The sequence below is a fragment of the Metabacillus arenae genome (assembly GCF_014773385.1).
Taxonomy (GTDB): Bacteria; Bacillota; Bacilli; order Bacillales; family Bacillaceae; genus Metabacillus_D; species Metabacillus_D arenae.
In genome coordinates, this window is sequence record NZ_JACXAI010000010.1 from 1 (window position 1) to 115,343 (window position 115,343).

The window sequence follows — 115,343 nt, forward strand, 5'->3', positions numbered from 1 at the left end:
AACTTCTGTCCTTTTTTCGCCATAAAAAATCACCCCTTAATTCAATATTGCCAAACTGTGGGTTTTTCAACATCTACTTTAAGGGGTGCAGTCTATTTTTGCCCGGTTTTTCTTATTATTAGTTCTTGCAGCAACGTTTCTGCAGCCTTTGGGCTTAAAACAATTTTACCGTATGCCAAAGAAACATTTCGATCCGATACTTCTCCAGAAATCTGACAAGCTTTATTGTCATGTATTTTCGAAAAACGATCCCCTTTTCCCTTCCTATAATTACGATAAACATAGCGTTTTTCCTTTTAAAGGTATAATTTTAACTTAGCTTGATGGACATGTGCCAGGACTTCTGTAATCCATTATTCACGTTCATCCTAATATTAAAAAACTTCCTAACTATTAGGAAAAAGTATAGGCTTGGTAAAGGTGAAACGCTTACATTAATATAAATATGAGGAGGAAGTACTGATGAAAAACCGTTACATTAAAATATTAGAACATTTAGCACAATCTGATAATGAATTTGTGAGTGGAAGCGAACTCGCTAATCTATTTAATGTAACGACAAGAACAATTAGAAATGACATTAGGGAAATAAATGCAAATTATTTAGATAAAGTAATAATAGCTGGTAATACTCAAAAAGGATATAAATTAGTTGGTGATTTATCAACTATTCATCAAAATGAAGATGATTACGAAGAACGAGCTTTTAACATAATAAAAACACTTTTATCTGAAACTGATTTTATAACTTATGATGAACTGGCAAAAAAGCTTTATTTTTCTACTCAAACAATTAGGAAAGACGTACAAAAATTATTTCAAATAATCCAAGCCGAAAAACGGAACATTGAGGTTGAAGCAATTATTTTTCAAGGAATAAGGCTTAAGGGAAGTGAAGTAGAAAAACGGCTATTACTAAAAAAATTAGTAACAACAAATTGTTTAAAGAGAATGTCGCTTGATGAAGGGCTGCAATACTATTTTGGTGATTGGTTTAGTCAGTCCTCAATTCAACTAGTATATTCTTGTATTGAAGAAGAAGTCACTAAGTATAATTTATTACTAAGCTCTCAAGAGCTATTCTCAATATGTGTGAACATAATTATTAGTATAAAACGAGCAGGCCTTAATCAAAAAATTGCTGAAAAAGATATGAGGTTAGATAATACTAGCTTTGAAGAATTAAAAATAGCAAAGTTAATACTTATTCGTTTAGCTAAGGAAATGAATGTACAGTTTAATGAATATGAATATCAGTATTTATGCTACTTGTTAATTACTTTGCAAATATTACCAAAGAATAATGAAGTAATTGAGCATGAACACTCTGATGAAATAGAGGAAAAAGTAAAATCGGTTATAAAAAAAGTTTGGACTCGATATGGTTTTTCAAGTCGAAAGAATGAAAAGTTATTTAATGGATTATTGGTACATATTACAAAGTCATTATATCCACTAAAATATTACTTTCCTGTAGAGAATCCATTTATTTCTCAAATAAAGTCGGAATATTTGAATGCTTATAATATAGCAGTGGTTTTAGCGAAAGAATTACAATTTTGCTTAAATATAAAGATACCAGAAAATGAAATCGGTTACTTGACACTACATATTATGAATATTATCGAAAATTCCCAAGAAACAAGGAAAAGAATTGCAATTATTTATGGGAAAAATCCGTTAGTAGGTAAGCTGTTAGAAAGAAAAATAAATTTATATTTTCCAAATATTAAAATTGATGGTTTATTTGCAAATCATGAAACCCACTTACTTCCTGAAGGGATAGAAACTATAGTAACTACTAGTGAAATCTTTGAAGAGCAGCACCTAAATGTGAAAAATTGTATTCGTGTTAGTGAAATGATTACAAATGAAGATATGAAGACTATTTCTATTCAATTAAATCGTGGCTTACTTAAATACTATTTATCTCCGAATGATCTTTATTTCTTAGATGAAGAGAATCAAAAAGATTTATTGAAAGCCCTTACGAAGTTTGGCGATATTCAACATATGTATACAAGCATTAATGAAAGAGAAAAGATGTCGAGTACTAATATTGGAAATTTAGTGGCGATGCCGCATCCATTTGATTGTGGAAATAACAAAAAATTACGAGTGTTAGTGGCAATAAATAAACAAAAAATATTGTGGGGAGATAAAATGGCTCAAATTATCTTTCTATTTATCCCTCCAAAAAATCAAAAGGTAAATAATACAAATTTTTTTGAAGAGATTCATGATGTGTTTAAGCAAACAAATATGACAGAAAAATTATTAAATGTAACAAATTATGATGAGTTTTTGGAAGTTTGGTCTTCCAAATAATATTAGGAGGAATAGAAATGTTAGTTAATATGAAAGATTTACTTAAAGTAGCTTATGAGAATAAATTTGCAGTTGGGTCATTTAATGTTGCAAATAGCGAATTTGTCAAAGTTATAGTAAGTGCTGCAGAGGAGCAAAAATCTCCAGCTATACTTCAAATTCATCCGAATGAAATTAATTTAGTGACAGATGAATTTGTGGTATATGTACGAGAGGCGGCGTCAAAGTCTAAAGTTCCTTTTGTGATTCATTTAGATCACGGGGCAACAATCGAAGATATTACTCGATCTATTAGAAATGGCTATACGTCTGTGATGATGGATGCGTCACATTTACCATTTGAGGAAAATATTGCATTAACAAAAAGAGCAGTAGAACTTGCTCATATGGTAGGTGTGTCTGTAGAAGGTGAACTGGGTACTATTGGAAGTAATGAGGGTAGTTCAGAAGGCGGAGCAGATGAGATTTTATATACGAATCCTGATGAAGCAGCTATTTTCGTTGAAAAAACAGGAATTGATACCCTTGCTGTTGCTGTTGGAACTTCACATGGCTTATATCCAAAAAAGAAAGATCACTCTATTAAAATTGATCGATTGATGAAGATTCATGAAAAAGTAAACATTCCTTTAGTTCTTCACGGTGGATCAGACAACCCGGATGAGGAAATAAGAGAAGCTGTGAAACATGGTATTGCCAAAATTAATTTATCAACAGATATGAAGAGAGCGTTTTATAACCAATTAAGAGTTACTCTGGATGAAAATCCATATGCATATGAACCAGATCTCTTAATGCCTGAAGCATCGAAGGCAGCTATTGAATTAGTAAAGAAAAAAATGGATCTATTCGGTTCAACTGGAAAAGCATCACTCTATAAATTAGGAGAAATTTAAGAGGAGGGATCATATATGAAAACTTCTAGTATCTTAAGGGCGGAAAACATAATATTAGATCTAGTTGCTGAAACGAAAGAGGACTTAATTAATGAGCTTGCAGAAAAATTAAATAAAAACGGCTATTTACATGATCTTAAACAATTTAAACAGGATATTTGGGCTCGTGAAGATCAGGTTCCAACAGAAGTAGGGTTTGGTATTGCTATTCCACATGCAAAATCTGCTGGAGTCAAATCGCCTGCTATTATTATGGGAAGATCTTTAAGTGGAATTAAGTATAGTTCAGAAAAATGTAATTTATTTTTCATGATAGCAGCCGGCAAAGATTCTTCAACTAAGCACTTAAAAACTCTATCTAAAATCTCCACTTTTCTAATGGATGAAACCTTTAGAGCTAAGCTTATTCTTGCCAAAGATAGTCATGAAGTTGTCCAGCTATTTGCAAATGCTGAAGAAAAAATGGTACAAGTAGATACGAATGATAAGAAGTATTTTGGTAAGAAATTGGTCGGAGTTACTGGATGCCCTACTGGAATAGCACATACATTTATGGCTGCAGAAGCTTTAAAAAATGCTGCTGAGGAGCTTGGTGTTCAAATAAAAGTTCAAACCAATGGATCAACGGGTATACAGAACAGATTAACTCAAGAAGATATTAATGAAGCAGACGGCATAATTGTTGCTGCAGATATTAAAGTGGACATGGATGAATTTGGTGATCGTAAAGTTATTAAAACGTCTGTTAAAAATGGTATACATCATGCAAAGGATTTAATTGAAGATGCTATTTCTGGAAAAGGTACGGTTTTAAATCAGGGGAACAACAAGTTAAAGGAAGCAAAAGAGAAAACACGATTAAAACAACCTAAAATATATAGCCATATAATGAATGGGGTATCTTTTATGATTCCATTTGTTGTAGCTGGCGGTATATTAATCGCAATCTCCTTTATGTTTGGCATTAATGCTTCTGACCCGGCAAGCTCAGAATATAATGCATTCGCTGCTTTTCTAGGTACAGCAGGGGGGAGCGCTGCCTTCGCACTAATGGTTCCAGTACTAGCAGGATATATTGCGTATAGTATTGCTGATCGTCCAGGTTTAGCACCAGGTATGATTGGTGGTATGATGGCAACCCTTGGTGGTTCAGGATTTTTAGGTGGTATGATTGCAGGTTTTATTGCTGGGTATACAATCTTAGGATTGAAAAAATTATTAAAAGGCATTCCAGATTCATTACAAAGTCTTTCACCGGTGCTTATTCTTCCTTTATTGGGTACGTTTGTAACAGCCTTTATTATGCACTTTGTAATTAATAGTCCGATGGCGTGGATTAATGAGTCCTTACAAGGTTGGTTAAATGGTTTAACTGGTTCGAATGCAATTTTATTAGGAGCGCTTTTGGCAGGAATGATGGCATCAGATATGGGCGGCCCTATTAATAAAACAGCATCAGCATTTGGCTTAGCGATGTTTGCAAATCATATTTACGAACCATCTGCTGCACTAATGGTTGGAGGGATGGTTCCTCCATTAGGGATTGCATTAGCTACAACACTATTTAAAATAAATTCTCACTTGAAGAACACAATGCAGGAAAAGCAGCTTATATTATGGGGGCATCTTTTATTACTGAAGCAGCAATTCCTTTTGCTGCAAGTGATCCATTAAGAATAATTCCAGCAAATATTGTTGGTTCAGCAATTGGTGGAGGGATTTGTATGGCATTAGGAATTTCTTTACAGGCTCCTCATGGTGGAATCTTTGTAATTCCTATTGCTGCAAGCAGTCCATTGCTATACATTGTATGTATTTTAATTGGTTCAATTATTACAGCTTGTATAATTGGGGTATTAAAAAAACCTGTTTACAGAGCACAAGGTAATACTAGTGGGAAGTCAGAAAATAAAACAGTAGCAATTAAAGCAGTATAATTTATACGAGTGAAAAATGACATCGGTACTGTACGGGGCTACTGAAAAGTCCCTTCACAAAACTAATGGTAGATCCCTTGAAAATCCTCTTAAGAATAAATATATTCTCAAGGGGATTTATAGTTACTGTCCCATTTTCCATCCTCACTTCTTCAATAACAAATACATAAAATAAGGTGCACCAATTAATGCAACCATAATTCCAGCTGGAATTCCTTCAGGCCCAACTAAATTCCGTCCGACCGTGTCTGCAAGCAATAGCAGCCATCCGCCAATCAGGACGGCGATAGGGATGAATAGTTGATTTCTTGGTCCTACTAAAGCTTTTGCAATATGGGGGGCCATTAGTCCGATAAATGTAATTCCACCTGTGACTGAGACTGCAGCGGAAGCCAGGGCAACAGCTGTTAACATTAATACGATACGTTCTTTTTCGACTCTTACTCCAACGCCGATTGCCACAGGTTCGTTTAGGCCAAGGAGGTTTAATCGATTTGCTTTGTACAAAGTAAACGGAATGAATATGGCTAGCCATGGAAGGATTGCCCAAATAAAAGGCCAATCTGAACCCCAAATATTTCCGGCTATCCATTTTACGATAAAGTCAACTTTTGTCCGTTCAGCAGATGAGATTAGGACAATCATCAGCCCTGAAAGCGCCATTGAAAACCCGATTCCGACCAGTACTAATTTTACTGGTTGCAGGCCAGCATTTCTGCTGTACGAAAACACATATATAAGGCATGCCGTTATTAAAGCACCGGCGAAAGCGACAAGTGGGAGCAAATAAACAAAAGATCCTGCCTCTATGGGAAAGAATAAAAAGAAAACAGCAATGGCAACACCTGCCCCAGAGTTAATTCCTATAATTCCGGGATCGGCCAAATCATTTCTGGTTATTCCTTGTAAAATAGCACCAGATAATGCAAGTGCCATTCCAGCAAGCAGTGTAATGATCATCCGCGGTAATCGAATCGAAAATAAAACAAATTCTTCTTTAAACGATCCTTGACCGAGAAGGGTCGGAAGCAGTCTGTCATAAGAAAGGGAGGAGTAACCAATTCCCATCCCCAAAATGATTGAAATCGTAATAAGTGCTAGTAAAATACATAGAATGATGCGCTGTTTTTTTAGTAAAGCTTGTTGAATCATGAGAATGCTTTCCCTCCTTTATGCACGATGAACAGGAAGAAAGGTAAACCCATCAACGCAATAATGGCTGCCACCGGTGTTTCATATGGAGAATTGATGGTCCTGCCTAGTGTATCGGCCAACAGCATAAAAGACGCTCCTGCTACTGCCGACATTGGTATGATAAAACGGTAATCCGTTCCAACAATGGAGCGGACGATATGAGGAACCATTAACCCTATAAAAGCCATATTCCCGACTAGTGCAACAGAAGCGCCTGCGAGTAGAATGATGACAATAAAAAGGATCGTTTTTATTCGTGTTATTTTTTGTCCTAATCCAACTGCAACTTCCTCGCTTAAACTAAGAATGGTAAGCTGTCTGGAGCAGAAAAGAGAAATAAGAATTCCTATTGACATAAAGGGAACGATTACTTGGAGCTGGCTCCATGAAGTGCCGATCATTCCACCGGCAGTCCACATCGATACATCTTTTGATATTTTAAAATAAATACCAATACCTTCTGAGATAGCGTATAAGAATGCAGATACAGCAGCTCCGGCCAATACAATCCGGAGAGGGGAAAACCCGCCCTTTTTCATCGACCCGATGCCGAAAACCATAATTGCTCCGACAGCAGCTCCAATAAAGCAAGCAACCATAATACCTAAATAATTTGTTGAAGGGATAAATGCAACAGTAATTGCCAATGCTGCATTAGCTCCAGCAGTTAATCCAAGCAAACCTGGATCAGCAAGGGGATTTCTCGTTAATCCTTGCATAATAGCACCGGAAACGGCCAGGGAAGCGCCAACAAAAATCCCGGCAATTTCACGCGGCAAGCGAATTTCTTGGATGATCGAAATCTTATCACTAGAAGCACTAAAGGTAATTGCCTGCCAAACGTCTTTAACTGAGGTATCTGCAGCTCCGAATACCATAGCAATCACAAACATTCCAATAAACCCAAGCAATCCTATTATAAATTTAAACACAAATGGAATCGAAGGTTGATTTTCTTTCGTCATCAGTCTCTCATCTTTTCTTTTATAGAATAAAGGAAAAGGAACTCTTAAGATAAGAATTCCTTCTTGTAGTTTTACTTTCCAAGAAAGCTTTTAATAAAGTAGTCTAGTTGGAAATCTAACGTTAATGGGTCATTAAAGTAGAATTCTTTTGCATTTACTTCAAATACTTGATTATTTTGAACAGCTGGAATATTTTTGTATGTTTCTGTTTCTTGGAATGAATTGTCTATGTCAGGGTTTTTACTAAAGATTATATAGTCACCAGCATATTCAGGCAGAACCTCTGTTGAAAGGGCATAGTATCCGTCCTTTAAAGCCATTTCTTTTACCTTTTCAGGCATTTTTAGTTTCATTTCTTGATAAAGAATTTCTGTTCCGCGTCCCCAGTTGTCTCCGAATACGTAAAGCTGTTTATCAAAATTTTCAATGACAGAAACAGTAGTGTCTTCCCCGATTTTTGCTTTAATGTCTTCACCAGCCGTTTGTGCACGTTTTTTGAAGTCATCTATCCAAGTTTGTGCTTCCTTTTCTTTATTTAATAGTTTGCCAATTTCCAAGTGTTGAGTTAAATAATCTACTTTTCCGTATGTATACGTAACGGTTGGAGCAATTTCCTTTAATTTATCGATGTTTTTTATATTGGATAAACCGATAATCAAATCCGGTTCTAATTCAATAATTTTTTCTAAGCTTGTGTCTGAAACTTCTTCAACATTCTTTAATTCATCAGCAAAACGCGGGTTCATTTTCGACCATGAATCTACACCAACAAGATTTACATCTAAAGCCATGACGTTACCTGCGAAAGAAGAAAGGACAACAACACGCTGTGGATCGGCAGGAACTTCGATTGGCCCATTTTCAGATTGGTAAGTGATTGTCTCAGATTTTTTTTCCTCTGAAGCTGAGGTATCCGCTTTTCCAGTTGACTCGCTGCTGCAAGCACTAGTAATTAACACTAATAGAAGAATAAAGGGGATCAATAGCTTTTTCATGTTCATGTTCTCCTTTTAATAAATTGTATGTGATACACATTGGTTTGTTTGTTCGGGGATCACGTCCGATTTGAGCATCAATATGAAATACTTTTTTTAGCACGTTATGATTCATCACTTCCTCACAATTCCCAGCCTTTACTACGTTTCCGTCTTTTAAGGCAATAATATAATCAGCAAATCGAGCTGCCTGGTTTAAATCATGAAGAACCATGATGATTGTACGTTCCTGTTCAATATTCAGCTGCTGCAAAAGCTCTAAAACTTCCAGTTGATGTGCCATGTCTAAATAGGTTGTTGGTTCATCAAGGAAGATAATATCCGTTTCTTGTGCAAGTGCCATGGCAATCCATACCCGCTGGCGCTGGCCTCCTGACAGAGCATCCACTGGTCGAAACTTAAAGTCTATTGTGCCTGTAACTTCAAGGGCCCAGTCAATCACTTCATAATCTTTTTTTGTTAAGCGTCCAAAGCCTTTTTGATACGGAAAGCGGCCATAGGATACTAGCTCGCCTACAGTTAAACCGCTTGCACTTTCTGGTGTTTGAGGAAGAATCGCCATTTTTTTAGCAAGTATCTTTGTGTTTTCTCTCGCGATATTTTCACCATCTAAAATGACAGATCCAGATTGAAGAGAAATAATACGAGTAATGGCTTTCAATAGTGTAGATTTCCCACAGCCATTTGGACCGATGATTGTTGTGATTTTATTATCGGGGATTTTTAAACTAAGATCTTTTAAAATTAAACGTTCTCCATAGCCAATGTTTAGGTTATTTGTATAAAGGCGGGTCATTTTAAACCTCCATTTGTTTGAGAATGGGGAGATACAAACCAATGATAATGATTATCAATTTCATAATTTACTATAATTTAATCTTTCTTTGGTGTCAACTGGTATTTTTGTGGTCAAAAGGGAAGAAGTAGTGTATATTTAATTGAGAATGATAATCATTTACTTCAGTTAGCATAGGGGTGAACCGAAATGGAACAGGAAGAAATATTTGATGTGACGGTAATTGGAGGAGGACCTGCAGGGCTTTATTCTACTTTTTATAGCGGTCTTAGAGAAATGAAAACAAAGCTTATTGAATATCAGCCACAATTAGGCGGGAAAATACATGTTTATCCAGAGAAGATGATTTGGGATGTTGGAGGATTGACGCCAATTTCCGGATCAAAATTGATTGAGCAGCTAGTAGAACAAGGATTAACCTTTAAACCAAAAGTAGTGTTGAATGAGAAAGTAGACTCGATCTCCCGAAATGAAGAAGGGATTTTCGTTTTAAAGGCAGCTTCCGGGCAAAAGCATTATTCGAAAACAGTGATTGCAGCTGTGGGTGGTGGAATTTTAAATCCGCAAAAACTTGAAATAGAAGGTGCAGAGAAATTTGAAGTGTCAAATTTACATTATACAGTAAAGTCCTTACAAAGTTTTAAAAACAAAACAGTGATCATTTCAGGTGGTGGAAATACTGCCATAGATTGGGCAAATGAATTAGAGCCCATCGCAAAAAATGTTTATTTAACATATAGAAAAGAAGCTTTAGCAGGGCATGAAGCACAGGTATCCCAACTTCTGAACAGTTCTGCTGTCTGTTACTTTCAAACATCAATTACCAAACTAATTGCTTGTCCTAATCATGAAGTCATTGAGCGAGTTGAACTGACAAATCATGAAACAGGTGAGGTCTCGTATTTGCCAATTGATGAGGTAATTATTAATCATGGGTATGAACGGGATACAACATTGCTTCAAAACAGCCAGTTGAAAATCGAAATGGCAGATAATTATTATATTGCAGGGAATGCTGCCAGTGAATCTTCCATTGATGGACTTTATGCAGCTGGCGATATTCTCATGCACGATGGGAAATTACATTTAATAGCCGGCGCATTTCAAGATGCTGCAAACGCTGTAAACAAGGCAAAAAAGTTCATCCATCCGGATGCCAATAAAAGTGGAATGGTTTCTTCCCATAACGAAGTTTTTAAAAAGCGTAACAGAGAATTAATAAAACAAATGATAAAGTGATCCATCAGTGGGGGATTCATCCTCCACTGATGGTAGGTGAGAAATCTGAAGATCTTTTTAATTGAAAATCACAATTGTTAGCAGCTTATTCGAAGTATTCTACCACAACTTTCCCAATCATTTTCCCAGATTCAACCATTATATGGGCTTTTTTTAGATTATCAGCATTAATGAGTGTAAGGACTTCTGTTAGGGTAGTTACTAATTTTTTCTGGTCTATTAATTCTGACAAGGCAGAAAGTAGTTTATGTTGTTCTTGCATGTCTTTTGTTTGATACATTGCTCTAGTAAACATAAATTCCCATACAAAAGCAGCACTTTTACTCTTGAGTAAATTCAAATCATGTTTCTCTTCTGTTTCAACAATTGAACAAATTTTACCCTGTGGGTTAATAGAAGTTGTGATAGTATCCCAGTGTTGATCCGTATTATTTAAACAAAAGATATAATCAACACCTTTCAGGTTAATCTCTTCTAATTGTTCTACAAAAGGTTTATAATGATTAATCACGTAATCAGAACCTAGTTTTTTACACCAATCGATTGATTCTTGGCGGGAAGCTGTTGAGATAACAGTTAATCCTGCTAACTTTGCCAGCTGAATCGCAATAGAACCTACTCCACCTACGCCACCTATAACTAAAACGTCAATATAGTAAATGTTGAGGCTGTGATGGTGAAAAGGCCTATATTATTATAAAGTTTCTCTTTTTAAGGAGTTATCGGGCATCATACCCCTCATATGATGCCTCTTTTACTCTTTTCAGGACCGTCTTGAGTTTGTTGGGTTTATTAAGGAGCTTCCACTTTGATACAGCTATATTAAATGTCTTTTGGAAATTTTTGACGAACTGTCAGTGTAGAAAAAACTTTTTTTTTGAACTCTGAAAAACAAACCCGCAAATAATCATTCCGAGAAACAAAAGACAGCATGAACCTAATACGACAACTGGCCGAATAGATATTATTTCTGCCATCACTCCAAAGGTAGTTGTAAAAATAATGATAAGAACCGCTTCTATCATTCCAAAAAAACTCCCAAAACGGCCCATTATCTCAACTGGTACGTTGTTTTGATAAAAGGTAATAAACCCTATATTTGCAAATGAAATGGCAAAGGATAACAGGAAAAAACTTAATGCAGCAATTAAAAAACTGTTTGAAAAAGCAAACAATAAATATCCAAATGCAGTGACTATTGTTCCGATACTGATTTGCATATGAACAGCAAATTTCTTTGCAAAAAGAGTATTTATCACGGAGCCTGCAATAATACCTCCACCTGCAATACTGACAAGGAAGCCATAGGCACTGTCTGATAGGACAAGAACTTCTTTAGCAAATGAGGCTTCTAAAGAGTCTATTGCCGTCATAAAAACGGTAACACCACTTATGAGAAGATATACAAGTGCTACATAAAAAGATGTTTTGCTGAAATTCGTAACCTCCAACCAGTCCTTTTTGATTAAACTCCAAGAAATCTTTGGTCCTGTAACAGCCTTTTCTTTTTTTTCGACATTAGGTAAAAGCATGATAATAAATCCCGATATAAACAGAGCGACAGCATTTAATTGAATGGCTAAGAAAGGTGTTCCTTTTAGAAACAATAGTCCAGCAATAGAAGGACCAATTAAAAAACCTCCAGAGTCAATAATACTTCTTAAAGCATTAAAACGTTGACGATCGTTTTTCGGAATTAATTTTGTCATATAGGTCATCGAGGTTGTGGCAAAAATAGCACCAGCCATATTTATAAGGAAGACAAAAATATAAATAAACCATATAGAAGGCAGGAAAGGGAGTAAAAAAATACAAACAGCCCTAAAAATATCAAGAAAAGTCATAAGGAGTCTTTTATTTGCTCGATCAATCAAACTGCCTGCCCAAAAGTTAGTGCACAAAGCTGCGATAGGGATCAGTATATAAAGTGCAGTCACTGCCATTGGAGAGCCAGTCATCTCTAGTACGGTAAGGTTCAAGGCAATTAAATATACCCAAGCACCGATATTTGAAATGCCAATTCCGGATAACAGCAAAAGTGGATATTTCAATGTGTCAAATTTTCCTATTTTCATAAAGATTCCCTCCAGTTAAATGTTTATTAACAAATAAAAAAATCCCACCTCCAAGACGTTAGTCTTGGGGACGAGATTTGGAATCTTTATCGTGGTGCCACCCCAGTTTGTTTCTGTGTTGCCACAGAAACCTTATCAAGTACGACATATTATATATGTTTATACCTTATCTCTTTAACGGGAGAACCCGTCACACGATCCCCGCAAATTTTATGGTTCCCATGTGCAGCTTAGAGACTTGCTTCAATGAGTTGATTCTTACTCCTTTTCAGCGAACGGAGTTCTCTGTACAGAATCAAGTTCATATACTCTTCTCTTCATTGCCTTTAATTTTCGTTTATTGTACTTTTGGTTTTTTGGAATGTAAAGGGAAATTTGGAAGATTATATTGATTTTTTAGCTATATAATCTTCCTTTGCGATAGAGCTTCTACGATGAAATCCGGATCGATTTTTCAATGCGTTGATATTGCAGCGATTATACTTATAAGGCTTTTCCTAATTTTGACTTAATCCGAATCTCTTCGCAGCTCTAGCTCGAGCACGTTCAATCTCAACCTCACGATTGCGAGGCTCAGCGCTGGTTACCAGTGAGTCCATCAGTTCCCTGACAACGACAGCCACATCCTCGACGGCGCGATTGAACGCCGCCTCGTTCGCCTTCGAAGGTTTGTTAAAGCCCGAGAGCTTCCGCACGAATTGAAGCGACGCCGCCCGTATCTCATCGTCAGTAGCTGGAGGGTCAAAGTTATAGAGTGTCTTTATATTTCGGCACATATCCTTCACCTTCTTATTTCCTTTTTTTGTTATATCAATCTTACTACATTTTCATCTCACAATACCAGCAAAAAAGAATGATACTAGAGTGATTGTCGATAGTTGTCTGTTCTTATCATTCTATAACCATGAAAAGAAAAACTGATACCCACCGAACACGCAAAAGACAAGTGAGTATAGCTTTAGTAGTTTCTTTTAGCGCTTGTAGAATTATTTTTAAAATATTTTCAATTTAAGTAATCCAATTTATTTTTTATAACGATTGCTTATTGAATATATGTTAATATGTTAATATTATTTTAGCTTAGGAAATGTGATTGATAGTAATGCAAATGAAGGGAGGTGAGGGACGAAAGTGCATAAACGAGTACTACAAGCAATTTTATTCTTGGGAATACTAAGTTTTCCTGCATTTGCATCAGCTGAAGGAGGCTTGTTAAACTCTACGGAGGTCAAAGCGGAAAAAGATAAATCTGTAATGGAAGAAATAAAAGAAGCAAAATCAACCGATAATGACAGGAAAGAAGATAACAGCAATACTGTCGATAAAGTTGTTCCAACTGTTACAGAATCTTTATCCAAAAGAAATGACAAAGTGACCAATTCTTTTTCAGATGAGAAACCTCGGGTAGAAGTCAACCTTTCTGAAGAACCTTCTCTGGAAGAGGATGCCGGTGCCGTAAAGGCAAATGAATCAAAGCAACCTAATGTGAAAGTAGAAACCGAGGTTGGAGATGTTGAGGCATCTAAAGGCTCTTCTGTGAATGTAAATGCAGGTGTAGGAGAAGCTGATGTTTCAAGAGATTCTAGTGTTGAGGTTTCTGAAGACCATTCTGTGAAAATTAAAACAGGTGGAGCGGCTGCAAGAGTAGAAGATCATAAATCCGTTCATCTAGATGCGGGTGGTGTAGATGATAAAAGGCCTGTTAAAAGTGAAGAAGGATCTTTTAAACCCGGCATTGAAGAGGCTCCTGTTACAAAAGAAAAGCCGTCAGCGGAAGAAACTGTGAACAATGAAGTGGACGGAAAAACACCCGTTCAAATTCAAAAGGATAGAACAAACATACTTACCATTGAATCAGATGGCCAAAGAAATGGGAATCCGAAGGCGATAGAGAAAAATACAACTCCTGTTAATAGTCCTCCAATTGAATCAAAGGATCACTTGGTTGGGATAACTGTGAGTCAGAACGTTCCTTCGTCTTCTACAATGACATTAAATGGATTTTCTTCAAGCATGTCAATGTTAGGTGTTGTTTATTCAATCTATCAAGATAAAATTCTTACATACTCGGTCCATAATGGGAAAAATAAAATATTTTTTGACCAATGGCTGAATGCACCACCGTCACAACCACCTCAAGGTTCTCTTCTTTTAAAAAAAGCGTAAATAAAAACTTTTATTAAAAGGAGAGAAAATAAAATGAAAAACGTACTCAGAACATTAACAATTACAGGTGGTTTAGCAGCAAGCTTATTCATTGGAGGCCAAACAGGTTTGGCAGCAGAAAACGATTCTTTATTAAATAATGAGACTAGTGTTCAAACTGAAGTAGAAGAGACAGAGGATACTGTTAAATCTACATCAGAAGCTGACGTACAAGCAGGAACAGCTGCTATTGCAGAAGGAGAGGACATCTCGGCTGGAGCGAAAGTAAAAGGCGAAGCAGGGGTCTCTAACGAAACAATGATAGATGAAGAATATAATATGTACTCTTCAAAAACCGAAGCTGAAATAGGCGCTGAAGTCGGAGCTGCAGTAGAAGTAGAAGACAGTTCAGCTGCTGTGAATGCAGAAGATGAAGCAGGAATTTCTAACGAAACAGTGGTAGACGAGGAAAATGCCATGTACTCTTCAAAAACAGAAGGTAACCTAGGAATAAACTTAGGAACAGCTTTTGAAAATGAGGAAGGTACTGCTTCTGTTAATGCTGAAGCAGAAAACAAAGTGTGGAGCGTAATCGAAACGAATGAAGAAAACAACTCTACTAAAGCTGCTCTTGGTACAGAATCTATGACAGACCTTGACCTTGGTTTACAAGAAGAAAAAAATGAAGAGGCAGTAATGGTTAATGGAATGACAGATGCAGGTGCTTGGACTATGGTCGACAATACAGAAGATTCTTCCCGTTTTGAAACTGGTCTTAACGGAGATTTTTTAACGGTTTTAGAAACGGATGATAAAAAAGTTGCTTCTGAGACAATGGTTGGCACTGATGCTGGTCTTTGGGTACAATCCAGTGAAGATGATGACAATAATCAAACAGGCTTAAATGGAAATACAAACACAGCTATTGGTCTTAAGCTTTCAAATAATGAAGATACAAACCTTGGAGCTGATTTAGGATTAATGACAAACTTACATGCAAACTTTTCTAGAAGCTGATGAAGAAAGCGATCCACAGGTCTTAATCTAGTGTTAGACGTAATTACTGATTCAGAAACTGGTTATAACATAGGCCTATAATACTCACAAAAAACGGAAAGACCTGATGAGGTCTTTCCGTTTTTAATAGAATTCGGTAAAATATTTTATTATGGAGTGAAAAATTAAAACCTAAGTAGTTTAATTAGATCCAGCGGTAATGTGAGAATATAGAAAACAATAATAGAAGCAACCCCTTGTAAAATAAGAGCAATGAGCATATAAAGCTTTCTTAAAATCCATATTTTCTTCCTATACCTTTTATAAAAGAAATAACCTGAACCATGAAATAATTGCATAAAGAAATTGTGAATTTTATCAAAAATAGATTCTGGATTTTCAAAAGTTCCAAATTCATAGTAATCAACCATGTACCATTCTATAACCATTAAAAGAAAAACTGATACCAACTGAATACCCAAAAGACAAGCAAGTATAGCTTTAGTAAAATAAACTATTTCTTCCACTATTATTTAAACCTTCTTTCTTTATATCAAATGAACTACACCAAAAAGAACCTCACCTGTTGGCAAGGTTCCTTTCCATTATTGAGCTTGAACTTGGTATGCTGCCAAATCGCCTATTCCGCCCAGAATTTCTTCCCATTCTTTATTATCTGCTAAATAGATATGTACCGGAGTTTTCGGATCCTCTGTATACTCAGCAATCCAAATTCCGCGTTTAGAAGGTAAGAAGAAAAGAATGTTTTCTAAATACAATTCATCTTCAAGTGTGACAATGCTAAAGTTTGAAATGTTAAATAATGTCCAATCGAATGTTTTTAAGTCTTCTATAAACAATTCAAAACTATTTTTTTCTTGTAGTGTGAACATAGAGTTTTTGAGGACCTTATTTACTTTTTTCGGGTCACTTAGCATATCAAATGCTTCATCAGTTAATGAAAAAGTTTGCTTGCCGCCATATTGTTCAAAAGAAATACCATAATATTCTTTAATAATCTCTTTCATTTCAGAGGAGGAAATGATGGCAAACTCATGGACAATGTCCCGATCAATTAAATGGAACAACCAATCATCATCTTCGTAATGATGGAGCATCAATGCTGAATGTTGAGGAGCATTCGAGCAGCGAATCATACGCTTTGATCCAACATACTTCTCAATAAATTGAATGATTTCCATTGTTAAAGGAGATTCTCCTTTAAAATCCCGATCCTGATCCCAAAGGCGCTTCATAATCAGCTGGTTTGCGGTTGTTTCCATGATTGCCTGCCATTCTATTTCTGACTTATTGCCAAGCGCTTCCTGGGCAATCCCTTTTGCAATACTTGGATGTCCAGCGACACTGACCATCAGCGCAAGCTCTTCTGTTGTACAGGTAAGTAAGTGGTTCATTTTGTCACAACCTTTTGGAAAGTATGTATTGTTTTACGAGAAAATAAAATCTAGTGGTAATGTAATAATGTAGTAAACAATGATGGACAGAATCCCTTGTAAAATAAGAGCTATCAACATATAAAGCTTCCTTTGGATCCACTTTCGCTTTTTTAATTTAAGATATAAAAAAATACCTGAACCAAAAAATAACTTCATAAAAAAAATACCAACTTTATCAAAAGGTGTTTCCGGATTTTCAAATATGTCAATTCCTAAATAATCAACAAATATCCATTCGAATGCCAGAAACATCAATATTGAAAGCCACTGCAGACTCAAGAAATAACCGAATATCATAATTGAAAAATAGATAATCTCTTCTATCATATGAAACTTCCTTAATGAATGGTTTTTATCTTTAAGAGAATATTAAATCTAAAGGCAAAGTAATAATATAATAAACAATGATAGAAAGAATTCCTTGTAAAATAAGGGCAATCAACATATAAAGCTTTCTAATGATCCATTTATGCTTACTAAATTTACTATAAAAGAAAAAACCTGAACCCAGAAATAATTTCATAAGGAAATTGATAATCTTATCAATTTTGGATTCAGGATTTTCAAAGGTTCCTAACCTATAAAAATCAACCATAGCCCACTCTAAAAAGAGGAATAGGAAAACAGAAGCCCACTGCATACCCAATAAGGCACCAAACATCATTTCTAAAAAATAGATAATCTCTACCATCATCTGAAGAACTTCCTTAATACGAGTTTTTATCGTAAAAAAATTAAGTCTAATGGTAATGTGATAATATAATAAACAATGATAGAAAGAATCCCTTGTAAAATAAGAGCAATCAACATATAAAGCTTCCTAAGGATCCACTTTTGCTTACTAAATTTCATATATAAAAAATAACCAGAACCCATAAATAATTTCATGAAGAAATTTCCGATTTTATCTAAGAGTGATTTAGGTTTTTCAATGAATCCTAACCTATAATAGTCAACAATGGCCCATTCTATTATAAGAAAAAGTAAAACTGAAACCCATTGAACACCTAACAGGCAGTTAAGTATAACTTTTAAGAAATATATAATTACTTCAATCATATAGTTACTTCCTTAATAATCTGAGTTTTTATCGTATAAAAACTTACGAGAAAATTAAATCTAATGGTAAAGTGATAATATAGTAAATAATCATAGAAAGGATCCCATGAAAAATGAGGGCAATGAACATATAAAGCTTTCTAAGGATCCATTTTTTATTACTAAACTTACTGTATAAAAAGTAACCTGAACCCATAAATAATTTCATGAAAAAATTCCCGATTTTATCTAAAAATGATTTAGGAACTTCAATGAATCCTAATCTATAAAAATCAACCATGGCCCACTCTAAAAAAAGGAATAGAAATACAGAAGCCCACTGTAAACACAAGAAGTAACCGAACAACATTTTAAAAACATAGGTAATCTCTTCTACCATCTTAAGTACTTCCTTAATAATACAAGTTATAGGTTCTTCATATCTTACGAGAAAATTAAATCAAGTGGTAATGTAACAATATAGTAAATAATCATGGAAAGAACCCTTGCAAAATAAGAACAATGAACATATAAAGCTTTCTAAGGATCCATTTATGTGAACTAAATTTACTAGAAAAGAAAAAACCTGAACCAAGAAATAATTTCATGAAGAAATTGATAATCTTATCAATAATGAATTCAGGATTTTCAATGGTTCCTAACCTATAAAAATCAACCATAGCCATTCTATATCCAATAAATGTAAAACTGAAACCTCATGAAGTCCAAAAGGCAAGTAAATATAGCCTACAATATCTTCTGCTATTTACTTATAAAAAAATCAACTCTAATGGAATTGTGATTATATAGTAAATAAGAATGGATAAAATGCCATGGAGTATAAGTCCAATTAGCATACAAAGTTTTCTTGTTATCCAGTTAAATTTTTTAAACCTATTGTATAGGTGGTATCCAGAACCAAGAAACATTATCATTATAAAATTCATGAGTTTATCAATTATGTTCTCAGGTTCTCTATGAGTCCCCATTTCATAGAAATCAACCATAGCCCATTCTATTACTAAAAAAATCAAAATAGAGCTCCATTGAAAACCTAGAAAGCAACCAATTATAAGCTTAAGACTAAAAATGACCTCTTCTATCATTTTAAACTCCTTTAATTTAAACAAGAATCAAAGACATTAATTTCTAATTAATATTAGTTAAACCAACTACTAATTGAATTTTTTAATTTTTCTCCAGCTTTTCCAATTCCTTTACCTACTTCTTTAAAGATTTTACCCCCAACATCTTTAGCTGCATCTCCAATTTTCGAGCTTGTTAACCCGCCAGCAAATGCACCAATCGAACCACCTACAATTATGCCTACTGGCCCACCAAAACTTCCAATTGCTGCTCCAAGCTTAGCACCGGCCCCAATGGCCACCATATCAGCAGTAAAGCCACCTACGGCTCGACCAACTCTCTCACTAATAGGTTTTTCTTGATTTTGAGGAGAAAAGGCTTCTCCAGTATTTGCTACTGCGGATATTACTACCCCCAACCCAGGTACCCTACTTCCTATTTTTGCAAACCCATTATTCGTTATTGTCCTACCTAACACTTCTTTTGTACCTGTTGTCATTCTAATCTGGGTCTTCTTCATAAATTCCTTCCCTGACATCCGATTGATGTCTTTCGGGTAACCAGCTACATGTTTGTACAGGTGTGCAGGGCTTTGATAGGATTTTACGAAATTCTGTATACCTTTCATTAAACGATTCGATGGGGCAGGTGCTTTTTGGAAATCGCGTAACCATTTTGCGAGCTTTGCACTGTGTTTGCTTTTACTTGTCCATGCAGGGTTTGATTTTACAGAGAAATAATAATTTCCTCTTATTTTTTGCCAAAGGGTTGGTTTGCCTCCAAAATAATGAACCTTCATTTTACGGGCAGCTGCCAGAGTGAGTCCTGATGACGCAAATTGATAACCGGCTAATAAAGTATCTCCAAAGCTCATTTTCTGATTTATGTAGTCAAAAGGAGAGGTAAAGGCATCGCCAAACGAGAAAACTGTTCTAGTTAATAATTCTTCATTTAACTTAGAATAGTTGGGCTTTTCCTTAAGTTGATCACTGTTATAGGTGTCAACACTTAGGCTTCCGCTATTAAACATCCCTTGTATTTCACTAATATAACTTTTCATCATCTGAATGTCTTGCTCGACGGAGGTAAGTTCATTAGTTTGAGTGGTGTCGAAGGTGACTAGGTCTTCGATTGTTTTGTCTATTTCTTTATTTGCTCGCTGGATGTTGTTGTGGAAATATTGGTCATCAAGCCTTTCCACAGAAACAATATCACTGACACTGTCTATTGATGTATTCGCATCATCCACAAGATCGGCCGTCACTGTTTTAGCTTTGTTTAGCCCGTTTGTTAGGTCACCATTGAGAAAGCTTTGGCTAATAAAACCGCTCGTATCGGATTCTAAATCTGAGCATGCCATTTTAAGGTTTGTTAAAACTCTATCATAGCTTTTAAGAGTATGATAATGAAAGGATAAAATAGGTACGTGCCAGTCTTGATAGAAGGACCGTACGGCTGTACCGCCTTTTCCTTTAAAAGAATCATTAAGGCCCGAAAAATCCTCAATAGATCCTTCAAGCTGTTTAAGCTGATCCATTTGAGATTTAATTTTATTGAGTAATCCATCTATACCGTTATGTAAAGATTGTGCATCAAGTGTTTTCATGGTCCCATCCACCTTCTACCGTGCTCTAATTGAAGATCCTATGTTATGATCAGCTTCTTTTATGCTTTCTATGGTCGTTCTTACTGATTGGTTGTTCGCCTTTAAAACCTGCTTATATGCTTCACCAACTTCTTCGAGCAGGTTGTTCAATTCATTCAATTTATTGACGACATCCAATTCATTTCCACCGGCGATTTCTTTTAGTAAAGAGGTTTCAAAAGACCCGGCAGAACTTTCTATTTTAGAGATTGCACTTTCCACTTCTCCATATCTTATTTTCATTTCCTCGCTCAATTCATTCAGCCCTTTCTTCTCTTTCTTCCCGTTTTTCCCGTTCAATCCGAGCTGTCTCAGCAGCGATATTACTCTCCAACGATTGAATTTCAGCTTTAATCTCCTCTATTTTATTCTCAATAGAAGTAAGAACCGAATTTAGCTGATTATGAGAAATATGCTTGTAGGAAAATGAAAGGGCTTCACGAACCTCTTCAAACTGGTTGGATAAGGTTCCTTTCCATGTTTTAGAAGTAAGTTCGGGGTCTTTTGCTAGTTTCTGGTTTTGGTTCAACTCATTTTGTAGTCCATCTAACTCAGCTTCACAACTTTTCAGCCGCTTAAGCTGTTCTTTTTTTTCGGCTAGTGCAGATTGTAAAAAGGACAAGTAATATGACAGTGGTCTCAACCCCTTATCTATGCAATTTTTCTTAGAATTCATAATGAAAAAGTCGTAGCTAGTATATATGGTATCAAATGGAAGCACTATAAATGAATGGGTACATCACCTTAATTTTTACAAATGCATAGTACTTTGTATCTATTATAATTTTATAAATATTTTTTTGGTATTTTTATATGCAAATCGTTTAGCATTCTCTAATAAAGTTACTTTTTCTCGTTTTCTTGGATTAATGAAATCTAATTGTTAAATTTGTATAGTTATTTTATATTATTTATAAATATACAACTATCTTTCTAAGTGAGGGAAATAACATGGAAGTTGAATATAAAGCAAAACTCCCTGAAAAAGAAGAGTTTATTAAACTGCATCAAACCACCGGCTGGAATGCAAAGGGTTTGTATACGAACGATCAGCTTTTTAAAGCCATTTGTAATAGCTGGTATGCAGTTTCTGTCTACAAAGGTGGGGAATTAATAGCGTTTGGACGTATCATTTCCGATGGCATTTATCAGACTTTAATATGTGATGTTATGGTTGATCCGTTTTATCAAAACCAAGGAATCGGTAAAGGAGTTATTGAAAACCTTCTTTTCAAATGCAAACAGGAAGAGATTAAATGGGTTCAATTATTTTCTGCTAATGGGAAACAAGATTTTTATAAAAAGTTTGGTTTTGTAGCAAGGGACTCAGCATCTCCCGGTATGTCTTTGTTTTTATAACTCTGAATCTGGCCGTATGAAAACAGTAAGACAAATGAAAAATATTAAGTAAAAATAATAACAGGGACCTCCATAATCTTGTAATTTTTTCAAATACAAGGTTGAGGAGGTCCTGTTTTTTGTCATAAAATGATACAAGCTAATCTTTGTAATCTTGCTCTTCTATTCGTAAAATCTTACATATGCCAATTAAACAGGGTATACTGACTACCGAGGTGATTCTATGAGGAATGAAATACAGCAAGATAAAGGGAGCATTCAGATAGAAAACACAGAGGAAAGCACGGATATCGTAAGCATGACAGAAGAAAGATGGCATGCCATAGTGAATAATGATCCGTCTTATGATGACAAATTTTATTACGGAGTTAAAACTACAGGGATTTTTTGCCGGCCGTCTTGTAAGTCCAGAACCCCTAATATTGAAAATGTCCGGATATTTTTAGATGCAGAGCAAGCACTTTCAGAGAAATTTCGTCCTTGTAAACGGTGTAAGCCGAGTGGTCTGCGGTTGCCTGATGAAGAATGGGCAGCCCAAATCATGGAGTACATTGACAACAATTATGGCGAAGCCCTAACGCTGGAACTATTAGCTGAAATGTGTCATGGCAGCCCTTTTCATATGCAGCGAACGTTCAAACGAATCAAGGGAATGACCCCAATTGAATATATACAGAAGACGAGGATTTCCAAATCAAAAGAGCTGCTAAGCACAACAGATCAATCGATAATGGAAATTGGCATATCAGTTGGAATAGCGAATACAGCACATTTTGCCACTTTATTTAAAAAGAAAACAGGGCAAACTCCAACAGGGTATCGAAAATCAACAACAATAAGGTAATCATGGAGGTTATATATTATGGAACAAATAAATAACAAAACCATTTACTGGTGCTTGTTCTTATACGGACAATGGAAAATGTATATTGCAGCTACCTCTAAAGGCCTTTGCTATGTAGGTTCACCAAATAAGGAAAAGGATGAATTTACAAAGTGGGCGAATACTAAGCTGCCGGAGTACAGTTTGGTACAAGATGAAGAAATGTTACAAAGCTATGTAAACGAATTTATCGAGTATTTTCAGGGACAACGTAAAAAATTTACCATTCCTGTCGATATTCAAGGGACCGAGTTTCAAAAATCAGTGTGGAATGCATTAAATGAAATTTCATATGGGACCACCCATTCTTACTCTGACATCGCAGAAATTCTTCAAAAACCTAAATCGGTTCGTTCCGTTGCCACTGCGATTGGCGCTAATCCAGTTTTGATCACGATTCCTTGTCATAGAGTGATTGGCAAAAATGGAAGTTTAACTGGTTATCGGGGCGGCATAGAAATTAAAAGGCAGCTGTTGGCTCTGGAAAATGGAAGTTCCGACATAAAAGAGGGAATCAAGCATGCCTAGTATGATTAGAGAGCGGATTGCTTCATTGAATTGGGATGCATTGCAAAGGCAACTTGACGACCAGGGGTTTGCTAAGGTTCCGGTTATATTGGATCAACATCAATGCGAGGAAATCATTCAAACGTATGACGAGGAATCCAATTTTCGAAGTACAATCGATATGAGCAGATACCGGTTTGGGAGCGGGGAGTATAAGTATTATGAAGCTCCCTTGCCACCCCTGTTGGAACAGCTTCGCACAAATTTCTATCCTGAGCTTGCGAAATCAGCTAATCTCTGGGCCCGGCAGCTTGGAAAAGAAACCGTTTTTCCAAGTAACTTGGCGGATTTTTTAACAGAATGTCATCAAAAGGGACAAGTTCGTTCCACACCTTTGATTCTCAAATATGGGGCTGGCGGATATAACTGCTTGCATCAGGATTTGTATGGTGAAGTTTTCTTTCCTTTTCAAGTCGTAATTGCTTTAAATCAAAGAGACGAGGATTTCTCTGGCGGGGAATCGCTGCTTGTTGAACAACGGCCTCGGGCGCAAAGCAGAGGACATGTTATCACCCTGGAACAAGGAGAAGGACTTATTTTTCCAACAAACCACCGGCCTGTTCCTGGAACGCGAGGTTACTATAAAACTACAATTCGTCATGGGGTAAGCACAGTAACATCGGGTACTAGATATGGTCTCGGGATTATATTTCACGATGCGAAATAACAGGGAATTTCAAGCCCTTGTGAACTTTAATTTATACACATTGGGGGAATCGGCGTGCAAAGTAAATTTTTATACAAATATCCAAAGACTCTTCTTAATAAAGGTACAGGATTTTTATCAGGTTACAGCCATTCTCTTAATCCATACACTGGTTGTTCATTTGGTTGTTCATACTGTTATGTCCGCCAAATGCCTGTCTCAAAATTCCGTAAGGAAGAATGGGGGACCTGGGTTGACATAAAAAAAGGAGCGGCAGACATCCTTCATAAAGACCTTACAAGAGCTAAGAAAAAAGGAAAAGTGACCATTTTCATGTCATCCAGCACAGATCCCTACCAACCTATTGAACAGAAGGAAGAAATAACAAGGACATTATTGGAAGTAATGGTTGAAAATAAACCTGATTTTCTATTTGTACAGACAAGAAGTCCGCTTGTGCGTCGAGACATTGATTTATTTCTTCTATTAAAGGATAAAGTTAGAGTAAGTATGACCGTTGAAACCGATAGAGAGGATATCCGAAAACACTTTACTCCAAGTGCTCCGCCAATTAGCGGGCGGTTAAAAACCCTACAGATATTGGCAGAGGCAGGCGTTCCGATACAAGCAACAATAGCTCCAGTGCTGCCTAGCAGTGAAGAGTTTCCGGAAAAGTTGGCAACATTAGTTAATCGAGTTTGCGTTGACGATTATTTTATGGGAGATGGAAGTGGAGGAAAACGAACAAATAGTTTAGGTATTTCTTCAATATACGAAGAATTGGGATTAGAAGAATGGTACAGTCCCTCAGCTTATCGTATTGTTTATGAGAGATTAAAGAAAGTATTTGGGGATGACCATATTTTGTTGAGTCAACAAGGATTTTTACCTTAATCTATTCTCGAGAGGTGTGCATGTCTTCATCATCAATAATGGAGAATTTTGTCGAAAAATCGATAAATTGAAAATTTCTAAGATAAATCCGTCATTTTCGGAGATATAATAAAAATTTCGAAGATAAGTGGGTGATTTTCGAAGATAAACTCCAACCGACATGAAATTGTATTGAGAGGAAGTCCTAGAGGTTATGAATCGACCTGCAATATGCTCGAGGTTCATTATAAAATAGCGCTAATTCTGTCGAAAAATCGATATATTAGAAATTTCGAAGATAAATCCGTCATTTTCGGAGATATAATAAAAATTTCGAAGATAAATGTGTGATTTTCGAAGATATAGAGCCTCCGACTCAATCATTAATATAATTTGTTAAAGGAGTTTTCCTCCAAATGGCGAATTCCTACAAGGATAATTAAATTGGAGTGATGAAATGATTATAAAACAGCGTAAAATCCCCCTTTCTATTCTAAAATTGCAAGCTTTACTTCGCAGGCTTCCTTCCTACCATCCAAAAATCCCGATGATTAAAGAAGAGCTAAATAAAAGAGCTGCAGGCTATAAAGGAGAGAGCTCACTTGATTACCATTTAGGATTTCTTGAACCCAAAAGGTACTTCATTTTTCATGACCTTCGGCTTGAGGATCAATCTCGTTTTTTCCAAATCGATACCTTATTATTGTCGCAAAAATTTGCTCTTATCATTGAAGTGAAAAATATATCAGGTACGATATTCTTTGATCCTTTGTTCAATCAACTCATACGCACGAAAGAAGGTAAGGAGACCGCTTTCCCAGATCCAGTTATCCAAATACAGCGCCAAGAATCCCAATTTAAAAATTGGCTTTTAAAGAATGGGTTACCAGATGTCCCACTTTACTCTTTAGTTGTAATAAGCAACCCGCAAACCGCGATTCGTACTGCTCCGGAAAACCGCAGTCTCCGTAATAAAGTCATTCACTGTGAAATTCTCCCCACAAAAATCAGTCAAATTGAAACCTCAATCAAAAATCAATCTCTTTCCGAAAAAGAGCTTAAAAAAACGATTCGACTTATAAAAAAGCAACATACCAAAGCAGACTATTCCATTTTGGAACGGTTTAATCTAACAGCTGCTGAAATTTTAAAAGGTGCCATATGTAAAAAGTGTGATCATAAGCCCTTATTGAGAAGGCATGGGACTTGGATTTGTACTCAATGTCAAAATAAATGTAAAGATGCTCATATACAAGCATTAAACGATTACTCGCTTCTTATTGGACCCACGATAACAAATAGACAGTTAAGAGGTTTTTTAAAAATTACATCCCCAGCCGCTGCGACAAGACTCTTGCAATCTATGAACTTGACCTCTACAGGAACCAACAGGGGAAGAGTATACACTCTGTCCTTTGATGAGGATTACTACTGAAAATGTGCAGAAGATAAAGACGCTAATACAACAAACAGCCTCTAAATAGGTGCCAATTAAACCAAACGAAGAGAATCCCAATTGAAAAGCTAAAATAAGAGTTGAAGTTTCTATATTTGTTGTTAAATAACAATGATAAACTTTAAAGCAGTATAATCGAAAAGATGTGTACAATTATTTTCCACTTTTTGTAATAGTCTGACAGATAGGTTGTGTTATAATTTTGCTGCAATCGTATGAATCATGCAAAAAACCTCTGCACGCTTCCATTTTATGATGGTTTAGGTTTTTGCTAAGGAAGTAATGTTTAGAGGATAGCCTATGGTCTATCTAAGGTTAAACGAAAGGAGGAAGAGTAAATTGAGCAACCGACGACTAGTTATTGCAGGAACAGGAAGCGGAGTTGGCAAAACAACTGTAACGCTTGGAATAATGGCGGCTTTAATGAAAAAAGGGTATATTGTTCAAGGATTTAAGTGCGGACCTGATTACATAGATCCGGCCTATCACACTTCTGTTACTGGCAGACCTTCTCGAAATCTTGATAGCTGGATGCTTTCTCATGAAACGGTTAAGGAAATTTATACAAATGGCAGTCAGGGAGCGGATATTTCAATTATAGAAGGTGTGATGGGTTTTTATGATGGGAAAAGTCCAAGCACAAATGTTGGAAGTTCTGCAGAAATAAGTGAAATTACAAAAAGCCCAGTTCTGTTAGTGGTGGATTGTGCTGCTATGGCAAGAAGTGCGGCAGCAATTGTGAAAGGATTTCAAACTTTTAATGAAGAGGCTAATATAGTAGGAGTGCTTGCAAATAAGGTTGGCAGCGAAGGTCACTATAAACTGGTACAGACAGCGATTGAACAGGAGTGCGGGATTCCGGTTATCGGCTACATTAGTTCAGATAAAGATCTGTTTATTCCTGAGCGACATTTAGGCTTGGTGCCTTCAATAGAACGAGGAGAGCTCGCTTCATTTTTCGAAAATCTTGGCCAAATCGTATCAAATACCGTTAACTTGGATTTGTTATATAAACTAGCTGAAGCGCCTGAACTACAATTGTCTACTTCAAAGCTTTTCGTCTCACGACCAAAAGAAGATATAAAAATAGCAGTTGCGAAGGATGCCGCATTTAATTTTTATTACCCGGAAAATCTTGAGCTCCTGGAAGCTTATGGGGCAGAGCTTGTATTCTTTTCACCGCTTAATGGCGAACCAATTCCTAAAAATGTGGATGGGCTATATTTAGGCGGTGGCTTTCCAGAGGAATTTGCTTCAGAATTAGCTTCCGATCGAAAGGTAAAAGACTCAATTCGAGCAGCAATCGATATAGGGATGCCAACCTTAGCTGAATGTGGAGGATTTATGTATTTGAGTGAAAAGATCTGTACAACGGATGAAGAATCTTATCAAATGGTTGGGGTAATTCCAGGTGAAATCAAAATGCAGAAACGGCTTGCTGCATTAGGTTATCGTGAAATAGCTGGAGAGGATGAAAACTATTTGCTTCCAGAAGGTCTCATTGCGAAAGGACATGAATTTCATTATTCCACCTATGAGACGGACTCAACTCACTGCTATGCCTATCAAACAAAAGGTATTTCTGGGACAAATCGAGAAGGTTATATGAAAAAGAATCTTATTTCAGGTTATACCCACTTCCACTTTGCCTCATGTCCTGAGATGGTGACAAACTGGATTACAGCATGTAAGGAATGGAAAAGCAGTTGAGCCATTACCTTTTAGTGGCAAATGATGAGAAAATAAACTGTTAGAAGGTGAGAAGAAATGAAAACAGAAAAAGAAGGACTTGTTCTCGTCTATACAGGTGATGGGAAAGGGAAGACTACAGCTTCACTTGGATTAGCCGTTCGAGCAACAGGGAGAGGGAAAAAGGTAATCATCATTCAGTTCATCAAATCCCCAGAACGTACCTATGGAGAAAAGATTATCTTTGATCGGCTTGGGATTAAAATGATCCAGATGGGATCGGGTTTTACATGGACGAAAACACCTGAAATTCATCGTAAATCCCTGCAAGAGGCATGGCAAATGGCGAAGGAAACGATTCAAGCCGGTGAATATGATGTTGTTATTCTCGATGAATTGAACAATGCGTTAGCCATTGATCGTTTCCCTATCGAAGATGTACTTCCATTAAAAGAAGTCATCGATGTCATTGAAAACCGTCCATACCCTATGCATATTGTCATTACCGGCCGTTCAGCTAAAAAAGAAATCATTGAGAAGGCTGACTTGGTTTCAGAAGTTACCCCGATTAAGCACTATTATGACGAAGGAATTCCTGCTGTTAAAGGGATTGAGTTTTAACAACCCTATTTGTGATCTGGTTTATGATGACAAACTCTCGCCCTTGTTGATTTAAAATAAAGATCGACCCTGATTTAATTATCAAGACAACTAAATCGTAGAAAGTCATAAAAAATAAAGGGTGATACATATTAGACATGGTTATAATATGTATCACCCTTTTACTTCTTTCTCAGTAATCGCACCCGTTTTACGACATAGTCTAGTCGAGTTTCTTTCTCGCTTTTCCATTGTCATGCTTAGATACTAAAATAAGACTCTATGGAGTTCCTCATATGATTTACGAGTGTTATCACCTCGGAGTCCAGTCCTTCCCACTTATCAATATACTCTCCGCGATACGCTTTTCTGGCTAAATCGAGTAAATTCGCATGTTCTTTAGGTAATCGAGGTATAGCCCATTCTGCAGCCACATCTTTTGGGGAGATTTCACCATCAGCCACTGTCTGCCACATTCGAGCCAGAGTTAAAATCACATTACGTTCATCCCCCTTAATCCCTTCAATTAATTCTGGCAAAGATTCCTTAATTGCCCTTCGAATATCTGTTATCGGAACGGGGTCAAGTATATCTGAAGCATCAGGACCAAATAAAGGGATGCTATTCTTTCGTGCTTGTGCTAAGACAATAGCCAAATCAGGGTCATAGGCTGGTTCTGGGATTTGTCCTTTTTCAAACTCACTCCTAAGCCATTCACCATAGATGAATTCATTTTTTGGAGGATACTGCCAGGGTACGACATCTTCATAATTTATAACTGTGACTTCAAGCGGTCGCACAGAATCTGTATTACCTATCTTTCCAGATATAAGCATTAGTCTGTCTGTTAGTTTTTTTCGAGTTACTTCAAATAAGCGATGATTCACGACCACTAAGATATCCACATCACTGTTAATGCGTAAGCCACCATTTACTGCAGAACCAAATAGATATACCCCGGCTATTGAACTTCCAAGCAATTCCTTTACGATTTTTAATGCTTGAAGCGCTTCCTTTGGTATTTCTTTATTAGTCAGATTGTTCATCAACTATAAACTCCTCTATTCAATATCCAGCTTAAATTTTAACACACAATATTCCGCAAACCCCAAAAGAAATTGGTTAGATTGTTATAGAATATATGATAAAATTGGGAAAAAAATAGTACTGACTTTGAAATACATAGATACCCTCTCGTAAAATAGAAGGAAGGAACGGGAGTATATGAAAATAAAAGTAAATCACAAGTTGATAAAAGAAATGTGCGGTATAGTCTCCTTCAAAAGAGGAGTATCTTTTTATCGAGCGAATAAAGTAACATTTAACCAGTATAGCCCTGATTTCTGTGAAGCCACCGTTAATGGGACGGAAGACTTTCATGTCATAATTGAAAGAGATGCGATTGGGGACATTCAGACGAAATGCAGCTGTCCTACGCTAGCAAATTTTCCAAAGTATTGCCAACACATTGCGGCCGTTTTATTAGCTATTTATGAACATCAACGACAAGGAACGTTTCCTATCGGTGTACAAGGCCAACAATCCAATGATAGAGAGCTAACAGAAGGCTTCATGGCGCTCTTCAATGACAGACCAACTCGAACAAGTGGACATCAACTTCATTTTGAAAAAAGAGAAGTGCTTGATGTCATGTTTACCTGTAAACCGATCTCGATTGGGAATGGTCAGAACTTGTTTGGAATGCAAATAGAGGTTGGTCATACGAAGGTACAAAATATTCGAGACTTTCTACAGGACGTAAAACAAGGGGAACCTAGTACATTATCCCCTTCATTTAAATATACCCCCTGCCTTCATTGCTTTTTAAACGAATCAGATGAGGTTATTCATCAGCTTATCCGGGTCGTCCATGATGAAAAGGCCTTTCTAGAAGCAATACCGAACCTTTCGGACTATACAGCTAGAAATCAAACATTACTTATTCCACCATCCTCTTGGGTGGAGCTCGTCCCTTTACTTACAAAGACCCCATTTGTTAAGCTTGAGCATAATGGTCATTCCTTTGAGAGCTTACGAATTGTGGACGGACCGCCTCCTATACAGTTTATATTTGAAGAAATCGAAGGCGACGATTACCAATTGACGATCAAAGGATTTGACCGAATGGTCGTTTTGAATTCCTATAGTTCTGTATTTTGTGACGGAAAAGTCTTTCGGTTAGAAGGACAGGACTGTGAACGATTATCTGAGCTAAAGCAAATGCTGGCATCTCCGGGGGCGAATCATATTCCGGTTTCACATGAACAAATCGATTTTTTTCTAAATAAAATCGTACCAGGACTGAAAAAAATTGGCGATGTCCACCTGTCTAAAGCGATATCTCAGAAGTTTATGAAAGCACCACTTGTTGCCAAGCTTTACTTGGATCGTCTGAAAAATCGACTGCTTGCAGGACTAGAGTTTCAATATGAAAATGTCGTTATTCAACCATTAGAAAGCCGAGTCATCCCAACAGGACCAATGATCATAAGGGATCTGGAAAAGGAAGAGGAAATCCTTCAGCTCATGGAGGAGAGCGGGTTTTCCAAAACAGATGGCGGTTATTATATGCAAAATGAAGCACTGGAGTATGAATTTTTATATCATGTTGTTCCAAAGATTCAGCAACTCGTTCAAATTTATGCGACAACAGCTGTTCGAAATCGCATAGTGAGAGAGAATGCTCATCCAAAAATTAGAGTGAAGATCAAAAAAGAACGCACAAATTGGTTGGAATTCAAATTTGAGATGGATGGTATAGCTGACAAACAGATTCGGGAGATATTAGCGGCCCTAGAAGAAAAGCGGAAATACTACCGCCTTCGAAATGGATCACTCCTATCTCTCGAGACGAAGGAAATGGATGAAATCCATCGTTTTCTCAATGCAGTTCCAGTTCAGGATGAAGAATTTGAAGTTAGTCTAGATATGCCTATTATTCAAAGTTTTAAATACCTTGATGCTGTTGATAATAGCCAAATCTACACGGTAGAGGAATCGTTCCGTCATTTTCTTGATCATTTACTTAACCCAGGTAACTTGGATTTCGAGGTGCCACAAAAATTAGATAGCATATTAAGAGACTATCAAAAACGCGGATATAAATGGATGAAGACACTTGCCAGCTACGGATTTGGTGGTGTTCTAGCCGATGACATGGGGCTTGGTAAAACGTTGCAAAGTATTACGTTCATTGTTTCTGAGCTTTCAAGCATTCGAGCTGGGAGGCTCCCAATTCTCATTTGTTGTCCGTCATCCTTAACGTATAACTGGTTACATGAAATCATGAAATTTGCTCCTGATCTTCAAGCGATTGTCATAGACGGGAATAAAGCGGATCGACAAGAGCTGCAAAAGGATATCAAAGATTTGGATGTCATTATTACATCCTACCCGTTACTACGTCGTGATATCAAGTGGTATGAGAACCAAACGTTTCATACTGTTTTCTTTGATGAAGCACAGGCGTTTAAAAATCCAGTGACCCAAACGGCTCGAGCTGTTAAAAGGATACAGGCAGATCATCGTTTTGGTCTTACAGGAACACCGGTGGAAAATTCACTTGAAGAGCTTTGGTCGATTTATCATGTTGTCTTTCCACAGCTATTCCAAGGATTAAAGGAATACAGCTATCTTCCAAGAAAAACAATTGCTCGAAGGGTTCGTCCATTTTTACTTCGGAGAATAAAAGAGGATGTGCTTGCCGAATTACCTGAAAAAATTGAGTTGCTTGAATCAAAAGAGCTGCTACCTGAACAAAAGAAGCTCTATGCAGCATATTTGGCAAAGCTGCGACATGATACATTAAAGCACCTCGACAAGGATACCATACGAAAAAATCGTATTAGAATTTTAGCGGGATTGACCCGATTGCGACAAATTTGTTGTCACCCTGCCCTGTTTGTAGACGGCTACAAGGGAAGCTCAGCAAAATACGAGCAGCTGCTGCAAATAGTAGAGGAATCAAGACTTTCTGGAAGAAGGGTGTTGATATTCTCCCAATTTACGAAAATGCTTGAGCTGATAGGTAGAGAGATAACAAAGCAAGGTCAAAAGTATTTCTATCTTGATGGACAAACCCCTTCAGAGGAACGGGTGGAAATCTGCAATCGATTTAATGATGGGGAGCGAGATTTGCTTCTTATTTCTTTAAAAGCAGGAGGTACAGGACTGAACCTAACAGGTGCGGATACAGTCATTCTATATGATCTTTGGTGGAATCCTGCGGTCGAGGAGCAAGCGGCAGACCGAGCTCATCGAATTGGTCAGAAAAAAGTTGTACAGGTTATCAAGCTCGTTGCCCGCGGCACAATTGAAGAAAAGATAAACGACCTCCAAGAAAGAAAGAGAGATTTAATTGCAGACATTATCGATTCAGAAGAAAAACCATCAGCAACTTTAACCGAAAAGGATATTCGCGAAATTTTTGGGGGATATTAGATTTTTTAAAAGATAAAAATAAAACTATTTCACAGATCAGAGATGGAGTGCTACAAAGCAAGTATTTGTAGCATTTTTTAATTGTCTTTGAAATGAAAATTGATGTGCTTGGAGAAAAGCCTTTATTTAGAGTGACTTAAAACCTCTATGTTGCCATAACTCAAACAAATGCACCTTAAAGGTGCTAAGTAACTAAGCGCAGCAAAACAGCAGTTGCGCAACAGCAATGAAGGAAAAATTCGCGTAATGACGCTATTTTCCCCATTGTAGAGGTGATTGAGGAACTGCTATAGAATGATAATTAATAGATTTTCCAGTAGGATCGGAGGGATACTTATTAAAAATTTAATGACGATTCCAGAAATTGCAAAAGAATTAGATATACTGGAATCAACCGCAAGATATTAGAGATAGCTTTACAGACTATGTCCCTTCTGTTGGTGAAGGGAGAAAAAAACAGTATCGTCTTGAAACTGTGTAAGTGATGCGGTTCATTGGGGAGGGTTTAAGCGCAAGCTAACCGCAACGGAAATAGAGAACGGTCTAAGCCAGATGTTTCCTAGAAATTTTGACATAGAGCAACCAACCGCAAGGACAACAGCAGTAGCGCAACACCAATCAGAAAATAAGGTAAAACAGTATGCTTTACAACTCCAAATGGCACTCGAACAAATGGGTAAAACCATGCAAGTGATTGATGATCAAAAAGTAGAGATTGTGAAACTGCGGAAACATGTTACTGATGTAGAAAAGAAGCAGCAAGATCAACAAGAATATATAAATAATAAACTCGAAAAACGAGATCTAAAGTTAGTCCAGTCATTTAGAGAGTCTCAAGAAACGAAAAAGTTGTTATTAGAAGTTCAAGAACAAATAGCAGCTGCACAAGAAGAAAAGAAAAAAGGCTTCTTTTCAAGATTTTTCAAGTAAATCTTGTTAAACTAACAAGTAGAATTGTTCAAAAAGATAAAAGGGATTGTGATTACTTGTTAAAAATTCTACGTTATATTTTATCAGTGGTAGTTATTTTATTTGCTGCTTATGGACTAATTATTCAAAATTTTAAATATAACCATATTATGATGTTTTTCTTAGGTTTAATGATGTTAGTTATGGGATTAGAAGAATTCCAAAAAGAGAGAAAAGCGTATGGTTGGTTATTTTTTGTTGTTTTTTTATTTTCATTATTTGTATCAATAAAGGGTTTTTTATTAAACTAAAAAGTGCTTTAGTTTAATAAAAGATTGCATAAAACCCGACTTTTTTATGCAGCTGCCAGGCTTCTAAAGAAGCCAAAAACGTTGATAAATCAACAATGTATAAAATCCTGCATAAACGAGTAAAAACAGAAAAGAGCCAATCCCATGGTGACAGGGTTTGGCTCTTTGGCTTACTTCTAAAATGGGCATTATGTTAACTGAACTTGAATAGGGTATACATTTGTTTCAATAATCATAGAAATGTTTACTATACGGGCTGTTATCCATTATTTGTTGTATAAGGTTGGTTATATATCTAACACTGAGTGAGTCAAGGTGCATAAAATAATATTATCCTGTATTTAGGAAAGGAATTGTATATATGGTTTTTTCATATAAAAACAATATTTTTAATAGTAAAGCCGCAATATTACTTGCAGCAATGAGCTATCAGACATATCCATTCTTTTTAGAAGGGAAACTTATCTTACCAAAAGGCTTTAAACTTCGATATACCATTCGTGCTTTTGCTAACGTAGAGGATCCTACGGAATTAGTATTCGGTTTTATTGCCGAGTCACAAGATCAAATCATTATAGCGTTTAGAGGATATGCTACATATCCTGCAGATCTTTTAGCAAACTATGACATATTTCAAGTTCCCTATCCTTTTGTTAGAAATGGGGGGAAAACCTCACGTGGATTTACATGTCTTTATCAATCAACAAGAAACAATTTAATCAGACAATTAAACAAACTATCTGCATCAAAAAAGCTGTTTGTTACCGGACACAACTACGGAGGCGCTTTGGCGACGTTAGCTGCTTTAGATATTGCAGTGAACACCGGGTTTGAGAATCCTTTCGTGTATACGTATGGCAGTCCGCGTATCGGAGACCCTGTCTTTGCTTCCCGATTCAACCAAGTGGTAAAAAATAGTATACGAATTGTAAATATTCATGACTCTTTTCCTACTTTTCCGGATAAAGAGTACCCACCTCCTTTTACAGAGGAAGGTTTATACTATCAACATGTAAAAACAAAGTATCCAATCTCTTTTCAGTTAAATAATACGCCTCGTAATGATGAGATTGGCTGCTATTTTAAATACCTCAGCAAAATGAATCCTGATTTTTCCAAAGCATTATGCGATGAAAATCCGGGTTTTTGTCCCGATACCGAAATGTGTGTTCCGTTTCGAGGAATATGCAAGCGTCTGAAGCCTTGAATATTAGAAAGGAGTCACATATATGGATAGTTCAGGTATAGATGTTATTTATAATAGTGAAGATGCGATATTGCTTTCGGCCATGATATATCAGTCATACCAACTCTTTGAAAAGGAACCACTTGTCTTGCCAAATGGATATAGCCTCCGATATACCATACGAGCTCTTGCTGGTGTCGAGGAGCCGGAATCGGAAGTATTTGGTTTTATTGCCGAGTCACAAGATAAAATCATTGTAGTTTTTAGAGGAACCCGAACATTTAAGGACAATGAGTCGGACCAAGACTTGTATCAAGTACCATATCTGTTTGTCAGAAATACAGGAAAAACCCATCGCGGATTTACCTGTATTTATCAATCGGTAAGAAACGACTTGATCAAAGCTTTAAACAAGCTTTCTTCCAGATCGAAAAGACTATTTGTCGCTGGCCACAGTTTAGGAGGAGCTTTAGCCGTATTAGCTGCTTTTGATTTTGCGGTAAACACCAGGTTTAAAAATCCTTTCGTGTATGCGTATGGCAGTCCGCGTGTCGGAGACCCTTACTTTGCTTCACGCTTCAACCAAACGGTAAAGAAAAGTATTCGTATTTTCAATGTCCATGACATTATTCCTACTTTACCGGCTCAAGCGTATCCGCCTCCGTTTACAAAGAAAGGGTTATACTATCGGCATGTACACAAGAAGTATCCTGTCTCTTTCCAGCTGAACAGTTTACCTGTTCGCAATCATGAGATTGTCTGCTATTTTAAAAACCTCAGCCAACAGAACCCTGATTTTACCAAAGTATTATGTGGTGAAAACCCGGGCTTTTGTCCCGATACGGGATTATGTGTTCCGTTTATAGGAATATGCGGTGAGAAGACATCCACAAACAATGACAAGAAGTAATGGGATTGAGTAATTCATTGAATATTATTTTATGAAAGATTTTAATATCAAATATTTTAATAGGTTTAATTGTAGCTTTATCGACCTTCTTTCTTTAATGCCGATAATCCATCATTATGTAAACTAGATTTGTATAGAGTATTCATTTTTAAAAAGGGTTTGATTGCCTTTTTGGGGAGATACAATTCAGAAAAAATAACTTAGATCAAATTTTTAATCCATGGATTTTTATCTAGGATTAAATGACTTACAATCATAGACAACAAAAAATCAGTTGTAGGATTTGCACTTCCATTGCTGATGCTCTTAGAGAAAAGGAAGTGGAGTTGGTAAGTATTCAAGATCGATACAAGTACAGATGCTGGAAAAAGCGATCTAATTTATAGACCACAAATTTACGCCTGAACGTATCATTCAATAAGCTAGTTTCTTGCAAGATAACCAAGGGAAATGGGGATATTCACTTGCTCGGCTACTTTTTATTTTTTAGTTTAAATCTTTACTATTCGTTTCAATGACTTTTTTATACCAATAAAAGCTATCTTTTCTGTAACGCTTTAATCTTTTTAAGTCATTATCAGATCGATCTACATAAATTAAACCATATCGCTTTCCAATTCCTTCTCCAACGCTTACGACGTCAATTGCAGACCAAGGGCAATAGCCAAATAACTCAAAGCCTTCACTTATGGCTATTTGACACTCTTTAATGTGCTCTCTTAGATAATCAATCCGATAATTATCATGAACTTTTCCGTCTTCCATTAGTTCTTCTACTGCGGCACATCCATTTTCCGTGATGATAAGTGGAACATTATACTTTTCATATAAATCTCTTAAAGTTGCTCGTAAACCAACTGGATTGATTACCCGGAATTGTCCTTGCTCAATGTGAGGATTCACTACTTCTTGAGCAATCCCTACCTGTTTTTCACGAGCTATTTTTTTCATAAAACTTTTACTTACATTGTATTTTTTAGCTACATCTTCAGGGACAGTATATAAATCGTCTCCCTCTGGATAATATTTCATTGTATGCCCGCCTTAGTAGTTAAAAGCAAGGAAATCAGGTTTTGCATTTTTAAAAAGTTCTAAATCTCCTTCTTCCAACGTTGGCGCTATGTCCCGCTCCTCAAGTAAAGCCTACAAGGCTTTTGGATAATATCCTTTAAGTTATGACACGTCGAAAATACCTTGTTATTCTATTGAAGTTGTAAATAAAGAATTCCAAAAGCTTGCTGAAAATAAAGCAAGCTTTTGGAATATTTAATTGATACTTATTGCACACCTGTTTTGATTAGCCACGGACTTTTTCTTCTTATCTGGTGCTTTTGTCGAATTCTCGTTTAACCTGATTAACATCGAAATAATAACAAGAATTCCTACCGAAATCATTAGCAACAATAAAGAAGATCCGCCATAGTCTTAGGGTCAATCCGCCCGAGAAGGTTAAAGAACAACCTTCCAGCCGGCTCGCCAGAATGCTTGTCGCCGAAGGACTAGCGCCTTGCGTATTTTCAAATGTCTCACTAATTTAGGTTAGTCCACCACTATTAGCTTGGCGACGGGTCTTTTCATAGAAAATCTATTTTTTAATTATTTGATAAATTCTAAAAAATCCATTGAAAAATAGTCAAAGGAATGATTTAATAAACCTAACAGTTATCAGTTTTCTTAAAAAAGGGATTTTTTTCGGTGTAAAAAGAAACGGTGTTTGTTATTGCAAAACAATTAGGAGGTGCAATTTTGATTGCAATCGACCTTTTATCTGAATTGAAGGCTATTTTAAATGATGATCAAATAGTGGTTGGAGAAAACCGCACTCATCCTTTAGGGAATAGCGGAAAAGTAAAGGTTTTTGCAAAATCAGAAGAAGATATACAAAATGTCTTGAAATTTGCGAACAATGAGGGATTAAAAATAGCAGTGGCAGGAGGCGGAACGAAAAGAGGATTCGGAGGAATCACAGATTCTGCTGATCTATTACTCTCATTAGAAAAGTACAAAGGGATTGTAGAGCATACTGTAGGAGATATGACGATAACCGTTAAGTCTGGTACTTCATTCAAGGAATTACAAGAGTATTTGGCAGCTCACAATCAAAAAGTATCACTAGATCCGGCTTGGCCTGATTTCTCTTCAATTGGGGGAATTATTGCAGCGAATGAAAGCGGCCCCAAGCGTCTGGGCTATGGATCAGCAAGAGATGTGGTGATTGGATTAAGAATGGTTTATCCAGATGGCACCATAATTCGATCAGGCGGAAAAGTTGTGAAAAATGTTGCAGGTTATGATATGAACAAGCTTTTTATAGGTTCGATGGGTACATTAGCCGTTTTATCTGAAGTAACTCTTAAACTTCGTCCGCTTCCAAAATATGAAAGTCTTGTTCTATTATCCTTCCCTGATGGAAAGATAGAGGAATTACGGTCATTTGTCATCAAGTTACTGGATTCTGTAATGGAACCTACTTCTCTCGAATTGTTAAGTCCATCTTTATCAAAAAAATTAACGGGAAAACACCTTTATACACTGGCGATCAGCTTTGAAGATGTTGAAAGCTCTGTCCATTATCAGGAGAATTTTGTTAAGAATATTCAGTCTGACCAAACGGAACTAGCCATTTTTCAACAAAAAGAGACCCAGTTATTTTGGGAAGCGTTTTACAAAATCTGTCCAAATGGTGCGATACCTTCATCTGAAGAAGAATTAGAAGCAGCAGTAAAAATAGGTGTGAAGAACATGGATGTACCTCAGGTTATAAGAGAATGCGAAACTTTAAGAGATTCTTACAATTTAGAAATAAGTACACATGGAGGCCTTGGCCACGGCCTGTGTCAGGTGATTTTAAAAGGGGCAAGCGAGGATGTCGTCACAGCAATCGGTAGGCTCCGGATTTTTGCAGCACAATTGGGTGGATATATGGTTGTTAAACATTTGCCATTGTATCTACGGCGAAAAGTCAATGTCTGGGGTGACAATCCGTCTTATTTCGCCTTATTAGAAGGCATTAAATTAAAAGTCGACCCAAACAGAGTTCTTAATGATAAAAGATTCGTGGGAGGGATCTAAAAGTGGGTTTAAGAGAAACGGGTTTAATTGCAGACCCGCCATGCTCAACCAAAGGCATAAGCAATTATCATTGGAGCGATCCGCCAGATGAAAACAAGTGGGCAGATTGTGTTCATTGCGGAATGTGCTTGGAGTCATGTCCTACTTATGAATTGACTGGACAGGAGCAGCATTCTCCTCGTGGCCGCGTCCATCTTATTAAGTCTGTTGCTGAAGGAAAGCTTCAAGTAAATGAGCAGTTTTTGGATCCTGTCTTTGCCTGCTTAGACTGTCGTGCTTGCACAACAGCTTGTCCTGCTGATGTAGATGTGGGCGGTCTGATTGAAGAGGCACGCGGGCAAATTCGTCAAGCAATGCCGCTGAAGGGATGGAAGGGAACGGTTAGCAAATTTTTCTTGAAAGGTTTGTTTCCGCATCATAAGCGGTTAAATTCAGTAGGGAGCCTATTGAAGTTTTATCAAAAAAGCGGTGTTCAAAAGGTTGTGAGAAAAACAGGGCTTATGAATGTAATGCCTCAGCATTTAGTGGAAATGGAAGCGATTATGCCAGAAGTAAAAGAGCCTGTGCGTAAAAAGTATAAAAGTGAAAAAGTGATACCGGCAAAAGGCAAGGTAAAGGGAGAGGTTGCGTTTTTAACTGGCTGTGTCATGGATGTAATGTTTAGTGATATTAATGAAGCTACTATTAATGTATTAACAAGAAACGGGAACAACGTGAAAATTCCTCAAAATCAAACGTGCTGCGGAGCTCTTCATGTTCATGCCGGTGACCGCGACACAGGAAGAGAGCTAGCGAAAAGGAACATTCATGCCTTTAAAGACGCCGATAAAGTCATTGTCAATGCAGCGGGCTGCGGCTGTATGTTAAAGGAATATGCTGAATTGTTCCGTGAAGAACCGGAATGGCACAAGAAAGCAGAAGAGTTTTCTGCAAAAGTAGAGGATATTTCAAAATATCTTCATGATACAGGTTATGAAAAACCTAAAGCAGAAATAGATACAAGAATTACGTATCACGATGCATGTCATCTAGCACATGGTCAAGGTGTAAGACAAGAACCGCGTGACATCCTCCTTGATATTCCAGGAGTGAAAATGGTACAGATGCCGAACTCTGACAGGTGCTGCGGCAGTGCAGGAATTTATAATATTACGAACCCGGAAATGGCTGGAGCCGTATTAGAAAGCAAAATGGAAGATGTCCCTGAGGACGTTGAAATGATCTCCATGGGAAATCCGGGCTGCATGCTTCAAATGGCAATGGGTGTTCAAAAGTACGGGAGGAATCAAAAAGTGGTTCACACCATTCAGCTGCTGGATTGGGCCTACCAAAAAGAGGATGGCATAAAGGGGGGAGAGTAATGCCTTTTAAAAAAGAAGTAAAAACAAGAGACCGCCATGTCAAAAACCTTGCGCAAATAGTAGGAGGAGCCCAGTCAATCCTATACCATAAAGAGGATTTACTTGCTTACGATTGTGATGGCTTTACAATCCATAAGCATTTGCCTAGAGCAGTTGTATTCCCAAAAACCACACAGGATGTGGCGGCAATAGTAAAATATTGCTCGGAAAATAAATTGCCTTTTCTTGCAAGAGGAGCAGGTACTGGTTTAAGCGGCGGTGCAATTCCTCTAAACGACGAGGTAATTATTAGCTTAGTAAGAATGAAGAGGTTGTTAAGTGTCGATCTTGAGAATCGGCGCGCCGTAGTAGAACCGGGTTTTGTCAATCTGAAATTAACGAACTCTATTTCTGATAAAGGATATTATTATGCACCAGATCCATCAAGCCAGTATTGCTGTACGATCGGTGGAAATGTCGCTGAAAATGCCGGTGGAGCACATTGTCTTAAATATGGTGTAACAACCAACCATATCTTGGGGCTGGAAATTGTTTTACCAAATGGAGACATCATTGAAATTGGGGAAAACGGGATTCCCGATTCACCAGGGTATGATTTACTTGGCCTGCTAACAGGTTCAGAAGGAACGCTAGGAATTGTCACAAAAATAACCGTTCGTATTCTGAAAAATCCAGAAGCCAAACAAACGGTGCTTGCTTATTTTGATAAGGTTTCTGATGGAAGTCAAGCTGTATCCGATATTATCTCAGCAGGTATTGTTCCGGCTGCTCTTGAAATGATGGATAAAACAGCGATTAAGGGGGTAGAGGCAGCGGCATTTCCTGTTGGCCATCCAAAGGATATTGATGCATTGCTTTTGATTGAAGTGGACGGAATTTCTGCGGGCATTGAAGAGCAGATTAATCAAATACTTGAGGTATGTAAGAACCGGAATGTTCGTGAAGTAAAGGTAGCCCAAGATGAAAAGGAAAGAGCAAGCTGGTGGGCGAATCGCAAAACTGGATTTGGTGCAATGGGTGCCATTTCTCCGGATTATTTGGTACAGGACGGGGTAATCCCGCGCAGCAAGCTGCCTGAGGTACTTCAAAAAATTAACAAAATCAGCGAAGAGTCTGGATTACGCATTGCGAATATATTTCATGCAGGAGATGGAAATTTGCATCCGCTCGTTCTTTTTGATGCGAGAATACCCGGCCAAACCGAAATGGCCTTAAAAGTTGGGAGCGCATGTTTGCAAGTATGTGCAGAAGTTGGCGGAACGATAACAGGTGAGCATGGTGTTGGAATTGAGAAAAGAGAGGAGATGCGCTTTGTATTTACAGATGAGGAAATTAAGGCGCAGACAGATATCCGCGAAGTCTTTAATCCTGATAATTTATTAAATGCAGGAAAGTTATTTCCGACTCCTGGTCGATGTGCAGAAATAAAAAATGAGATGAAGGCAGCTGCCACCTCTTAATAGTGGAAGAATCACATGCATTTTACAATTTTTTAAACAAATTTAAAAACAATGTTTTGTAATAGCGAACAAGATGGTTAGCATGAATTTACTTTGTAAGTGCAGCTAGTTTAAAAGATTAGAAGATAAATTAAAGGAGGAAACAAATGATGAATAACTATGTGAAAGCAGGTAATCTCCAAGTTTCGAAAATACTTTATGACTTTATTAATTTAGAAGCCTTGCCTGGCAGCGGGGTTGATCAAAAGCAATTCTGGGCTGATTTAGAGTCTCTAGTTAAGGATTTAACACCTAAAAATAAGGAGCTTTTAGCCAAGAGGGATGAAATTCAAGACAAACTGGATACATGGCATCGGGAAAATAAAGAAAATATGGAATTTGCCAAGTATAAAGGGTTTTTAAAAGAGATTGGCTATCTTGAGGAGGGGGTTGAAGATTTTCAAATTACAACTGAGAATGTCGACAGTGAAATTGCTCTCCAGGCCGGTCCGCAGTTAGTAGTACCTGCAAATAATGCCCGTTATGCTATAAATGCTGCCAACGCTAGATGGGGAAGCCTTTATGACGCACTTTACGGAACAGATGCTATTAGTGACGAAGGCGGGGCAGGCCGGGAAGGTAGTTATAATCCACTTCGCGGTGAAAAGGTCATTGAGTTTGCAAGAGAATTTCTTGATCAAGCTGCAGCCTTGAAAGATTCCTCCCATAAAGAAGCTGTGAAATATGCAATTGTTGATGGTAGGCTGTCTGTTACGCTTAGTAATGGATCAACGACTGGACTTAACGAGGCAGAAAAGCTAGCTGGATATCAAGGACACCCTGAAAACCCTACAGCTGTATTGTTAAAAAATAATGGACTTCATTTTGAAATCCAAATCGATAGCAATCATTTGATCGGCAAAACAGATAAAGCGGGGATTAAAGATATCCTGTTAGAAGCGGCGATTACGACGATCATGGATTGCGAGGATTCCGTGGCTGCTGTAGATGCGGAAGATAAGGTGCTGGTTTATCGTAACTGGTTTGGGTTAATGAAAGGAGATCTGGCCTCAATTTTTCAGAAAGGGGATAAGTCAATCACACGAACCCTTAATCCTAATCGCACGTACACTGCGCCTCTCGGCGGGGAAATAACTTTATCTGGACGTTCCCTTATGTTTGTCCGAAATGTTGGGCACCTAATGACAAATAATGCGATTTTAGATCAGGAGGGCCACGAGATTCAAGAGGGCATTTTGGATTGTGCAATAACCAGCTTATTGGCGAAACATAGCATCTTAGGGAATGGCCGATATCAAAATTCTGAAAAAGGCTCTATTTATATCGTTAAACCAAAGATGCATGGGTCTGAAGAGGCAGCTTTTGCTAATCAGCTTTTTAACCGAGTTGAAGATATGCTAGGTCTGGAACGCCATACGATTAAAATTGGTGTGATGGATGAAGAACGACGAACTTCATTGAACTTGAAAGCGTGCATTCGCCAAGTTAAGGATAGAATTGCCTTTATTAATACAGGATTTTTAGATCGGACTGGCGATGAGATTCATACTTCTATGGAAGCAGGCTCTATGGTTCGAAAAAATGACATGAAATCAACAAGCTGGCTGCAGGGATATGAAAAATCAAACGTCAATATCGGATTAGCCAGCGGCTTCCAAGGCCGGGCTCAGATTGGTAAAGGAATGTGGGCTATGCCGGATAGGATGGAGGATATGCTGAAGCAAAAGATTGGCCAATTAAAAGCGGGTGCCAATACAGCTTGGGTTCCTTCCCCAACTGCTGCTACATTACACGCTCTTCACTATCATCAAATTGATGTAACAGATGAACAAAATAAGCTTATAAAGGAATCAAAAGATTTACAGGATGCTATTTTGGAAATTCCTTTGGCACCAAATATAAGCTGGAGCAAAGAAGAAATTCAGGAAGAATTGGAGAACAATTCTCAGGGGATTCTCGGCTATGTTGTCCGCTGGGTCGAACAAGGTATTGGTTGTTCAAAAGTTCCTGATGTTCATGATATAGGGCTGATGGAAGACAGAGCTACTTTGCGCATATCAAGTCAGCATCTTGCTAATTGGCTTCATCATGGAATCTGTACGAAAGATGAGGTGTTGGACACCTTACAACGAATGGCAAAGGTAGTAGATAAACAAAACGCCGGAGATCCCGCCTATCAACCGATGTCCGAAAACTATGAAAACTCAGTCGCATTTCAAGCTGCCTGCGATCTAGTCTTCAAGGGCTATGATCAGCCAAACGGGTATACCGAACCAATCTTGCATCGCCGCCGCTTAGAAGCTAAGGCAAAGTTTGCTGTAAAACAATAACTTGGTCAGGGGCTTAGGAGGCCCCTTGATAATGGATCTTTTATGAGAAAGTCCTAACTAGCAAGATTGTATTAACTCTAGGAAACCAATATTTCTTGTTTGAAATGGAAGACTCTTACTATTCCTTCAGGTAGTTTAAGGAATAGTGAAATAACCATTAACCTGAGGAGATGAGACTATGAAAAACATTCGGGAAAAGGCACTGGAGCTTCATAAGCAATATAAAGGAAAATTAAGTGTTAATGTTAAGGTACCTGTTGAAAATGCGAATGATTTAAGCTTAGTATACTCTCCAGGTGTTGCAGAGCCTTGTAAAGAAATTTATGAGGATCCTGACAAAATCTATGATTATACGATTAAAGGAAACTTAGTAGCTGTTATTTCAGATGGATCAGCTGTATTAGGCTTAGGAAATATTGGTGCTGGAGCGTCGATGCCGGTTATGGAAGGGAAAGCAGCATTATTTAAGGGATTTGCTGATATCGATGCGATCCCGCTTTGTATCAACACACATGATCCTGAACAAATTATTCAAACAGTAAAATTATTAGAACCAACTTTTGGCGGAATTAATCTCGAGGACATTTCAGCCCCAAATTGTTTCATCATAGAAGAAAGATTAAAAAAGGAAATGAACATTCCTGTTTTTCATGATGATCAGCATGGAACAGCTATTGTAACAGCGGCCGGATTAATCAATGCTTTAAAAATCGTGGATAAACGCCTTGATAATACCAAGGTTGTAATTAATGGTGCCGGGGCTGCCGGTATCGCTACTACAAAGCTGCTGCTTAATATGGGCGTACACGATATCATCTTATGTGATTCAAAGGGTGCCATTTACGAAGGCCGCCAATATGGAATGAATGCCATGAAAGAATCTATTTCTAAATATACGAATAAGAACAAAGTTGAGGGTCTGTTACAGGAAGTGATCAAGGATACGGATGTATTTATTGGATTATCGGTAGCTGAAGCGGTGACGCCGCAGATGGTCCAGTCAATGAATAGAGATCCGATTATCTTTGCAATGGCAAACCCAATTCCGGAAATTATGCCGGCCGTTGCGCTGGCTGCAGGAGCCGCTGTAGTTGGAACAGGCCGTTCCGATATGGCGAATCAGGTAAATAATGTGCTTGCTTTTCCTGGCATATTCAAAGGAGCACTTGAGGTCTTTGCTTCTGAAATTAATGAAGAAATGAAGCTCGCGGCTGTTTTTGCGATTGCAAACCTAATTACACGTAAGGAGCTCAAACATGACTACGTTATACCACGGGCGTTCGATGAGCGAGTTGCAGATGCAGTGGCAAGAGCTGTTGCAGAGGCAGCGATAAAAACAGGAGTAGCCCGTAAAAAGATGGTTAAACAAGAAAAGATTATTTGAGGAGGCTATGATAAAGATGAAATTTACTAGATTTATGATTAATTCTTCCGTTTCTAAAGGAATTATTACGGAAGATACAATCAGAGAAATTAAAGGTGATATTTTTGGCAGCTGGGAATATACAGGTACGGTCATTTCAAGAAATGAAGTGAAATTTCTTGCACCTATTGAGCCCAATCAAGTCATTGGGATTGGAGCAAATTATGTTTCAAAAGCTGAAGATCTTCCTCAAGAGCTTCCAGAAATACCAGTATTTTTCTTCAAGCCTGCTTCATCAGTTATTGGTCCTGAAGAAGAGATTGTGATTCCAAAAGGTATAAATCAAGTCAAATTTGAATCTGAATTAGCAGTGGTTATTGGAAAAGAAGCTAAAAATGTGCCTGAAGCTGATGTGTTAGATTATGTGTTTGGTTATACAATAGGCAATGATGTAACAGCACCGCAATTTTTTCATCAAGACGGTCACTGGACTATCGGTAAGTCGTTCGACACCTTTACCCCTTTAGGTCCTGTAATTGAAACAGATCTTGATCCCTTTAACGTAACAGTTAATGCTAGCCTAAATAATATTGAAAAACAAAACAGCCCAACAGATTTAATGATTATTCCTATTCGTAAAATGGTTTCTTATCTTACAAATGTAATGACGCTTAAGCCGGGGGATATTATTTTAACAGGAAGTCCTGTTGGAGCTGAATTAGTAGGACCAGAGGATATCATAGAATGTATAATTGAAGGAATTGGCACGCTTCGAAATACATTTGTATCCGCAAAGGAAAGTGCTGAAACTCATTAATAGGAAGAGAAAGGGAACGTGCGGTATTAATAATTTGGTACTCCAGCTGTTTCATAAAATGGCCGAGTTTGTCTAAGCTATATATTATCTTCCCTTTCGAACGAGATGGCTCCACCATATATTTTAATGGGTTTTGCATGTTCAAATGCCCGGCAATAGGTGTGATATAATACATTTTAATATATCTTCCCCCTCGAGGTGAGTGTAATGGAAAGAGAGAATATGGTAAAGTCTGTAAGCCGGGCGTTGGATATTATCACTCTTGTAAGTACTAAAAAAGGCGGTTTAGGTGTTACAGAGATTGCTGGCCAAATTGATATTAATAAAAGCTCTGTTTATCGAATTCTTTCAACACTTGTTCAATATGGATATGTTGAGCAAGATAAAGAAACCGGCCGATATAAGCTTGGATATAAATTTTTAGAGGTAAGTTCAAAGCTTTTAGAATCTATTGATCTGAGGGCAGAGGCAAGACCTTACTTACAGGAATTGGAAAATATAACCAACGAAGTGATCCACATGGTTGTATATGACCAAGGTGAGGTTGTTTATATTGAAAAATTAGAGGGAAATGAAACGCTGCGAATGCACTCCAAGGTCGGGAAAAGGGCACCGATGCATTGTACATCTGTAGGAAAAGCGATTCTCGCTCATCTGCCATCTGCGGTGGTGCTGGATATTCTTGAGCGTAAAGGGATGCCGATGCATACAGACAAAACGATCACCAGCAAAGAAGAGTTTATGCAAGAGCTGAATCAAGTGAAGCAAAAGGGATATGCCCTTGATTTAGAAGAAAATGAATATGGAATTACATGCATAGCAGTGCCTGTTTTTGACCATTTAGGAAAAGTCATTTCAGCTGTTAGTATTTCCGGACCAACCATTCGAATGACGGAAGAAAGGTTGAACCAGCTGAAAAAGAAAATGATCTTTATTGGTAAACAGATTTCAGCAAGGCTTGGATTTGGAAGCAAAACCAGTTAAATACACTATTTAAAAATTTGTTCGAATGCTTTGAAGGAAAGGTATATCGGACAAATTTTTTTGGGTAAGTGTTTTAATAAATTTTCAAAATATTCTTGAAGTGATGCGGATACTTTGTATAATATAAATGTGGTTGAATTATGTTATATAACAATTTCATATAGTTGTATAACAATGTTCCTTCATCCGCAACAAAGGGGAATGTGATTTTCTATTAAGAAACAAAAGGGGGAAATTGTATTATGAGTACAAGTGTGTTAGCTTTGCTATCATTGTTACCCATCCTTGCAGTTGCCATTTTTTTAGTTGGTTTAAGATGGCCTGCAAGTAAAGCCATGCCAATTTCATATCTAGTAGCAGTAATACTGGCGTTGTTTATTTGGAAGGTACCAGGGGAAACAGTTGCTGCAGCATCAGTGAATGGTTTAGTTGTAGCCGGTACCCTGTTATACATTATTTTTGGAGCAATCCTGCTTCTAAACACACTCCAAGAAAGTGGAGGAATTAAAACAATTCGTCAGGGATTCACAAATATATCTGCAGACCGGCGCATTCAGGTGATCATTATTGCCTGGTTATTTGGATCTTTTATTGAAGGGGCTTCCGGATTCGGTACACCGGCTGCTGTTGCCGTCCCGCTATTAGTAGGGCTTGGTTTTCCAGCAATGGCTGCTGTTATTGCTGGAATGGTCATTCAAAGCACTCCTGTTTCCTTCGGTGCGGTTGGTACTCCTATGCTTGTCGGGGTTCAAACTGGTTTATCGGCAGACGCAAGTATCACGGACAATTTTCTTTCTTTAATCACTGCCATCGGGGGGCAAGTTGCTATTTTACATATGATTGCCGGCACTCTTATCCCATTGTTTGTAGTTGCTTTAATGACAAGGTTCTTTGGGAAAAATAAATCATTTTCAGAGGGCGTTAAAGTTTGGAAGTTCGCCTTGTTTGCCGCTTTTTCGATGACAATTCCATATGTCATTGTTGCAAACGTTCTAGGACCTGAGTTTCCTTCTATGGTCGGCGGATTGGCAGGTCTCGCCATTGTAGTGTATGCAGCCAAGAAAGGATTTCTCATGCCTCCAAAAGAAGAAGTTTGGGATTTTGAAGAAAAATCTAAATGGGATCCAGAGTGGATAGGCAAGCTTGAGATCAAGGACATTTCCCACAAAAACGGAAGCATGAGTATGGTACGTGCTTGGACACCATATATTTTAGTTGGGGTATTACTTGTATTATCAAGACTGAAAACGCTTCCTATAATGGGTTGGCTCCAATCATGGAATGTTGCCATCCCTAATATGTTTGGCTCGGAAATCACAGCAAGCTTTCAGCCTTTATATTTACCCGGCACCATCTTTATTGTTGTTTCAATGATTACCTATTTTATCCACGGCATGAATGGAAGCGTATACAAAACAGCCTGGTCCCAATCTGTCAAAACAACTGTCGCGGCCTCAACAGCTTTAGTCTTCACTGTTCCTATGGTTCAAGTATTTATCAATTCAGGTGGCGGAGCGGCCGGCTTTGAACAAATGCCAATTGAATTGGCAAATGGAGCGGCCGCTTTAGCTGGTGAGTATTGGCCGTTCTTCGCAACGTTTATCGGGGGAATCGGTGCATTTATTGCAGGCAGCAATACAGTAAGTAATATGATGTTTTCCTTATTTCAATACGACGTTGGTTCTCAAATTGGCGTTAATCCGACATGGATTGTAGCTCTTCAGGCAGTAGGTGGTGCGGCTGGAAACATGATATGTGTTCATAATGTCGTAGCAGCATCCGCGGTAGTAGGGATTGTCGGGAAAGAAGGAATAGTTATCCGAAAAACCTTGCTCCCATTTGTGTATTATGCTTTATTGTCAGGGGCAGTTGGCTATGCCATAGTATGGTACTCACAAAAAGGAATCTTTAATCTCGGCTCCTTCATCGCAGCAGCAATTGTTCTCGCAGCAACATACATTATTGCTACAAATCAAAAACGCGCAAATTTACTACTCCACAATTCATCAGCAGATATCAAGTCAGTTAAATAAAATTCATGGGTTGCAGCTTTACAAATATAACTCTAACTCCTATTTAATGAAGGTCATGGCTTATATTAGGAAATGAAAAATTTCAGCCTCGATAATGAATGATAGAAGAGGTTTACGCCTTTTATGCGCCTATTTAATTGGACAAAGTTCGAAGTAACAGGGCTCTGAAAGGGGAAAACCAAGCCTTATTGACATCACGATTATTAAAGAGGGGGACTGTATGACAATCTAGTCTGACCAGATGTTTATTTATGAGTATTTTTTCAAATCTTCAAGGTTTAAGAATAATTTTCTCATATGGATTCCTTAAATAGAAATCATAAGGTAATATGGTTACCAACTGATGTCTAATTGGGAATCTTTTTTTGTAGAAGAAAACTATAAACCATGGCAGGATTTTGTTTCCAAGACTAGTAAGATGTATTCTGAATTTGTATCAAAGTTTTGGTTAATAGTTAAAAGTGGTTTGCGAAGATATCAAAAAATAAACATTATTTTTAGAACGCTATGATGCGTCGATTAAGTGGAGGAAATCATTTGGAAAAGATCATGCAAGTAATTCAAGATATTAAACCGCTGGATATACGGTCAATGGAGGAAATGAGGAACTGCTTAAATAACTTAACTAAACCATTAGGCAGCTTAGGAATGTTGGAAGAACTTCCGATAACGCTTTCAGGCATTGCCGGCCATGCGGCTCCAAAAGTAGACCGAAAAGCAATCGTTGTTATGTGCGGGGATCATGGAGTTGTAAAAGAAGGTGTCAGTGCATATCCTCAAGCGGTAACTGGCTTAATGATGGATAATTTTGTACGAGGCAAAGCAGCGATTAATGTACTCGCACGCCAGGCAGGTGCTGAGGTTCAAGTTATTGATATTGGAAGTATGCTGGAAGAAGTGCCGAAAGAGATTATCAAGAAAAAAGTGCGGTATGGAACAGATAATATGGCAATCGGCCCAGCTATGTCGAAAGAGGAGGCTGTTCAAGGGATACATATAGGTATAGAAACTGCCTTTGACTTGGCTGATCAAGGTATTGACCTGCTTGGAATAGGGGAAATGGGGATTGGAAATACAACCCCTGCCAGTGCCATGACAGCAGTTTTTACAAGCATATCTATTTCTCAATTAACAGGCAGGGGTACCGGGATAAATGCCGCAGGTTTAGACAAGAAAATAGAGGTGATTGAAAGAGCAATTAAAGGAAACAACCCAAATCCGATGGATCCCCTCGATGTTCTTTGTAAAGTAGGAGGATTTGAAATTGCAGGACTTGTTGGAGTATTGTTAGGAGCGGCAGCTCGCAGAATCCCAGTTGTTATTGACGGGGTTATTTCTGGAGCAGCGGCATTAGCTGCATACCGGATCGAACCTCTTTCCCGCGATTACATGATTGCTTCTCATTTATCAGCAGAACCGGCACATCAATTCATTTTGAACGAACTTGAACTAAAACCTCTACTAAATTTAGAAATGAGACTTGGGGAAGGAACAGGCGCTGCCCTCGCATTTCCATTAATCGAATCTTCAACGCGGATTTTTAGGGAAATGGCTACATTTGAGGAATTAGGCATACCTGCACATGTGGAAAATTCTAAAGAGAAGAATGAGGCTTGAGGTCGCCGATCCAAATTGATTTTGATGAGACAGAAAAATGGAGGAAACAAAACATGAAAATATCTGGATGATACGATTTGCTATGAATCTTAGAAATACCTTTTTTCAACTATAAGTGCATGGTGGTTTTTAGTTTATATAAAAATGGCCGTGGTATTCGCATAATTCACGGCCCAAGGATTGGTAAACATACCCTAGAATTGAAGTACACCATTTGATCAATTATAAAAATTAGGGTTCATTACCTATTTGTAATTTTTTAATAACAAAACACTTTACATACCTTAGTGGGGTATAGTAATATCGTCTTAAGGGGGTGAAGCAATGTCGATGAATTCAGATAATCTAGAGAATATGAATGAAATCGATGAATGCTGCTCATCAGAAAGTGAAAGAAAAAGCCATCATTCAGATAAAGTGAAAAATAATTTAGTAACAAGATTAAATCGAATAGAAGGACAAATTCGAGGTATAAAAGGATTAATTGAAAAAGATACGTATTGTGATGATGTAATCACACAAATCTCTGCTACCCAATCTGCATTAAATAGTGTGGGGCGAATTTTACTCGAAGGTCACATGAAGACTTGTGTTCTTGAGAAAATTCAAGAAGGGGACACAGAAATCTTGGATGAGGTAATGGTAACCATTCAAAAATTAATGAAAAAATAAAAGGAGACTAAAGCTTATGGAAAAAATAACTCTAAACGTTCAAGGTATGTCGTGTGGACATTGTATTAAATCAATTGAAGGCAGCGTAGGGGAATTATCTGGGGTTAATAAAGTCAAAGTAAACCTGGATTCAGGAACTGTTGGAGTGGAATTTAATCCAAATGAAGTTACTCTTGATAAGATCAAGGAAACGATTGACGACCAAGGTTACGATGTTTAGGTAAACTTCAGGTAGAGGACGTGCAGATGGAAGCACGATTTCTTTTACTCATCAAAATACTATACCTAGGTATGGTTATAATAATTTCGAAAAGGTTGGCTAATGCTACCATTAAATTTTCTAAACGTGCTGTTCTTGCAGCACGTTCTAATTTCCGAAAAATATACCCCACTATAGTATGTGGTGGTTAGGGGTGAATCGTGATGAGCGATAAAAAAGAAACAACACTTCAAATAGCTGGCATGACTTGTGCGGCTTGTGCAGTGAGAATAGAAAAAGGTCTCAAAAAAATAGATGGTGTAGAGGACGCAAGCGTAAATTTTGCATTAGAAAAATCAAAAGTCACATTTGACCCATCCAAATCAAATATTAATCAGTTTAAAGAAAAAGTAGAATCGTTAGGATATAAAGTCGTAAGTGAGAAAGCTGAATTTGATATATCTGGGATGACATGCGCAGCTTGTGCTAATAGAATAGAAAAACGTTTAAACAAGTTAAATGGCGTCCAAAACGCAACAGTAAACTTCGCCATAGAATCTGCCCTTGTAGAATATAACCCTGATGAAGTTTCGATCGCAGATATGAAAGAAGCTATCAAAAAATTAGGCTATCAATTAGAACAAAAGCAAGAAGCTAAAGGAGGAAAGATTGATCATAGACAGAAGGAAATTGAAAAGCAAAAAGGAAAATTTATTTTCTCTTCTATCTTATCTATTCCTTTACTTTGGGCGATGGTTAGTCATTTTGAATTTACTTCCTTTATTTGGCTCCCCGAAATGTTTATGAATCCTTGGGTTCAGCTCGCACTTGCGACTCCTGTTCAATTTTTAGTCGGCGGTCAATTTTACGTAGGTGCCTATAAAGCATTAAGGAATAAAAGTGCAAACATGGATGTTTTGGTTGCTCTTGGAACCTCTGCTGCCTTTTTCTACAGTATCTACTTGAGCATTCTATCAATAGGCTCAGATAGCCATATGGTGGAATTATATTTTGAAACAAGTGCTGTGTTAATTACCCTTATTATATTAGGAAAGTTATTTGAAGCAAAAGCAAAGGGACGTTCTTCTGAAGCCATTAAGAAGCTGATGGGCTTACAAGCGAAAACGGCCACTGTGCTTAGAGACGGTCAAGAATTGAATATACCCATTGAAGAAGTAATCACAGGTGATATCGTCTATGTAAAGCCAGGTGAAAAAGTACCTGTAGATGGAGAGATTGTTGAAGGAAGATCTGCTCTAGATGAATCAATGATTACAGGTGAAAGTATCCCTGTTGATAAAACTGTTGGAGATGGAGTCATAGGATCAACCATTAACAAAAACGGGTTTTTGAAGGTGAAGGCAACAAAAGTTGGAAAAGATACGGCCTTAGCGCAAATTATCAAAGTAGTAGAAGAGGCTCAAGGTTCAAAAGCTCCTATTCAGCGCTTAGCCGATGGCATTTCTGGAATTTTTGTCCCGATTGTCGTAGGCATAGCTATTGTGGCATTTCTAGTTTGGTATTTTGCCATTAGTCCAGGAGAATTCACAGTCGCTCTGGAAAAGTTAATTGCCATATTAGTAATTGCATGTCCATGTGCCCTCGGTTTAGCTACTCCTACGTCCATTATGGCTGGAACAGGCCGTGCTGCTGAATATGGAGTTTTGTTCAAGGGCGGAGAGCATCTTGAGACGACTCACCAACTGAATACAGTAATTCTTGATAAAACAGGCACTGTAACAAATGGGAAACCATCCCTTACAGATGTGATTGTTACTAATGGATTTGAAGAAGAGGAATTTTTAAAACTAGTCGGTGCTGCAGAAAGAAATTCTGAACATCCTTTAGCTGAGGCAATTGTGGAGGGGATTAAAGAAAAAGGAATTGAACTTGGAAACTCTGAACACTTTGAAGCAATTCCTGGCTTTGGAGTTAAATCTAAGGTTAAAAATAAAACCTTGCTAATTGGAACGCGCCGACTTATGAAGAAAAATAATATTAATATTGAGAACATACTGCCAAAGGTGGAAAACTTAGAAAAACAAGGAAAGACGGCCATGCTAGTCGCAATTGATCACCAGTTCACCGGTGTGATTGCCGTTGCCGATACGATTAAAGAAACTTCTAAAAAAGCGATTGAAAGATTAAAAAATATGGGGCTTGAGGTTGTGATGATTACAGGTGATAACAAGCAAACGGCTCAAGCAATTGGGAAAGATGTCGGGATCGACCATGTGATAGCAGAAGTTCTTCCAGAAGGTAAAGCGGAAGAGGTTAAAAAGCTTCAGAAAGCAGGAAAGAAAGTAGCGATGGTAGGTGACGGTATTAATGATGCACCAGCGTTAGCTGCTGCTGATATAGGGATGGCTATTGGTACTGGAACAGATGTAGCAATGGAAGCGGCTGATATCACACTAATGCGGGGAGACCTAAATAGCATTGCAGATAGCATCATCATGAGTAAAATGACGATCCGTAATATTAAGCAAAATCTATTTTGGGCATTCGCTTACAATACGTTAGGAGTTCCTGTTGCAGCATTAGGTTTTCTAGCACCATGGCTTGCAGGAGCAGCAATGGCATTTAGTTCAGTATCCGTTGTTTTAAACGCACTCAGATTACAAAGAATGAAGTTAAAGGGATAATCTGTCTATTAGGCTCTTTTCCAAAAAGATTGTTGCTTTCAAAATGGAAGAGTTCTTTCAATAGAAGCAATTGGCAGGTCGTCAATTGCCTCTAATCCGGCCTTTGCCTTCAGAAGGTACAATAAGTCGTAAAAACACTTTTTATGTAAATAGCAATAAAGCTTTCGAAAACAGCCATCTATTAAAAAGAGAGGAGTATTTTATGAAACAAAAGAGAATTTTGACCTGGACAATTTCAGCCATTGTTTACCTGGGGTTAGTCATTGGCGGTTATTCCGTATATGCAAGCGTAGGCAATAACAATCCCGCTGATAATCATTCTCCAACAAAAAACAATCATGAGAAAAAAGAAGCTGGTAATGAACAAGTCCATAGTGATGACCATACTAGCCAAAAAAATAATAAAGAGCATTCTGATCACGGGTCTCATTCAGAAAGCGAAGTTGTTACCAACGTAAAATATGAAAACAGCTTAATAACTATAGATGTTAAGGATCAAAATCAAACTGCACCCGAATTAGAAATCTCACACGAAAAAATCATGCATCTCATTATCGTTAGTGCCGATTTAAAAGAATACTACCACTTGCATCCCGAAGAAAAAGGGAAGGGTATGTATACTCAGAAATTCAATCTCCTTGATAACTCCTATAAGGTGTTTATTGATATTAAACCAAAAAATCTTGCTTATCAGGTTAATCCGGTTGAACTGCATGTGGGTAATGATCATGGGACAGATCAGGACAATTCACTAAAACCTGATACAAACCTAACAAAAACAATCAATGAAAAGACAGTCGAATTAGCAACAACAAAATTAGTGGCAAACGATAATGTAACATTAACCTTTGATACAAAAGGGATTACCCCAGAGCCTTATCTTGAGGCATTGGGCCATGTTGTTATTTTGGATGAAAAGGGTAAAAAATTTGTTCACGTCCATCCTGCATCAGAGGATAAAACAATATTTGAAACAAAATTTGATAAACCTGGGATATACAAAGTATGGGGAGAGTTTAAATTTGATGGCAAAGTAAATAACTATCCATTTGTTATCGAGGTCAAATAATAGGAAGAACTAAGGTGAATTTTATGAACTTAGATGGTGTCAGTAAGCATCTATTAATCTGTAATGGCAAATCATGTGTGAAAAAAGGAGCAGAGGAAGTTACGGACACAATTAGAGGAGAATTAAACAGGTTAGACCTGTATAAGGATATCCTCACAACAAAAACACTTTGTAATGGTCAATGCAAGTATGGTCCCATTGCCGTACTATATCCTCAAGGAACCTGGTATAAAGAAATGAATAAAACAAAAAGTGAAGAGCTTGTTCGTCAATTAAAGGAAAATGACAATGTTATTCTAAACTCTAAACTTTACTACTATGATGGGAAATCATTTAAGAATCATGTGGGAGAAATCCCCTTATAGGAGAAATAGGAAAAGGCGTTTCTGTAATAGTACGCCTTTTCTTCATGTAAATAAATCAGTGAAAGGATTGCTGTTTTTTAAATTAATCACTCTGAAACCAATTAAAAATACCATACTTATTAAAATAATGATGTATAGGACATGTAGCTAGAGTACTACTCCTCATCATTCACTTCTCCATCTCCAACTTCATCTTCACCAGGTGCATCTCCGCAAGCAGTCATTGTTGTAGCAAGAAGAACGGCAAGTAATATAGCAAGAAGCTTTTTCATAATTTTTGGTTCCCTCCTTTCTCTTTATTTGGTATTGTATTTCGTAGAATTCCGTAATGATAGGAAATTATGCAAATGCGACTCCTTAGTAAAAAGAGGCTTAACTTTTGTTTAGGGATTAAGGAAAGATATTTTAAAAGATGTAAAAATATCTCATAACATGATTTACAAAAAGGGCCTGTCAGATGGGAGAAACTCCTTTCTAACAGGCTCTTAGCTTATCTTTTAGTGAAAATTATTTTGATTTTGACCGCCGTTATTCATGGGTGCATAGGAGTTCAGCATTTGCTGCATATCCTGCTGTGCGAGCTGAGGTACTTGATAGTATTGATTTTTATTTTGGTAAATAGATAACTCATAAGCCATCTCTATACAATTCGGAACTGAATCCGCGAGGACTCGACGAACTACTGGGTTCGTCACCTCGAGAGCTGCCATTGTTTTCATGGATGCGTTTGATTTCACTGATCCAAGCATGCAGCTGGAAATACATTCATCTGTAATTTCCGAAACATTTTGTAATGGTTTTTTAGGCTGGGAAGGTGATAACCCATATACAAAGTCATTGTCCTGAGCCATTTTATAGCTTTGTGTCGGGGTGGCAGGGTCTTGGCCGGATTTGAAGCAATCGACAGTAGTGTTATATTCATTTTGCATGAATTGATATTGTCGATCTAATATATCTAATAACTCTTGATCTTTCACATGCTGACGAAGAAGTGTGTATTGATTTAATGTTCCTACTGAGCCAGATAAAACCTCATGAACATCAAAAACCTCATGCCCCCCATGATTCATCTGCTGACTAGCTGGTCTTGTCTGCATGTTTTGTTGTTGATTTTGGTTTTGGTTTTGCATTACATAAACGCCTCCTTGTGAATTTTACTTAGTTATTATTTGCCAAACGACAGGAGTTATTCTTGAAATCAAGAATTGATTAATGAATTTTTGAATGGATTTTAGCTGGATGAAATGAATTGGAGGAGCGGCTTATTAATAGGTGATCGTTTAAATTCAACTAAAACCTATATTTTCGACATATTTCCCGGGAAAAAAGAGGATTCATTTGTAGAGCGTTACATTTTGTTTTCCGATATGATACTATACTAATATAAATCATTCAGAATAATCTAATAAATTGGATCTGCTGTTACAAAGGGGAGTAGCTTTATGGTACTACAATTAGAAAATGTTTCATTAAAAAGAAATGGTTCCTGGATTTTGAAGGGTATTGATTGGTGTATACAAGAAGGAGAGCACTGGGTGCTATTCGGTTTAAATGGTGCAGGGAAAACCGCAATTTTAAAAATGTTGAATGCGTATTATTTCCCTACGAGCGGGAAAGTAACCGTGGTTGGTAAGGAATTTGGGAAGACTCCATTAGGTGAGCACCTTCGCACAAAAATTGGGCTTGTATCTTCTTCTTTACAGCAAAAACTCTATCCATCAGATAGTGCTTATGAAATTGTTTTAAGCGGTGCATTCGCTTCAATTGGACTTTATGAAACACCGACCGATGAAATGAGAGCTAGAGCTGTCTCTTTGCTGGATGAGCTTGGATGTATGGAGTATGCAGACCGAAACTATGAGACGCTTTCACAAGGGGAAAGACAACGGGTCCTCATTGGAAGGGCTCTAATGGCAAAACCTCAATTACTAATATTAGACGAACCGGCAAATGGATTAGATTTTATTGCACGGGAACAGCTGTTGGAGAAGATTGAAAAAATAGCAGAAAGTCCTGAAGGACCAACAATCATCTTTGTCACCCACCATGTTGAAGAAATTCTGCCTCAGTTTAACAAAACGTTATTATTAAAAAAAGGTGAAGCGTTTGCTTCAGGAGACACGCGTGAAATGATTTCTAATGATATGCTTTCTAACTTTTTCGAACTTCCTGTTGATGTTGTTTGGAAAAATGACCGGCCTTTATTAACTAGGAAGAACCTGTCTGTGAAAACTTTATTAACATAGCGGCCAGGGAGTAATCGCGCATAGATCACGGGTTTGCACATAGAGGGGAAGTTTTCGCATAGCCAAGGCAATATCGCGCATAGATCACAGATTCGCGCATAGAGGGGAAGATTTCGCTCATAGAACTAAATAGAACGAGCATAGCCAGTCAGAAATCGCGCATAGATCACGGGTTCGCGCATAGAGGGGAAGATATCGCTCATAGACAGGGTGAAATCGCTCATAGAACTAAGTAGAACGAGCATAGCCAAGGCAATTCGCGCATAGAGGGGAAGATATCGCTCATAGACAGGGTGAAATCGCTCATAGAACTAAGTGGAACGCGCATAGCCAAGGCGATATCGCGCATAGATCACAGGTTCGCGCATAGAGGGAAAGATTTCGCTCATATGCAGGGTGATATCGCTCATAGAACTAAATAGAACGAGCATAGCCAGTCAGAAATCGCGCATAGATCACGGGTTCGCGCATAGAGGGGAAGATTTCGCTCAAAGACAGGGCGATATCGCTCATAGAACTAAGTAGAACGAGCATAGCCAAGGCGATATCGCGCATAGATCACAGATTCGCTCATAGAGGGAAAGATTTCGCTCAAAGACAGGGTGATATCGCTCATAGAACTAAGTAGAACGCGCAAAGCCAAGGCGATATCGCGCATAGATCACGGGTTCGCGCATAGAGGGGAAGATACCGCTCATAGACCGGGTGAAATCGCTCATAGAACTCAGTGGAAAGCGCAAAGCCAGACCGTAATCGCGCAAAAATCAAGGATTCACACATAGAAGGGAAATTTAATTCGTTATATAAGAAATCATTACCTTACCGCTCAAAAAGGACAGACTATTGCAGGGGTGGCGACTAGCCAGATTTTTAAGGCTGCAACTCGTTTTCCCTATTCCTTGCTGCAATGAAATTGGCGAAAAAAGTTTTAGAATAGACGAGAGGATAATAATATGTCTAAGACAGATAACATGCTTTTTATTCTGTGGTTATTGAAAACAAGAAAGCGGCTAACGGCAAAACAAATTGCGGAGACTTTGGAAATTAATATTCGAACAGTCTACAGGTATATAGATGCTTTATGTGTAAGCGGCGTTCCTATTATTTCTGAAGCGGGACACAATGGCGGGTACAGTTTGCTTGACCATTCGATTGAAGTTCCATTGTTTTTTGATTTAGACGAACAAAAAGCTCTTATTCATGCCTCTATTTTTGCAAAAGAGTCAGGTTATCCTTTTGAAGATTCGCTTAATAGCGCGATTGCAAAATTGAAAATGTATACGAACGAAAAGCAGCTGGATGAAATTAATCGTCATTTAACAGGTTTTGATGTTATAAGCACCCCGACTAACCCAAAGTTGAATTCCTATCTCCAAGAAATAGAACAATCAGTGGCGAACGGATTTACACTTGAAATGGAGTACCAGAAAAGAGATAAACAGACCCTTGCCTCTCGGCATATCAACCCATATGGACTTATCCACTGGAAGAGTAAATGGTATGTAATTGCTTTTTGCCATTATCGCCAGGAAATTAGAAGCTTTCGGGTGGATCGTATTGAATCACTAAATCGTACAATTTCGACCTTCGAACCGCCAGTGGATTTTTCATCAAAAGAATTTTTTCTGAAAAACATCCTGCCCGACCAAAACACTCAAGAAAATCTCATTTCTGTCGAAATTAAGGGAAAAGAACAAGCGATCAATGAATTATGTCAGCATTGGTTATTTGCTCATTTGCTAGTGGAACGCACTAATGAGCATGTGATTGTTAAACTTGATGAAAAAGCAATTCGTACGTATGTCCCCTATATCCTTCTTTCATATGGCAAATCAATTCAAATCGTAGAGCCTTTATTTTTAAAAGAAAGAATGATTACGATCCTAACAGAATTACTAAACCATTACGATTAATTTAACTTCACTGACCATTCTTGTCAGTGTAGCTTTGGTATGTTTTAGGAAAAGTGGAGGGAGTGATCGCAATGAATCAAACGAAAACTTGGATGAACAAATGGATAAGACACCGGAGTGTTCTAGAGGAGTTAGTGACACTGATTGAAGATGAACATTTGAACTATAAGCCCTGGCCTGACGCCATGACCTTATCTGAGCTTGTTCTGCATACAGCCCGCTGGAATCATACCTTTGTTTCATTAGTAGCAACTGGAGAGTTTACTGAGCCTGAAGACAAGAATTGCAAGACGGCAGCGGAATTACAGGAGACCGTTCAACGACTTACGAAGGAAACAACGGAAATGTTCAAATCAATTGCGGATGTAAACTTAAAAGAGGAGTTTGAGCTTCCGTTTTCAAATTTTAAAGACAGCGGCGATTCAATTATAACAATTATGTATGACCATGAAATTCACCATAAAGGTCAGTTATTTGTTTATGTTCGTTTAATAGGAATAGAAGAGGTGCCTTTTTTAGTAGATATAAACAAATCTATAGAAAACAAGGAGGCTTATTAATGGAAAATAAAACAATAGAGCTGTTTGACTACAATGTTTGGGGTAACAATCGAACCTTTAACAGGATTAAAGAATTACCTGAATCTATTTATACTCAAGATGTAAAAAGTGTATTTCAGTCCATCTCAGAGGTAATTGAACATATCTATTTAACTGACTTAGTCTGGTATTATACTATGAGTGGAAAAAGTTTTGATGAGACAGTTTCGTTATTAGGCAAACGAAAAGAAGAATTAGTTAATGAGAGATTAGCAGATATGGAAATTGAATATCTCGAACTATCAAAAAGGTATCAAGAGTTATTTGACAGCCGAGAAGATTTAGAGGCACTGTTCACTATTGCCCATCCTAATTTCGGAAGCACCGAAACTTCTATCGCCGAGTTAGTTCAGCATGTTGTTAACCATGGAACCTATCACAGAGGAAATATTACCGCTATGCTGCGGCAATTGGGGCATGCAGGGCCATCAACAGATTTTATATACTTTTTGTTTGAAAAAAAATCTAATCAAGGGAAAGTTTTACGAAACGCAGATTAAAAGCTTTGCAGCTGAAAATGTTTGATAACCAACTGGGTACACCTGCTATTAATCATTTATTTAAGAAATATCTCTTTTTTGCAGATATAGAACCCCCCTCGAATCTTGCTCTCGAAGGGGGATTCTGATAAGCTGGCCTTACTGTTTAATGCTTTCTCATGGTTTCCAAGTGATTGGAGGCTGAGATGGCTGTGGGTCATGCTCCGTTAAGAACTGCTGCAACCCCCCCAAATCATCGGTGTTTATAAAATCTACACCAGCTTTCAAAAGTTCATGCCATATCGCTTCCCGCTGTGGTGAGGGGATGTCAGGAGTAGCCCAAAAGCGGACCTTTTGATTATTAGCATGAGCAGTTGAAACAATCGTATTCAATTTCTCCCGTTCCTCAACCGGCATTTCTCCTTCACCATTCCATGAGAAATGTTTCGTCCAGTTATCACTGATGACAGGCATAAATTCATTTGCAGTGCCTGAACCCAAGTCGCTCATTCGTCCATCATAGGCTGCATAGCGAACAGGCTGATTCTCCATAAGGTCACGCGGACGGTTACCTGATATATAAACCGTTACGGCGCCAGGTTTTACTCCTGCAGGCGTGAATTTTGTAAGCATCCTTTGATACTTGCGGAGCTGTTTATGTATAGCCCGGTAAGTCGCCTCATCCGCCGACTTAATGTCAATCCATAGGATAAAATCATGCTTATAATTTGGATAAACAGATCTGTGATTGTTCTTGACTCTTTCCATCAACGGTTTAAGATATAGAGATTGTAACGTCCGTTCTGATCGAACATCTTCCCTGTCATGAGCGATAAGCAGCTTGCCATCGACAAGCCAAACGTCCGCTTCAACACTAGTAAACCCATGGCTTAAAGCATCCTGTAATGGACGGGAATGCTCATAATCATTATGAGCATGGGCTTTGGCAAGAGGCAAAGCAGACTCCTGATTTGATGTTTTGGATTGTGGCTTGGCAGTCGAAACTTGTGTAAAAGAAGATGCAAATACAGCTAAGACAATAGTGAAAATAAATACCATTTTTTTCAAATCTCTCAACCTCCTATTAGAAAAATTTCACCTCTCATATTAAAGAAAAATCACCAAGTTACAAGGTGAAAACTTAATGTTTTACAAAACTAAACAGAAATTTTACATACCATTAAAAAAGGTTTTTAAAGATTTACATGCCAAAAAAAGGATATTAAAATGACCACAAATAGAGATCCCTTGAAGATTTAGAGAGGTTACTAATGGTTGTCGCGGTTAAAAATTCAATAAAAATAAAGCCGAGCGGAAAAGAGGCAAAGGTTGCTTCGTTTAAATGAATTAAAACAGCCGCTCATAAATGGAAAGGAAGGAATACCTTCTATTCAAATGAGCGGCCAATGCCCGTCGGCGCAATTTTTAACCGACTCCTATTTTTTTAGTTTAAGCTTCCACAGCTTTATGTCATCATAAAAAGCAGTGGTAGTAGCGTATGAAGTAGTATAGGCGATAACTCTAGCGGTGACAACATTTTCTGGTGCCTTTGCTGTGACTGAAACGGTCTGCCATTTGTTATAACCTATCTCTGTATGGACAGGAACAGAGATGATTTCTTTCCCATTTTCATCATAATAGCGAAGCATAAAGCTTGCCAGTCCATCCTTTATAAATAATTTAGATTCAGCTGTCAAGACATCTCCTGCTTTTATATCGATTGCCTGGCTCATAAGGGCAACTGCTTTGTTTCTTGAGCTATCTATCAGCTTAAGGCTTTTTCTACCTTTATAGCGCCGTTCATCATCTGCATCATACTGAACATCTGAATCAGTAGTGAACATAGATGTCCAGCCAGGAATTACTCCATCCTGAATTGGTTTTTCAAAGCTGTGATTTTGAAGAGGTTTTCTTTGTTTTCCTTTTACTTGGTCGACAGTCATTTTGTAAAGAAGGGTCCGATTTGATCCGAGAGAATAATAGATGTCGCCTTCATCATTAATATCATAAGAATAAGCATTCGCTATTCGTTTGCTTTCAAGTGTATCAGAGTCTATAGCAGTTAGATTACCGCTGAAACCAGCATATAATAAACCTTTTGACCATTCAAGCGCTATCGAATGCCATACTCCGAAAGGCAAAGAACCATCAGGGTAGAGCTTTTTACTTTTTACCACTTCCAGTGTTTCTGGATTCAGGGCAAAAATAGCATTTTTTACTGCTCCCCACAATAATCCATCAGGTCCAAATGAGAGTTCCCCAATTGCTTCAGGTTTTTCAATTCCTTCTACAGCAAGGGAAACCTCCTTTATCTTCTTTTCATTTTTGACATCCCATACAAAAATTTTTGCTTCTTGGGCTGTCGGCTCAACACCGAGCCCTCCATTAATTGTCGTAGAACCAAAGACTTTTCCTTCTTTATAGGCTAGACTCATAACACTTTGATCTTCTACGACATTTCGGAACACTTTATGCTTTTGCTCATCGCTGCTAGCAGGATCGTAAACAGTTAAGGCACCTCCAAGCTCTCCATAAAAAGGAATACTCCCAATGAATGCCTTTCCTTCGGCAGATTCAATATCACTAATGCGATTTTGCTCTTCTCCCAGTGTAAAGAGTCGTTTAGGATTAGAAGAGGATGGCTCAAGGGCAGGATCATATTCTCGAATATCTCCTTCCGGATATACTCCCATTAGCATTTTATCGCCAAAAACCCCCATGCTGTCTCCTTGTCCCAGGTTAAAGGATTTCTTAGTCCCTGTTGCAGGATCATAAATAGCACCTTTTCCTGTTTGCATCCCGCTAATGTAGAGTTTTCCACCTGGCCCTTTTTCAATTGCTTGCATGACTGTGGGCGTTCCCTTGACTAAAGAAGGCAATTTGACTACTTTTTTTGTTTCAAGGTTTAAGATGGCAACATATCCGCTGAAATTGATCGTAACAAGACTTTTACCCGGCAATTCAGGGGTGTTGAATTCAACCCAATCTACTCCACGGAAACCGCTCTCATATTGGATGCCTGCGCTTTCAATTTTTAACGTCGTAAGATCAATTAATTTTAATTCGTTATTAGTTGTCATGAAATAGACTTTGTTATTGAGGGATTCTTCTTCAACATGCAATCCCCGAACATTTGGTATGACAATATCTAACCATTCCTGAGTCTGGGTATCATATAAATAACCGTTGCTTGAAAGCTCAAAGCGGGCAAAAAGATAACGATCATCAACACTATTTAAGTCATAAACATGACCAGGTTCGCCAAGCTCTTCAGCTATATCAGACTTTTCCCCTGTTTCGGTGTTGTACTTGATAATCTTTCCATGACCTGTTCCTGAATAAATCGTTTCATTAACGATAGCCAGTGAACGAATATATTCTTGTGAGATTTCTCCTATCATTCTTCCGTAATCGATCACTTCATTAGATTCGGGTTTATATTGAAAGACTTTCCCGCTTGGATAGGTTCCTACATAAACATTCCCTGCAGAATCAGAGGTAATGGAAAATGGAAAGGTCTCCCCAGGAAACGAAGCAACTACTGCCGCTTTTTTTGTAACAGGAGAATATTTCCATAATTTTGCTCCTCCGCCGATTGTGGCAATGTACAAGTCACCATTAGGTAAAACCTCATGAGCCCAAGTATTTTCAGCCCCTTCCAGATCAATGGTTCTAAGCAGTTTATAATCGTTTAAATCCAGCACATTCAGCTTTGCAGGAAAACCCTTAGTCGTCGTATACATGACATGATGTCCATCTTCTTTTCCAACGGCACCATTAAAAATACTGATTGAATCATCAAGGGGTGCTGTTAATTCCTCGGGTTGCCCAAAAACGATTTGCTCTAATTTATTCTTTTTTGCAGCATTAGCCTCTTTAGTAGAAACTAGGATTGATGAGAAAAAAAGGATCATGCTCAAACATAAAACGATCCATTTTTTCATTTAAATCACCCTCCTTGAAATAGAAATCTCCCCTCTTTTTTATTTTTGATTAGCAGAAGTTCGTCTGTAAAACTAAAAAAGGGGAGTGAATAATCAGCAGACTAATAGAGAACAAATGACAGAGCTATCGGTTATATCTATACAAATCAGTCCCTCTTGAAAAATAAATATTTCCATCAAGGTCTTTTGCAAATAGTGAAGCGTTTGTTTCTAAAATTTCGGTTTCCCAAGTTTCAGGATTAAATTTAAATAGTTTTCCAAGAGTTGTTCCGTAAAAATGACCATCTGAATCAAAGCTTAGAAATGCTCCTCTCCAATAATGACCAACGCCATTCCAGGTGAAAGGAAATAGTTCTTTCGTTTGAATGATCTGTCCGGTTCCTGGATCAAATTTAAATATTTTACCCGGACTCATTCCCCATAAATATCCTTCGTCATCAAATGCAAGTGCACCAATAGCTTTTTCTCCAGGTAAAGGGGTAATTTCAAACAGTTTCTTGTTTGATTGCGGATCAAAAGCAAACAACTTAGCTTCTGTTTCTGTTGGTGTTACGCCAAGACCGCCTGAAACGCTTGTGCCACCATATACAATCCCATCTTTATACTGCAAGGATATGACACTTTGGTTTTCAACAATATTACGATGAACCTCATATTGTTCGGTTTGTTCATCAAGGACAGTCAATGCCCCGCCAAGCTTACCGTAATCTGGTACCGTTCCGATAAATACTTTTCCATCTCCTTCTGCAAACCCAAAGGGACGGTCTTGCTCATACTCCTTTAACGAAAAAAGCGCACGGGGATTTGTTGCCTCGGGTATGTTTGTCGGGTCGTGATCATAAGGCTTAGATGGGTCATATTGATACACATAACCTCCAGAATAAACACCAAGGTATAGATACTTTTCAGTAGAAATCATGTTCTCTGCTTGACCAAAGCCTGTGTGTCTAGCAAACTGGTTTTCCTCTGGTGAATAATATGAGAAACCACCAGACAAATAGCCGCTGGTGAAAATGTTTCCATTTGGACCCCTGCGAATTGACTGAATAGGAATCGGCTGTCCTTCAATCTCAGCTTGAATCTCTTTTGATTTACCCGATTTAGGGTTGTAAATCCAATAATAACCGTTATATCGGATACTAACTAAGCTGAGTCCCTTAAAGCCGGGCTCATTCAAACGAATCCAACCCATTCCTTTGTTGCTCCAATTTTCCTTATAGCCTGTAGCAGTAAGCTTTCTAGATTTTAAATTGTAGGAATATAGTTCATTATCTTTATTAAAATAAATAAGGTTTTTAGCTCCTGGAGGGGATACCTTAGCCCCTTTTACCCCTGGGATTTCATCAATCCAGCGTTTTTTCTTAAGATCATAGACTAATAGTGTGCTTGATGGTGTAACTCTAGCGAAAAGAAGGTTTCCTTCAGCATCTAAGTCGAAAACAGTTTGCTGGTTCTGAAATTTTTCAGGAAGCAGAATTTCTCTTTTTTTACCTGTTTTCGGATCAAGTTCTATCAAATGAGCCTTTTGAACTCCAATCCCAACGTACACTTTCTTTTTAAAAATGGTGATACTTCGTGTATATCCCTGATTTTCAACCATTTGACCGTAATCCTTAAACTGGTTTGTTTTTGGATCATACATAAACACTTTTCCATTCGGATAGGTCCCGCCGTAAATACGTCCCTTTTTATCTGTCTGTATATGCCAAAGGGCTGTTTCTGACGAAATCGGCTTACCTAAATTTTCGACTGAGTTGGTTGATGGGGAATACCTGTACAAATTTGTTCCACCGGCAATATAGACGTTTCCATCTGGATCAATTACCATTCCCCATGCAGAAGAAGCGCCATTAAGAGAATGGACCGCAACTTTTTTGCCGCTTACGGGATCAATGATATTTAAGATAGCTGGATCGCCATTTGCTGTTGCATAAATCACTTCCTTTCCGTTAGGGCCTTTTCCATAAGCGCTCGAGAGGATTCCGATGTTATAATGCGGAGTCCCGAGCTTTTCGGTCGATTCTGAAGCGAGTGCTTTTGATTGACCAGATAAAAGACATAAAGAGACAAGCATCAATGTGGACAAAAAACCAAAAAACCAACCTTTCAACTTTACATACCTCCTCAAAAAGTGTAAACACAGAAGTAGTATCTTGGGTCAAATCTGGTTTCTATTTAATCATACATAAAAACGGTCATAAATCAATGGTATTTTCAGAAAATTAAATAAATAATGAAGAAAAGAAAGTTTTACTTTATATCAATAATTGAATGACCAGAAAGGTTATCAAGCTAAAATGGTGCCCAGATTTATAAAAGAATCATAAGTTCAATCTGAAGTTGTGGAGGGTGTTGAAGGTGTTCAATTGTCTCAAAATAAAAAATATATTGACAATTATACCAGCCACGTTTACTCTAAACTAAAGTACCAGTTTTGAACCAGTGGTGAACTGAAAAGATAAAGGGGGGAGATTTTCATTATGCGGGAGAAGAATAAGGGATTGTTTTTTATTAGATTAGAATGTGTAAGTCTTTAAAGTGCTAAAGAGTATAGTTGGAGAACCGCTGTTTGCTGCTAGTCTCACATCTGGCCACAACATTAAAGATATTTATTCTAAGAGTGATGGCATTGTATTTTAACGTATACGAAAACGGTCTTTAAAAGTATAGGAGGTGTATGAATGGGGGAGCCAAATCTATCCTATGAAAAATCTAAATCAAAAATAACTGAAGAAGATCGCAAAGTAAGTCGGTTATCTAAGATAAAGAGGAACTGGAATAAATATGCAATTGTTTACATCTTTTTAGTCCCTATACTTATTCATTTCAGTATTTTTCATCTTTTTCCTATTCTGTTCAGTTTATATATTACATTTACTGATTGGCCAATCATTGGTGATCCTGAATTTGTAGGCTTCAAAAATTGGATCAATTTCTTTTCAGATGAGATGGCATGGAAAGCGATCTGGAATACCATTTTATTTTCTTTGTATTATATTGTTCCCACGATGGCATTGGGTCTTTTTTTAGCTATATTGATAAACAGCGGGAAGAGAGGTACAGGCCTTTTTAAAGGGATTTTTTTCTTACCGGTTGTTACGTCATTTGTTGTTATATCAGGGATTTGGGCTTGGCTTTTTAAAGGAACAGATGACGGCTTTTTAAATGCCTTTATTGGAATGTTTGGAATCCCACCACAACTGTTCCTTTCAAACTCCTCCCAAGCGTTAATTGTGCTGGCAGGGTTAAGCATATTTAAAGTATGCGGAAGCACAATGATTTACTACTATGCTGGTCTTCAGTCTATACCTGAGGAATATTATGAAGCTGCAAGAATTGATGGAGCTGCCAATTGGAAGCTTTTTTGGAAAATAACGTTTCCTTTACTTCTTCCTATCCATTTCTATGTTGGGATTATCACCACAATAGGATCGTTCCAAATCTTTGATTCCGCTTACCTATTAACAAGCGGGGGACCTAATTATTCTACAACTACAATCGTTTATTATCTCTACCAAGAAGGCTTTACGTCATTGAGATTGGGATATGCAAGTGTCCTAGCTTACGTATTATTCTTTATTGTATTTGGGATTTCATTAATACAGAAGAAATATTTCGGCAAAGAAGTAAGTTACAAATAAAGGGGGATAGGAGATGGAAAAAACCACAAGATGGACATATGTCCCATTGCTGATTTTTGGATTGTTATTTCTTACACCGTTTCTAATTATGCTCATTGGTTCTTTCATTCCAATGAAGATTCCGGCAGGTAACCCATTTTTATGGTTTACTCAAGAGGAGTTCTCCTTCGCAAACTTTCTTTATATTTTAGCAAATGCGAAATTTATTAAGTGGATCATAAATTCCTTAATTATCACGATAATTCCAGTTTTTTCGCAAATGTTTTTTGCAGCTGTATTAGGTTATATTTTTGCCAAAAAAGAATTTCCTTTTAAAGAGGTCATTTTCTGGCTGATGATGGCGGTTATTATGCTTCCAAGTCAATTGCTGATTATCCCAAGATATATTATGTTTAGTGAATTTGGCTGGATAAATACGTATATGCCATTAATTATTCCCGAATTGTGGGGGATCCTTGGTGTCTTCTTCGTAAGGCAATATATGCAAACTTTGCCTAAAGATCTTGAAGAGGCTGCTTATATCGACGGTGCCAATGACTTTACTGTGTTTTTCAAGATTATGCTCCCTATGGCAAAGCCTGTAATTGCTACAGTAGGTACCTTCGCTTTCATTGGTAACTGGAATGACTTATTAACTCCTTTAATTTTTACTACAAGTGAGGAGATGTATCCCGTTACTGTTGGATTGGCATCGCTTTTAACAAAGGAAGGGAATTTTGGAGTGGAAATGGCAGGTTCTGTTCTTTCATTTATTCCGACCTTTCTTATCTTCTTGTTCTTTCAACGTTATTTCGTAAAAGGGATTGCCTTATCAGGGTTGAAGTAAAAATGTTAGCTTAGATCTTTTTATCAAGTTTAGTTGATAGCCCCTTCTTTATAAGCGGATCGAAGCTAAACTATCAAAAACCTCCAATATAAATTCTACGACTGAAGGGAGTTGTCCGCAGTGAAAAGTGTAGTGGCCGAGGACGGGAAAATTTGTGTAATTGACCATACAATTCCTACTGTAAAATCAGGGTTTCTGCTTATAAAAACGTTGCATTCTGTCATAAGCCCAGGGACTGAATTATCCATGCTGAGCTCAAGCCAGGGAAAGACGGTTTCGCTCGGCTATAGTGCAGTAGGGAGAATCATAGATTGTGGTGAGGGAACAGACCCTTTTTATAAGGGGGAGCTTGTAGCATGTTATGGGGCCCCTTATGTAAAACATTCAGAATATTTATTAGTACCGAAAACACTTTGCTGTTCTGTCCCGGCAGGTGTGCAACCAAGAGAAGCAGCGCTGGCAGGGCTTGGCGCAATTGCTATCCATGCATTACGTTTAGCGAATCTTCAGTTTGGAGAGTCGGTAGTTGTTGCAGGACTTGGAGTCTTAGGGCAATTAATCGCGCAAATTTCTAATTCTGTTGCTTATCAGGTCATTCCGTATGAAATAAATGAAGGGCGTGCTAATCTTTTTCAATCGATTACAGGATTAAACACATACACATCAATAGAGGATCTTGCTGTAGAGATAAAAGAAAAAACAAATGGTAATGGTGCAGATGCCGTTATGCTTTGTGCGGGTGGAGGGAAGTCTGAGTTAACCAATGAAAGTCTGAAGTGGTTGAGGGATCGGGGAAAGGTTGTAATTGTTGGTGACATTGAGCCGCATTTCAACCGGCAGTTGATGTTTGCTAAAGAGGCGCAAATATTAATTTCCAGGGCAGGCGGTCCCGGCCGATATGACCCTGTTTATGAAAAAAGTGCACAAGATTACCCCTACGGCTTTATTAGATGGACGGAAGGACGAAACATAGAAGAATATTTACGGCTTATTCTTGAAAAGAGAATTAAGGTAAAAAGCTATCTCCAGCATTCTGTTATCTTTCAGGAAATTCATGAAGCATATGAGGAGCTGAAAGAAAAAAATTCAGATGTACTAACAAAAGTAATTGATTACAATCTAATCGAAGAAAAAACTGGTTAGCGTTCGAATAGGAGGATCAAAAGACCCTGAGGTTTAATAATGAATTTACAAGTCTGGATCACATTATAAATTAAAAATGATTTGAAGAAAGGGGATGGAATATATGCTGAAGGTTGCAGTTATTGGACTAGGTTCTATTTCTGACTTTCATATAAAGTCTTATTTGGACCATGCAGAATTAATAGGTATTTGTGATAAGAATGAAACGCGGCTTCAGGAAAAAGGAAAAAAATATGCGGTGAAAAATCTGTACACAGATTACCGCCAGCTGCTTAAAGAGCCTGAAATTGATGCTGTTAGTATTTGCACTTGGAATGAAAGTCATGCAGAGATTTCAATTGCCGCTCTCCAAGCAGGAAAGCATGTCCTGGTAGAAAAACCGCTCTCAAAAACCGTGGAAGAAGCAGAACGAATCAAAGAGGCTGCCGAAAAATCCGGGAAAGTTTTGCAAGTTGGCTTTGTTAGAAGGTATGGAGATAACGCAAAACTTTTGAAATCCTTCATTGATCATGATGAGTTAGGGGAAATTTATTATGCAAAAGCATCATGTATTCGCAGGCTAGGTAATCCTGGCGGATGGTTCGCAGATATTGAACGATCAGGAGGAGGTCCTCTGATTGATATCGGCGTACATATGATTGATATTTGCTGGTATTTAATGGGGAGACCTAAACCGGTAACCGTTAGCGGAAATACTTATAATAAACTTGGTAATCGCTCTCATATACAAAATCTATCATTCTATAAAGCTTCTGATTATGATCCTTCTTTAAATACAGTTGAGGATCTAGCGAATGCTCTCATTCGATTTGAAAACGGCGCTTCTTTATTTGTAGATGTTAGCTTTACACTTCACAGTCAAAAGGATGAAATAGCTGTCAAGCTATACGGTGAAAAAGGAGGCGCGGAAATCGAGCCGGGGCTTGCCATTATTGGTGAGAAACACAACACTATTTTAAATATAACACCGCAAATTGATCATTTAGGCTTTGAATTTGAAAAGGCTTTTTCAAATGAGATCCATCATTTCCTTAAAAGCTGTGCTGGGGAAACAAAGACATTAAGCCCTGTTGAAGATGGAGTTGAAATGATGAGAATGCTCAGAGCTGTTTATGAATCAGCGGCGATTGGTAGAGAGATTCGCTTATGAAATGATTGTTTGGTCTGAAAATCTAGCAAGATAGGTAGAGTGAAGATTCGAGATATGTATATGTCCAAGCTGATATTAGTTGCTTATTTACATCACTTTATTATCCCGTATAAGTCCCGCTAATGTTTCACTTTATTTTTCTTTCCTTAAGGTTTTTCTAATCGCCATTCAACAATGTCAGTCGGTGAATCGCCGGTTGCTTCTAGTTTTAAATCTGCCCTCTACCTCTCGAAGTGAAGACTTTCGTTTCAGCAGCATCAAAATTGACAAAAAAAGTCTACCAGAATGACAAACAAGCATTCTTGGGATAAAGGAGTGTCCAAATTGAAAACAATCGAAGAACTTGAATTAAAAATGGCTCAGCCTTCTGATTCACTTGTTAAAGATATGGAAACGATTGATGGAGATATACTTATTTTAGGTGTTGGCGGGAAGATGGGACCATCACTGGCTAAACTTGCGAAAAACGCTGTTACTAAGGCAGGCATATCAAAAAAAGTAATCGGAGTATCGAGGTTTTCAAATCAACATCTTAGAGAGGAACTTGAAGGGGAAGGGATTGAAACGATTTCGGCAGATTTGTTAAATGATGAAGAGTTAAAGAAGCTGCCTCAGGTTAAGAATATGATTTATATGGCGGGAAACAAGTTTGGAACGACAGGAAATGAACATTTCACATGGGCGATGAATGCTTATTTGCCTGGAAGGGTAGCAGAGCACTTTAAAACCTCAAGAATTGTTTCATTTTCTACTGGAAACGTTTATCCCCTTAATCATGTTCTTTTAGGCGGGACTTCTGAGGAAAGTTTGACAGGTCCAATCGGGGAATATGCGCAATCATGTCTGGGAAGAGAACGTGTTTTCACCTATTTTTCTCATAAATATAAGATACCGATGGTTCACTTCAGACTAAACTATGCAATTGATTTGCGTTACGGTGTCTTGCTTGAAGTGGCCAAATCTGTAAAAGAAGAGAGACCTGTCGATCTTCGGATGGGCCATGCAAATGTTATTTGGCAGGGAGATGCGAATGAAATGGCGATTCGTTCCTTGCTTGTATGTCAAACACCGCCGGAAATTATCAATGTAACGGGACCGGAAACAGTCTCAATCCGTTGGCTGGCGGAACGATTCGGGGAGTTGATGGATAAAAAGCCATTATTTGAAAATGAGGAAAATTCTACTGCCCTCCTAAGTAATGCCTCGAAGTCCCATAAATTGTTTGGTTACCCAAATGTATCACTTAGGGAGATGGTGGAGTGGACGGCTGAATGGGTATTATCTGACGGTTTGACAATTAATAAGCCAACTCATTTTCAAGAAAGACAGGGGGCATTTTAGTTGATAGATTCTGTAAAAAGACTGCTGCATAAAGGAACAGTCATTCCTGCCCACCCGTTAGCGCTTACTGCAGAAAGAAAGCTGGATGTAGAACGTCAGCGCGCGTTAACAAAGTACTATATCGCATCAGGTGCTGGAGGAATTGCGGTAGGGGTTCATACAACACAATTTGAAATTAGAGATTCTTCCATTAACCTATTTGAGCCGGTTCTTCGTTTAGCAGCAGAGGAAACGAAGAAACTCCTGCGTCCATTTATTAAAGTGGCCGGAATTTGCGGGCACCAGAGGCAAGCGCTTGAAGAGGCACGATTGGCAAAAGATCTTGGTTATGATCTTGGTTTGGTTAGCAATGGCGGGCTGTCAGGTTACTCAGAAGAAGAACTGCTTGAACGTACCAGACAAATTAGTGAGATTATTCCCGTTTTTGGCTTTTACCTTCAGCCCTCTGTCGGAGGCAGGTCGTTAAGTTATCATTTTTGGAAGGAGTTTGCTGAAATTCCTGGTGTAATGGCAATCAAGCTCGCTCCTTTTAACAGATACCAAACACTCGATGTTGTAAGAGCGGTTTGTCATTCAAGCAGAAGTAATGAAATTGCCCTTTATACTGGAAACGATGACAACATTATCGCCGATTTATTAACAACCTATCAAATACCTGTTGACGGAAAAATGATCGAAAAGAAAATTGTTGGCGGGCTGCTAGGGCATTGGGCAGTGTGGACAAAAAAAGCAGTTGAGTATTTTAATAGAGTGAAGGAAATTCAGGATAAAGAGGAAGTCCCAAAGGAACTGCTTACATTAGGTATAGAAATAACGGATGCCAATGCAGCCTTCTTTGACGCTTCCCATCAATTTAAAGGCTGCATCGCTGGAATTAATGAGGTTCTAAGAAGACAAGGTTTGTTAAGTGGAAACTGGTGCCTAGATCCTGAAGAAAAAGTAAGTCCTGGACAAATGGAAGAGATTACACGTGTTTATGAAGACTATCCACACTTACATGATGATGAATTTGTAAGGAAGCACATTCAAGACTGGCTTTCTGACAGTAAACAAATGTCCACATAGGAGAATGACCATGACTATTCATATGAGGAAAATTCTATCCTTTTTATCATTTGAGGGTAACCGTAATGTCCAATCCTAAGCTGCGGATCGGAATGATTGGACTGGACACTTCACATTGTGAAATTTTTACTAAGTCACTGAATGAGGTTTCTAATGATGGAAAAGTGTTGTTTGCTTTTAAGGGAGGGTCGCCTGATCTTGCAATCAGCAGTGAGAGGATTAACAATTATACAAAACTGCTCACTGAAAATTACGGTGTTGAGCTGATAGATTCGATTGAATCTCTAGCTGAAATAAGTGACGCACTATTATTAACATCTGTTGATGGAAGAATTCATTTGCAGCAGTTTACGGCTGCTGCTCCTTACAAAAAACCTGTATTTATTGATAAACCTTTAACAATCAGCTACAGGGAGGCAAAAGAAATTTACCGTATTTCAGAGCTTTATCATACACCTGTTATGAGCTCTTCCTCTCTTCGTTTTTCTGATTCGCTAATGGAAGCAAAACAAAATGTTAAAGGTAGAGTTGAAGGGACATATTGTTTTGGACCGATGCCATTACTTGCAGGCATTCCAGGGTTGTTTTGGTATGGGATTCATACTGTCGAAATCCTTTATTCATTATATGGACCAGGCTGCAAGAAAGTTCGAGCAGAATCAAATGACAATAGTTTTGTAATTAGAAGCTACTGGAAAGATGGTCGAACAGCAGTTTTAAGAGGCAGCAAGGATCATGACAGCGGCTTTGGAGGCTATATTCATACAGACACGGAATCCATTTCCTTTCACACAAAATCAGATAAGAGACCATACTATATAAATCTGCTCAAAGAAATTCTCACTTTTTTTCACACTCATCAATCCCCTATAAGAAAAGAAGAAACACTCGAAGTGATAAGGTTTATTGAAGCTGCTAATGAGTCTTTATTGACGAAGGAGTCTGTAAAACTATAAAAAATTTTTAAACTGATCATACTAATGATAAAAACTGGCTGGTCCAGAAGCGGTAATCGAGTCGATTTTATACTACAAATGAAATACAACTAAATCTTAACTTCCTATAAAAGACTGAATATTCAGTCTTTTTTTATAATATCAGAATTTATATGTTATCTCATTATTGGCGGTTTAATAACAATATATGGAACCTGTACACTACTTAGTTTTGATGATTTATGTCGAATAATCGATATTTTGAAATTTTCGAAGATAAGTCTGCCGATTTCGAAGATAAATCTCAGATTTCGAAGATATAAGGGGAAAAATCGAAGATAAGTAAACGATCGGTGGATAATCAAGAGCAAAAAGCTATTTGTTATGGAATGAACAAACAGAAATCGTTTGAAATATGGCAAAATGAAGCGAGCACCCTAAAGAACTGGTTAAAGAGTATAGAAAAAAATCAGCTCTTTCGCTGATTTCATCAATTCCTACCTCCGACCTCACACCTTCAGAAATACGCGTAGCGTTTTTCTTAGTGAGATCAGAAAATTTAAGTTAATTAAAGTATTAACGTGTTAAAGTTAGTTATAGTTGTCCAGCTGCAACGCCTAGCCCGCCTGAGGTCTCAGGGCTAATCTTCAAAGAAAGGAAAAAACGCCTTTCTTTGAAGCTCGTCCGAGTTCTCGCCCCAGGCTGAGCAAGGCGCTTCCGCTTTTCCTTGTTGTCCAGCTCCAGGCGTCATCGGCTCGTCTTATGCTTGTCACCGAAGGACTAGCGCCTTGCACTTTTCTTTCTACTTAGTTCGAGAATTGCAACAGATCTTGCCACAGGCTAAATATCACTCCATACTCCCTGGAGGATCAAGCGTTGTCGGGCATTTTGATAGGATTCGTTAAATTTTTGTTGTACTATATCGTAATCCTTTTCAATAAGTGCTTTATATATACTTTGGTTAATTTCGTTGGCATGATAATGCTTATGATGAGGTGTCATTTTCCAATTTACTACTGAATAATAGATGATTCTGTCTCTAAAGGAGTCATAAATAGCACTAATGGCCTCGTTATTTACTGATGAAATAAAAAATCGAGAAAACATAAATGACTGAGAGATATACTCGTAGTAGTCATCATTTTTGCTGGCCTCAATCTGTTTATCAAGAAATTGCCTTAATGCGTGTAAATCACAAGGAAGATCTTGTTGCTTAATGCTATTTAATGCATAAAGCCTAAGCATGAGCTGAACTTCAAGAATATTTAAAATTTCATTATAAGAGATATTTTTAACTAAGAAACCACGTTTTTTTAATGAAGTAATCAAACCCTCTGATTCAAGCCGAGAGATGGCTGCCCGAATAGGAGTACGACTCATATTGTATTCATTCGCTAATTCATTTTCGGACAAATGTGTACCTGGCATTAAAACCCCCTTAACAATGCTTTCTCTTAATTTCTGATAGGCGACTTCATTTAAATAGTTTTGAGACATTGAATGATAATTCCTTTCAAATGATAAAAGATAGAACACTAGCAAAGTTGTATTGATAATATTGTTTATTATTTTTAATAATCCAATAGCTTAACAACAAAAAACTCTTTTGATTGATAGAAAACATTGATGTACCGCTAGTATATCAAGCAAAAAGCTGCTTGTACACTTCTAGTATTCAATATGTGCAATTGAATGATCATGGTTTAAAACAGTCAAAAAGCAAAAACTTCTATATTCGCTGTATTTATAGTAGTTGGTTAACATTCAGCTTTTTAGATGGAAGTAGATACTGCGCATTTGATCCTACTGTGTCATGAATACAGAAAACATTTAAAAGAGAAATCATTCATCCAAATGAATTTACAGGATATTAAAGCAGGATTAATATCCTATTTACATACCAGTAGTACCATTAATGTATACATCATGGATACATTAAGTTAAACATAATAGTTTGAAAGGAGGAACCTTTTACAAATTTACACGTGTCACTCTCAAAGTTAAGGAGGAATCTCACTTATGGAACCCATTTATTTTATTCATCTTACTGATACGCACATCATTTCCCCTAGAAAAGGATTTCTATTTAATGTGGACGTAATAACTAAATTGCATTTAATTTTCGATGCCGTGAAAGAGTTAAGTATTAAACCACAATTTGTTGTCATCAGTGGCGATTTAACACACGATGGAGATGTTGAGGATTATCAATTTCTTAAAGAACTTCTTAATGAAAAATCATCGGAGCTCGGCATCCCTGTATTTACTGCGCTTGGCAACCATGATAGCAGGGAAGTTTTCCGAGAAGGCTATTTAAGTGAAGAGCCAACAGCAGAACCCTATTATTACGAAAAGATGATTGGGGAATTACGACTAATTGTACTAGATTCCCAGATTCCTGGCAGGGTTGGTGGGCATATAGATAAGGGACAGCTGGATTGGCTGGCCAGCATTCTGCAAACACCTGCTCCAGCTGGCACGATTCTAATGTTTCATCATCCTATTCTACCCACAATTTCACCGAGAACGACACTATTATTAAATAGGGAAGAATTAGCAACGATTATTGAAGATAGTGATGTCATCGGGATACTTACAGGACATATTCATTACAACAGTATTGGTGAATTTCATGGCATAACAAGCTTAACAGGAGCTGGAACAGGGTTTGGGTTTGATCCGACTACGAAAGATAGTATTCGTGTCTTAGATAATAGCGGCTTTAATTTCATTATGGTTAAGGATAGAAGAATGATGGTTTCTCCGATGTCAATTCCTAGTACTCATAAAGAAATGTTTCGTTTACCAATAGAAGTTTCTCGTAAAATCAGTTCATAGCATGGAATGGCTAAAGAAGAAAATACTATCTGGATAGGAGAAAAATAAATGTCGTTTAAATCTTTGATTTTCATTATATGTATTTCATTATTGGCAGCTTGTCAGAGTACTAGTGAACAGGCTGGAACGGCTCAAGAGAAGGCTAAAGATGAAGAAGTAACTCTACGATTTTACAGCTACAATCTTGGTAATGCTGCTCATGGAACAGGGACACAGATGCTTATCGATGAGTTTATGAAAGAGCATCCAAATATCAACATTGAGGGTGTACCTGTACCGATAGCCGAAGTAAACTCAAGAATTCATGCTGATGTTGTAGCTGGAAATTCTCCTGATATTGCTCAGATGGGGTTTAATGCCGCAGATTCTATCGTCAACGAGATGAAAGCAATTCCTCTGGAGTCGATTGCATCTGAAAAGGAGCTAGAAGAACATTTTGAGGGCTTCTCTCCAAACGCAGTTAACTTAGGAAAGTTAAATGGACAAACCTATGGATTGCCATTTACGATTAGTACCCCTGTTCTATTTTATAATGCCAGTTTGTTTAAGCAGGCAGGTTTGGATCCAAATCAACCACCTAAGAATTGGGGAGAGGTCAAAGAATATGCTTTGGCAATCAAAGATGCAACCGATGCTTCTGGAATTCAGATAGCATCTGATAGTTATGACTGGATTATCCAAGCATTAATCGCAAGCAATGGTGGACAAGTCGTTTCTGATAATCGAAAAGAAGTTACTTTTGGTAGTGATGAGGCTATTGAGAGCATTAAGATGTGGCAAGATCTTGTTCAAAGTGGAGCGCATAGCAAAATGACATATGAAGAGGCAAAGGAAGCTATGTTCCAAGGTAAAATAGGCATGTTTTTATTATCAAGTGCCGTTCAGAGTACATTAATTGATTCAGCTGAAAGCGGTGGGTGGGAGCTCAGATCAGCTGAAATGCCTGGATTTGGTGAACAACAATCAAGACCAACGAATTCAGGGAGCGGTCTGTTTGTTTTAAGTGATGATCCCGTAAAGCAAAAAGCAGCCTGGGAATTCATGAAATTTGTAACTAGTGAACGTGGTTATACGATTATCACATCTGAAATTGGCTACCTGCCTTTACGTCCCGAAATTGTTAAGGATCCTGAATATTTACAAGAATGGGCAGAAAAAAATCCACTTATACAACCTAATCTAAATCAGCTGGAACGTTTAACCCCGTGGACCTCATATCCAGGTGAAAACTATAGCAATATTGAAAAGATTTTAGTCGAAGCGGTGAGGAAAGCAACCTTTACTGATGGGGATGTTAAAAAAATCATGCAAGATGCTCAGCTACGTGCCCAAGACCTAGTCAAATAGAAAATATATCGATATGATCCCGGTATCATAGAAATTAGAACCGGGATCTTCTTTAAAAAGGCATTTAAAGGTTCTACCAAAAAGGAGCTGAATATGAAAAATACTGAAATAATTAAAGAGGTTAACAAGCAAATGAAGGTTTCACAAAGGATTTTGCCAAAAAAATTAATGTCTTTTCGTTCAATAGAGCCCTATTTATATTTAATTCCTGCCATTTTGTCTGTTGCATTTTGGATTTATCGTCCTTTACTGCAAGCATTTGAACTGAGTTTTTATAATTGGAATCTCATACAAACAAGCCCAAAAATCTTTGTAGGTTTAGAAAATTTTATCAGTATATTTAGACAGCCTGAAATGGGCAAGGCGTTAGTGAACACCATAATCTATATCATAGGAATATTACCATTATCCGTACTTATCCCTTTAATGATAGCCATTATGACAGATAATATTGGAAAAAAAGCAGGAAATATTTATCATGCGCTTATTTTTCTGCCAATGGTTATTGCTCCTGTTGTAATTGCAATTGTATGGCGCTGGATTTTACACCCTACAAATGGTATTGGTAGTGTGGTTTTAAATACTATTTTTCAATTAAAAGAACCTATTCGATTTTTTTCGGATGAAAGGATTGCCATATGGAGTATTGTATTTATTACAGGATGGAAGATGATCGGATTTAGTACACTTATCTTTTATACGGCATTAAAAGGAATGAATCGTGAATATTACGAAGCTGCAGCAGTTGATGGAGCATCTCGTTTTCAATTGATTCGGCATATTACAATGCCTCTCCTCTCACCATATATCTTACTTGTTACCATGATCAGTATCCTTTTCTCCTCAGAGTGGAGCTTTACCTATATTGATGTGTTAACAGAAGGAGGTCCGTTTTATTCCACTACAAATATTCATTACTTACTCTGGATTTTCGGCTTCCAAACATTTAAAGTAGGCTGGAGCTCAGCTGCTTCTATCCTATTATTTTGCTGCTTTGGGGTATTAGCTTGGTTGTTGATTCAATTAAGTAATAAATTATCATTTTATGATGACTAAGGAGGTAGCTGAAATGACACCGTACAATCATAAGCATCTTTCTTTGATGGGACAAATAACCAAACATTTTCTATTAATCAGTCTTTCTTTACTGGCAGTACTTCCAGTAGGCTGGATGTTGATCACCTCCTTTAGAGAGGAGAGCGTCATCTATTCACTAAATCTATTTTCTCCTCATTGGACATTGGAGAATTATGAAGCAGCTTGGAAGGCGATACCAATCGTAAAGATGCTGATTAATTCATCTATAGTAGCAATTGGCCAAACATTTTTTCAACTTTTCAGCAGTGTGTTAGCAGCATACGCTTTTACTCGTTGGAATTTTCGGGGCCAAAAGCTGCTCTATACTCTTATTTCTCTGACCTGGCTGGTGCCATTCCAGGTAACAATGATTCCAAATTATGTGACCATTACAAATGTTGGATGGGATAACACGCTCCTTGGGTTAATTATACCTAATGCTGTTTCAGCCTTTGCAATTCTTTCCCTGTATCAAGCTTTTAAATCTTTCCCGAAAGCTTTGATTGAGGCTGCTTATATAGAAGGAGCATCGAACTGGATGATATTGTGGAAAATTATTTTTCCTAACCTGAGAGCTTCAATTGCATCACTGGGTGTGCTGTTATTTATTTCAGCATGGAACGATTACTTTTGGCCTTTGATGGTCACGAATCAGCTGGAGAATACGACTGTTCAGATTGGTTTGAGAATGTTTATGTCATCTGATATTAATATGTGGGGACCATTAATGGCTGCATCTACTCTTTCCTGCTTACCTATTCTTGCAGTGTATTTAATTTTACAAAGACAAATTATCGATTCATTTGTTAAATGGGGGATACGTTAATGGCTAATCAATTGTTTGAAGAACAGGAAAACCAGCGCCATATAAAAGTCAAGGGGCTATATAACCTGCGTGATTTAGGGGGCTATCCTTCTTTTTGCGGTCGTCATACGATATGGAAACAAATATTTCGATCGGACAGCCTTCATAATCTAGCGATTGAAGGTCAACAACAAATAGTGGAAATGAATGTTAAAACAGTTATTGACTTGCGTCGTCCTCAAGAAATAGAGCAAGCGAAAAATGTTTTTTCTGACTCGGAACTTGTTAAATATATAAATATCTCTTTAATAGATATTTCGCCCTTTGAGGACAATAATAATTTACCAAACGGTCTCAAGGAGATGTATTTAAAAACTTTATATGAACGTCACGAAGCTATCCGAAATGTTTTTAAACAAATCCTAACAGCAGAAGGAGCGGTTCTATTTCATTGTGCTGTAGGAAAAGATCGGACAGGTCTTATTTCTGGACTACTTTTAGATCTAGTAGAGGTACCTCATTCGATCATAGCAGAGGACTATGCCTTTTCCAATCAATGTCTAGCACCCATTTTGCCAGAAATGCTGTCATCCCGTCCCGTGGCATTAAACGAAGAACAATATAACAGATTTATTCAATGTAAACCTGAATATATGCTTGATGTACTTAAAATGCTGGATGACGTTTATGATGGTACTGCTGGCTATTTACGAGCAATTGGGTTAACAGACAATGATATAAATGCTCTACAAAAAAAGCTAATTAGTTAAACATTACTTCCATAATCATTCGAGTGGAAGGCTCTTTTGTTGGGAACTGAACTTCGTTGAATTTGTTAACTGACTTTTGAAAGAACTTGCTTTAGTCTGCTTGTGCAATTAGGCTTGATTTTTATAATTTTTAGGGAGAGATAGCTTTGAATAATAAGTGGAATCAATTCATTTATAAAGCGTGGTCACCGATTTATGATCAATTTTTCAATAAAGGGTTGTTTTTAAAGGCTAGGAAGAGAGTCTTTGATGATATTCAACTAATGCCGGGAAGCAAAGTATTACTTGTTGGTGTAGGTACTGGAGCAGATTTAGTATTTTTTATGGACAAAGGGTATCACATAACGGCAATTGATTTTTCGGAGGATATGCTAAATCAAGCCAAAAAGAAATATCCAAAAGAGACGCTTAAGTTTATTCAATTGGATGCTCAAGAATTGAAATTTCCTGATTGTACATTTGATATGGTAGCGACAAGTTTGATTTTAAGTGTAGTCCCTGATCCAAACAAAACAATTAAAGAAATGGTACAGGTAGTAAAACCGGAAAAACAAGTAATAATTTTCGATAAATTTGTAAATAAAAATACAAAACCTTCTATAATAAAGACTTTTTTCGGGTGATAATAAAAATCTTTGGAACAGACATTGGAGTGGTCTTTCATCAATTGTATGAAGCAATTGATGATAAAGCAAAAATATTGGCAGACGAAGGAGTAATGCTGAAAGGAATGTACAGAAAATAATTCTTGCTAAATATGCCGGAAAGCTTTCTAACGCTCTAGAAAACCGTTAAAAAGGATCAATTTTGGACAATGTTTATTTCCTAAACCGAAGCAATCAATTTAGAAAGTCTCACGATTAATTTAAAGGCCGTTGCAATTCTTTTTATTACACTAATAATTCTGGAGATATCTATTAGATGTTTACATACAACATAAGGTTATCTAAGTTATGATAAAGCTTGTTTTCCTGGAGATAAAAACTCTTCAAATTCAACATAGATCTTACACCTTTATTCCTAGTCCAAACTCTTTATTTTAAAGCTTTAAATCGTTTTCACGTTTAAGTTATCAGGCATGTGGAAACATTCAAGAAAAGAGGAAAAGGAGGAAATTATGATTTCCTATTGGACAAAATTACTAATCCCGTTTGTTGTGTTATTTCTATTATTCGGTTGTGCAGGTGGAGAAAGCTCTCAACAAGAGAATGGGGAAAGCGCGAATTCCGGAGAAGAGGAAATGAAGCCAGCAGCTACGGCAGAGGTGAAAAATGTCGAGAATGAGTCAGTTGGAACGGTGAATTTTTACAATCATGAAGGAAAGGTAATAGTTGAAGCCAATATGAATGGATTAAAACCCGGCCATCATGGATTCCATATTCATGAAAAAGGTGTTTGTGAACCTGATGCTGAAGAAGGTCCATTTAAAACAGCAGGCGGACATTTTAACCCGGATGATCAATCGCATGCCGGTCATGCTGGAGATATGCCTTCCCTTTATGTGAATGAAGATGGAACAGCTGACTTTTCAGCGAGTTTTGACAGACTTTCTATTGATCAAATAACTGAGACCAAGCTTGCTGTTATGGTTCATTCAAATCCTGATAATTTTGGCAACATTCCTGATCGCTATCAAGCAGAGGGAGGGAAAACTGGTCCTGACGAGGAGACGATGAAAACTGGGGATGCAGGAGACCGAGAAGCTTGTGGAGTTATTACCCTATCTGAAGAAAAATAAAAAATTTTTCCAATTAAAAATACAATAAGCAAGCCGCTAGGATTTATTTTGCCTAGCGTTTTTTGTGTTAACAATTTAAAAGTTAGCTTAGCCAGTATTGCTATATCAACAAATAAGCGGGGTTCTGCAAATTCATTGTTCCATTTACGTCCTACTATAAAGTCTTCAACAGAAATGGTTATGTCATATTTTTTAACATATAACAATAAGAATTTTTAGAAATCTAGTTGACGAATAAAAATTTTTCGATAAAATAAGAGTATGTTATATTTTATTACATCATTATGTGAGTTTATCTAACTATAAGAGGAGGACGTTTTAATGGATACAATGTTTTTAATGAACAGCTTATGGGTCATGCTAGGAGCAATTTTAGTTATTTTCATGCAAGGCGGGTTTATTTTACTCGAAGCTGGTTCTACTCGTATGAAAAATGCCGGGCATATTGCAGGTAAAACCGTATTTACATTTGGATTAGCCTCTTTAGCGTTTTGGGCTGTTGGTTTTGGCTTTATTTTTGGTGAAAATGGAAATTTCTTAGTTGGACTTTCCCATTTCTTTTATTCAGGTTATGAAATTGAAGGTATGAATTTATCTTCATCTGTATTTTTCCTCTTTCAGCTTGCATTTGCTGGAATCTCAATTGCGATTGCGCTTGGAGGATTTGCAGAACGTGCTAAGTTATCTGTTTACCTAGTGTTTACGATTTTATTCTCTGCACTAGTATATCCGGTTGTGGCTCACTGGATTTGGGGCGGCGGCTGGCTTTCAGAGCATGGAAAACAAGATTTTGCCGGCTCAACAGTTGTCCATTTAACAGGTGCAATGGCTGCATTTGCCGCAACGATTTTACTCAAGCCGCGTATTGGAAAATTCAATAAAGATGGTTCAGCAAACAATATTTTTGGTCATAACCAAGTGTTTACTGCTCTTGGAGTTCTAATTCTATGGATTGGTTGGTTTGGATTTAATGCAGCAAGTACTGTTGCAGTTGATGATGGATTTTTCGGATTTGTAGCATTAAATACAAACCTTGCAGCGGGAGCAGGTGCGGTTGCGGCCCTATTAATCTCTTGGATTGTATTAGGAAAATCTGATGTTACGACAATGTTAAACGGTGCTTTAGCTGGTTTAGTTGCAATTACTGCCTCATGTGCTTTCGTTGAAACTTGGGCAGCAGTGGTGATTGGATTTATTGCCGGAATCATAGTTTTCTATAGTGTGAGATTTTTTGAAAAGAGAAAGATTGATGATCCTATTTATGCACTCTCTGTCCATGGAGCGGCAGGTGTATGGGGTACATTATCAACTGGCTTTTTTGCAACACCTGAACTTGCAACAGTCGGGTTGCCTGGCTTGTTTTATGGTGGAGGGTTTGAACAGTTAGGCGTTCAGTTCATGGGGGTCGCTGTGTCCGGAGTATATGCCTTTGTTGTATCCTTTATTATTCTTGCTGTTACGAAGAAAGTGTTGGGAGGCCTTCGTGTAACAGAAGAAGAAGAAATTATGGGCTTGGATATGAGTGAGCATGGAAGCTATGGATATCCAGAAGTATTTCAAGACAAAGGTGAGAAAGTGAGTTCATAAAAGATAGATCGGTGAGTCTTTCCATTAGATTGTTTTCCTGGGTTTTATTGGAATCAAAAAAAGTGGTCATCACCTCAATACAAATGGTATCCTTTAAAGTAAGAAGTTAGATAAAAGACTAAAGGCAATCGGGACTCTCCGATTGCCTTTGTTCAAACTTCTTTAAATTGTAATTGCAAAATCTCTTAGAATTTGAACTTCCCATTAAAAAGGAAGTGTATGATATGGACTTTCAATCGTATGAGTCGATTAAAGAATGGAAAATTCAACATATTCATGAACATACTTCAGATACTCGTTCCTTAAATGACTTTCATGACGAGATTATGAAGCTAGTTTTCGAGCTTTCTTTAAAAATTGTTTCGAAGAAAAAAGGGCCGCTTCCCTGCAAATTTTCTTGGTTTGTCATGGGGAGTGCAGGACGATATGAACAAGGAATCATTAGCGATCAGGATCATGGATTAGTTTTTGAAAAAAAAGATCATGATTCAAGTAATTATTTTCAGATACTTGGGGAAGAGATTGCCTTAGGCCTTCATATTGCAGGTTATCCATATTGTGAAGGGAAAGTGATGAGCTCAAACCCATTGTGGTGTAAGGGTTTAAAGGATTGGGAAGCCCAGCTTGCTGATTGGATGGAAACAGAAAGCTGGGAATCCATCCGCTACTCGCAAATTTTTTTTGATGGTAGAGTTTTAGCAGGAGATGAGGAGCTTTTAGGGAACTTAAAACAATACGTTGATCGATTGATACTTGATTATCCAAAGCTCTTGTCAAGATTTATGGATAACATCATGCATATTAATAATTCAATTGGTCCATTTGGGCAAATATTTGTTGAGCCAAATGGCCGGCATCAGGGATCGATTAATATTAAAAGAGCTGCTTTTATTCCTTATGTCAACGCAGTTAGGATTTTAGCGATCAAAGAAGGGATTCATCAGACTTCTACCTTAACCCGCCTGGAATTATTGTCTGAAAAGAGTGACTATGCAAGAGAATTGCAAGTTTATAAAGAGAGCTTTCTTAGATTATTAGATTACAGGTTGGCGTTGATTCATCAGGTTGACGATTATGAGGACGTTCATTTCCTTTCTATAAAAAATCTCAATCGTTCCGAGAAAAAAGAGATGAAGCAAATTCTCAAAAATGGGAAACAGCTGCATCAATATGTTCATGGGATTATCGAAAAGGGTGTTCAACATGGGCTTTGAACCATTAATCCATTTAATGAAGGAATTACATGGTAAAATCAATACAAGTGTTTTTGGTGCCGCTCAAGGCGGGCAAAATTCACAACAGGCAGCCTTTTTGCGTCAACTGCAAAGAGAAATAAAAGCGGAAGAAACAATGTCAATTCCTTTAGATGAATTAAAAGTTGTCGTATTTGATATTGAAACGACAGGGTTTTTCCCTGATCAAGGAAATGATATCCTTTCAATAGGAGCTATCAAGGTAAAGGGGTGCGAGGTATACGAAGATGAAGTTTTTTACTCCCTTATCAACCATGAGGAAAGCTTAGCTGATGACATCAAAAATTTAACAGGGTTATCAGAAGATGAATTAAAGGTTGCTCCCCCTGCTTCTCAGGTGCTATTGAAATTTTTTGAATTTGCAAAAGATCATACATTGGTTGCGCATCACGCTACCCATGAAAAATCCTTTATGCAGCATGCCAGCTGGAAGCTTTTTAAAACACCATTTAAACATCGTATTGTTGATACATCCTTTTTATATCGTATTGTCGAGCCAAGTATGAAATTTGTTCGGCTGGAAGACTGGTGTGAACATAATCAGATCACCGTAAAAGACCGTCACCATGCTTTAGGGGATGCAAAATTAACAGCAGATTTATGGTCTATTTACCTAAGTCAAGTGAAAAATTTAGGCTGCCGAAATTTAAGAGACATTTACGAGCGATTATCTCATTTGTAAAGCATTATTTCTTTTAAGAAATAGTGCTTTTTTTTATTTATCTTCACGCGGTACCAGGTACCGATTTATTTGATCTGTTTTTATAATAACGTGTTAAAGCTTACTATCGAGAAGATGAAAAAATAAAGTTGAATTAAGATAAGTAAAAACTATAACAAAAGGAATATATGTACAAGCGACCACTTTTAAACTTTTCCTCATTACCACTGAACAGTATCATAGAATAATTACAACGAAAGTAAATTTAAATTTTTAGAAATATCCTAATGGATTTTCTTTGTTTTGAAAATTAATGACCAACATCGTTTTTCCTTGTTAGATTCTATAACAAAAATAAAAAAACCTAAGATTTTTTTCGTTTCTTCTTATTTCGACATATTTCGCTCTTTTTATATGTCATAATAATCATTATATTAATAATAGTTAAAATTTTATGAAAATAATACATCAGGCAGGTGACAGAATGATACACAAACCTACACTGCAAGTTAAAGAGTTGAATGTTTCTTTCCTTTCAGAGAAAAAATTAGTTCCAGCGGTTGATGGAATAAGTTTTGAAATGAGGGAAGGAGAAATTTTAGGAATTGTTGGTGAATCTGGAAGTGGAAAAAGTGTGACCTCTCTTGCTGTTATGGGACTTATTCCAAGTCCGCCTGGAAAGATAGTTCACGGAGAAATTCTCTTCGAGGGAAACGACCTTACAAAGTATTCAGATAAACAAATGAGGCAAATCCGCGGAAATCAAATCTCGATGATTTTCCAAGAGCCTATGACCTCGCTAAATCCGTTATTTACAATAGGAAACCAGCTGGTAGAAGCCTTGCGCTTACATACGAAGTTATCAAAAACAGAAGCAAAGAAAAGAAGTATTGAACTATTGAAATTAGTAGGTATTCCACGTTCTGACGAAATTGTAAAGGAATACCCCCATCAACTTTCGGGCGGTATGAGACAAAGGGTTATGATTGCTATGGCAATGGCATGTGATCCAAGACTTTTAATTGCAGACGAGCCTACAACAGCTCTGGATGTGACCATTCAATCTCAGATTTTACAATTAATGAAGGAATTAAATCAGAAAACGAATACATCTATTATTCTGATTACACATGACTTAGGGGTCGTTGCGGAAGTGTGTGACCGGGTACTTGTGATGTATTCTGGTCAGATCGTTGAACAAGGAGATGTGCGGACCATTTTAAAAACACCAAAGCACCCCTATACAAAAGGCTTATTAAAATCTGTCCCGAATCTAATCGATAAAAAAAGTCGTCTTTACTCTATTCCAGGTAACGTGCCAAAGCCAGGAACTATCACAATGGGTTGCAGGTTTGCTCCCCGTTGTGAAGCCATGTTTGGGCAATGTCTAGAGGATACTCCTGAATTGTATAAAATGGATCGTAGTGGACATGAAGTCCGCTGTTTCTTATATGAAGAAGAATCGGAGGCGAAGGATCGTGTCGGAATTACTTCTTGAAGTAAATGGACTGAAAAAATATTTTCCGATTACTGGAGGAGTCCTTGGGCGCAAGAAAGGGGAAGTGAAAGCAGTTGATGACGTGTCTTTTTTTGTGAAAAAGGGAGAAACGTTAGGAATTGTAGGAGAAAGCGGCTGCGGAAAATCGACAACCGGACGTCTTTTAATGCGCCTTATTGAATCAAGTGATGGAACCATTCTTTTTGAAGATAAAGAAGTGACAAAAATGTCAAAAAGTGAGCTTCGTAAGATACGCAGGGACATGCAGATGGTCTTTCAGGATCCCTATGCTTCACTCAATCCCCGCCATACTGTTGAAAAGATACTAGAAGAGCCGCTCATTGTCCACGGCATTGGATCTAAGCAGGAAAGAAAGAAAAGAGTTAAGGAAATGCTGGAGGTTGTCGGGCTCAGCAGCTATCATGCAAGGCGGTATCCTCATCAATTCAGCGGTGGACAACGGCAAAGAATTGGAATTGCCAAGGCTCTTATGACAAAGCCTAAATTGATAATAGCAGATGAGCCTGTATCCGCTCTTGATGTATCCATTCAAGCTCAAGTGCTGAATTTGCTAAAAGACATACAGACAGAGTTTCAGTTAACCTACATATTTATTGCCCATGATCTAGGGGTTGTTAGACATATTAGTGACAGAGCCGGAGTGATGTATTTAGGAAGATTAATAGAGCTTGCTGATTGTGAAGAGCTTTATGAAAATCCTAAACACCCTTATACAAGAGCCCTTTTATCAGCGGTTCCCATCCCTGATCCAGACATAAAAAGACAGAATTTCTCTATTCATGGTGAAATGCCAAGTCCATCAAATCCGCCTTCTGGGTGTGCCTTTCACACCAGGTGCAGCGAATGCATGGATATTTGCACAGTAACACGGCCTCCCTATCAAGAAATGACTAAGGGTCACTATACTGCCTGTCATTTATTTTCTAAATGATTGCAGTATTTGCTGATAGGTAAGAGAAGTTTCCATTAGTGCAGTTAGGTTGTAATAGCAAAGGTGGAAGTTATTTTTTATTAACCTCTCTGATGGATTATCACAATGGTTTTTGCGGGAAATTTCTATCCCGTTTAAACAAGATAAATAAGGCTGTTTTCATAAAAGGATTGCTGCTATTAACAAATGAGGGACCTTTACATAATAGCATCGATGCGTCCCTGATTGCTTCTAGTCACATTGTTTTGGGCAGCAACAATATTGCGAAACAAGCTTCAACTAAAGACAGGGGGAAATACGGATGAAAAAAGCAAAAAATAAGTTAACGTTTTTATTCGTTTCATTGCTGGCTATTAGTTTATTTATTGCCGGCTGCAGTGGCTCTAATCAAACTACTGGAGAAAATGGTGCTTCCTCAGATGAGAAAGAAAGTACAAAAGATACGTTAGTATTTGGTCGCGGCGGTGACTCTACTTCACTTGATCCAATCACAACAACTGAAGGAGAAGCATTTAAAGTTACAGAAAACATTTTTGAAACGTTAGTTCAGTATGGTGATCAAGATACAACGCTTAACCCTGGGCTTGCAGAAAAGTGGGATATATCAGAGGATGGTTTAACATATACCTTCCATCTTCGACAAGGAGTAAAATTCCATGATAGTACTGATTTTAATGCGGAAGCAGTTGTTTTTAACTTCGAACGCTGGATGAATGGAAATGAAAACGAGTTCCCTTATTACACGATGTTTGGAGGCTATAAAGGGGAAGAGGGACACGTCATAAAAGAAGTGAATGCTGTTGATGAGTATACTGTTGAATTTGTGTTAACAAGACCACAGGCACCCTTCTTAAAAAACCTTGCGATGTCACCATTTGGAATTGCAAGTCCGTCTGCTGTTGAAAAACATGGGGACAAATTCAGAGAGAACCCAGTGGGAACTGGTCCATTCAAATTTGTGGAATGGAAACAGAATGACCGTATCGTTCTTGAGAAAAATGAAGAGTATTGGTTGAAGGATTATCCAAAATTAAAACAAGTTATTTTCCGTGTCATACCTGAGAACTCCGCCCGCTTAAATGCTTTAACAAATGGTGAAATTGATTTAATGGATGGTGTAAACAATTCAGATGAGGAAAGTATTGCAAGTAACAGCAAATTGCAAATATTTGAACGTCCGTCTATGAATGTAGGATACTTGGGATTTACTGTAAACCGTGAACCTTTTGATAACAAATTGGTCCGCCAGGCATTAAGCCATGCTATTGATAAACAAGCAATCATTGATGCCTTTTACGGAGGAAAAGCAGAACCTGCTAAAAACGCAATGCCTCCGTCTATCGAAGGTTATAACGATGAGATTGAGCCATATCCATATGATTTAGAAAAAGCAAAAGAGTTACTTGCAGAAGCTGGATACCCTGATGGATTCACAATGGATTTGTGGGCGATGCCTGTTGCGCGTCCATATATGCCGGAAGGAATGAAAATAGCAGAGGTTATACAAGAAAGCTTTAGTCAAATTGGAGTAAAAGCAGAAATTCAATCAGTGGACTGGGCAACTTACTTAGATAAAGCAGCTAAAGGAGAATTTGATGCCTTCTTGCTGGGCTGGACTGGAGATAACGGGGATGCTGACAATTTCTTATATACTCTATTAGATAAAGACAGCATTGGAAGTAACAACTACTCTCATTTCAGCAATGAAGAATTGCATAAAGTATTAATTGAAGCGCAAACAGAAACAGATCAAGCGAAACGGAATGAACTATACAAACAAGCACAAGAAATTATCCATGAAGAAGCTCCATGGGTTCCATTAGTTCACTCAACACCTTTGGTTGCAGGTAGCGCAGATATTGTCAACTACTTACCACATCCAACAGGTTCCGAAGTCTTAACAAAGGTAGAGTTTAAATAATTTCAGGTGACGGGTTCAGGATGACATCTTTTAGTACTCGGTAAAGTGAATGGAAAGGGGAGTTTTGACTCCCCTTTCCTATTATGACCTAAGTTTTTCAATTATAAGAGGTGAACAGCATGTTTGCATATACAGTTCGTCGTTTCCTTGCTTTAATACCTGTTCTATTTGGAATGACATTAGTTGTTTTTGCTATTATTCGGGCCATACCAGGTAACCCTGCACAGGTAATTCTAGGTCAAAGGGCGACAGAAGAAGCTATTGCAACTTTAACGAAAGAATTAGGCTTGGACAAGCCTTGGTACATCCAATATGGTGATTATCTAGGATCCTTGTTAACGGGTGATTTGGGGACTTCACTTAGAACAAGAGGACCGATAAATGAAGAAATATGGCCATATTTAGCAGCCACAATGGAATTGACACTTGTTGCAATGCTTATTGCAATCGTTATTGGTGTAAATGCAGGAATTATTAGTGCATGGTTTTCTAACTCGTGGTTTGACTATATTGCGATGATTCTTGCATTGGTTGGCGTATCTATGCCTATCTTCTGGCTCGGACTTATGGAGCAATGGGCTTTTTCAATTAATCTTGCCTGGCTTCCATCCACAGGGCGTGAGGATGTCAGAAATCCGATTGAAGCCATTACAAACCTCTATATCATTGATACCCTTCTCCAGGGAAGAGCTGACCAGTTCATGGATGTTATTAAACACTTAGTCCTGCCAAGCTTTGCCCTAGCTTCGATTCCAATGGCTATTATTGCAAGAATGACCAAATCTACGATGCTGGAAGTGATGAAATCCGATTTTATCAGAACGGCAAGAGCCAAAGGCTTAAAAATGTTTTGGGTTGTCTATAAGCACTCTTTAAAAAATGCAATTATTCCTGTGTTGACTATCATAGGCTTGCAAACAGGTTTACTTTTAGGCGGTGCCATCTTAACGGAAACAATTTTTGGCTGGCCGGGTCTTGGCAGGTATTTATATGATGCAATCGGATATCGTGATTACCCTGTCATTCAATCAGGAATCCTTGTCATAGCAGCTATTTTCGTAGTAATAAATCTAATTGTAGATCTTCTATACGCAGTAGTCGATCCGCGGATTAAGTACAGTCAGTAAAAGGGGGAACAAATGTGGCTGAATTAGCAAAAAATACAGAGATTATAACACCGGATGCAGACAAGGTTACACCTCCTTGGAAAGAAGCTTGGCTTTCTTTTTGTCACAACAAATTGGCATTATTGGGCCTTGGAATTGTTATCTTTTTTATTATCATAGCTATTTTAGCTCCGGTGATTGCGCCATATGGGTTTAGAGAACAAGACCTTGCAAAGCGATTGCTGGCACCATCAAGTGAGCATTGGTTTGGAACAGACGATTTTGGCCGTGACATCTTTTCGCGTATTCTATATGGAGCACGAATTTCTTTGTGGGTTGGTTTTTTTGCTGTTTTGGGTTCAGTAATTTTTGGAACGATTTTAGGTATTGTTGCTGGCTATTACGGGCGCTGGATCGACACGATCATTTCTCGGATATTTGATATTATGCTCGCCTTTCCAAGTATTCTATTAGCGATTGCCGTTGTTGCCATATTGGGACCTTCTTTACAAAATGCGCTTATCGCGATCGCAATCATAAATATACCAAATTTTGGACGATTGGTCAGGGCCAAGGTGTTAAGCGTGAAACAGGAAGAATATATTATGGCAGCTAGAGCAGTCGGAATGAAAGACAGCCGAATTCTCCTGCATCATATCTTACCAAACAGCATGACTCCAATCATTGTACAATCTACACTGGCAATAGCAACTGCCATTATAGAAGCAGCAGCGCTTGGTTTTCTCGGACTCGGTGCCCAGGCCCCAACTCCGGAATGGGGAAAAATGCTGGCAGACTCTCAAAGATATCTAGTCCAAGCCCCATGGACACTGTTTTTTCCTGGTTTAGCCATAATGTTAACAGTATTAGGGTTTAATCTTATTGGGGATGGCTTAAGAGATGTCCTTGATCCAAAAATGAAGCAATAAACGGTACCAGGTACCTTAATATAATTCTGGAATAAAACTCCTCATTGTTACGAAAAATAACTTGAAAAGATTTCAAGAGGAGTTGTTGTTGTGAAAAAAATACACCTAATCATTTTTACGCTTTCCCTCGCCCTTACAGGTTGTGCAGGGAATAATCAAAATCAGGATGCAGCTGAATCGGAAAATTTAAATCAAACCAATCCACATCCAAGAGTTCAACAGATTAAGACGGAGACAAACAAACCTAAAGTTCAGGAAGTAAAGCCATTAGAAACGGCTCATGGAAATCATACAATTGATTCAATTGGATTCCTTGAACCAATTGATCCGAACGCAGCCGTTTCTGAAGTGAATAAAGTTGGAAAGAATTTGTCTTACGTTGCTTTTTTTAGTTATATGGTCAAGTCTGATGGAAATTTAATCCCGGTTAATGACGAAGAGGCCCTTACGGCAACACGGAAATCAGATGCAACCCCGATGATGGTTATCACTAATTTTACAGAAGGAAATTTTTCACCGGACATCGCCCACAAAATTTTTACGGACAAACCGGCTTCAAAAAGGTTTATTCAAAATGTTCTACAAACAATGAAAGCTAAAGGCTACGAAGCACTAAACATCGATTTTGAGCACATTCGGGCTGAGGATCGTGAACTGTATAACGGATTTTTAGAAACATTACTTCCTCAGGTAAAAAAAGCAGGGTATACTGTCTCGACCGCATTAGCTCCAAAAACTAGTGCAGAACAAAGTGGACCATGGCATGGCGCGCATGATTATAAACGGCATGGAGAACTTGCCGACTTTGTGATTTTAATGACATACGAATGGGGTTGGTCTGGAGGACCTCCTATGGCCGTATCCCCAATCCCTCAGGTTCGAAATGTTCTGGATTATGCAGTGTCAGTTATTCCTCGGGAGAAAATTGTTATGGGAGCACCTCTCTATGGTTATGATTGGACTCTGCCGTACAAAAAAGGTGGAAAATTCGCGAAAAGAATAGCCCCACAAGAAGCTGCAGAACTCGCAATTAAAGAAGATGCAACAATCAAGTTCGATAACGAAGCACAAGCCCCTCATTTTAAATACACGGACGACAAAAATAAAGAACATGTAGTTTGGTATGAAAACGAACAAAGTGCTCAAGCCAAATTTAATCTAGTCAAAGATTATCGTCTCCGGGGATTAGCCTATTGGGTGTTAGGAGAACCCTTCCCGCAAAACTGGACGATGCTTGAAGACCAATTTAAGATCATAAAACATAATAAATAATTAGATCTTTTTAATAAAATTAATAAAAGGAATCCATTTTGAGTGAACTTCTTCAAAATGGATTCCTTTTATTTTCAGTTAAGAAAGTTTCAGTTAATGAAAGTATTAACGTGATAAAGAGTGCTATCATTTTCCAGCATAGGCGGAGAGGACTTCCTAGTGCCGACAGGAATAAGGCTGTGACGCCTTTGCCGGCCGAGCGCCATCGGCCCTTAGGTTTCAGGGTCAATCCCTGCCGGCTCGCCATGTGCTTGTCGCCGATAGGCTTTTCGTTCTATGACCAGAATTTATATGTTTTCCCTTTTTGAATGTATGATTGAACATTTCTCACCTATAAAATTCTGTCAGTTTTTGTCGAAAAATCGATAAATTGAAATTTTCGAAAATAAATGCTTCAAATTCGAAGATAAAAGTGAAAAATCGAAGATTTATTTCAAATTTCGAAGATAAAAGTCGGAGGAATAAGGGTTTGAGCCTATCTCTACCTGCCATTTTAGGATCTGCTGTAATTTGTCGATTTAAATTTGTGAAATCCATCAAAGGAACGAAAAATTTTAATGGAAGATGAAAAATAATAGGGAAATGAGGCTAGTGTAAGGGGCGAAATCTGTCAATAAATGATGGAAAATCGAATCAATAAACCTATTTAAAACAAAAAAGATATCCATAAACCAAAAAGAATGAGTCGTTTAAACTATTCTAAATTTTTTGAAAATAAAATTTTATTCCTCTATAATTACTATGAAACTAGTAAAAGAGGAGGAAGTCTATAAATGAAAAAGGTTTTAAAGAAAAGTACATTGCCAATCCTTTTGTCTGCGAGTTTTTTGTTAGCACCAATTGCCCAAGCAGAGACTCCTTATTACGGAAAAAGCTATAGCCAGCCAGAACAGGTCAAGTCTCTTTATCCCGAAATTGAAGTAAGTGATGACACCCCTGCTTTTACAAGAGAAGGTGAAGCTTTTACTTCTCAAGAAGAAATGCTTGCGTACATAGAAAAGCTCGATTCGAAAAGTCCCTACCTTACAGTTAAAACAATTGGAAAGTCCCAAGAAGGCAGAGAAATCCCTGCATTATATTTCACAAAGGATAAAGAAATCAAGTCTAGTTTCCTATCAAGGAAGCCAATTGTATGGGTTCAAAGCCAAATCCATGGGAACGAGCCTGCGAGCGGTGAATCGATTCTTGCGATTGCGAACCGATTAACTGGTGATCTTGGAGATGAAGTTTTAGATGAAATTAATATAATTGTTGTTCCGCGAGTGAACCCTGACGGCTCGTATGGCTTTAAAAGACAGCTGGCTAATGGACTAGATGGAAACCGCGATCATGTTAAGCTTGAAAGTCCAGAGGTACAGGCTGTTCATGAGGAATTTAACCGATATTCGCCTGAAGTCGTTATAGATGCTCATGAATATTCTGTCTATAGTAGTGCATTTGACAGCTTTGGGGACGAAGGTCTATTGAAATATCATGATATTTTATTACAGTCAGGCAGAAATTTAAACATTCCTAAAAAAATTCGATCATTGTCAGATCGGCTATTTGTAAATCCAACCATTAAGGAGCTTGAAAGTAATGGCTATTCAGGTGAGATTTATTACACTTCCGGTCTTGATGATGACGGAGATATCGAAGTTATCGAAGGTTCAACGGAATCTAGAATTGGACGAAACTCCTTTGGCCTCCACCCATCCTTCTCTTTCCTAGTTGAAAGCAGGGGAATTGGAATTGGCCGCGAAGATTTCGCTAGACGAGTGAACGCACAAATTTCTACCCATGAAAAGCTCTTAAGACAAACGGCTGATCATGCTAGACAAGTGAAATCTCTAGTAACTGTTGAACGGGCAAAGCTTATTAAAAAAGGACTTGTGCCAAATGATAACGATCAAATCATCGTAAATAGTGAAAATAAAGAAATTCCGAACCAAACTCTTGAAATGGTTGACATTGCTAGTGGAACAGTTCAGGATATCCCTGTAACTTATTTTAGTGCAACTGATGCCAAGCCGCTGCTTACTAGAGAACGTCCAACTGCTTATTTAGTAAAACCGGGAAATGAGGAAGTGGCAGCCAAGCTAAAAAAGCAAGGAGTAAAAGGGTTCAAACTTCCTAAAGACTTAAAGCTCCCTGCTGAAGCATTCACTGTAACAAGTAGAGAAAATACAGGAGAATATGAGGGTAAACAGCTTGTAGAAGTCCAAACTGAGCTGGTGAAGAAAGAAGTTGTTTTTCCAAAAGGAAGCTATATTTTCCTAACAGCACAAGTGCAAAGCAATTTATTATCTCTATCCCTTGAACCTGAATCAGTCGACAGTTATGTCACATTCGGATACATTCCATCAAAAGTAGGGGAAGAGCTGCCGGTTTACCGCTTTTCCATCGATCCTAAAAAGTCTAAAATGAAATCGTTTATGAACTAAAAATAAATTATAACGGTACCAGGTACCAAAGGTACCTGGTACCGTTCGATATTTTCTAATCTGCCAACTCTAAAATTTTCGGATTTTCCCCAGTCACTCCTGCTTCAAGAATTTGAACGACAGTGAGAATTTCCTCATCTGATACAAGTTTTTTTGCATGCTTAACAATCACATCAAATAAATGATCATAGACTTTTCCATAGTCTCCTAATGGTGTAGGGATGATTTCTTCTTGGGCTTTTCCTTTTTCATCAATCAAAACTAATCTTCCGTATTTTTCTTCAGGATCAACTCCAAAACCATGATCAGAAGGAGACATGCCAGCTTTCAAGCATTCTTCTTGTTTATCAATCCCATACTTTATAAAGCTTCCCTTTGTACCATGTACAATGAATTTCGGATAGGGTGCTGCAACTAAATGATTTGTTTTTACTATCATTTTGAAATGATCATAAAACAACTCCACATGGTAATAATCATCGGGATTATTTCTGTTCCTGACAGCTCTAATGTCATAGTAAACTTTAGACGGCTTGCCAAAAAGAGAAACAGCCTGGTCAATTAGATGGACAGCAAGTCCGTAAAACGCTCCTTCATATACACTGCCCTTAAAATCTGGATAATCGGGACGGTAGTAGTCAAAATGAGATTCTATTTCAATAACATCTCCTGCAAGCTTCTCTTTTATTACTTTTTTTATTGCAAGGAAATCACTATCAAATCGTCTGTTTTGAAAGGGCATAACTACAAGGTTTTTCTCTTTTGCCAGCTTCAATAATTCTTGTGCTTCATCTGCAGTGAAAGCAAAAGGTTTTTCTACCAGTACATGCTTATTATGCTCAAGACATTGTTTGGCATATTGGAAATGAGTATTGTGCGGAGTACAAATAGACACAAGCTGAATCTCTTCATCTAACAAAATATCCTCTAAATCAGCTGTAAACGTGATGTCTTTCTTACTATATAAGTCTTCTAGGTCTTTTTTTCGGGAGCGGTTAAAAATCGTTTTTACATTGATGTTATCTCTAAGCAGGACGTATGGAAGGTGATACCTGTTTGTGCTCTTTCCAAAGCCAATAAACCCAATCGTAAGTTTCATGGTGACCTCCAAGTAAGTGTTTATGAAAATTTTAACATACTTTTGGGCTTTTTCTCGCTTCTACCTAACAAGTTAAAGAGGAATTTAATAGGATACCTGAGAATTATATTAATAAGAATCTTGATAGAAGGGAGTATTTTTATGGCGGCATTTGCTGACTCTGTTTTTATTAAAGCACCAGTTGATAAGGTATTTTCTTTTGCAATAAAACCTGAAAACTCAGTACAAATAATGGAAAATGTCATTAAAACAGAAAAGCTGACAGAAGGTCCAATACAAGTTGGAACCAAATTCAAGGAAACAAGGGAAATCAGAGGCAGGAAAGCTGAAGCTGTTATTGAATGCACGAAATTCATCCAAAATGAAGTCTATTCGGTCAAAAGTGAAGCTAAAGGATTAGAGGTTACCTATCATTATCGGTTCAAAGAGGTAGATCAAGGAACTCAGGTAGATTTTGATTGTCAAATCAAAACCTCTGGAATCATAATGAAATTAACAAAACCGCTATTTACCAAAATCCTTAAAAAGGAAGATGGGGAACATCTCCAAAAAATGAAGAGTATGATAGAAAGGGGTACTCAATAAGAGTATTTTTTTTTATAAGATCAGAAAGTTTAATTTAATTAAAGTATTAACGTGTTAAAGAGTGTTGTCGTTGTCTAGCTCCAGGCGCCATCGGCTCGAGGTCATAAGCCAATCCGTCAAGAAGGTTAAAGAACAACCTTCATGCCGGTTCGTCTTATGCTTGTCGCCGATAGGCGGGCGCCTTGCGCTTTTCGTTCTCGTTTTCAGTAAGTTTAAGGTAATTGTCAGAATCACCTTTACTTTCCCTCAATAAACGAACCAATAAAGAGCTATTCCAAAAGAATGACCTGCATTAGTAAGGGAAAATAGTTCAAAGAGTAACATGTTACATAAGGCGTCACACGTTTTAAAACAAGGGATTCACCTAGAACTTCTGATTTTTTCTTGCTAAGATAGGATTCAAACAGGAAGCGCTTTCACAAACGAACAGTTTCAGTTCATCTGAAATGATAGGATTCATTAAAAAACACCATCCTTTCTCGTAAACTTCTTACGATAAGCATAGCGTTTTTTCCTTTTAAAGATATAATTTTAACTTAGCTTGATGGGTATGCGGCCGGACCCCTCTTAAGACTTTTTCTGGTTCTTATCCAAAATGGAGCGCAATTCTTTAATATCTTTTTCAGATAAGGAATCATCTTGGATGAACTGAACTAGCATGGACTTTAATGTTCCACCATAAATTCGCTGAATAAAAGACTGTGTCTCGGCGCGCTGACATTCATCTTGTGAATAAAGCGGGAAAAAAGTATAAACTCTCTGATCTTTATTAACACCGACCACTTTTTTGTGAGCAAGACGATCCAATAGAGTGCGTACGGTTTTCGGCTTCCAATCCGTTTGCTCCTGCAAAGAGGAAATGACCTCGTTGGCCGTTTGTGGAGACTTCTCCCAAAGTACGTTCATGACTTCCCACTCCGCTTCTGAAATATTGGGTACTTTTTTAGACATTTACATCCTCCTCCTTTTTTCTTATATAGAAATTCCGATCTTCTTTTTTTAACTTGACTATCAGAAAATTCTATGTGGCATCAAATACTTAATAAATACCTTTAATAAATACCTTTATCTTTCAAAATAGATAGTGTTATTTCTGCTGCCTTACTTCCCGATGAATTATCTTCATTTTGTAAACTCGTTGCAAAGAAGTAGGTGTTCTCTCCAGTCTCTACATATCCAATGAACCAGCCATTTATATTACGGCCATTTACATTGCCTGTGCCAGTTTTTCCTGATAGCCGTACGCCATCTTTATCCTCTAATAGGAGGGCATCTTTAATGGCTTGAACATTCTTCTCCTTGAATCCAAATTGGTTGGTATAAAAATCTTCCAGTAATTGCACCTGCTCAACTGGAGAGATTTTTAATGAGGATTCTATCCAAAATTGCTCTATTCCTCCAGAAACATCGTAATTCCCATAGCCTATTTCTTTCAGATTTTTCTTGATAGTGTCCAGTTGCATTCTTTCGTCTAATTCCTGAAAGTACCATGTCACTGAATTTGTCATGGCTGTTGCTAAATTCTGATCCGTATTCCAGGAATCAAAACGATACTGCTTACCATTCCATTTCAACGTGGAATTTTCACTTGTTATAACATTAGACTCCAATCCAAACAAACCACTATAAATCTTATAAGTAGAATTAGGGGAAACTCTCAACGTGCTTTGATCTTCATTATAAATATGATACTGGTCAGCTTTCCTATCATATAATACAAAGCTTCCTTCATATTCATTGAAATAATTGCTGAGATCTTCATACGTAGCCCGCTCACCGTTAAAATCGTAACGATTGTTATCATTGGCCATTACAGAAACGAGTGGAATCTGTGTTGATACTAATACTCCGACAAGCATAAAGATCGCTATACTCTTCAGCTTTAACAGCTTTGACTCCTTCGTAAAGGACGCAATTCTTTGGATGCGTTTTTTAATTTGCTCCTTGGAACCGTTCAGTTGATTTGCCAACGTGAAATTGCGCAGCTGTGATGACCTGTCAACATAATTAATAATCGTATTCCCATATTTAGCATAACAATCCTCATCCAAAGAATGTAACACAGCAATATCACAGGCTATTTCACGATCCAATTTCATTTCCCTGAAGGCAAACCAAACAAATGGATTAAACCAGTATAAAATCTGGAAAATGACCATCAGGTAATTCGTCGTAATATCTTTATATTTATAGTGATTTAACTCATGCAAGAAAATATATTTGATATCCTCCATAGAAAGCCATTCGTCAAAATGCTCCGGTAACACAATGTAGGTCTTCAATAGACCAAACGTCATCGGAGATTTAACTTGCGACGATTCTCCAACAATCAACTGTCCTGATATATTTAAATGCTGCTTACACTGGTCAAATAAGATGAGAACTTCCTTATTTCTCAGTTGAGACGTCGTGCATTTTATGCTTTTTAATTTTAACCAGGCATGGATGGCCAGAACAGCAAAAATTATCATTCCAGAGATCCATATACCGGCTAGAAAGCTATTCAGAAATTCCGGACTGGAACGTTGTACAGATAACGTAAAGTCCTCCATCCAATTTGCATTATTCCCGGCGGTCTCATCTCCAGTGACGGTAGTAGAAGTCCTTATCCCATAGCTTTGATTCACATCCGGTGAATTAAAATGATTTCCGAAATTGATTAGATCGCTCGGCAGAAAAGGAAGCGTCAATGCCATCAGCAATAAAAACCAAAGATTGTATTGCCATTTCGCTGATAATTGTTTTTGAAAAACTCTTTTAATCAGCATAATGACCCCAATTGTAAAGGAAGACACGATAAAACTTATAACAAAATTCGTAAAGAACATGCAAATCGTCTCCATTTCTTGTCCGTATACTTAAATTCTAATTCTTATCATCTCTTCCCGAGAAAGTTTATATATTACAACTGTAATACGTAAATTTTATCATTTCATTATTTGTTTATCAAACCACCATGTTTACAAAGTAATATGGATTTATTTGTCTGAGAAAATAATTGACATCATTTGATTACAAATGTAGTATTGTATTACATATGTAGTCTTGAGGTTTAGTTGTACTCAAAACACGTATTTTTTAATAGGAGGTTATGATGTTGAAAGAAATGGATTACACAATATTCAAAGCACATAAATTTGAAATTATCTTACTGGTGTGCTTGCTCGCATTGATTACATTAGTTGGGTGCACGAAGGAACAAAATTTGACCGATATCTCATCCCAAATAGAAAACAACCAAGCAACAGCCTCTAGTACAGACCAGAAATTTGCTCAACTGGAAAGCGAATTTGATGCTCGTCTTGGCGTCTATGCTATTGACACTGGCACGAATCAAACCGTTGCCTATCGGCCTGATGAGCGTTTCGGTTACACGTCCACCTTTAAAGCACTTGCAGCAGGCGCTGTGCTTCAGCAGAACTCGATAGAAGAATTAAGCAAAATAATCACTTACAAAGAAGATGACTTGGTCACGTATTCTCCTATTACAGAGAAACATGTGGATACAGGGATGACACTACGGGAAATCTGCGAAGCTGCCATCCGCTACAGTGATAACACGGCAGGAAACCTTTTATTGAAAGAACTGGGAGGACCTAGCGGGTTTGAGCAAGCAATGAGACAGATTGGCGATGACGTCATTAAAGCTGACCGTTTTGAGCCATACTTGAACGAGGCCGTTCCAGGAGACTCTCGTGACACAATCACACCGAAAGCACTGGCCGCCAGTCTTGGGGTTTTTGCGGTCAATGACTTACTACCTACTGACAAGCGTGAGATCTTTACGGAATGGCTAGGTGGAAATGCTACTGGAGACACGCTGATTCGTGCAGGTATGCCGGAAGACTGGAAGGTTGGCGATAAGAGCGGGGCCGGTGGTTACGGAACACGAAATGACATAGCTGTTGTCTGGCCACCAAATAGGGAACCCATTGTCATTGCAATTCTTTCAAGTCGTGATAAGGAAGATGCCACCTATAACGATGAACTGATTGCGCAGGCTGCCAAAGTTGTAGTAAACGCCCTAAAGTGAATGAAAAAGTAGAGTAGGTTGAACAATTTTGGATATTCATTGCCCTGAAAGGATTGGATGAACGAGCTACCAAAAGCTGATAATCGTGTAAAGTTGATTAAACAAAAAATTGAATATGAACATATCTGCAGACCGATTATTCCTTAATGGGGTAGTCGGTTTCTCAGATAATAATCCCATATGTTTTCCTCTGAAAACAGTACTGCTGTACTACCCCTTTTCAATAATCGGCCCTAATTGATGCTAAACACCGAAAACTAATTGCCGGGCAGTTGGATGCCGCGCCAGCTACTTATATCGCATTGGCCATATTCATTATCACCCACAGCCGTCACCGTTCCGTCAGATTTAAGTCCAACGGTATGACGACGACCCGCCGCTATAGTATATTTAGGCCACCGTTTCACCTTTAATGCCGCTTCTTTTGGTGGGTAATCCATGTTTAACCTCCTTGAAAACAATATGTTTCAGATTTTTTCCAAAAGCATTCCGAATTTCAATATTCATTTTCCTCACCTCACTAATAAGTATATCCGTTTGAAGCAATATTCTATTTTTAGATTAAGGAGATTCTCTATAGAAACATTTATGTTAAATTAAAGTGAACACAACGGATATGGAAAAGGAATAGTTATAGAACAAGAGAATAGAGTTAAGAGGGAAGTTTTTAAGGAGGCAAGCAGATGAAATCCTCAATGTTAATCGTAAACCCCTCTTCCGGAAAGGAAAAGGGAACGGAATATGCAAAGCAGGCTCTACAAGTTTTAGAGGGTACTAGATATCAAGTCGAAGTCCGGTTAACAACGGGAGAAGGGGATGCAATGAATTTTGCCCGAGAGGCTTGTGATCATAAATTCGATGTGGTGGTTGCTATGGGAGGCGATGGGACGATAAATGAAGCAATCAATGGAATAGCTGAACAAAAACATCGACCAGTCCTTGGCGTTATCCCGCTTGGCACTGTAAATGATTTCGCTAGGGCTCTTAGCATCCCCCTTGATCCGGAAGATGCCATCGATCTAATATCACATCAACAGACACGAAAGGTGGATGTCGGTAAAATTAATGATAAGTATTTTATGAATATTACAGCCGTCGGGGCTTTAGCAGAAGCGTCTTTTGCCGTTTCAGCTGAACAAAAAACGAAGCTTGGTCCTCTTGCTTATATAGTGGAAGGATTAAAAACAATGAAAGAAAAGCAACCCTTCGACTTGCAAATAAATTGCGAAGACGGAGAGGGGGAATGGAGTGGAGACGCCCTTCTCATGCTTATTGCATTAACCAACTCCATCGGAGGCTTTGAATCCCTTGCTCCGGAAGCTGAAGTGAACGATGGCAAGCTGCATGTCTTTATTATAAAAGATATAGCATTTCACCAATTCTTATCTCTGCTACCGAAAATAGTAAGTGGTGACCTTGGTGAAAGTAAACATGTAGAATACTTAAAGGTTGGCGCCATTACTGCCTTCTCTTCCCTTGACATGACGTCAAATATTGATGGCGACGAGGGAGACAGACTTCCAATAACCGTAAAGAACCTATCCCGGCATCTCGAGGTTTTTGTGCAACCAGAAGTAAAAGAATAATTTCTTTATCCTGCTCACAACGGACAGTAAAGCCTTATGGCTCAGGTTATTAGTGGAAGCAAAGAAAAAGATATGGAATTACTGTCCTCAGGTGTCCTTGAAAAGGAACACAGACTAAAAGAGCAAACCAACATCCTGTGGGCATTCTCTAACCATCAGTGGACAGTGAAAGGAAGAAGGAGGTTATTAGGCTTGAAAAAATGGATTTTCATAATAACGATTTTCTTTGTTCTGCTCCTAGGCTCAATGTTTGTATCAAAGCCTTCAAAGGCAAAGTATACACAATGGTTGACAGCAAGGGTAGAAGAAAGAATTGGGGATGAAAATTTTATAATTGGATTGGGGTTTGATATGTTTGGTAAACAGATTATTGATAAAAATACTGCAGAATCAGATTTCCTTTTCTGGAAGGTATATGAAACGGAATTTCAAGGTAAGAAGATTACTTGTATAGGAATTTATCAATCATTTATACCGATTGGGAAAAAGGGTTTTTAACCTCAATATACTTATGAAATGACCCAGACAACTGCACGTTTGTCTAATTAAACAATCAATAAAAAAAGACTCATAAAAGAGTCTTTTTTAATACGTTATTATGCTTTTTCAACGTTAGCAGCTTGATCGCCACGGTTACCTTGAACGATTTCAAATGTAACTTTTTGACCTTCTTCTAAAGATTTGAAGCCTTCGCCTTGGATTGCTGAAAAGTGAACGAATACATCGTCTCCACCTTCGCGCTCGATGAATCCGAAACCTTTTTCTGCGTTAAACCATTTTACTGTACCTTGTAACATTTTGTTACCTCCTCGTGTGTATACCACACATTGTAATACTATTCTTGCTCTTAAAAATATCAAGGCGAAAAGCAATGTATACTTGTCTATCCTTACATTCTGAACAAAAATAAGTTAACTTAAGGATAACAGTCCAAAGAAAAAATAGCAAGCACATAAGAACTTCAATTGTAAAAATAGAGAGAAATTCCCATGTTAACAAATAAGATTTACGAAGTACTGCTTCAAAATTAGTACCAGGTATTATATCTTGGTGATATAATTAGTAAAAAACAGGAAAAAGGAGAAGAGTTCTTATGTATTATTTTGCGGCTTATCTTTTAAAAGTTTTATTAAGTCTCTTTGGCAGATTAAACGTATACGAAAAAGAAAAATTACCAAACTCAGGAGGATATGTTATCGCTTGTACACATACTGGCTGGGTAGACGTCCTATGGCTGGGAATCTCCATATTGCCGCTTAAGCTTCATTACATGGCAAAAAAGGAATTGTTTCAAAAGCTTTTTTTAAAATGGTTCTTGTCCCAATTAAATGCATTTCCAGTAGATCGTGACAATCCGGGACCAAGCACCTTGAAAATTCCCCGTAAGCTTTTAAAAAAGGGAGAGATTGTGGGGATATTCCCAAGTGGGACTAGATCGAGTGAGGGGGTTCCCCTAAAAAGAGGGGCTGCTGCAATCGCAATCAGCTCCAATGTTCCATTAATACCCGCTGTTTACATTGGACCATCTAATTTCCGCGAGCTTTTAAAACGCAAAAAACCATGCCTGATATTCGGAGATCCAATTGTTATAAGTGAGGAACTTCCAAAAAAAGATCGGGTAGAAGGGATGATGACTGAGTTAAATCGGCAGTTTAAAGCCTTACAGTCTGACGCACTGCAGCGAAAATAGGGAGACATATCCCTCTTGAAGCTATTTAATGAATGGAATTGAAACAAATAATCATCAAAAATGAAACTTTCCACTTTTGTAAAAAAATACATCTTAAGGTCCATATTCAATTAAATCTGGAGCTCGTTTCCTGAGCTAAATAGGAGTTGATAAGATAACAATATAACTAATAAAGGAATGAATAAAGATGAATGATTGTAAGGTGTATATTTTATTGACTGATACCGGTACTTTATTTTCCAGAGCTATAAAATTATATACAAGGGCTCCGTACAATCATGCATCTATAGCATTAGACCAAGATCTTAATGAAATTTATAGTTTTGGCCGTAAAGATTTTCGAAATCCGATTAATGGAGGATTTGTGAAAGAAACACTGTGCTCAGGGCTTTTTTTCCATAAGCCGAAAACCTCCTGTGCAGTTTATGAATTAACAGTAGATCAATCAACTTATCATACTTTATCAAACGTGATTAAAGAGTTTGAAAGAAAGCAAGCTGAATATCGTTATAACTTACTTGGACTATTAGGGATATTGCTGAAAAAAGCAATCGAGCGAAAGGATGCCTATTTTTGCTCTGAGTTCGTTGCCGTGGTTTTGAGAAACAGTGGAATCTATCCTTTTGAAAAACCGCCTTCTTTAATCACTCCTGACGATTTTTGCCGTGTAAAGCAATTTAAATTAATTTTCCAAGGAAAATTAATTGATTTTAAAAGTCAAAGAGGCACTTATGTTCCAGAAACTACAGAAAAGTCCATGAAACCCTTCCATTTATATCCTCAAAAACTATAAGATATTAGTTAGAGGGATTTATAGTTAAGAGAGAAGGGAATTTAAATGCACAGGATTTTATATATTGAAGACAATCTTGAGATCGGTAAATGGGTAAAAAGTGAATTGGATAAAAAAGGGTATTCTGTCGATTGGAAAAAGGATGGTACCGATGCAATTGATTTTGCAGAAGAGGCTGATTTGGTTATATTAGATGTTATGCTTCCCGGGCTTGACGGTTTCTCAGTAGGTAAAAGATTAAAGAGAAAACGTTCAGACCTTCCGATTCTCATATTATCTGCAAGGACTTCGGTAGAAGATAAACTGGAAGGATTAGGATTTGCCGATGATTATTTGACAAAACCCTTCCATCCTGAAGAATTAAATGCCAGAATTGAAGTTTTATTAAGAAGATCTACTGATCAAAAGCCTAAAAAGAGGAACATTAAACATTTGACCATTTACCCAGATCAGCGTATCGAAAACAATGAAACACAGGAAGAAATTATTTTGACAGGAAAACAGTATCAAATTCTATCTTATTTCCTTCGGCATCTAAATCAAATTCTAACAAAGGAACAGCTTTATGAAGGAGTTTGGGGAGAAAATTTTATAGAAGGCGATAAGACCCTAAATGTACATATTCGGTATCTTCGGGAAAAAATCGAAAAAAATCCAGCCAAACCAGAAATTATTGAAACGATTCGCGGAATTGGTTATAGGGTAAAAGCATGAAATTAAAACGGTCCTTGCTGTACCCCTATATTATTATTATCATTTGTGCCGTATTGGCCCTTCCTGTCGCTTTGCCTATTGCTTCCCTTTCTCTGCTTATTCCAAGCATTCTTTTTACAGGTGAGGTGGAAAATCGCTATGATGAAAATCTCAATGATATTAAATCAGATTGGCATCAAGATGCAATAGATTTAGAAGGCGCTTCATCTGCAGAAATTGAAGCAGCTATGCAAGAGTGGAAGAAACGGTTTCCTGATGCAAACTTGATTTGGGTGGATGAGACAGGTAAAACTAGAGCAACTTACCCAGAAAATGTATCTGGTATTCCTGAGAACTGGTCTCCTGCTTATTCCATTCAATTTATGGAAAATCACACCGGGTCAAACCTTTTTACTGTGGTATCCTTCATTGGAGGAAGTCTTGAAAATGGATTTATCATTTTCCAAATAGATAAGAAATTTTTTGAAACGCCTATCGAACGTTTCGGGGATTGGTTTATATACGCCTATGCAGTAATCGTCATTTTGATTTTGCTTGGCTTTATCTTTTTTTCTTGGATGTTTTTTAACAAAATAAGAAAAAGGCTTATTCATCTTCAACATGCAATGGGAAAAAGAGGAGAATTAGGAATATCAAAGATGATAGAAGTGCAAAGCAACGATGAAATTGGAGATCTGGAACGATCTTTTAACGATATGATTGAGCAGCTAAAAATGAGTAGAAAGAAAGAAAAAGAAGAAGAAGAGTTAAGAAGGCAGCTTATTGCTAATCTTTCCCACGACCTGAGAACCCCTTTGACAACAGTCCGGACCGACGCCTATTCGCTGCTTGATGAATCGCTTTCTTCAAAAGGAAAGGAATCGGTTGACCGAATCGACCGGAAAATTCAATTTGTTGATAAGCTGATTGAGAACTTGCTATCTTATACTTTACTTTCCGCTGGCAAATATCCTTTTCACCCTGAAGAGGTAGAGATATCAAGGTTATTAAGGGAGACAATTGCGAATTGGTATCCTTTATTTGAATCAGAAGAAATGGAGGTTTCCGTAGAAATACCTCAGGAGGCTGTAGTATGGATTGTTGACAAGCAATGGATGGAACGAATCCTTAATAATTTATTTCAAAATGTCATTCGTCATGCAAAAGAAGGGAAATACATTGGGATAAGACTGAATAAAAATCACTTCTTGGTCATGGACCATGGCAAGGGATTTAAAGAAAAAAGCCTTGATGCAGGAGCGGGAATCGGCTTATCCATTATTGATTTGATGGTAAAGGAAATGGGCCTCGAATGGAAGCTGGATTTTAATAAAAAAGGAACAACAGTCATGATTGGTCAGCCAGAATAGCATTTAATGATGAGAGCTGAAGTAAAATCAGCTCTTTTTTTAATGTCGGTAATACGGTACTTCCTATTTTCGGCGGTACCAGGTTCAAAGGTACCTGGTACCGTTGTCCTTCGATAAGATTCCCTCTATAATATGGTTAAACTTGCTTCCACTTTTTCTCCATCTTAGGAGGAGCATAGCTGGTCATTTGCTTAATAAGCTCCTCCGGTTCTGATGCAGCACCGATCAATTTGAGGTGGGAGTCATTTGAAAAACCTTCCTGAATACTGAATTTTACGAGTTGAATGAGCGGATCGTAATAACCTCGAACATTATACAAGCCTATCGGTTTTTCATGAATGCCGATTTGGGCCCAGCACAGGACTTCAAAAAGCTCTTCAAACGTCCCAAGTCCGCCGGGTAAAGCAATGTAGGCATCAGCGAGCTCACTCATTTTTGCCTTGCGCTCATGCATGCCATTTACTTCAATTAGTTCTGTTAATTCTGTATGGACAATTTCACCGCTGAATAAGCCAACAGGCATAATTCCTGTAACTTTTCCACCCTGAGATAGTACCTCGTTTGCAATTTCTCCCATTAAACCGACCTTTGACCCTCCATATATAAGCTGGAAATCATTTTGAGCCATGTAATTTCCTAGTTCTCTTGCTTTCATTTTATACTCTTCTCGAACTCCTACATTAGAACCAGCAAAAATACAAATCGATTTCATATATATCACCCAATCTTTTGGTAGAATTTTGACTCTCTCTATTAACTTAACTCCTTCTGACCTGTCTTATCAATAGCTAAGTGATAAAATGAATTCTATGTTCGTATGCTCTGTATGTATGTCTAAAAGCATGCTTGTTCGAAAATGCGTAAACTTCCAGTAAACAAAGGAATTCAAGCGGGAATTGAGTCAGCATCAGAATCGAGCTTTTCCACCCATTTATCCAAGCTGGGCGTTATTCTAATAGTACTAGCGATGCTTACTGTCCTAAGGCAGAAACTAAGAAGCCTCTCCCTCTAATTATTCGATTTATCCAACATTAAATCTGCTTTCAATATCCCAGTTCCTAATTGAAGATACGGTATGCGACCTAGAAAAACGATGGGTTTTAGAATATCATTAGAATACAAATAAAAAAGTAGTATGATAAAATCGGGTGAACGAAATGAAATTACAAAAAGGCTATACACTTCAAACGAAAATACTAGGCTTGGTTGTGATTATTGTTTTTATGTCTGTAGGATTATTGACGGGGATTATTGCCTACTTAGAGGTGGTATCTACGAAAGACCGCACAAAACAACTTGCGCTTCAAACTGCTACAGCCGTGTCACTAATGCCTAGTGTTCAAAAAGCTGTTCAATCAGGCGAGCCTTCATCAACCATTCAGCCCCTTACAGAGCAAATTGGTTATCAAGTAAGCGCTACAAATATAATTGTTTCCGATTCAGATAATAAATATATAGCACACGTAGATTCTGAACAAATTGGAAAGCGGGGAAAAATAGAAAGTAACTATAAAGCTTTGGTGTTTGGGGGATATTCTACTTCAGAATCAGAGGGATCCTTTGGTCCTTCCATTGTTGCTAAAGCACCAGTTTATTGGAATTTCGGTGAGTATAAACAAGTTGTAGGAGTTGTGACAGTTGAATACTTAATGAAAGAAATAAACGAAAGTATCATAAACAAGCTAGTGAAAATTGGATTATTTTCCTTTCTGGCACTCATCATTGGTATTTCAGGGGGTATACTGTTAGCCAAAAGTATTCGAAAAGACACGTTAGGCTTAGAGCCATATCAAATCTCTGCATTATTTAGGGAACGGCATGCTATGCTTCTAGCAATAAGAGAAGGAATACTTGCCATTGATTCTGAGGGAAAGATTACAATGATGAATAACTCAGCAAGAAGACTGTTAAATTTGTCAGAAGGTGATATTCATCGGCTTGTTGAAAATGTTTTACCCAGTACTGGTATGTTGAGAGTACTTGAAACAGGAGATCCGGAAATGGATAGAGAAGAAACTTTAAACGGCAAAAGCGTGATCGTAAATCGAACACCTATCATTGAAAATGACCAAATAGTAGGAGTAATATCAAGTTTTAGGGATAAAACAGAGCTTAAATCTCTGATTGAAACTCTTTCAGAGGTAAGGAAACACTCTGAGGATTTACGTGCACAAACCCATGAGTTTACGAATAAGCTTTATGTCATTTTGGGATTGCTTCAGCTTGATCAAACAGATGAAGCGATTAAGTTCATTCAAGAAGAAGCAGCCCTCCACAAAACACAGAATAAAATTCTTTTTGAGCAAATAGAGGATCCGAAAATACAGGCTATTCTTTTGGCGAAACTTGGGAAGGCATCTGAAAAGAAAATAAACTTTCAAATTGATGAAAACAGTTCTTTAAATAGACTTCCTAATCATATTTCTCTTTCACAGCTCATTACCATTGCAGGTAATCTGATAGATAATGCATTTGATGCAGTAAAGAATCAGCCGGTAAAAAAAGTTACATTTTTTATTACCGATATTGGAAACGATGTCGTTTTGGAAGTATCAGATACTGGTGCTGGAATGCCTGATCATTTTCTAGGACATATTTTTGATAAAGGGATATCCTCAAAAGGAAAAGATCGCGGGTATGGATTAGCGAATGTGAAGGAGTCGGTTGAGCAATTAAATGGTCTTATTGAACTATCACGTGAAAATAACTTAACTACTTTTACTATTTATTTACCAAAAAAAGAGAGGGGACGGGACGAGGATGAAAGTAGCAATAGCGGAAGATGATTTTAGAGTCGCCTTAATCCATGAAAAATTTCTTCAAAAGATTCCAGAAGTAGAAGTAGCAGCTAAAGCCCTTAATGCAAAAGAGACTTTAGAAATGCTAAATGCACAAGAAATTGATTTGTTGTTACTTGATGTCTATCTTCCTGACAAATTAGGAACTGACTTACTTCCAATTATGAGAGAAAAGTATCCAGAGGTTGACATTATTCTAATTACTGCGGCAACAGAAAAGAAAATGATCGAAAAAGCCATGAATTATGGAGTTGATCACTTCTTAATAAAACCTGTAACAATGGAAAAATTTATGGAAGCAATCGAAGCCTATCAATTAAAAAAGAACTGGTTGAATTCGCAGGAGGTTCCAACACAAGAATGGGTAGATAAGTATTTTGAAAAGTCAGGAAAAGAAACTCCTGTAAAAAAAGAGCTGCCAGCAGGGGTAGACTATCTCACTTTAGAAAATGTGAAGAAAATCTTGATTAGTGAAAAAAAAACCGGCCTATCTGCTGAGGAGGTGGCTGCAAAAATGGGTGCCTCCCGCACTACAGCAAGACGCTATCTGGAATATTTAGTTTCTATCGAAATAGCTGAAGCTAAAATTCATTATGGAATAGTCGGCAGGCCAGAGCGAAAATATTGTGTGAAAGAAATTTAAAAACTAAAATTTTGGCAAAAGAGGAGAACATGGAGGAGGATGAATAGGATGGCAGACTTACGTTACCCTATTGGACAATTTAAGTATGAAAAAGAACTTTCGATGAATGTAATAGAAAAATGGATTAATGAAATTGAAGTTGCTCCTGCAAAATTAAAGGCAGCTGTTAAGAATCTAACAGATGATCAGCTAGATACACCTTATCGCTCCGGAGGTTGGACTGTCCGCCAAGTCGTGCATCATATAGCAGACAGTCATATTAATAGCTACACCCGTTTAAAATTATCCCTTACCGAGGAAAATCCGACAATTAAGCCCTATTTAGAGGAAAAGTGGGCGGAACTCCCAGATTCAAAGTTGGATATTGATGTTTCACTTTCGCTGTTAGCAGCCTTACATCGTAGATGGGTCACTTTGCTGAGATCGCTGTTACCTAGTGAGCTTGAAAAGATATTTTATCATCCAGATTCAGGAGCAATCACTATCGGGGAAAGTATTGGACTATACGCATGGCATGGGAGTCATCATATTGCACATATCACTTCTCTTCGTCAGCGGCAAGACTGGTGAGACTGAAAAACTGCAGTTTTGTTAAAAAGGCAGTTATTTGAATTAGAGCCATTTCATCTATTTCCACCATTGATGTTTAATTTCCAAAAGCATGAGAGGGGCTTATGTTATTTTTCTTAATTATATTTCCATGCTTTTACTTTTTTCAGGCAAGGGGGATAAAAGATGAAGAAAGTGTTGGTCTTAATGATCTCATTTTTATTACTTACTTCATGTTTCCAAAAGAATGAGAATAGTGAAGTTTTTCCTTCAAAAGATTTACACATTATAGCATCTGCCTCGCCTGGTGGAGGCTGGGATAGAACCGCGCGTTCTATTAAAAGGGTTCTATCCGAAGCAGGGATTACAAAGCAGTCAATTACTGTTGAGAATAAGCCGGGGGGAGGAGGAGAAGTTGGCTGGAGATATTTGCAAAATCAGAATTCCAATGCTATTTCAGTGAATTCAAGCTTGCTTTTAACTAACCACCTTCTTGGGCAAAGTCAATTGACCTATGAAGATTTTACTCCTCTTGCCATACTAGCAACTGAGTGGATATCTGTCACTGTTAATAAGGAATCAAAGATCCAGACTACCAGTGATTTAATTTCGCAGTTGAAGAGGGATCCTAAATCACTAAAAGTTGGGATCGCTCCCGGATTAGGAAATGGGGACCAGCTTTCCTTTGTGCAGATTCTTAAAAAAGCAGGCGTCGACCCAGCTGATATTGATTTTGTGGTATATGATAGTGGTGGAGAAATCGTAAATGCTTTATTAGAGGGGAAAATTGATGTCATTACAACAGCGGTATCAGAGGTAGAGGAACATCATCAAGAAGGGAACCTGCAAATTTTAGCTGTTAGCTCAGAAAAAAGAATTGAAGGATTAGAGGATGTTCCTACATGGACAGAGGAAGGTATTGAAATTGTTTTTCCTCACTGGAGAGGAATTATGGGCCCTCCTGATATGAAGGATGAAGAGGTTAGTTACTGGAATGATGTAATTGAAGAGATGGTTAAAACAGAGGAATGGAAAGAGATTTTAAAAAATAATGAATGGAACAACTTTTATAAAAATAGTGACCAAGCTAAAGAATTTTTGAAAGAACAAAATAAATTATATTACGAGCTATTAAATGATTCTGGGTTATTATAGGATTTTTAGAGAGAGAAAAAAGAACAGCTTTTCGTTTCATTTGATTAATAGCAAAGATCGAAATCAAGCTAATTGGATTAACCATATGTTGGAAAAAGTAACTCAGATAACCCATTATTAAGTTTGTTCAATAAATAAAAGGCTTTATCTAAAATGACCCCACACCACATAAATAGGGGTCATTACTATTTGTATAAGGCAGTTTTCGCAAACTTTATTGCTAATTGAAAAAAGTAATGGCTTCCAGAGTTAATGTACTCCTCACCAAATCATCGATTGCCC

The 115,343-nt window shown here is 37.7% G+C and carries 101 protein-coding genes, 3 pseudogenes and 1 other annotated feature; of the genes and pseudogenes, 74 read left to right on the forward strand and 30 right to left on the reverse strand.

The window, feature by feature from the left end; translation table 11 throughout:
- Positions 1–92: 92 nt before the first annotated feature.
- A complete protein-coding gene (locus tag IC621_RS09310; protein WP_318153023.1) occupies positions 93–179 on the reverse strand; it encodes a hypothetical protein in 87 nt (28 codons plus the stop codon).
- 283 nt (positions 180–462) lie between these two features.
- Here IC621_RS09310 and IC621_RS09315 point away from each other — a divergent pair, with 283 nt between their 5' ends.
- From IC621_RS09315 to IC621_RS09325, 3 genes and pseudogenes are all read left to right on the forward strand, one after another.
- Positions 463–2,328, forward strand: coding sequence for a BglG family transcription antiterminator (locus tag IC621_RS09315; RefSeq protein ID WP_191158026.1), 1,866 nt, complete (start codon positions 463–465; stop codon positions 2,326–2,328).
- 17 nt (positions 2,329–2,345) lie between these two features.
- Entirely contained in the window at positions 2,346–3,224 is an 879-nt protein-coding gene (locus tag IC621_RS09320; protein ID WP_191158027.1) for a ketose-bisphosphate aldolase, read from the forward strand.
- 15 nt (positions 3,225–3,239) lie between these two features.
- Positions 3,240–5,161, forward strand: a pseudogene (locus IC621_RS09325) (PTS fructose transporter subunit IIABC).
- Between the two features lie 144 nt (positions 5,162–5,305).
- Here the strand turns inward: IC621_RS09325 and IC621_RS09330 are convergent.
- From IC621_RS09330 to IC621_RS09345, 4 genes are all read right to left on the reverse strand, one after another.
- Positions 5,306–6,313 carry a FecCD family ABC transporter permease gene (locus IC621_RS09330; protein ID WP_191158028.1) on the reverse strand — a complete coding sequence of 336 codons (1,008 nt, stop codon included), beginning with the start codon at positions 6,311–6,313 and terminating at the stop codon, positions 5,306–5,308.
- Positions 6,310–7,320: a FecCD family ABC transporter permease gene (locus tag IC621_RS09335; RefSeq protein ID WP_191158029.1), complete on the reverse strand. Its 1,011-nt coding sequence runs from the start codon at positions 7,318–7,320 to the stop codon at positions 6,310–6,312. The genes IC621_RS09330 and IC621_RS09335 overlap by 4 nt, the downstream gene beginning before the upstream one ends.
- 71 nt (positions 7,321–7,391) lie before the next feature.
- Positions 7,392–8,315 carry an iron-hydroxamate ABC transporter substrate-binding protein gene (locus IC621_RS09340; protein WP_191158030.1) on the reverse strand — a complete coding sequence of 308 codons (924 nt, stop codon included), beginning with the start codon at positions 8,313–8,315 and terminating at the stop codon, positions 7,392–7,394.
- Positions 8,266–9,111, reverse strand: a complete 846-nt coding sequence (locus IC621_RS09345) for an ABC transporter ATP-binding protein (protein WP_191158031.1) — start codon at positions 9,109–9,111, stop codon at positions 8,266–8,268. Before IC621_RS09345 ends, IC621_RS09340 begins: the two co-directional genes overlap by 50 nt.
- Before the next feature lie 189 nt (positions 9,112–9,300).
- Here IC621_RS09345 and IC621_RS09350 point away from each other — a divergent pair, with 189 nt between their 5' ends.
- Positions 9,301–10,350: an NAD(P)/FAD-dependent oxidoreductase gene (locus IC621_RS09350; protein WP_191158032.1), complete on the forward strand. Its 1,050-nt coding sequence runs from the start codon at positions 9,301–9,303 to the stop codon at positions 10,348–10,350.
- A gap of 85 nt (positions 10,351–10,435) precedes the next feature.
- On the opposite strand, the pseudogene IC621_RS09355 reads toward IC621_RS09350, so the two are convergent.
- The 3 genes and pseudogenes from IC621_RS09355 to IC621_RS09365 form a co-directional block, all read right to left on the reverse strand.
- Positions 10,436–10,999: pseudogene (locus IC621_RS09355) on the reverse strand (zinc-binding dehydrogenase); the annotation flags it as partial.
- Between the two features lie 205 nt (positions 11,000–11,204).
- Positions 11,205–12,425, reverse strand: a complete 1,221-nt coding sequence (locus IC621_RS09360) for an MFS transporter (protein ID WP_191158033.1) — start codon at positions 12,423–12,425, stop codon at positions 11,205–11,207.
- A gap of 63 nt (positions 12,426–12,488) precedes the next feature.
- Positions 12,489–12,755: a binding site (T-box leader), on the reverse strand.
- A 167-nt stretch (positions 12,756–12,922) separates the two neighbouring features.
- Positions 12,923–13,201, reverse strand: coding sequence for a DUF2277 domain-containing protein (locus IC621_RS09365; RefSeq protein WP_191158161.1), 279 nt, complete (start codon positions 13,199–13,201; stop codon positions 12,923–12,925).
- A 355-nt stretch (positions 13,202–13,556) separates the two neighbouring features.
- Between IC621_RS09365 and IC621_RS09370 the strand changes: the two genes are divergently transcribed.
- Complete coding sequence (locus IC621_RS09370) at positions 13,557–14,591, forward strand: hypothetical protein (protein WP_191158034.1); 1,035 nt, start codon at positions 13,557–13,559, stop codon at positions 14,589–14,591.
- A 33-nt stretch (positions 14,592–14,624) separates the two neighbouring features.
- A complete protein-coding gene (locus IC621_RS09375; RefSeq protein ID WP_191158170.1) occupies positions 14,625–15,587 on the forward strand; it encodes a hypothetical protein in 963 nt (320 codons plus the stop codon).
- A gap of 164 nt (positions 15,588–15,751) precedes the next feature.
- Here the strand turns inward: IC621_RS09375 and IC621_RS09380 are convergent, their stop codons facing one another.
- The 9 genes from IC621_RS09380 to IC621_RS09420 form a co-directional block, all read right to left on the reverse strand.
- Positions 15,752–16,093 carry a hypothetical protein gene (locus tag IC621_RS09380; protein ID WP_191158035.1) on the reverse strand — a complete coding sequence of 114 codons (342 nt, stop codon included), beginning with the start codon at positions 16,091–16,093 and terminating at the stop codon, positions 15,752–15,754.
- A 78-nt stretch (positions 16,094–16,171) separates the two neighbouring features.
- Positions 16,172–16,981, reverse strand: a complete 810-nt coding sequence (locus IC621_RS09385; protein ID WP_191158036.1) for a hypothetical protein — start codon at positions 16,979–16,981, stop codon at positions 16,172–16,174.
- Between the two features lie 33 nt (positions 16,982–17,014).
- Entirely contained in the window at positions 17,015–17,350 is a 336-nt protein-coding gene (locus IC621_RS09390; RefSeq protein WP_191158037.1) for a hypothetical protein, read from the reverse strand.
- 31 nt (positions 17,351–17,381) lie between these two features.
- On the reverse strand, positions 17,382–17,717 hold the full coding sequence (locus IC621_RS09395; protein WP_191158038.1) for a hypothetical protein: 336 nt from the start codon (positions 17,715–17,717) through the stop codon (positions 17,382–17,384).
- Between the two features lie 26 nt (positions 17,718–17,743).
- Positions 17,744–18,082: a hypothetical protein gene (locus IC621_RS09400; protein ID WP_191158039.1), complete on the reverse strand. Its 339-nt coding sequence runs from the start codon at positions 18,080–18,082 to the stop codon at positions 17,744–17,746.
- A 43-nt stretch (positions 18,083–18,125) separates the two neighbouring features.
- Entirely contained in the window at positions 18,126–18,461 is a 336-nt protein-coding gene (locus IC621_RS09405) for a hypothetical protein (protein WP_191158040.1), read from the reverse strand.
- Between the two features lie 759 nt (positions 18,462–19,220).
- Positions 19,221–20,753, reverse strand: a complete 1,533-nt coding sequence (locus IC621_RS09410) for a ribonuclease YeeF family protein (RefSeq protein ID WP_191158041.1) — start codon at positions 20,751–20,753, stop codon at positions 19,221–19,223.
- A gap of 15 nt (positions 20,754–20,768) precedes the next feature.
- Positions 20,769–21,092: a DUF5344 family protein gene (locus tag IC621_RS09415; RefSeq protein WP_224752430.1), complete on the reverse strand. Its 324-nt coding sequence runs from the start codon at positions 21,090–21,092 to the stop codon at positions 20,769–20,771.
- Complete coding sequence (locus IC621_RS09420) at positions 21,049–21,435, reverse strand: YwqH-like family protein (RefSeq protein WP_191158043.1); 387 nt, start codon at positions 21,433–21,435, stop codon at positions 21,049–21,051. The genes IC621_RS09415 and IC621_RS09420 overlap by 44 nt, the downstream gene beginning before the upstream one ends.
- 308 nt (positions 21,436–21,743) lie before the next feature.
- Between IC621_RS09420 and IC621_RS09425 the strand changes: the two genes are divergently transcribed.
- The 8 genes from IC621_RS09425 to cobO all read left to right on the forward strand — a co-directional run bounded on the left by IC621_RS09425 (position 21,744) and on the right by cobO (position 28,886).
- Positions 21,744–22,151 (forward strand): GNAT family N-acetyltransferase, encoded by a 408-nt coding sequence (locus IC621_RS09425; protein WP_191158044.1) that lies wholly within the window; start codon positions 21,744–21,746, stop codon positions 22,149–22,151.
- A gap of 223 nt (positions 22,152–22,374) precedes the next feature.
- Complete coding sequence (locus IC621_RS09430) at positions 22,375–22,995, forward strand: bifunctional transcriptional activator/DNA repair enzyme AdaA (protein ID WP_191158045.1); 621 nt, start codon at positions 22,375–22,377, stop codon at positions 22,993–22,995.
- Between the two features lie 18 nt (positions 22,996–23,013).
- On the forward strand, positions 23,014–23,562 hold the full coding sequence (locus tag IC621_RS09435; RefSeq protein WP_191158046.1) for a methylated-DNA--[protein]-cysteine S-methyltransferase: 549 nt from the start codon (positions 23,014–23,016) through the stop codon (positions 23,560–23,562).
- Positions 23,555–24,268, forward strand: coding sequence for a 2OG-Fe(II) oxygenase (locus IC621_RS09440; RefSeq protein WP_191158047.1), 714 nt, complete (start codon positions 23,555–23,557; stop codon positions 24,266–24,268). The genes IC621_RS09435 and IC621_RS09440 overlap by 8 nt, the downstream gene beginning before the upstream one ends.
- A 54-nt stretch (positions 24,269–24,322) precedes the next feature.
- Positions 24,323–25,141 (forward strand): SPL family radical SAM protein, encoded by an 819-nt coding sequence (locus IC621_RS09445; RefSeq protein ID WP_191158048.1) that lies wholly within the window; start codon positions 24,323–24,325, stop codon positions 25,139–25,141.
- Between the two features lie 436 nt (positions 25,142–25,577).
- Complete coding sequence (locus IC621_RS09450) at positions 25,578–26,555, forward strand: nuclease-related domain-containing protein (protein ID WP_191158049.1); 978 nt, start codon at positions 25,578–25,580, stop codon at positions 26,553–26,555.
- Between the two features lie 360 nt (positions 26,556–26,915).
- A complete protein-coding gene (locus IC621_RS09455) occupies positions 26,916–28,286 on the forward strand; it encodes a cobyrinate a,c-diamide synthase (protein WP_191158050.1) in 1,371 nt (456 codons plus the stop codon).
- A 57-nt stretch (positions 28,287–28,343) separates the two neighbouring features.
- Positions 28,344–28,886: a cob(I)yrinic acid a,c-diamide adenosyltransferase gene (gene cobO, locus IC621_RS09460; protein WP_191158051.1), complete on the forward strand. Its 543-nt coding sequence runs from the start codon at positions 28,344–28,346 to the stop codon at positions 28,884–28,886.
- 239 nt (positions 28,887–29,125) lie between these two features.
- Here cobO and ant(9) read toward each other — a convergent pair whose 3' ends face one another.
- A complete protein-coding gene (ant(9), locus tag IC621_RS09465; protein WP_191158052.1) occupies positions 29,126–29,911 on the reverse strand; it encodes an aminoglycoside nucleotidyltransferase ANT(9) in 786 nt (261 codons plus the stop codon).
- Between the two features lie 178 nt (positions 29,912–30,089).
- Here ant(9) and IC621_RS09470 point away from each other — a divergent pair, with 178 nt between their 5' ends.
- The 5 genes from IC621_RS09470 (at position 30,090) to IC621_RS09490 (ending at position 36,621) form a co-directional block, all read left to right on the forward strand.
- Positions 30,090–33,305: a DEAD/DEAH box helicase gene (locus IC621_RS09470; RefSeq protein WP_191158053.1), complete on the forward strand. Its 3,216-nt coding sequence runs from the start codon at positions 30,090–30,092 to the stop codon at positions 33,303–33,305.
- A gap of 552 nt (positions 33,306–33,857) precedes the next feature.
- Positions 33,858–34,235: a DUF3967 domain-containing protein gene (locus IC621_RS09475; RefSeq protein WP_191158054.1), complete on the forward strand. Its 378-nt coding sequence runs from the start codon at positions 33,858–33,860 to the stop codon at positions 34,233–34,235.
- Between the two features lie 56 nt (positions 34,236–34,291).
- Positions 34,292–34,525 carry a DUF3953 domain-containing protein gene (locus IC621_RS09480; RefSeq protein WP_191158055.1) on the forward strand — a complete coding sequence of 78 codons (234 nt, stop codon included), beginning with the start codon at positions 34,292–34,294 and terminating at the stop codon, positions 34,523–34,525.
- A gap of 361 nt (positions 34,526–34,886) precedes the next feature.
- The gene (locus IC621_RS09485; RefSeq protein WP_191158056.1) at positions 34,887–35,732 is read left to right on the forward strand and encodes a lipase family protein; all 846 of its coding nucleotides are present in this window, start codon (positions 34,887–34,889) and stop codon (positions 35,730–35,732) included.
- A gap of 22 nt (positions 35,733–35,754) precedes the next feature.
- On the forward strand, positions 35,755–36,621 hold the full coding sequence (locus tag IC621_RS09490) for a lipase family protein (RefSeq protein WP_191158057.1): 867 nt from the start codon (positions 35,755–35,757) through the stop codon (positions 36,619–36,621).
- A 486-nt stretch (positions 36,622–37,107) separates the two neighbouring features.
- Here the strand turns inward: IC621_RS09490 and IC621_RS09495 are convergent, their stop codons facing one another.
- Positions 37,108–37,653, reverse strand: coding sequence for a family 1 glycosylhydrolase (locus tag IC621_RS09495; RefSeq protein WP_191158058.1), 546 nt, complete (start codon positions 37,651–37,653; stop codon positions 37,108–37,110).
- Positions 37,654–38,367: 714 nt separating this feature from the next.
- Here IC621_RS09495 and IC621_RS09500 point away from each other — a divergent pair.
- From IC621_RS09500 to IC621_RS09565, 14 genes are all read left to right on the forward strand, one after another.
- Entirely contained in the window at positions 38,368–39,693 is a 1,326-nt protein-coding gene (locus tag IC621_RS09500; RefSeq protein ID WP_191158059.1) for an FAD-binding oxidoreductase, read from the forward strand.
- 2 nt (positions 39,694–39,695) lie between these two features.
- Complete coding sequence (locus tag IC621_RS09505; RefSeq protein ID WP_191158060.1) at positions 39,696–41,054, forward strand: (Fe-S)-binding protein; 1,359 nt, start codon at positions 39,696–39,698, stop codon at positions 41,052–41,054.
- Positions 41,054–42,514 carry an FAD-linked oxidase C-terminal domain-containing protein gene (locus IC621_RS09510; protein ID WP_191158061.1) on the forward strand — a complete coding sequence of 487 codons (1,461 nt, stop codon included), beginning with the start codon at positions 41,054–41,056 and terminating at the stop codon, positions 42,512–42,514. The genes IC621_RS09505 and IC621_RS09510 overlap by 1 nt, the downstream gene beginning before the upstream one ends.
- Before the next feature lie 149 nt (positions 42,515–42,663).
- Positions 42,664–44,844 (forward strand): malate synthase G, encoded by a 2,181-nt coding sequence (locus IC621_RS09515; protein ID WP_191158162.1) that lies wholly within the window; start codon positions 42,664–42,666, stop codon positions 44,842–44,844.
- A 178-nt stretch (positions 44,845–45,022) separates the two neighbouring features.
- Positions 45,023–46,228, forward strand: a complete 1,206-nt coding sequence (locus tag IC621_RS09520) for an NAD(P)-dependent malic enzyme (RefSeq protein ID WP_191158062.1) — start codon at positions 45,023–45,025, stop codon at positions 46,226–46,228.
- Between the two features lie 16 nt (positions 46,229–46,244).
- Positions 46,245–47,024: a fumarylacetoacetate hydrolase family protein gene (locus tag IC621_RS09525; protein ID WP_191158063.1), complete on the forward strand. Its 780-nt coding sequence runs from the start codon at positions 46,245–46,247 to the stop codon at positions 47,022–47,024.
- A 207-nt stretch (positions 47,025–47,231) separates the two neighbouring features.
- Positions 47,232–48,008 carry an IclR family transcriptional regulator gene (locus IC621_RS09530; protein WP_191158064.1) on the forward strand — a complete coding sequence of 259 codons (777 nt, stop codon included), beginning with the start codon at positions 47,232–47,234 and terminating at the stop codon, positions 48,006–48,008.
- A 242-nt stretch (positions 48,009–48,250) separates the two neighbouring features.
- Entirely contained in the window at positions 48,251–50,041 is a 1,791-nt protein-coding gene (locus tag IC621_RS09535; RefSeq protein ID WP_191158065.1) for an L-lactate permease, read from the forward strand.
- A gap of 537 nt (positions 50,042–50,578) precedes the next feature.
- Positions 50,579–51,658, forward strand: a complete 1,080-nt coding sequence (cobT, locus tag IC621_RS09540; RefSeq protein WP_224752431.1) for a nicotinate-nucleotide--dimethylbenzimidazole phosphoribosyltransferase — start codon at positions 50,579–50,581, stop codon at positions 51,656–51,658.
- A gap of 330 nt (positions 51,659–51,988) precedes the next feature.
- Complete coding sequence (locus IC621_RS09545) at positions 51,989–52,330, forward strand: metal-sensitive transcriptional regulator (RefSeq protein ID WP_396653000.1); 342 nt, start codon at positions 51,989–51,991, stop codon at positions 52,328–52,330.
- 16 nt (positions 52,331–52,346) lie between these two features.
- Positions 52,347–52,550, forward strand: a complete 204-nt coding sequence (gene copZ, locus IC621_RS09550; protein WP_191158068.1) for a copper chaperone CopZ — start codon at positions 52,347–52,349, stop codon at positions 52,548–52,550.
- A gap of 203 nt (positions 52,551–52,753) precedes the next feature.
- Complete coding sequence (locus IC621_RS09555; RefSeq protein WP_191158069.1) at positions 52,754–55,174, forward strand: heavy metal translocating P-type ATPase; 2,421 nt, start codon at positions 52,754–52,756, stop codon at positions 55,172–55,174.
- A 202-nt stretch (positions 55,175–55,376) separates the two neighbouring features.
- Positions 55,377–56,243, forward strand: a complete 867-nt coding sequence (locus tag IC621_RS09560) for a hypothetical protein (protein WP_191158070.1) — start codon at positions 55,377–55,379, stop codon at positions 56,241–56,243.
- Positions 56,244–56,266: 23 nt separating this feature from the next.
- Positions 56,267–56,608 carry a (2Fe-2S) ferredoxin domain-containing protein gene (locus IC621_RS09565; RefSeq protein WP_191158163.1) on the forward strand — a complete coding sequence of 114 codons (342 nt, stop codon included), beginning with the start codon at positions 56,267–56,269 and terminating at the stop codon, positions 56,606–56,608.
- A 497-nt stretch (positions 56,609–57,105) separates the two neighbouring features.
- On the opposite strand, the gene IC621_RS09570 is transcribed toward IC621_RS09565, so the two are convergent.
- Positions 57,106–57,738, reverse strand: a complete 633-nt coding sequence (locus tag IC621_RS09570) for a spore coat protein (protein WP_191158071.1) — start codon at positions 57,736–57,738, stop codon at positions 57,106–57,108.
- Between the two features lie 312 nt (positions 57,739–58,050).
- On the opposite strand from IC621_RS09570, the gene IC621_RS09575 reads away from it, so the two are divergent.
- The 4 genes from IC621_RS09575 to IC621_RS09590 all read left to right on the forward strand — a co-directional run bounded on the left by IC621_RS09575 (position 58,051) and on the right by IC621_RS09590 (position 61,866).
- Positions 58,051–58,854, forward strand: coding sequence for an ABC transporter ATP-binding protein (locus IC621_RS09575; RefSeq protein WP_191158072.1), 804 nt, complete (start codon positions 58,051–58,053; stop codon positions 58,852–58,854).
- Between the two features lie 953 nt (positions 58,855–59,807).
- On the forward strand, positions 59,808–60,767 hold the full coding sequence (locus tag IC621_RS09580) for a helix-turn-helix transcriptional regulator (protein ID WP_191158073.1): 960 nt from the start codon (positions 59,808–59,810) through the stop codon (positions 60,765–60,767).
- A gap of 71 nt (positions 60,768–60,838) precedes the next feature.
- Entirely contained in the window at positions 60,839–61,327 is a 489-nt protein-coding gene (locus tag IC621_RS09585; RefSeq protein ID WP_191158074.1) for a DinB family protein, read from the forward strand.
- Positions 61,327–61,866: a DinB family protein gene (locus IC621_RS09590; RefSeq protein ID WP_191158075.1), complete on the forward strand. Its 540-nt coding sequence runs from the start codon at positions 61,327–61,329 to the stop codon at positions 61,864–61,866. Before IC621_RS09585 ends, IC621_RS09590 begins: the two co-directional genes overlap by 1 nt.
- A gap of 156 nt (positions 61,867–62,022) precedes the next feature.
- Here IC621_RS09590 and IC621_RS09595 read toward each other — a convergent pair whose 3' ends face one another.
- The 3 genes from IC621_RS09595 to IC621_RS09605 all read right to left on the reverse strand — a co-directional run bounded on the left by IC621_RS09595 (position 62,023) and on the right by IC621_RS09605 (position 67,899).
- A complete protein-coding gene (locus tag IC621_RS09595; protein WP_191158164.1) occupies positions 62,023–62,904 on the reverse strand; it encodes a phosphatidylinositol-specific phospholipase C/glycerophosphodiester phosphodiesterase family protein in 882 nt (293 codons plus the stop codon).
- Positions 62,905–63,281: 377 nt separating this feature from the next.
- Positions 63,282–65,789, reverse strand: coding sequence for a hypothetical protein (locus IC621_RS09600; RefSeq protein WP_191158076.1), 2,508 nt, complete (start codon positions 65,787–65,789; stop codon positions 63,282–63,284).
- A gap of 124 nt (positions 65,790–65,913) precedes the next feature.
- Complete coding sequence (locus IC621_RS09605) at positions 65,914–67,899, reverse strand: WD40 repeat domain-containing protein (RefSeq protein WP_191158077.1); 1,986 nt, start codon at positions 67,897–67,899, stop codon at positions 65,914–65,916.
- 571 nt (positions 67,900–68,470) lie between these two features.
- On the opposite strand from IC621_RS09605, the gene IC621_RS09610 reads away from it, so the two are divergent.
- The 7 genes from IC621_RS09610 to IC621_RS09640 all read left to right on the forward strand — a co-directional run bounded on the left by IC621_RS09610 (position 68,471) and on the right by IC621_RS09640 (position 75,911).
- Positions 68,471–69,430 (forward strand): carbohydrate ABC transporter permease, encoded by a 960-nt coding sequence (locus IC621_RS09610; RefSeq protein ID WP_191158078.1) that lies wholly within the window; start codon positions 68,471–68,473, stop codon positions 69,428–69,430.
- A 13-nt stretch (positions 69,431–69,443) separates the two neighbouring features.
- Positions 69,444–70,256: a carbohydrate ABC transporter permease gene (locus tag IC621_RS09615; protein ID WP_191158079.1), complete on the forward strand. Its 813-nt coding sequence runs from the start codon at positions 69,444–69,446 to the stop codon at positions 70,254–70,256.
- A 120-nt stretch (positions 70,257–70,376) separates the two neighbouring features.
- Entirely contained in the window at positions 70,377–71,399 is a 1,023-nt protein-coding gene (locus tag IC621_RS09620; protein ID WP_191158080.1) for a zinc-dependent alcohol dehydrogenase, read from the forward strand.
- Positions 71,400–71,502: 103 nt separating this feature from the next.
- Positions 71,503–72,549, forward strand: coding sequence for a Gfo/Idh/MocA family protein (locus tag IC621_RS09625; protein ID WP_191158081.1), 1,047 nt, complete (start codon positions 71,503–71,505; stop codon positions 72,547–72,549).
- A gap of 324 nt (positions 72,550–72,873) precedes the next feature.
- Positions 72,874–73,890, forward strand: coding sequence for an NAD-dependent epimerase/dehydratase family protein (locus IC621_RS09630; protein WP_191158082.1), 1,017 nt, complete (start codon positions 72,874–72,876; stop codon positions 73,888–73,890).
- The gene (locus IC621_RS09635; protein WP_191158083.1) at positions 73,891–74,955 is read left to right on the forward strand and encodes a dihydrodipicolinate synthase family protein; all 1,065 of its coding nucleotides are present in this window, start codon (positions 73,891–73,893) and stop codon (positions 74,953–74,955) included.
- A gap of 65 nt (positions 74,956–75,020) precedes the next feature.
- Positions 75,021–75,911 carry a Gfo/Idh/MocA family oxidoreductase gene (locus IC621_RS09640; protein WP_191158084.1) on the forward strand — a complete coding sequence of 297 codons (891 nt, stop codon included), beginning with the start codon at positions 75,021–75,023 and terminating at the stop codon, positions 75,909–75,911.
- An 819-nt stretch (positions 75,912–76,730) separates the two neighbouring features.
- On the opposite strand, the gene IC621_RS09645 is transcribed toward IC621_RS09640, so the two are convergent.
- Entirely contained in the window at positions 76,731–77,387 is a 657-nt protein-coding gene (locus tag IC621_RS09645) for a GntR family transcriptional regulator (protein WP_191158085.1), read from the reverse strand.
- A 522-nt stretch (positions 77,388–77,909) separates the two neighbouring features.
- On the opposite strand from IC621_RS09645, the gene IC621_RS09650 reads away from it, so the two are divergent.
- From IC621_RS09650 to IC621_RS09730, 18 genes are all read left to right on the forward strand, one after another.
- Positions 77,910–78,728 carry a metallophosphoesterase family protein gene (locus IC621_RS09650; RefSeq protein ID WP_191158086.1) on the forward strand — a complete coding sequence of 273 codons (819 nt, stop codon included), beginning with the start codon at positions 77,910–77,912 and terminating at the stop codon, positions 78,726–78,728.
- A 48-nt stretch (positions 78,729–78,776) separates the two neighbouring features.
- On the forward strand, positions 78,777–80,075 hold the full coding sequence (locus IC621_RS09655) for an ABC transporter substrate-binding protein (protein WP_191158087.1): 1,299 nt from the start codon (positions 78,777–78,779) through the stop codon (positions 80,073–80,075).
- A 93-nt stretch (positions 80,076–80,168) separates the two neighbouring features.
- Positions 80,169–81,131 (forward strand): carbohydrate ABC transporter permease, encoded by a 963-nt coding sequence (locus tag IC621_RS09660; RefSeq protein WP_191158088.1) that lies wholly within the window; start codon positions 80,169–80,171, stop codon positions 81,129–81,131.
- A 13-nt stretch (positions 81,132–81,144) separates the two neighbouring features.
- Positions 81,145–81,978 carry a carbohydrate ABC transporter permease gene (locus tag IC621_RS09665; protein WP_191158089.1) on the forward strand — a complete coding sequence of 278 codons (834 nt, stop codon included), beginning with the start codon at positions 81,145–81,147 and terminating at the stop codon, positions 81,976–81,978.
- Positions 81,978–82,727: a tyrosine-protein phosphatase gene (locus tag IC621_RS09670; protein ID WP_191158090.1), complete on the forward strand. Its 750-nt coding sequence runs from the start codon at positions 81,978–81,980 to the stop codon at positions 82,725–82,727. The genes IC621_RS09665 and IC621_RS09670 overlap by 1 nt, the downstream gene beginning before the upstream one ends.
- Positions 82,728–82,873: 146 nt before the next feature.
- Complete coding sequence (locus tag IC621_RS09675; protein ID WP_224752432.1) at positions 82,874–83,350, forward strand: class I SAM-dependent methyltransferase; 477 nt, start codon at positions 82,874–82,876, stop codon at positions 83,348–83,350.
- Positions 83,347–83,472 carry a hypothetical protein gene (locus IC621_RS26845; protein WP_263575986.1) on the forward strand — a complete coding sequence of 42 codons (126 nt, stop codon included), beginning with the start codon at positions 83,347–83,349 and terminating at the stop codon, positions 83,470–83,472. Before IC621_RS09675 ends, IC621_RS26845 begins: the two co-directional genes overlap by 4 nt.
- 372 nt (positions 83,473–83,844) lie before the next feature.
- Positions 83,845–84,465, forward strand: coding sequence for a superoxide dismutase family protein (locus tag IC621_RS09680; protein WP_191158091.1), 621 nt, complete (start codon positions 83,845–83,847; stop codon positions 84,463–84,465).
- 321 nt (positions 84,466–84,786) lie between these two features.
- Positions 84,787–86,052 (forward strand): ammonium transporter, encoded by a 1,266-nt coding sequence (locus IC621_RS09685; protein ID WP_191158092.1) that lies wholly within the window; start codon positions 84,787–84,789, stop codon positions 86,050–86,052.
- Between the two features lie 224 nt (positions 86,053–86,276).
- Positions 86,277–87,266 (forward strand): DUF294 nucleotidyltransferase-like domain-containing protein, encoded by a 990-nt coding sequence (locus IC621_RS09690; RefSeq protein WP_191158093.1) that lies wholly within the window; start codon positions 86,277–86,279, stop codon positions 87,264–87,266.
- Positions 87,256–87,987 (forward strand): exonuclease domain-containing protein, encoded by a 732-nt coding sequence (locus IC621_RS09695; RefSeq protein WP_191158094.1) that lies wholly within the window; start codon positions 87,256–87,258, stop codon positions 87,985–87,987. Before IC621_RS09690 ends, IC621_RS09695 begins: the two co-directional genes overlap by 11 nt.
- Before the next feature lie 463 nt (positions 87,988–88,450).
- Complete coding sequence (locus IC621_RS09700) at positions 88,451–89,464, forward strand: ABC transporter ATP-binding protein (RefSeq protein ID WP_191158095.1); 1,014 nt, start codon at positions 88,451–88,453, stop codon at positions 89,462–89,464.
- Positions 89,445–90,416, forward strand: a complete 972-nt coding sequence (locus tag IC621_RS09705) for an ABC transporter ATP-binding protein (protein WP_191158096.1) — start codon at positions 89,445–89,447, stop codon at positions 90,414–90,416. Before IC621_RS09700 ends, IC621_RS09705 begins: the two co-directional genes overlap by 20 nt.
- 301 nt (positions 90,417–90,717) lie before the next feature.
- Positions 90,718–92,337, forward strand: a complete 1,620-nt coding sequence (locus tag IC621_RS09710; protein WP_191158097.1) for an ABC transporter substrate-binding protein — start codon at positions 90,718–90,720, stop codon at positions 92,335–92,337.
- 119 nt (positions 92,338–92,456) lie between these two features.
- A complete protein-coding gene (locus tag IC621_RS09715; protein ID WP_191158098.1) occupies positions 92,457–93,464 on the forward strand; it encodes an ABC transporter permease in 1,008 nt (335 codons plus the stop codon).
- A gap of 14 nt (positions 93,465–93,478) precedes the next feature.
- Positions 93,479–94,372 (forward strand): ABC transporter permease, encoded by an 894-nt coding sequence (locus IC621_RS09720; protein WP_191158099.1) that lies wholly within the window; start codon positions 93,479–93,481, stop codon positions 94,370–94,372.
- A 90-nt stretch (positions 94,373–94,462) separates the two neighbouring features.
- On the forward strand, positions 94,463–95,644 hold the full coding sequence (locus IC621_RS09725; RefSeq protein ID WP_191158100.1) for a glycosyl hydrolase family 18 protein: 1,182 nt from the start codon (positions 94,463–94,465) through the stop codon (positions 95,642–95,644).
- 773 nt (positions 95,645–96,417) lie between these two features.
- Positions 96,418–98,067 carry a M14 family metallopeptidase gene (locus IC621_RS09730; protein ID WP_191158101.1) on the forward strand — a complete coding sequence of 550 codons (1,650 nt, stop codon included), beginning with the start codon at positions 96,418–96,420 and terminating at the stop codon, positions 98,065–98,067.
- Between the two features lie 55 nt (positions 98,068–98,122).
- On the opposite strand, the gene IC621_RS09735 is transcribed toward IC621_RS09730, so the two are convergent.
- Positions 98,123–99,166 (reverse strand): oxidoreductase, encoded by a 1,044-nt coding sequence (locus tag IC621_RS09735; RefSeq protein WP_191158102.1) that lies wholly within the window; start codon positions 99,164–99,166, stop codon positions 98,123–98,125.
- Between the two features lie 141 nt (positions 99,167–99,307).
- On the opposite strand from IC621_RS09735, the gene IC621_RS09740 reads away from it, so the two are divergent.
- Positions 99,308–99,751: a DUF3284 domain-containing protein gene (locus IC621_RS09740; RefSeq protein ID WP_191158103.1), complete on the forward strand. Its 444-nt coding sequence runs from the start codon at positions 99,308–99,310 to the stop codon at positions 99,749–99,751.
- Between the two features lie 567 nt (positions 99,752–100,318).
- On the opposite strand, the gene blaI is transcribed toward IC621_RS09740, so the two are convergent.
- The gene (gene blaI, locus IC621_RS09745; protein WP_191158104.1) at positions 100,319–100,702 is read right to left on the reverse strand and encodes a penicillinase repressor BlaI; all 384 of its coding nucleotides are present in this window, start codon (positions 100,700–100,702) and stop codon (positions 100,319–100,321) included.
- Positions 100,703–100,803: 101 nt separating this feature from the next.
- On the reverse strand, positions 100,804–102,579 hold the full coding sequence (locus tag IC621_RS09750; protein WP_191158105.1) for a BlaR1 family beta-lactam sensor/signal transducer: 1,776 nt from the start codon (positions 102,577–102,579) through the stop codon (positions 100,804–100,806).
- 278 nt (positions 102,580–102,857) lie between these two features.
- On the opposite strand from IC621_RS09750, the gene bla reads away from it, so the two are divergent.
- Complete coding sequence (gene bla, locus IC621_RS09755; protein WP_396653001.1) at positions 102,858–103,784, forward strand: class A beta-lactamase; 927 nt, start codon at positions 102,858–102,860, stop codon at positions 103,782–103,784.
- 275 nt (positions 103,785–104,059) lie between these two features.
- Here the strand turns inward: bla and IC621_RS09760 are convergent.
- Positions 104,060–104,224, reverse strand: a pseudogene (locus tag IC621_RS09760) (RCC1-like domain-containing protein); the annotation flags it as partial.
- A gap of 243 nt (positions 104,225–104,467) precedes the next feature.
- Between IC621_RS09760 and IC621_RS09765 the strand changes: the two are divergent.
- Both IC621_RS09765 and IC621_RS09770 read left to right on the forward strand, forming a co-directional pair.
- Positions 104,468–105,370, forward strand: coding sequence for a diacylglycerol/lipid kinase family protein (locus tag IC621_RS09765; protein WP_191158108.1), 903 nt, complete (start codon positions 104,468–104,470; stop codon positions 105,368–105,370).
- Between the two features lie 192 nt (positions 105,371–105,562).
- Complete coding sequence (locus tag IC621_RS09770) at positions 105,563–105,868, forward strand: hypothetical protein (RefSeq protein WP_191158109.1); 306 nt, start codon at positions 105,563–105,565, stop codon at positions 105,866–105,868.
- Between the two features lie 98 nt (positions 105,869–105,966).
- Here IC621_RS09770 and IC621_RS09775 read toward each other — a convergent pair whose 3' ends face one another.
- Positions 105,967–106,167 carry a cold-shock protein gene (locus IC621_RS09775; RefSeq protein ID WP_191158110.1) on the reverse strand — a complete coding sequence of 67 codons (201 nt, stop codon included), beginning with the start codon at positions 106,165–106,167 and terminating at the stop codon, positions 105,967–105,969.
- Positions 106,168–106,463: 296 nt separating this feature from the next.
- On the opposite strand from IC621_RS09775, the gene IC621_RS09780 reads away from it, so the two are divergent.
- From IC621_RS09780 to IC621_RS09795, 4 genes are all read left to right on the forward strand, one after another.
- Complete coding sequence (locus IC621_RS09780; RefSeq protein ID WP_191158111.1) at positions 106,464–107,060, forward strand: lysophospholipid acyltransferase family protein; 597 nt, start codon at positions 106,464–106,466, stop codon at positions 107,058–107,060.
- Between the two features lie 202 nt (positions 107,061–107,262).
- Entirely contained in the window at positions 107,263–107,853 is a 591-nt protein-coding gene (locus IC621_RS09785) for a hypothetical protein (RefSeq protein WP_318153020.1), read from the forward strand.
- 45 nt (positions 107,854–107,898) lie between these two features.
- A complete protein-coding gene (locus IC621_RS09790; protein ID WP_191158112.1) occupies positions 107,899–108,567 on the forward strand; it encodes a response regulator transcription factor in 669 nt (222 codons plus the stop codon).
- Complete coding sequence (locus tag IC621_RS09795) at positions 108,564–109,916, forward strand: HAMP domain-containing sensor histidine kinase (protein ID WP_191158113.1); 1,353 nt, start codon at positions 108,564–108,566, stop codon at positions 109,914–109,916. Before IC621_RS09790 ends, IC621_RS09795 begins: the two co-directional genes overlap by 4 nt.
- 136 nt (positions 109,917–110,052) lie before the next feature.
- Here IC621_RS09795 and IC621_RS09800 read toward each other — a convergent pair whose 3' ends face one another.
- Positions 110,053–110,628: an LOG family protein gene (locus IC621_RS09800; protein WP_191158114.1), complete on the reverse strand. Its 576-nt coding sequence runs from the start codon at positions 110,626–110,628 to the stop codon at positions 110,053–110,055.
- A gap of 445 nt (positions 110,629–111,073) precedes the next feature.
- On the opposite strand from IC621_RS09800, the gene IC621_RS09805 reads away from it, so the two are divergent.
- From IC621_RS09805 to IC621_RS09820, 4 genes are all read left to right on the forward strand, one after another.
- Positions 111,074–112,702, forward strand: a complete 1,629-nt coding sequence (locus tag IC621_RS09805) for an ATP-binding protein (RefSeq protein WP_191158115.1) — start codon at positions 111,074–111,076, stop codon at positions 112,700–112,702.
- On the forward strand, positions 112,677–113,357 hold the full coding sequence (locus tag IC621_RS09810; protein WP_191158116.1) for a response regulator: 681 nt from the start codon (positions 112,677–112,679) through the stop codon (positions 113,355–113,357). Before IC621_RS09805 ends, IC621_RS09810 begins: the two co-directional genes overlap by 26 nt.
- 48 nt (positions 113,358–113,405) lie before the next feature.
- On the forward strand, positions 113,406–113,927 hold the full coding sequence (locus tag IC621_RS09815) for a YfiT family bacillithiol transferase (RefSeq protein WP_191158117.1): 522 nt from the start codon (positions 113,406–113,408) through the stop codon (positions 113,925–113,927).
- Positions 113,928–114,092: 165 nt separating this feature from the next.
- A complete protein-coding gene (locus tag IC621_RS09820) occupies positions 114,093–115,061 on the forward strand; it encodes a tripartite tricarboxylate transporter substrate binding protein (protein WP_191158118.1) in 969 nt (322 codons plus the stop codon).
- Positions 115,062–115,343 lie beyond the last annotated feature (282 nt).

What these genes read in the sequence shown, in the direction of transcription:
- IC621_RS09315 (WP_191158026.1), top strand. Translation starts at nt 463, where the DNA reads ATGAAAAACCGTTACATTAAAATATTAGAACATTTAGCACAATCTGAT.
- IC621_RS09320 (WP_191158027.1), top strand. Translation starts at nt 2,346, where the DNA reads ATGTTAGTTAATATGAAAGATTTACTTAAAGTAGCTTATGAGAATAAA.
- IC621_RS09330 (WP_191158028.1), bottom strand. Translation starts at nt 6,313, where the DNA reads ATGATTCAACAAGCTTTACTAAAAAAACAGCGCATCATTCTATGTATT.
- IC621_RS09335 (WP_191158029.1), bottom strand. Translation starts at nt 7,320, where the DNA reads ATGACGAAAGAAAATCAACCTTCGATTCCATTTGTGTTTAAATTTATA.
- IC621_RS09340 (WP_191158030.1), bottom strand. Translation starts at nt 8,315, where the DNA reads ATGAAAAAGCTATTGATCCCCTTTATTCTTCTATTAGTGTTAATTACT.
- IC621_RS09345 (WP_191158031.1), bottom strand. Translation starts at nt 9,111, where the DNA reads ATGACCCGCCTTTATACAAATAACCTAAACATTGGCTATGGAGAACGT.
- IC621_RS09350 (WP_191158032.1), top strand. Translation starts at nt 9,301, where the DNA reads ATGGAACAGGAAGAAATATTTGATGTGACGGTAATTGGAGGAGGACCT.
- IC621_RS09360 (WP_191158033.1), bottom strand. Translation starts at nt 12,425, where the DNA reads ATGAAAATAGGAAAATTTGACACATTGAAATATCCACTTTTGCTGTTA.
- IC621_RS09365 (WP_191158161.1), bottom strand. Translation starts at nt 13,201, where the DNA reads ATGTGCCGAAATATAAAGACACTCTATAACTTTGACCCTCCAGCTACT.
- IC621_RS09375 (WP_191158170.1), top strand. Translation starts at nt 14,625, where the DNA reads ATGAAAAACGTACTCAGAACATTAACAATTACAGGTGGTTTAGCAGCA.
- IC621_RS09385 (WP_191158036.1), bottom strand. Translation starts at nt 16,981, where the DNA reads ATGAACCACTTACTTACCTGTACAACAGAAGAGCTTGCGCTGATGGTC.
- IC621_RS09390 (WP_191158037.1), bottom strand. Translation starts at nt 17,350, where the DNA reads ATGATAGAAGAGATTATCTATTTTTCAATTATGATATTCGGTTATTTC.
- IC621_RS09395 (WP_191158038.1), bottom strand. Translation starts at nt 17,717, where the DNA reads ATGATGGTAGAGATTATCTATTTTTTAGAAATGATGTTTGGTGCCTTA.
- IC621_RS09400 (WP_191158039.1), bottom strand. Translation starts at nt 18,082, where the DNA reads ATGATTGAAGTAATTATATATTTCTTAAAAGTTATACTTAACTGCCTG.
- IC621_RS09405 (WP_191158040.1), bottom strand. Translation starts at nt 18,461, where the DNA reads ATGGTAGAAGAGATTACCTATGTTTTTAAAATGTTGTTCGGTTACTTC.
- IC621_RS09410 (WP_191158041.1), bottom strand. Translation starts at nt 20,753, where the DNA reads ATGAAAACACTTGATGCACAATCTTTACATAACGGTATAGATGGATTA.
- IC621_RS09425 (WP_191158044.1), top strand. Translation starts at nt 21,744, where the DNA reads ATGGAAGTTGAATATAAAGCAAAACTCCCTGAAAAAGAAGAGTTTATT.
- IC621_RS09430 (WP_191158045.1), top strand. Translation starts at nt 22,375, where the DNA reads ATGAGGAATGAAATACAGCAAGATAAAGGGAGCATTCAGATAGAAAAC.
- IC621_RS09435 (WP_191158046.1), top strand. Translation starts at nt 23,014, where the DNA reads ATGGAACAAATAAATAACAAAACCATTTACTGGTGCTTGTTCTTATAC.
- IC621_RS09440 (WP_191158047.1), top strand. Translation starts at nt 23,555, where the DNA reads ATGCCTAGTATGATTAGAGAGCGGATTGCTTCATTGAATTGGGATGCA.
- IC621_RS09450 (WP_191158049.1), top strand. Translation starts at nt 25,578, where the DNA reads ATGATTATAAAACAGCGTAAAATCCCCCTTTCTATTCTAAAATTGCAA.
- cobO (WP_191158051.1), top strand. Translation starts at nt 28,344, where the DNA reads ATGAAAACAGAAAAAGAAGGACTTGTTCTCGTCTATACAGGTGATGGG.
- IC621_RS09470 (WP_191158053.1), top strand. Translation starts at nt 30,090, where the DNA reads ATGAAAATAAAAGTAAATCACAAGTTGATAAAAGAAATGTGCGGTATA.
- IC621_RS09475 (WP_191158054.1), top strand. Translation starts at nt 33,858, where the DNA reads ATGTTTCCTAGAAATTTTGACATAGAGCAACCAACCGCAAGGACAACA.
- IC621_RS09485 (WP_191158056.1), top strand. Translation starts at nt 34,887, where the DNA reads ATGGTTTTTTCATATAAAAACAATATTTTTAATAGTAAAGCCGCAATA.
- IC621_RS09490 (WP_191158057.1), top strand. Translation starts at nt 35,755, where the DNA reads ATGGATAGTTCAGGTATAGATGTTATTTATAATAGTGAAGATGCGATA.
- IC621_RS09495 (WP_191158058.1), bottom strand. Translation starts at nt 37,653, where the DNA reads ATGAAATATTATCCAGAGGGAGACGATTTATATACTGTCCCTGAAGAT.
- IC621_RS09510 (WP_191158061.1), top strand. Translation starts at nt 41,054, where the DNA reads ATGCCTTTTAAAAAAGAAGTAAAAACAAGAGACCGCCATGTCAAAAAC.
- IC621_RS09515 (WP_191158162.1), top strand. Translation starts at nt 42,664, where the DNA reads ATGAATAACTATGTGAAAGCAGGTAATCTCCAAGTTTCGAAAATACTT.
- IC621_RS09520 (WP_191158062.1), top strand. Translation starts at nt 45,023, where the DNA reads ATGAAAAACATTCGGGAAAAGGCACTGGAGCTTCATAAGCAATATAAA.
- IC621_RS09525 (WP_191158063.1), top strand. Translation starts at nt 46,245, where the DNA reads ATGAAATTTACTAGATTTATGATTAATTCTTCCGTTTCTAAAGGAATT.
- IC621_RS09530 (WP_191158064.1), top strand. Translation starts at nt 47,232, where the DNA reads ATGGAAAGAGAGAATATGGTAAAGTCTGTAAGCCGGGCGTTGGATATT.
- IC621_RS09535 (WP_191158065.1), top strand. Translation starts at nt 48,251, where the DNA reads ATGAGTACAAGTGTGTTAGCTTTGCTATCATTGTTACCCATCCTTGCA.
- IC621_RS09545 (WP_396653000.1), top strand. Translation starts at nt 51,989, where the DNA reads ATGAATTCAGATAATCTAGAGAATATGAATGAAATCGATGAATGCTGC.
- copZ (WP_191158068.1), top strand. Translation starts at nt 52,347, where the DNA reads ATGGAAAAAATAACTCTAAACGTTCAAGGTATGTCGTGTGGACATTGT.
- IC621_RS09555 (WP_191158069.1), top strand. Translation starts at nt 52,754, where the DNA reads ATGAGCGATAAAAAAGAAACAACACTTCAAATAGCTGGCATGACTTGT.
- IC621_RS09560 (WP_191158070.1), top strand. Translation starts at nt 55,377, where the DNA reads ATGAAACAAAAGAGAATTTTGACCTGGACAATTTCAGCCATTGTTTAC.
- IC621_RS09565 (WP_191158163.1), top strand. Translation starts at nt 56,267, where the DNA reads ATGAACTTAGATGGTGTCAGTAAGCATCTATTAATCTGTAATGGCAAA.
- IC621_RS09570 (WP_191158071.1), bottom strand. Translation starts at nt 57,738, where the DNA reads ATGCAAAACCAAAACCAAAATCAACAACAAAACATGCAGACAAGACCA.
- IC621_RS09575 (WP_191158072.1), top strand. Translation starts at nt 58,051, where the DNA reads ATGGTACTACAATTAGAAAATGTTTCATTAAAAAGAAATGGTTCCTGG.
- IC621_RS09580 (WP_191158073.1), top strand. Translation starts at nt 59,808, where the DNA reads ATGTCTAAGACAGATAACATGCTTTTTATTCTGTGGTTATTGAAAACA.
- IC621_RS09585 (WP_191158074.1), top strand. Translation starts at nt 60,839, where the DNA reads ATGAATCAAACGAAAACTTGGATGAACAAATGGATAAGACACCGGAGT.
- IC621_RS09590 (WP_191158075.1), top strand. Translation starts at nt 61,327, where the DNA reads ATGGAAAATAAAACAATAGAGCTGTTTGACTACAATGTTTGGGGTAAC.
- IC621_RS09595 (WP_191158164.1), bottom strand. Translation starts at nt 62,904, where the DNA reads ATGGTATTTATTTTCACTATTGTCTTAGCTGTATTTGCATCTTCTTTT.
- IC621_RS09600 (WP_191158076.1), bottom strand. Translation starts at nt 65,789, where the DNA reads ATGAAAAAATGGATCGTTTTATGTTTGAGCATGATCCTTTTTTTCTCA.
- IC621_RS09610 (WP_191158078.1), top strand. Translation starts at nt 68,471, where the DNA reads ATGGGGGAGCCAAATCTATCCTATGAAAAATCTAAATCAAAAATAACT.
- IC621_RS09615 (WP_191158079.1), top strand. Translation starts at nt 69,444, where the DNA reads ATGGAAAAAACCACAAGATGGACATATGTCCCATTGCTGATTTTTGGA.
- IC621_RS09625 (WP_191158081.1), top strand. Translation starts at nt 71,503, where the DNA reads ATGCTGAAGGTTGCAGTTATTGGACTAGGTTCTATTTCTGACTTTCAT.
- IC621_RS09640 (WP_191158084.1), top strand. Translation starts at nt 75,021, where the DNA reads ATGTCCAATCCTAAGCTGCGGATCGGAATGATTGGACTGGACACTTCA.
- IC621_RS09645 (WP_191158085.1), bottom strand. Translation starts at nt 77,387, where the DNA reads ATGTCTCAAAACTATTTAAATGAAGTCGCCTATCAGAAATTAAGAGAA.
- IC621_RS09650 (WP_191158086.1), top strand. Translation starts at nt 77,910, where the DNA reads ATGGAACCCATTTATTTTATTCATCTTACTGATACGCACATCATTTCC.
- IC621_RS09655 (WP_191158087.1), top strand. Translation starts at nt 78,777, where the DNA reads ATGTCGTTTAAATCTTTGATTTTCATTATATGTATTTCATTATTGGCA.
- IC621_RS09660 (WP_191158088.1), top strand. Translation starts at nt 80,169, where the DNA reads ATGAAAAATACTGAAATAATTAAAGAGGTTAACAAGCAAATGAAGGTT.
- IC621_RS09665 (WP_191158089.1), top strand. Translation starts at nt 81,145, where the DNA reads ATGACACCGTACAATCATAAGCATCTTTCTTTGATGGGACAAATAACC.
- IC621_RS09670 (WP_191158090.1), top strand. Translation starts at nt 81,978, where the DNA reads ATGGCTAATCAATTGTTTGAAGAACAGGAAAACCAGCGCCATATAAAA.
- IC621_RS09680 (WP_191158091.1), top strand. Translation starts at nt 83,845, where the DNA reads ATGATTTCCTATTGGACAAAATTACTAATCCCGTTTGTTGTGTTATTT.
- IC621_RS09685 (WP_191158092.1), top strand. Translation starts at nt 84,787, where the DNA reads ATGGATACAATGTTTTTAATGAACAGCTTATGGGTCATGCTAGGAGCA.
- IC621_RS09690 (WP_191158093.1), top strand. Translation starts at nt 86,277, where the DNA reads ATGGACTTTCAATCGTATGAGTCGATTAAAGAATGGAAAATTCAACAT.
- IC621_RS09695 (WP_191158094.1), top strand. Translation starts at nt 87,256, where the DNA reads ATGGGCTTTGAACCATTAATCCATTTAATGAAGGAATTACATGGTAAA.
- IC621_RS09700 (WP_191158095.1), top strand. Translation starts at nt 88,451, where the DNA reads ATGATACACAAACCTACACTGCAAGTTAAAGAGTTGAATGTTTCTTTC.
- IC621_RS09710 (WP_191158097.1), top strand. Translation starts at nt 90,718, where the DNA reads ATGAAAAAAGCAAAAAATAAGTTAACGTTTTTATTCGTTTCATTGCTG.
- IC621_RS09715 (WP_191158098.1), top strand. Translation starts at nt 92,457, where the DNA reads ATGTTTGCATATACAGTTCGTCGTTTCCTTGCTTTAATACCTGTTCTA.
- IC621_RS09730 (WP_191158101.1), top strand. Translation starts at nt 96,418, where the DNA reads ATGAAAAAGGTTTTAAAGAAAAGTACATTGCCAATCCTTTTGTCTGCG.
- IC621_RS09735 (WP_191158102.1), bottom strand. Translation starts at nt 99,166, where the DNA reads ATGAAACTTACGATTGGGTTTATTGGCTTTGGAAAGAGCACAAACAGG.
- IC621_RS09740 (WP_191158103.1), top strand. Translation starts at nt 99,308, where the DNA reads ATGGCGGCATTTGCTGACTCTGTTTTTATTAAAGCACCAGTTGATAAG.
- blaI (WP_191158104.1), bottom strand. Translation starts at nt 100,702, where the DNA reads ATGTCTAAAAAAGTACCCAATATTTCAGAAGCGGAGTGGGAAGTCATG.
- IC621_RS09750 (WP_191158105.1), bottom strand. Translation starts at nt 102,579, where the DNA reads ATGTTCTTTACGAATTTTGTTATAAGTTTTATCGTGTCTTCCTTTACA.
- bla (WP_396653001.1), top strand. Translation starts at nt 102,858, where the DNA reads ATGGATTACACAATATTCAAAGCACATAAATTTGAAATTATCTTACTG.
- IC621_RS09765 (WP_191158108.1), top strand. Translation starts at nt 104,468, where the DNA reads ATGAAATCCTCAATGTTAATCGTAAACCCCTCTTCCGGAAAGGAAAAG.
- IC621_RS09775 (WP_191158110.1), bottom strand. Translation starts at nt 106,167, where the DNA reads ATGTTACAAGGTACAGTAAAATGGTTTAACGCAGAAAAAGGTTTCGGA.
- IC621_RS09780 (WP_191158111.1), top strand. Translation starts at nt 106,464, where the DNA reads ATGTATTATTTTGCGGCTTATCTTTTAAAAGTTTTATTAAGTCTCTTT.
- IC621_RS09790 (WP_191158112.1), top strand. Translation starts at nt 107,899, where the DNA reads ATGCACAGGATTTTATATATTGAAGACAATCTTGAGATCGGTAAATGG.
- IC621_RS09795 (WP_191158113.1), top strand. Translation starts at nt 108,564, where the DNA reads ATGAAATTAAAACGGTCCTTGCTGTACCCCTATATTATTATTATCATT.
- IC621_RS09800 (WP_191158114.1), bottom strand. Translation starts at nt 110,628, where the DNA reads ATGAAATCGATTTGTATTTTTGCTGGTTCTAATGTAGGAGTTCGAGAA.
- IC621_RS09805 (WP_191158115.1), top strand. Translation starts at nt 111,074, where the DNA reads ATGAAATTACAAAAAGGCTATACACTTCAAACGAAAATACTAGGCTTG.
- IC621_RS09810 (WP_191158116.1), top strand. Translation starts at nt 112,677, where the DNA reads ATGAAAGTAGCAATAGCGGAAGATGATTTTAGAGTCGCCTTAATCCAT.
- IC621_RS09815 (WP_191158117.1), top strand. Translation starts at nt 113,406, where the DNA reads ATGGCAGACTTACGTTACCCTATTGGACAATTTAAGTATGAAAAAGAA.
- IC621_RS09820 (WP_191158118.1), top strand. Translation starts at nt 114,093, where the DNA reads ATGAAGAAAGTGTTGGTCTTAATGATCTCATTTTTATTACTTACTTCA.